The following is a 97,537-nucleotide window of genomic DNA, read 5'->3' as shown; positions in this document are numbered from 1 at the left end:
TTACCACAAACCAATCTGGCCTAAACCAAACCGGTCCGTCGTCTCCAGGATGCACAGACTTTTGCGCCATAACGCTGCCCGCGCATCCCTTCCTACTGATCAACAATGTCAAAGAACTCTAGAGCCGTAGCCCTCTACCTCCTGGTCCGCGTCGCCGTCTAACCAGCGCCGCACCCCGTCGGTGGAGGCGGGTTATAGGGCCCCTCGCCGGACCTGTAAACACCTTTTTTGAAGTTTTTCGGAGATTTTTGCAGATTGTTTTTTTCACCCCCGAAACGGTCCGCACAAACACTGGTCTTTCCGGGGTTTTGCATTGATATGCCTTAATCGAAGAACATCACACCCCCCCTGTGAAACGGTTGTGAAACATCGGAAAACCGATGAAAACAATCGGATCGCTGCGGGAATCCGATATGGAGTCCAATGACTTCGGTGCGAATATGAAAAGAGTTGCGTTCAAATCGACACAAGATTTTCGCTTTTTTACAGAAAGCATCAGGCGTATGAGAATCGCAACGCCGATTTGATGCGTCGGCCCGGGCAGAACGGTTTCGCGTGAAACACGAACTTCCGGGTCCCATGCGCATTTGCCACCCGATATATAAAGGTCCGAACCGTGATCGAGATTCCCCATATTGTCGCCCATCGCGGCGCATCCATCGAGGCCCCTGAAAACACCATTGCCGCCTTTCGGGTGGCTGGCGCACGCAAGGCCAAGTGGATTGAATGCGACGTGACGCTGAGTGCCGATAACCAGTGCGTACTTATTCATGACGACACGCTTGAACGTACGACCAACGGCACAGGCCCGATCCACATGCAGCCGTTAAGCGTGCTGCGGGACCTTGATGCCGGTTCATGGTTTTCAGACATATATAAAGGCGAGCGCATCCCGACACTGAGCGATACGCTTGAAACCCTGTTCTTTATGGATATGGGGGCCAATCTGGAAATCAAGCCATCGGGCTGTGATCCCGTGCGGCTGTGTCAGGAAGTTGCCAAGGAACTCGGCCGGGCAAAGAAGCTTCCGATCCTGCTTTCAAGTTTTGACGACATTGCCGTTGCCGAAATCAGGCGCCTTCTGCCCGATATGCCGTGCGGCTGGCTTCTGGAAACACTGCCCGACAATTGGCATGGCGGATATACCCGGCTTGGTGCGAGTGCGCTTCATATCGATCACAAGGCACTTGATCCGGAAAAGGCCGCAGAAATCGTTGCGGCCAATGTTCCGCTGGTCTGCTATACCGTCAATGATCCGGCCCGTGCCAAAGAGCTGTTTGGCTGGGGTGTGACATCGGTCATCACCGATGATCCCGCAAAGATGATTGCCGCAATCCCGCGTCATCCCAACCCGCAGGGCCGGAACAAATAAGCCGGCAGGCACGATAATAATCACGCGGCGTGCGCCACCCGCCATTGCATTGCCACCGCAATGACTGCCGCGCATAAATGATAACGAGGAAACAAAAACAATGACGATCACACCACCCGGCGCCCCACCGGGTATGCCCCCCAATCATCCGGAAGGGTTGCCGCCAAATGTTCCGCCGGTTCCCCTGTACCCGCATAATCGTGTTCGGCGTCATCTAAGCGAACTGTTCCGGTTGGCGCTACCGGTTGTGATTGCGCGGCTTGGCATGCTGATCATGTCGGTTGTCGATACGATCATTGTTGGCAATTACGACAGTGCCAGTCTGGCCTATCTGAACATTGCCCACGCACCCTTTACATCCTTGATGGTTACCGGCATCGGACTTCTGACCGGGGTAATGATCCTGACATCGCATTCGGTCGGGCGGAACAATCTGCGCGAGGCCGGGCAGATATGGCGGGCTTGCATGCCCTATGCCGTTCTGATCGGCATTGCTTTCATGATCCTTACCTGGAAATCCGACTGGTTGTTTATGGCCACCGGCCAACCAGACGAGATCACCGAGCATGCCAGTACGCTGGCAATGATCCTGTCTATCGGGATGCCCGGTGCGTTGATCTACATTACTTGCAGCTTTTTCCTTGAAGGATTGCAACGGCCATTGCCGGGCATGATCATGATGATTGGTGCCAATGTCGTCAATCTGGTGCTTGATTACGGGCTGGTTTATGGCGCGTTCGGCCTTCCCGAAATGGGGGCCGAGGGTGCGGCGTGGACATCGACCGTCATCCGCTGGATCATGGCAATCAGCCTGCTGGGATATATCCTTTTGATGCGCAGCCATTCCGACTATGGCATCCGCGATGGTTTTTCGGACTGGTGGCGTCATTCACGCGATGCCCGTCATATGGGATATGCCGCCGGAGCGAGCCAGGGCATGGAAACCAGCGCCTTTGCTGCCATGCAGCTTTTTGCCGGTCGGCTCGGCGTTGTTGCTGCGGCAAGTTACGGCATCACGATGACGATGCTGGCTTTGATGTTCATGGTGGCCCTTGGCCTGGCATCAGCAACTTCGGTTCGTGTCGGCATTGCCTATGGCAGACGTGACCGACCCGATATGGCATTGGCCGGATGGATCGGACTTTTGACGACCATGACCGTGATGCTGCTTCTGAGCACGCCGCTATACTTCTTTCCGGGGCTGGTGGCACATCTGTTCAGTCAGGATGCCACTGTTATTGCCACGACTGCGGGTGTTCTGATCCTGATGCCGATCATTTTCCCGACCGATGGCGGGCAGAATGCCGCCATCAGCGCCCTGCGTGGCGCCGGGGATAAATGGGTCCCGACGATCCTGCATCTGGTGTCATATATATGTGTGATGATCCCGGCTGGTTATTATCTGACCTTTGTTGCCGGACTTGGCGTTGCCGGGTTGTTCTGGGGCATTGTGATTGCAAGTCTTGTCGCGGTTAGCGGCCTTGCGATCCGGTTTGCGATTGTATCGGGCCGTCCGATACGGGCCTATCAGCAATAAACAGGCACATCATTACCAAAACAAAAGGTCCGCGCGGTTATCCGGCGGACCTTCTGTTTTGGTCTTCTGGATGAATACAGCGCTACGAACGCACGGCATCGAGTTTAAGCTGCGGCATCAGCAGATCGCAAAATGGCAGGACAAGTGTATCGAGTGCGGAAGCCGCGCGTGCTGCGTCGATACGGATGATATGCTGTTCGATATCGCGCTGGGTCGCAAGATAGCCCAAGGGCGAGAGTTCCGGCAGGGCTTCGACAAGGGTTGCGTAAAATGCGATCTGATCCTCGCGCGCGGTTCCCGCCGCAAGATTGCCGAGATGGTTATAAAGCGCCATCGCAAGGAACCAGCGGCAATAGGGCATCAAGCCTTGCAGGATTTCATCACGTTGCTGCGGCTGAACATATTGCTGCAAATCGGGATCAAGCCAGACCGCATTTTGCACCCCGGCAATGAACGCATTGCGAAGAGCCGGATTGGCATCATTGAAAAAAACCGCCGTCAGCCAACCAGAAAGATCATCAAGCGCAGCGCGCCGCGTGTCCGGAGTTGCCTTGCGATCAAAATCAAGGGCCGGCATCGGCGGCAGACCAGGCATTGCAAGAGTGGCCACCGCCGGATCGATCAGCGCATTGGCAAGCCAAGCCTGATGCCAGATTTGCATCGGTCTGAAATAGGGTTCCTTTTCCGATCCACCGGCTTCGATCCAGCTTTCGAGCAAATGAGCCCGTCCAAGCGATATGCCAATACGAAGCGCGTCTTCAAAGCCCATCCCGCCACGCAGAAATGGATCACCCAGCATATCTTCAAGCAAGGGTAAGGCAGCAAGCACATGATCGGAACGAAGTCCTGCGCCCACCGGCTGATAAAAACCTGATGCATCCCGATGACCGATCAGGCTACGCGCATGCCTACCAAATGCCCCCCAGAAAGTCAGCCGAACCGGTTCGGCACGCTTGCGCCAGAGCGGGCGGGTCATGTGCCAGCTTTCGGTTTCGATCAGGGACATCGTCACCGAAGCAGCCAGCCGGGCAAGAGGTTTTGCAATGGCACCATCAAGTTCATCCACAGAACCGACATGGGCAATAGATAGCCGCCAGCCGGGCCGTTCATGCGGATGACGATCAAGCCATAAATGGGCGAACCCGTTTGAACCACCCCGCTCAGCCGCAGGCACAATCAGATCAAAGAACAGGGAAAGCGATGCCGGTATTTCGGGCACATCGTGATTGCCACGCGGGTCACCAACCTGCCAGGTCCGGATCATCACGTCTTCCGCATCCGGGCGATCCCGGAAGAATGGCGGCAGGAAGCCTGCATACTGATCGTTTGCGGATGTATCGGTCATGGATCGCCTCGCAGTGTCACGGCGTGCCTGGCATCACCGCATTTTCATCAGGGTATATATGCCCGTGCTGATACCCAACGAATTGCGACCGGTCAATTGGCACGGCTTTTCAATCACGCCCATCAGGCCCGCGTCAGGCCCGCATGACCAAGACTTGCTTCGCGATAAACAGAAGGCGGCATTCCCACCAAACGACGGAAATCACGACTGAAATGGGCATTGTCGGTGAAGCCGCACCAAAAGCCGATCTCGCCCACGGTCAGGCTTGTACCATTCAGCAGTCGGCAAGCCTCCCGGACCCGGACGAGACGAAGCAGATCGGAAAACCGGCTGTTGGCCTGTTGCAATCGACGTTGCAAGGTCCGGCCTGATGTATCCAGCGCAGTGGCGACATCATCAATCGTCCAACTGCGCCCGATATCATGTTCCAGCACCGCGCACAGCTTTTGCACGACAGGTCGACTGTTCCCGACAGTTGGGGCCGTTCCGGGCATATTGGCCATGAACGGATAGCCTGATGAGATGGCAACATAGCTTTGCCAACTGATGCGAAAACGTAAAGCGCGTCCGGCAAAATCGAGTTTCTTGACCAGCTTTCCGTTCCGGATCACCGGAATGGCTGGGCCGTGGCTTGGCAGGATCGCACTACTGACATTTTCCACACCAACCGCTTCGAGCAAACCAACCATGAACCCGTGCAGCAGAAGGTTTTCAACCCGTGCCGGGGGCTGCCCGCGCACAGCGCCGCGATGCAATGTCAATGATTTGCCGGTCGCTTGATAATCTGTCCGGCTACGGGCGTGGGAATACCCTTCAAGACGATGCCAGCGATCGGCGATCAGTTCGGGTGTCGCCCCCTGACGCAGCATGGTCAGAACCGGCTGCTGTTCTTTAAGGGCAAGATGACGCCCGAGACGAACCAGCACGGCAGGACCGTTGGTTTCTTCGAGCGAAAGCAGGATGCTGCGCAGGCGCGAACTGGTGATGACGGTGCCATCGGATACCAGATCATAGCCCTTCGGCAACCAGGCCAGTTGCCGGATTAGCGCAACATGCAAACCGAACGATACGAATTCCTGCATTACCCGTCACATTTGGAAATTACTATTTGGCGCGATCATACAAACATATGACTTGGCTGTCAGCTTACCGCTGAAAATGTCACGAAGCTGTTACATTGATCACTTTTGCGCTCTGACATAATGATTTCGAATGGTTCCATCGCATTCCGTTGCACAGATCGGGATGAGTGTGCCAGTCTGTTGGTATTCTCTTTGCAACTGAAAGCCATATCGTGATCAAGGTTCTGTTTGTCTGTACCGGAAATATCTGTCGTTCACCCACCGCCGACGGCGTTTTTAGGACCATGGTCAGCAAGGCGGGGCTTGGTTCACATATCGAAGTCGATAGCTGTGGCCTGTCGGGATATCATGTTGGCGAACAGGCGGATTCAAGATCACGGGAGATGGCCGCAAGCCGTGGATATGATTTATCCCCAATAAGATCCCGCAAAATCAGTCCGGCTGATTACAGCGATTTTGACTATATTCTGGCGATGGATGACGGGCATCTGGCCGATATGCAACGGCAATCACCAGTCCAGCATCACCAGAAACTTTCACTGTTTCTTGATCATCATCCGGATTGCAAAGGCCAAAGCGTTCCCGATCCCTACTATGGCGGAACAAACGGCTTTGTTTCGGTTTTTGATATGATCGAGGAAACATCAAAAGCCCTTTTGGCCCATATTCGGGAAAAGCACGGAATCTGATTGATGGCATTACATCCGGTAACGCAGAAGATTGCCGAACTTACCGGTAGTGAGGTTGTCGCATCCCGCCCGCTTCATGGGGGTTGTGTCGCCGATGTCAGTCAGATGGAACTGCAAGACGGCCGCAAGGTGGTGGTCAAGCAGGGGGGCGAGGCCAACCTTGCGATTGAAGGGGCCATGCTGGCCAATTTCGGTTCGCATTCCCCCATCCCCTGCCCCGCAGTTTTACATGCCGATCCCACGTTGCTGATCATGGATTTCATCGAAAATGATGGCCACGTGAACGGCCAGGTCCAGCGTGATCTGGCTAATCTGCTGGCTGAACAGCATCAGGTTACACAAAAACAGTTCGGGTTGTCGTTCAACACCCTGATTGGCGGCCTTGATCAGCCCAATCATCCGAGAAATAACTGGGTCGAGTTTTTTCGCGATCACCGACTGCTTTATATGGCAGATCTGGCGACCAGGTACGGGAGGTTACCCACCCCTCTTTTTTCCCGGATCGAAACGCTTGCGGCAAAACTTGGTGATCTTCTGCCGTCAGGTGATGCCCCGTCCTTGTTGCATGGCGATTTATGGGGCGGGAATATTCTGTGTCACAAAGGCAAAATTGCAGGACTTGTTGATCCGGCTATTTATTATGGAGACCGTGAGATTGAACTTGCCTTCGGTACATTGTTTGGTGATCTGACACCTGCATTCTTTGACCGGTATGGGGAAATTTTCCCGATCCAGCCGGGATTCTTTGAAGAACGCCGCGATCTTTACAATCTTTATCCACTTTTGGTGCATGTTCGTCTTTTTGGTGGATCCTATGTCGGGTCTGTGGATCGCATTTTGACACGTTTTGGGATATGAGGCCTCAAACCCGTATTCAAACACAAAAAGAAACGAAGCTTATGAGAACCGGAATACTAGTTGTCGCAACAGTTTTTGCCACCGCGATCAGCATTGCTGCTGTTGCACATGAAGGTGCAAAAGGTGTCGTAAAGGAACGGATGGATGGCATGGAAGTCATCGGCAAGCAGGTCAAGATGATGGTGCCTATGTTAAACGGGGAAGTCCCCTATGACCCGGCGAAAGTCGAACTGGCTGCCATGAAAATCAGCAGCCACGCAGGGTCGGCCTTTACCGAACTGTTCCCGACCGGTAGCACCACCGCGCCATCCAAGGCGTCGCCTGAAATCTGGGAGAAATGGGACGCGTTTTCCCGACTGTCAGATGAGCTTGCCATAAATGCCGACATGCTGAAAACGATTGCCGCCAAAGATGTCGCATCGGGCAGTAACGACAGTGGCCAGTTTGACGATGCATTCCGTAACGTGCTGCAAACTTGCAAATCCTGCCATCAGCAGTTCCGTGCCGACTAGGCAGATGGGAAGCGTGAATATGACAAAGGCCGCCCCGGAAGGCGGCCTTTATTCACTAAAATCGAAAAAACCTAGCGACCAATCATCGCAAAAAACTCGCGCCGTGTGATCGGATCATCGCGAAATGCACCAAGCATGCGGCTGGTCACCATCGACACACCGGTCTTGTGAATGCCGCGTGTGCTCATGCATTGATGGTTCGCATCAATCACAACCGCAACACCAAGCGGATCAAGTTCTTCCTGAATGGTGTTGGCGACCTGCGCCGTCATTTTTTCCTGAATTTGCAAACGCTTGGCATAAACCTCGACCACGCGGGCAAGCTTGGAAATACCGACAACACGGCGGCGCGGCAGGTACGCAACATGGGCCACGCCGATAATTGGCACCATGTGATGTTCACAATAGGACTCGACCCGTATATCGCGCAACACGACCATTTCGTCGTAACCGTCGGTTTCCTCGAAAGTGCGGCGCAGAATGTCCGCCGGGTCCTGTTGATAGCCTGCGAAGAACTCGCCGTAGGATCGCACGACACGGTCTGGTGTTCCGCGCAAACCTTCGCGGTCGGGATCGTCGCCTGCCCAACGAAGCAGGGTACGAACGGCTTCTTCTGCTTCTTCACGCGACGGACGTTTAGCGACGCTGGTTTCGCTGCACATATGGTTTCCTCTTTATAACTCTGTCCTGTGGGTCATGTGCTCCCGACCCCGAATTCTGTCAGTTCATTTAATTAACGGTGCGTTGGCTATGCGGACTGTCGAGCGAAAATGCCGGAATTTCAATATCAAACCGGTTTCCATCCATATCAGTCATTTCATAGGTACCAACCATAAAACCGCTTGGCGTCGCCAGTGGCGCGCCGCTTGTGTAATTGAAACTTTCGCCACTGGCCAGAACCGGCTGTTCGCCGACCACCCCCGATCCACGTACTTCCTGTGTCGAACCACGGGAATCGGTAATGCGCCAGTAACGGTTTAAAAGCTGTACGGTTTTCGGGCCCTGATTTTCGATGACAACCCTATAGGCCCAGACATAGCGATGACTGTCCGGGTCCGATTGTTCGTCAAGGAACACCGGTTGCACGGATACTTTAATGTCGCGGGTCACGGATGAATACATGCAAAACTCCAGGCCAATCTTTATGCGGTCCTTCTGCCAAGGGCGTTGCGCTGTTACGGCGTTGCTCAGCTTTTATTTAGACAGTCCGGGTTCCAAGTGCCAGATGTCTGTCATCAAATTAAAATCCCCATCACATTCGATCCGCAAAAGAAAAGGCGACCCGCGCAGAGTACGGACCGCCTGATTTGGGCATTCTGCCGAGTCTGCTGTGTCTTATACGCGCAATGCCGCAGTCAGATCTTCCTTGAGATCGTCGATGTCCTCAAGCCCGACCGAAAGACGCAGCATGCCCTCGGTGATCCCCATCGTGATCTTGTCTTCAGCCGGAACACGCTGATGAGTCGTGGTCCACGGGTGGGTTGCAAGACTTTTGGCATCACCAAGATTGTTCGAAATATCAATAAGCTGCAGGTTATCAAGCAACGAAAAAGCAGCCGATTTGCCGCCAGCGAGCTCAATCGCGATCAATCCACCGCCACGTCCGGACATCTGTTTCATGGCCAACTCGTGCTGCGGATGGCTTTCGAGCCCCGGATAGATAACGCGCGATACCTGCGGCTGTTCCGAAAGGAACCCGGCAAGAGCTGTTGCGTTGCGGATATGCTGATCGACACGCAGACCAAGTGTCTCGAGCCCTTTCAGGAGAACCCATGCGTTGAACGGGCTCATGCTGGGGCCAGTGTGACGCAGGAAAGTCGTCAGGTGATTATCGTGCCATTCCTTGTCATTAAACAGGATCGCACCACCCAGACAGCGCCCCTGACCATCGATATGCTTGGTCGCGGAATAGACAACAATGTCCGCGCCCAGTTCCATCGGCTTTTGCAGGATCGGCGTCGCAAATACGTTGTCGACAACCACCTTCGCCCCGGCCTTATGCGCCAGATCAGCGACAAAGGCGATATCGATAACTTCAAGGGTCGGGTTCGACGGGGTTTCGATAAAGACCGCATCAGCCGGTTTGGACAGTGCCTTTTCCCATGCAGCATGATCGGTACCGTCAACCAATTCGGTTTCAACACCAAAACGCGGCAATAGGGTTGTCAGGATAAATTCGCAGGATCCGAAAAGTGCGCGTGATCCGACGACACGACCACCGGCCTTGGTACAGGCAATAAGCGCATTCCAGACGGCCGACATGCCCGATGCCGTCCCACGGCAATTAGACGCGCCTTCAAGCAGTGCCAGACGTTCTTCGAACATCGCCACGGTGGGGTTGGCAAAGCGGGAATAAACAAAACGTTCCGGGCCGGTGCCATCAAAGGATGCTTCGGCCTCGGCGGCTGTATCGTAGACATAGCCGGAATTCATAAAGATGGCTTCGGAGGTTTCATTAAAACCGCTGCGCGCCGTACCGCCTCGAACAGAACGGGTGGCGGCACGCCATTTGTCGGCAGCCTTTTTATCGGTCGTCATCGTATCGCTCCTATATGCCCGGTCATATTGGCATTCGCCGGACACAAAAAAACCCTGACCGGCACGATGGGTCAGGGCCGAAGCCACGGTTACCCTCTTTAGCGATTTTTTACGTGGCCGCAAGCCGGTCGACAAATCCCACGATGGACGTGACGATACGATCTGCTTTACCCGGCGTCAAGCACCGCGCTTTCGCCTGCTTTGACCAGATACCCTTTGGCTCCTCCGTGCATATGCTCTCTGGACCTTCACGCAATGTTGAAAGCAGTTCATGAGCCCTCCGCGTTTTTTCCCTCTAATGTTCGACCAAGACATGTAATCCTTTGGAGACGGCTTCTGATGCGAATGCCGTAAAGACAATAGAATCAATGGCCAAGACACAAACAATGACGGCAGACCAGCATTCCCACGATACCGCCGATAAAAGTCAGGCAAAAACGGCCCGAACTTCGTCGTGGCGTAAACTGTTGCCGGTTTTGATCCTGATTGCCGGGCTGGTACTGGCGTGGGCAAGTGGTGTTGTCGATTATCTATCGTTTGAAACCCTGCGCGAAAATCGCGAAACCCTTCAGGCTTTCGTCGCTGAGAATCCTGTTTTGAGTGTTGTCGCCTTTATGGCGACCTATGCCATTGCCGTCGCCCTGTCGCTTCCGGTCGGGTCGTTGTTCACCATTGTTGGCGGTTTCCTTTTTGGCGCGTGGTTCGGGACGACCTATGTCGTCATCGCCGCCACCATTGGCGCAACGGTGGTTTACCTAGCGGCACGTTACGCATTTTATGATTTGATGCATGCGAAGGCGGGCAACGCCATCCGCAAAATGGAAGCCGGTTTTGCCGAGAACGCCTTCAGCTACCTGATGGTTCTGCGTCTTGTGCCTCTGTTTCCCTTCTGGCTGGTCAATCTCGTTCCGGCTTTGCTAGGCGTGAAGTTTCGTTCCTTTGTTATGGGAACTGCGATTGGCATTATTCCGGGGACATTCGTTTATGTTTCCATCGGGGATGGCCTTGGGGCCCTGTTTGATCAGGGAAAGACACCCGATCTTGGTGTTATCTTTGAACCCAGGATTTTGACCCCGATCATCGGCCTTGCCATTCTGGCACTTGTTCCGGTGATCTATAAGAAATTCCGTAACCGCAATGGCGGGACCAACACCTGATGAATGAAGTGATCAAAACCGACATCTGTGTGATCGGCGCCGGTTCCGGCGGGCTTTCCGTTGCCGCAGGGGCAGTGCAAATGGGTGCAAGAGTTGTCCTGATTGAAAAGGGCAAAATGGGTGGTGACTGCCTGAATACCGGTTGTATCCCGTCAAAGGCCCTGCTGGCGGCAAGCCATGCCGCAAGTAGCGCACGGGCGGCATCGCAGTTTGGCATCACTACTGGTCCGGTTTTGGCCAACTTTGCGCATGTCATGGATCATGTGCATTCGGTCATCGTCGATATAGCCCCCCATGATTCGGTTGAACGGTTTGAAAAGCTTGGCTGTACTGTCATTCAGGCAGAAGCCCGGTTCACCGGCCCCGGGGAAGTGATCGCCGATGGCAAACGCGTGCAGGCAAAACGGTTTGTCATTGCCACCGGTTCGCGTGCTTCGGTACCACCGATTGACGGCATTGCCGATGTTCCGTTCTTTACCAACGAAACCATCTTTGAAAACCGTACCTGCCCGGATCACCTGATCATCATCGGCGGCGGCCCGATCGGCCTTGAAATGGCACAGGCACATCGCGAACTTGGTGCAAAGGTTACCGTGATCGAAATGTTCACGATCCTTCCGAAAGACGATCCCGATCTGGTTGCCGTGATCCGGGACAATATCGAGACTGCGGGCATAAGCCTTTATGAAAAAGTCAAAACCAAGCGGATCGAAACCCATGAAGACCAGATCCGCGTCATGATCGAACGCGATGGCACAGAAATCACGATTGAAGGCAGTCACCTTCTGATTGCTACCGGACGCAAGCCAACGGTCGACAATCTTGGTCTTGATGAAGCAGGTGTCAAATACAGCCTGCGCGGGATTGATGTCGATAATCGCCTGCGCACAAGCAACCGGAAGATATTTGCCATTGGCGATGTTACCGGCGGCCTGCAATTTACCCATATGGCCGGTTATGATGCCGGTATTGTTATCCGCAATGCATTGTTCCGGTTGCCTGCCAAAATTGATCACAGCGCGGTTCCCTGGGTGACATATACCAGCCCGGAACTGGCACAAGTCGGCCTGAACGAAACGGCTGCGCGCGAAAAGTTCGGCGATGCAATCCGGGTCGTGACCTGGGACTATGCCGAAAATGACCGCGCGAGGGCCGAAGCCCGAACCAAGGGCTTTATCAAGATCGTCACGACCCCAAAGGGAAAAATCCTTGGCGCGGGCATTGTCGGCCATCAGGCCGGGGAACTGGTCGGACTGTGGTCACTGGCGATATCAAAGAAATTAAAGATCGGTGCCATCGCCGGGATGATTGCCCCCTATCCAACACTTGGCGAACTATCCAAACGCGCTGCCGGGGCATGGTATACGCCCAGCCTGTTTAACGACAGAACCCGAAAGATTGTCCGTTTCCTTCTGAAGCTTGGCTAAGGCAGCGGCACCCGAGCAAGCTTCTGAAACGCTATACATTTTTCCCGGTCTCTGGCTAACATTCGTTATGGAACGCCCGCATCTCAAACTGCCCCCATGGGCCAAATCGCTGTCGGCACGTTTGCTGGTGCTGACTGTCGGCTTTGTTATGCTGGCAGAGATTTTCGTCTTTGCACCGTCGGTCGCGCGCTATCGGGTTGACTGGCTCAAGGCCCATCTTGATTCCGGCTATCTTGCCGCCCTGGCGCTGGAAGCGACTCCCGATCAGATGATCCCTGACGATCTGGAGAAGGAATTGCTTTCCAATGCGGGGATCGAGGCGGTTATTTTACGCCGTGATGATCGCAAGCTGTTGCTTCAACGCGACGATATGCCCGCCAAAGTGGATTACGACGTCGATTTGACGACCTTTTCCATCCCGATGGCTTTGTACGATGGTCTTTCAACCCTGACTCAACCACATGACCGGATGTTACGCGTCGTCGGCATGCCCTCCATGGCGCCGGACTTCGAAATAGAAATACTGGTGCATGAAGGGGGACTGGCCCATGACATGCGCAATTTCGGCTGGCGGGTGATGGGATTGTCACTCGTGATTTCGTTCTTCACCGCCGGTCTGGTTTACTTTGCACTGAACCGGCTTCTGGTCCGGCCAATGCGGACATTGACCAGTGACATGATCCGTTTTCGCGAAAATCCGCAAGATCAGGGATCGGTCATCGTGCCGGATGACCGCGACGATGAAATTGGCATTGCAAGACACGAACTTGCCAACATGCAACATGATCTGCAGGCGATGTTAAATCAGCGCCGCCGTCTCGCAGCCCTTGGAACTGCGGCAACAAAGATCAGTCATGATCTTCGAAATGCACTGGCAACATCGATGCTGATGACCGAAAAACTGGCCCAAAGCGAGGATCAGGAAGTCCGCGCTGTTGTTCCGCGCCTATTATCGTCGATGGAGCGTGCGGTTTATATCAGCGAACAAACCCTGTCCTTTGCCCGCGAGGCCCCGCCAACACTTGATATCGCCCGCTTTACCCTGATCGAATTGATCGAGGAAATTCGCGACCAGATATTGCTGCAAAATGGCGGTGAAAATCTTCTGACGCCAGAAAACCCTGATGCGATCAAGGAACCGTGCAAAGCCAAAATCCAGATTGACCTGCCGGCCGAATTGATGATTGAAGCCGATTACGATCAGCTTTTCCGCGCTTTCAGCAACCTTATCCGCAACCCGCTGGATGCCGGTGCAACCAAAGTTACTATCAAACAGGCATCAATCGCAGCTGCAGATAATACGGACGCATTCGTAGAAATCCAGATCATTGATAACGGCCCCGGTCTGCCTGAAAAGGCGATCAAAAATCTGTTTGTTCCCTTCGCCGCCACTGGCAGAAAAGGCGGCACCGGTCTTGGTCTGGCCATTGCGCGCGAACTTATCCTTGCCCACAAGGGGGACCTTCGCCTTAGCTCAACCGGACCGGACGGTGCGATATTTTGCGTGACCTTGCCGGTCATGGCCTGAAGGCAAATGCGGAATAAATAGATTTTATCTATCGAATTTAAATTAACATTCGATTTTACCGGATGACCGTGATTTGGCATTCTTGGCTTAAGGCGATGCTGGACCGATATCCCGATCCCCGATCCGCTCCTGACCCAAGGTCTGGCATCGCCACCTCCCCCAGAATCATGGTCTTTCAAATTCCCGGCGCGCCGCATCGATTACCGGTCGCATAAAGCACCCTTCTGCGTGATCGTTGATCAATCCCATCGCCTGCATGAAGGCATAAACGGTGGTTGGACCGACAAATTTCCAACCGCGCTTTTTCAAATCTTTGGAAATCGCCACCGACGTATCGGACATAGATGCCGTTTGTGGTCGTTCAACAGGCTGTCCCTGTGGCTCGAACCGCCAGAAATAGGCCGCAAGCGATCCTTCTGCTACCACCATTTCGCAGGCACGGTTGGCGTTATTGATGACAGCTTCGATTTTGCCGCGATGGCGAATGATACCGCTATCCTGCAATAACCGTTCAACATCAGATGTTGTGAATTTCGCGACGCGATTAAAATCGAAATCATAAAATGCCGCCCGGAAATTTTCCCGCTTGGCCAGAGTGGTGCGCCAGCTGAGCCCTGACTGAAAGCCTTCCAGACAGATTTTTTCAAACAACCGTCGATCATCACCAACCGGAAAGCCCCATTCCCTATCGTGGTAAGCATCAAATTCCGGTGCTGCATCACACCATTTGCAACGTGTTTTACCGTCTGCGCTGATCGTTGTGGTCCCCATCTTCGCCCCCTTTAGTCATTCGTGAAAATGTCACGCCATCAGGAATTCCAAGCGCGCATCCGTTCTGGCAGGAGTGATTTCAATGATTTCGGCCTTAACAACCTTTTCCGCAACAAACGGGTCTGCGTTTACACGCGCCGTCAGTTCCTCAAACGTTGTGTTATGGGCAAGAATTCCACCACCGAGATTTGGTTGAAGGCTTCCGACAACCAGAAACACACCATCGTCAAATCCCTGGCTGATCCATTGTTTATGGTCCTCCATGAATTGCGGTGCCTTTGCCCGGTTGTCCGAAAACGTCAGTAAAATAGTGAACATTGAGATTCTCCGAATGGCTTGCGTAATATTTGCCCGTTTCAGGTGCGGTTCGAACCAATCTGGGCATCCAGCCAATCGCACATTTGATTGACTTCCTGCCGCACGAATTTCTCATCCCCAAACGCATTGGCAAGAGCCGCAACACCCTGGCTTCGGGCGAGCAAATGCATCGCCAGATCATCAGATCTCTCCGCACAGCCAAGTCGCTCGAACTGGCGACACAACCAGATGCGGAAAAGGGTGAAAAGTCCCGCAGCATCGCTTTGTGCAGCATGGCCAAGTTTTGCCAGTTCGGCAGAAAGTGTGCCGACCGGGCAACCGTAACGCCGGATTTTTTCCCCGTTGACGATCAGAATATGGATGAAGCTTCGGATACGGGCGGCCGGGTCTTCTCCTTCTGCCTCCCAATGATCGAGCATCTGTTCGGTATTTCTCAGACGCCGATTGATCACGGCATCAAGGATCTCGTCCTTGGTTTTGAAGTGATAATAGAAATTACCGCGCGATATGCCGACCTTCCCCGCGATATCGGCGAAGGAGGTCGGCTCGAATCCCTGTTGATAAAACAGCTGATCGGCAGCCTCGACAATCCGGTCCCGTGTACCTTGTTCCACAGCCATTCCTGTTCGTCCCTATTGTGAGTACCTAAAACCCGATTAGGACAATTGACCTATTTTATTAGGTCAATTGTCCTAAATTGTCAATGAGACAAACCACTGCTTATTTGACAGTCCGCCGACAGAGGAAAACAAAAAGAAAACCCCGCATCAAAGCGGGGCATCATTAGAGACTGGAAAATGGAAAACTCAGTCGCGCCAGAAGGCCGGGAAAAGCAGCACCAGAACGGTGAAAACTTCCAGACGTCCGATCAGCATGCCGATCGACATCAGCCACTTCGCCCCGTCCGGCAACGTCGCGAAATTCCCCGACGGCCCCACAATCGGACCAAGTCCGGGGCCGACATTCGCGATAGCCGTGCCGGCACTTGAGACTGCCGTGATGAAATCAAGCCCCATTGCACCAAGGGCAGCAGCCAGAACCACAAAGCAGAACACGAACAGGAAAAAGAAGCTCAGCACCGATTCCGTAACGTCTTCGGAAAGCGGTTTGCGGTTATAGTAGGCAATGAAAACACCATGCGGGCGGAGCATGTGTGAGAGCTGGATTTTGGCGATTTCATAAAGAACCTGAAGACGGAAGATTTTAACCCCGCAGGTCGTCGATCCGGCACAGCCTCCCACGAACATCACAAAGAAAAACACTGTCACAGCAAACGGTCCCCAAAGCCCGTAATCCGTGGTGGCGTAACCGGTGCCGGTCATTACCGATACAATGTTAAAGGACGTGTATCGAAGCGCATCCAGAAACGCGACATTATTTGTTTCCGAATGCCAGATGCTAAGCCCCAGAATGATGGAGCCGGCAATTACCACGAACCAGCGGACCTGCCCATCCACAAACAACGCAGACGCCTTCCCCCGCAAGGTTTGCAGATAAAGAATGAAGGGCAACGCACCAGCAGCCATACCCAGCGTGATAATTACATCGATAGCGGGGTTATCAAAGTGCCCGACCGACGCATCCTTGGTAGAAAAGCCGCCTGTGGCAATTGTCGTCATTGCGTGTGCAATTGCATCAAATCCCGGCATACCCGCCCACCACAACAAAATGGCCCAAATGACGGTGAAACCCAGATAAAGGCTTGCGATCCCCACAGCGATCTGGGTGGCACGCGGAAATGCCTTATCCGACTTATCGGAGTTTTCCATACGGAAAAGCTGCATCCCACCGACACGCAGCATCGGCATGACCGCAATCGCCATAACAATAATCCCGATCCCGCCAAGCCACTGCAAAAGTGCCCGCCACAACAAAATCCCGGGCGGGGCCGTATCAAGCCCGACAATCACGGTTGAGCCCGTGGTCGAAATCCCCGACATGGCTTCAAAAAAAGCGTCGGTATAGCTCATATCGAGGTCGGAAAACGCAAATGGCAGTGCCGAAACTGCGGTCAGAACAAGCCAGCTTGCGGTTGTCAGAATAAAAGCCTGACGCGATGTGATTTTAAGATTGTCGGTCCGGTTCATCATCACCAATGCACCGCCAATGAAAAGCGATACAGCCGATGCCGCCGAAAATACCAGCCAATCCCGCTGCCCGTAATAAAGATCCACAAGAGCCGGGATAAACATCCCGACCGACAGGGTGCATAGCAGAATGCCGATAATAAAAAGGATTGGACGAAAATCGATCAATGAACAGCCCCGCACCATGTTTTACCCCCGGTCTTTGTGAACCGGGCATCACATGTGTTCGCAATTATCTCTGACATTCTGCCTTGCATAACCGAAAAACCGGCCGCGTTACATCTTCTTCCGTCAAACGAAGCGGAATTCTTGGCACATGCCCCGCCAATGTCCAGCTTTTAAACATATGGTTCCTGCGCCGATTATGATTTCATGCCCGCAATCATGCAGCTATGCGAATTGCGTCTATCAGCCTTGGCATAGCTTGTTTGCTGCCAATTCCGGGTTGGCATGACATGCCAAGGCCGCTATATCGCTTGCAGAACAAAATTCAAAACCGAAAGATTCAGCGGAAATGTCCGAACTCGCCAAAACCTTTATTCTGACGATTACCTGCCCGGATACATTCGGGATCGTCGCCAGTGTCACCAGCTTCCTTGCCGAGGAAGGCGCGTTCGTCAACAAGCTGGAGCAGTTCGGCGATCCGCAAAGCAACCGCTTTTTCATGCGCGTGAAATTCGATGCGGGCCGCGCCTTGCGCACGAAGGTCGAGTTTGCTGATAAATTCGCCAGCATTGCCGATAAATTCACAATGCAATGGGAACTTCATGATTTCCATCGGAAGCCAAAAGTGTTGCTGATGGTGTCAAAGTTTGGCCACTGCCTGAACGATCTGCTGCACCGGGTTGCTTCGAACAATGTGCATATCGAAATCCCGGCTATTGTTTCCAACCACGAAGACATGCGCGGCATCGTCGAATGGTACGGTATTCCGTATTACCATCTGCCGGTAAACAAGGAAACCAAGGCAAGTCAGGAGGCAAAACTTCTGGACATCATTGACGAGCACGACGCCGATCTGGTCGGTCTGGCGCGCTATATGCAGGTTCTGTCAACGGATCTGTGCCGTTCGCTCGAAGGACGCTGCATCAATATACACCATTCGTTCCTGCCCAGCTTCAAGGGTGCAAAACCCTATCATCAGGCACATTCACGCGGCGTGAAACTGATCGGGGCAACTGCCCATTATGTCACCGCAGACCTGGATGAGGGTCCGATCATTCATCAAGCCATCGAACATGTCGATCACACGATGACGGCCGAGGATATGGTTGAAATCGGGCGAGATATCGAATCTGTCGTTTTCTCGCGCGCGATCCAGATGCATTGCGAACATCGCGTTTTCCGTAACGGGAATAAAACGGTTGTCTTCCGCCGATAAGAGGCTGGCAAAAAATATCTGACACCAACAAACCACCCGTCGTAATGACTGGTGGTTTATTTTTTGATATGCATTACCGCCTAAGAAAGTAATGAACGCAATCGACAAAATAGCCGATAGAAAACATGCGAATTTTCGAATAAGTTATACTCAGGGACAGTAAAATTCTCTGAATAACAATAACTTGCAACGAATGACGTTGCCCTAGAGCTACCTTGGGGGCTTTCCGTGCCTGGAAAGAAAATCTATTTCGCTATCGTTTTGTGCATTTTGCTGGTTGTCGGCTTTCTGACCACGAGTTTCGTAAGTTTTTACGTCGCCCGGCAATCACTGGAACAGCAAATTGCTGAGAGCACACTACCGCTGACAAGCGACAATATCTATTCCGAGATCCAGCGTGATCTGCTGCAACCGATCTTTATTTCATCATTGATGGCACAGGATACTTTTGTCCGGGACTGGACGCTCGCCGGGGAAAATGATCCGGAACAAATCATCCGCTATCTCGGTGAAATCCAGATGCGATATGATACTGTCACGTCCTATTTCATCTCGGACAAGACCCGGAACTATTATCACCCGACCGGTGTGATCAAGCAGGTATCCGAAGATGATCCAGCCGATTTCTGGTATTTTCAGGCACGCGACGATCAAAAGCCCTATGAAATCAATGTCGATCATGACACCGCGGATCGATCACGTCTGGCGGTTTTCGTGAATTATCAGGTCCGCGACTATGACGGCAATGTCATCGGCATCACCGGTGTTGGCTTATCCGTGAACTCCGTTACCCGCCTGATCGAGACCTATCAGAAACGTTATGGCCGAACGATTTACTTCGTTGATCTGGAAGGGCAGATCACCCTGCACGGCAGCGGCTTCGGAACATCTGAAACACTGCACGACCGGGACGGAATTCGCGCCCATGCTACCCAGATTCTGACTTCTCCGGGATACTCCATTACTTACGAAGACCATGGTGAAACCTATTTCGTAAACAGTCGCCTTGTTCCGGAATTCGGCTGGTTGCTGCTGGTGGAACAGAAAGAACATATCGGTGACCAGAAGATCGAAACCACCTTCCTGATCAATATCGCTGTCTCGCTTCTGATTACCGCGATTGTCGGTATTGCGGCTTATCTGACGATCCGGAACTATCAAAACCGCCTGGAAGAACTGGCATCACGTGACAAGCTGACCGGCGCATGCAACCGGCAGGTCTTTGATCTTGTGTTTGAAGGTGTGGCCAAATCCTGCAAACGGCGTGCGGAACCTTTAGGCGTTGTCTGTATCGATCTTGACGAGTTCAAGGAAGTTAATGACACCTTTGGCCATCCTGGCGGCGACGCAACGCTTAAGGAAGTTGCCACCACCATTCGCCGTCATTCACGTGAATCCGATACTTTGTGCCGCTGGGGGGGTGACGAATTCATCCTGCTTCTGCCCGGCCTTAGTCGCCAGGAAGCAATGACGAAAGCACGGGAAATTTCCGACGCGATCCGCGAACATCCGGTACGCTTCGGGCGGGATAACATTCTGGTCACGGTTAGTGCAGGTATCACCGAATATCGAGACGGTGAAGAGTTTGAAACACTTATAACTCGTGTTGATAACGCACTTTATACTGCCAAAAATGCCGGCCGCGACCATATTTCAGTCGCATGACTGGCCTCGTCACACAAACGAAAACGGCCCCGAAATCGGGGCCGTTTTCATTTAAATCCGTTATATCGTTTAATCCGCGATATAGGCTTCTGCGATCTGGACCGCGTTCAACGCCGCACCTTTAAGCAACTGGTCACCGGCAACAAACAGTTCCAGACCATGATCACCAAAAATCAGGTTGGAACGGATACGGCCGACTTCGACGTCATACTGTTTCGTCGCATTGATCGGCATCGGATAAACATTGTTCGCCGGATCATCTACCAGCTTCACACCCTTGGCATTGGCCAGCGCTTCACGTGCAGCCGCCGGGGTAACAACCTTTTCGGTCTCCACGACAATCGCTTCGGAATGGGTCCGCTCAGTCGGGATACGCACGGCCGTGCAGGATACTGGCAGGTTCGGTTCGCCAAATATCTTGCGAGTTTCCCAGGTGACTTTCATCTCCTCGCGGGTGTAACCGTTCTCTTGGAAGCTATCGATATGCGGGATGACGTTGAACGCCAGCGGATGAGCAAAAACCTCGGCCGGAACAGGTTTGCCTTCAAGACCCGCCGCCAAGCCTTCGCGCAGCTCGTTCATACCCGGCTGACCGGCACCCGATGCTGCCTGATAGGTCGAAACGATGACCTTTTTCAGGCCGAATGCCTTATGCAACGGCCACAGCGCCACAGCTGCAATCGCAGTGGTGCAATTCGGGTTGGCAATCAGCTTGGCGGTCTTGGCAAGGTCACCATTGATTTCCGGCACGATCAACGGCACATCGTCATTCAGACGGAATGCCGAAGAGTTGTCGATCACCAGCGCGCCCTCGGCAATTTGCGGAGCAAATTCCTTGGCGAAATCACCGGAAACTGCAAGGAAGACAATGTCGCACTGTTTTGCTTCTTCAACCGAAAACAGTGCGATGGTCTTAGTGCCGTACTTAGTCTCCACGGTCTTGCCTGCCGAACGCTCGGACGCGAACAGGGTAAGTTCACCCACAGGGAAGTTGCGATCAAACATAACATTGATCAGCTCGACGCCAACCGCACCGGTTGCGCCGATCACACCGACATGGAGATTTTCGGCACTCATAATAATTGTCTAACCTCGTATAAAAATTGTTGTCGTTTTCGACTTACGCGATTGCTCGCGGGCCGCGCATTATAAGGATTTCTTTTGCGTTGGCAAATGTAGCTTGCTGCATCGCACGCATGCACGGCAATCTTGGAACTCAAACGCGCCCCGAAACGAGTTGTTCCATGCATTTCTCTCGGGATTTTGCGCAAATTTTTGCCCTTTGGCAGGTTTCCGGCAAGCCGCCGCCCAGTTTAGTTAGAAACTGGGCCTTGTCGCTGATAACCGCCATACCCCAGCCATTCTACTTTGCCACTCAATCGCGCCAGAACGCTGGCAACAGAAGCACCAGAAGCGTTTCAAACTCCAGCCGACCAAGCACCATCGCAACATCAAGAATCCATTTCGCGGCATCGGGCAGCGACTGGAAATTCCCCGCAGGACCAATAATCGGGCCAAGACCCGGGCCCACATTGGCAAGTGCCGTTGCCGCCGCACTCATTGACGTCACCAGATCAAGACCGGTCAAAGCCAGTGCGACACTGATCGCGATATAGCTGATTGTCAGCAGGAAGACATAGACCGTTACCGCGTTATAGATATCAGACGTGATCTCATGTTTGTCGATCCGGCTTACAATCACCGCCGACGGACTACGAAGCCGCATGAAATGTGCTTTAAGCCCTGTAAACACCACATAAAGCCGGAACATCTTGAACCCGCCCGCGGTCGAGCCGGAACATCCGCCGATAAAGGTCGCAAAGAAGAACAGCATGATCGCGGCCGGGCCCCATTGCAGATAGTCACCCGACGCGTAACCCGTCGTGGTAATCACCGAAACAAGGTTGAACGCTGCCATGGTCAGCGATCTGAAAAACCCATCATCGGAAATATGCATCAGACGCAGGGTCAAAAGGCCGGTAAAAACCGCAATGATCAGCAGGAAAATCCGAATTTGCTGATTATTTGCTATCGCGCGAATATCGCGTTTGCGAACCAGCACAGCATAAGCCGTAAACGGCAAAGCACCTGCGAACATGAAAATGATACCAACCCAGTGCAGCGCCAGACTGGAATCGAATTTGGCAAATGACAGATCGGACGTTGAATATCCACCAGTCGCCAAGGTCGACATGCCATGATTTATCGCATCAAACCAGGTCATGCCGAAAATCCGGTACAGAACCATGCAGATGACGCTAAGACCGACATAAATCACCACGATCTGCAGGCACATATCGCGAATGCGCGGGCTCAGTTTTTCCGATCGGTCTGAACTTTCCATCTGGAAAAGCTGCATCCCGCCGACCCTCATCATCGGCAACAGCGCAAGTGCTGTCACAATAATCCCGATCCCGCCCAGCCACTGCAGGATAGACCGCCACAGCAGAAGTCCCGGCGGCATGTCATCAAGCCCCGAAAGAACCGTCGAGCCGGTCGTGGTCAGCCCCGAAACAGTTTCAAAAACCGCATCGCAAAAGCTGATATCAAGGGACGAGAACCAAAGAGGAAGGGCACCGGTAAGACTGACGGCAACCCAGGAAAACACCGTCAGAACATAGCCCTGACGTGCATTAACACGTGGACCGATTTCCGACCGGCAGGCAAGGCAGGCCATACCCCCAAGACCGATACTGGTCATTGATGCCTGTGCGAAGATCTTCCAGTCGGGATTACCATAATAAAGGTCGACAGCAGCCGGAATCATCATCGAAACACCGATGATAATGACCATTATGCCTACGACGAAAAAGATGGGCTGCAGTCGAAACAAGAACGATGTCCATGCCTAACTCGGGAAATCCGCTTGTACAGCCAATTGACAACGATTGCATCCTGTTATCGCAGACGTGTCGGGGCGAACGGAGTCAAAGCCGCACATTTCCCGGGATTTCAGGACATTATTTTGCCGTTGTTTTCGACTGTTCTTGCGCAAGCCATTCATGTCATTCTGTATCTTGATTGCATCACCTGTGTCCAATCACCAAACCATCGAGGTTGCTTTGAGACGCTATTTTCGTTTTATCCTTCTGCTCGCCATTCCCGTCGCATTTGCACTTGCGATCTATATGCAGGACAAAGAGGTTCATGCTGCTGACGATACCCCGTCAAATGTCGAACAAAAGGCGTTAGAGGCACAGGGCCGGGATGTTCTGGTTATTGATGGCGATACGATCATGATTGATGGTGTCGTTGCAGACATCGCCGGCATTGATGCTCCCGAACTTGGCCAGCAATGCCTGCACAATGGCAATTTTTGGGACTGCGGTATGTCATCAGCCATGCAGCTTCGCAAGTATTTCGCCATGGCTCCCTTTGCCGTGCGCTGCTGGCCCGGCGATCAGGAACATTCCGGCAAAGAGGATGATTTCCCGATTGTCGAATGCGGTATTGGTGAACGCGATGTGGCTGCTGCCATGGTCAGTGACGGTGAAGCCCTTCCGATCGAAGGATATTCCCATCGTTATGACGGTCTCTCGGAAGAAGCCGAAAATGCCGGGATCGGTATTCATGGCGGCGATATGATCCCGCCATCCGAATGGCGGGCTGGCAAACGGCTTGATGGTGAAAGCGGACGCTGCCTTTTCGCGCCCGTTGGGAATGAGCACTATATCGGTACTCTGGACCCCCACTATGAGAACCTTATTGCGGATAAGGCAACACTTCTGTGCAGCGACGAGCAAGCCCGCAAACAGAACCTTTCTTACGCACCGATAGAAAAATAAACCAAACTGACCGAACGGTTTCAATGAGAAATCCGTCCTATACCTAAACAGCGATCTGGCATCAAATTATTCTGGGAAAGCTTGGAGCGGGTGAAGGGAATCGAACCCTCGTATGCAGCTTGGGAAGCTGCCGTTCTACCATTGAACTACACCCGCGAAGCGGCGGTTTTATAGCCCGGTTTCGAGGTCGGTGCAAGCCCGTCCCCGATACCGGGTTCATTTATTTTGGTGACCTAGCCGCCCGTCGGAACCAGTCGCCAGACCGCACTGGCATGGTCATCCGACACCAGTATCGATCCATCAATATAATGCTTTACGTCTACCGGACGACCAACAACCTCCCCGTTGCTAAGCAGGAAACCATCCAGGAAAGGATTGGTTGCCACAGGTTCACCATTGCGAAACTCTACCCGGACAACCTTGTAACCATCCGGGATCGTCCGGTTCCATGATCCGTGTAACGCCACAAGCGCATCACCATCATCAAAGGTCAGCCCCAACGCGGCATTGTGCGCGTTAAAGGTAAAGGCCGGAAAGCTGACTTCAGCCGGGGGTGTTTCATCGGCAAACTGCGGGGATCGCGTATCGTTCCCAGCATACCACGGATAACCGTAAAACAGCCCCTCGGTGGGTGCATGGTTTAATTCTTCGCGCGGAACATCATCGCCAAGGTTATCCCCGCCATTATCGGTAAACCACAAATCACCGGTGTCGGGATGAAAGGTCAGCCCGACCGAATTACGGATGCCGCTGGCATAGATTTTCGGTGCCCCGCCACCTATCGGCATGGAAATGATCGTACCTTCAAGCCCGCTGACCTTGCAGATATTGCACGGCGCGCCAACAGCAATGAACAGACGGCTTTGATCCGGCGAAAGTGCCAGGTAACGCCAACCATGATGGCGCTTGTCAGGCAGGTTGGTAAACAGGATGCGCGGGCGCCCCAAAGCACTTCCATCAAAATTTGAAAGGTCGTAGGACACAACCCGGTGCTGATCGGCTACAAACAAGGTACCGGGCTTATAGGCAATGCCATTGGCCATCTTGAAGTCATCAGCAATCAGATTGACTTCCTCACCCTTGCCATCCCCATCTGCATCACGCACGAAATAAAGATTGGGACCACGCGTCCCGACGAAAATACCCTTCAGTTCCGGGGCAACCGCGATAGAACGCGCATTATTTACCGGGGCAAATAATTCAAGCCGATAACCGCTTTCAGGCCGCAAAAGAGACATGGCTTTTTGCGTTTGCGCAGGTAGCTCTTGTGCGATGACAGGGGCCGATATACCCGCAATCGCAAGGGCGCAGAACCCAAGCCAAAAACAGAAATGCCCGGCCCATCGGACCGTTAATGACGGTTGACGATAGCGGGCCGGGCAATTTTGATTTTGCATCGTGTCCTCCTTTGCGGTCCAACGGGCCTTGAGAAAGATACGATCAGATCTTCAAGACCGATTAGCGAACGCGCTCGGATATCGGCGCGTTGACCGAAAGCTCCATATCCCACGGGAAATAAATCCAGGTATCCTGGGAAACCTCGGTCACAAAGCTGTCGACAATCTCGCGACCAAGCGGCTTGGCATAGACTGTCGCGAAATGTGCCTTTGGCAGCTTTTCACGTACGGCCTTCGCGGTTTTGCCGGTATCGACCAGATCATCAATGATCAGCATGTCCGTGCCATCACCTTCGATCCCTTTAAGCCATTCAAGATCGCCGCGCGTCTTGTCAGAGTAACTGCGAATGCAAACCGTATCAATCAGACGGATATCAAGTTCACGTGCAATAATAGCAGCCGGAACCAGCCCCCCACGGGTAATCGCGATAATGCCCTTATACGGACCTTTTTCCAGCAGACGCCACGCCAATGCACGTGCGTCGCGATGCATCTGTTCCCAGGAAACCGGGAAACCTTTGTTATAAGCAGCTTCGCTCACAAGCTTTCTCCTGCGCAAAAAACGGATCGCCTGCTGACTATCAGCCCCAATCATGGGAAAGATCGAACAGCGGTCGATATTCTTCGTAAATTTAAGGCGCTTTCCTACGCTGAGTCATCGCTAAAGACAAGGGCCGGGACTATTCCTGTTTAAAGAATTGATCAGACGTTCACTGGGTGTTGACCAAAATTTAGCCGCCAATTGTCTTAACTATACCGCCGCTCCCAGCCGCGCCTTAAGCAGATTGGCAAAATCAGCGCCCAGCTTTGCAATCGGGACAGCCCAATCCCCCGGCGCTTCCTGCCGATAAATACGCATTGTCGGATACCACGGACTGTCGGTCCGCCCGACCATCCACCGCCAATCTGTCGTATAAAGCTGCAACATCCAAACCGGCGCACCAAGTGCCCCGGCAAGATGGGCAGGCGCACTATCGATTGTAATGACCAGATCCATCGCCTTCATCAAGGCTGCACTGTCACCGAAATCATGAATATGTTCACCCATGTCGGTAATCAGGGCATTGGCGCCAAGTCTGGCTATGTCGCCCCGCCGCTCATCGACCTGAAAACTGTAAAAACTTGCCCCTTTCTGCGCCATAAGCGGCATCAGCAGTTCAAGCGGGCAGGATCGGTCACGCGGATTAAGCTTGCCTGCCCATATCAGCCCAACCTTAAGCACTGTACCCGATGGCGGGCTTAATCGTGCCTGCTTGCCTTTCGGCGCGCTCAGATAGGGTTCGGCAGACACCCGATGCAGTTCCGCTTCGCTGATTTTCATGACATGCGGCAGGCTAAGGAGCGGGACATGCAGATCAAAGGGGGGCAATTTCGCCCCCTTTTCAACAATCGTTCCGACACCGGCAATCGTGCGCATCACCGGGATCAATTCCGATCTGCATTCAAGAATGATATGCGCGGCCCTCTTCCCTACCAATGGGACAAAACGGGCAAACTGGATCATATCGCCAAAGCCCTGCTCGGCACGCAGCAGCAGTCTTTTGCCGCGTAAATCGGCCTTTCCATCCCATTCCGGAACAGATTCAAGCGGGCGGATCGGATTATCGGCAAGCTTGCGGCGCGTTTCATATCCGGCCCAACCCGCTTCGTACTGGCCTGTTGCCAAAAGTGCCAGTGCCTTGTCCCAGTTTGCATCGACATAATCGGGATCAATGGCCAAAGCCGCATCAAAATGTTTGATAGCCTGCTCGAACCGATTGGTATCGCGATAAACCAAGCCCGCATTGAACGGATGCGATTTGATCGATGCATCAAGTTCCAGCGCCTTGTCATGAGCCGCCGCGGCCTCATCGAACCGCATCATTTCACGCAGGCAGTTACCCATATTTGACCAAAGCCCCGCATTGCCGGGGCGCAGTTCCGCCGCCCTGCGATAGGCGACAAGTGCGGCATCAAGCCGTTTACTGCGCCTAAGCGCGACACCAAGGTTATTCCAGACATCGGGCTGATCAGCGTTTTGCCTGAGAACCGTACCATAAAGCGAAATTGCTTCTTCAATCCTGCCAGACTGATGGGCATCAAGTGCACGGATGAACATTTCCGATTTGCCCGAGCGTGCGGCGATTGCAGGTGCCCCGGGGGATTGATTAGCCACTTTTTTGACTGCGTCGTTTTTTGTCTGCGGCAATTCTGGAGTTTCAGGCTTGGGAACAGCAAAGCCCGGCACACTATCCGCCGAAGCTTGTTGCGCAAGACTTTTTGCAGAACCACTGGCTATCGCTTTTTTGGTTTTTTTGGCCACACGCGGCTTGTTCATGGTTCTGGACTTCGTCATTCGGGTTCCCCGTCCCGTAAAACTGCAATCGCCGGATCATACAATGTCAAAAAGGCAGACGACCATTCCCATATGTACTCGCCCGTTTGCCGGTTGTCATCGCCAGACGATTCGCGCCGCAAAAATCAGCGGACATGCGAATAGCATTATTTTCTAAAAACAAGAACAATACCGGATGATTTTATCGCATTTAGTGAGTTTCGGACAATTTCAAACAAGTCGATTTTAATTATTTCGGTTATGTCGCGCTTTGAAGTAGCTTTTTACGAGGGACTGAAGAAAGGCGTTAAAATACTACCCAGTCCCTGTGGTGTTACACAGGGAACCAAAACAATAAATGACCGTCGGTTTGGCAAATTTCCGGAGCCGTAATTCGGAACGCCAAAAAGACGGCACCAACCTGTTCGAGCAAGCTGCGACGCTTTGAAATGATCGCGGGTCATCGATCAGGTAACGAGGGAACAAACATCATCAGGCTTCAAAGGACGGGAGACCTTAAATGGCCGAAACCAAACGATCCGGCGGCTCTGTCGGACGCAAAGTCATTCTGGTTGTGGTTGCCTTGCTGATTGTCGGCTTTGGCGCAATGATGACGATCCAGACGGTTTCGCAACGCAACGCGATGATCGAAATCATGTATAATGAGTCGGTCGAAAAAACCGAAATGCTGTCGACCGCCGTGCAACCGGGCTTTATTGCCATGGACGGCAACTCGGTCGAAAAAGAATTCCGCAAGATCACTGACAAGGAAGGCTCGCAGCTGGCAACCCTGATTGCTGCCAATCCGGATGGAGAACCGATTGCGACCTATCAATCGGAAAACCTTCCCGAACACGATCTGGCTGCACTTGCCGAGCCCTATCTGGGACGGCTTGAAAACAAGGAAGTCGTCAGCTTCATCTCCGGCGACGCCGTCATTGTTGCCGCGCCAATCACCAAATATTCTAAGCGGCGAGACGAAGATCAGTATCGTGGCATGCTGCTGACCGCATGGAGCCTTGAACGCGTCAATGCCGAGGTAAAACAGGCCGTCATCATCCAACTGGCTCTTGCTGCTGCAATTCTTGTCGTCCTGCTGGGCAGCACCTGGTTTGTCCTGCGCAATCAGATTATTACCCCACTTGTTAAAATCAATGGCGCCATGGCTGCGCTTGCGGATGGCAATCGTGACATTCACATTCCGGGCGTTCATCGCACCGATGAAATCGGCCAGATGGCCGCTTCGGTCGAAGTCTTCAAGGAAAACGCAAACCGCGTTGCACAACTGGATCGCGAACGTGAACAGGAACGCGAACGTGCCGAGGCCAAACGCCGTGAAGCCATGAATGGCCTGGCCGGACGTTTTGAACAAACCGTGATGGGTGTTGTCGACGGTGTATCCGGGGCATCAAGCGAAATGCAACAGGTCGCACAGACCATGGTTGCCGCCGTCCATCAGAACGAAGCCGGTTCACAGGCTGTTGTGGCCGCTGTCGAACAGGCCAATCACAGCGTCGAAACGGTGGCCAGTGCCGCCGAACAGCTTTCCGTTTCGATCCGTGACATCAGCGCACGCGTGAATGACACATCGAACATCACCGCCAATGCCAGCACCGAGGCCAACCGGGTCAATGAAATGGTTCAGGGGCTTGATGTTTCGGCACAGAAAGTTGGTGAAGTGGTACAGATCATTCAGGCCATCGCAGAACAGACCAACCTTCTGGCACTGAACGCCACGATCGAGGCCGCACGCGCCGGTGATGCGGGCAAAGGCTTCGCCGTGGTCGCCAACGAGGTCAAAAACCTTGCCAATCAGACCGCACGTGCAACGGAGGACATTTCGGCCCAGATTTCAGGCATTCAGGGATCGACACAGGAAGCTGTCGGTGCGATTGACGGGATTACAAGCATCATCGCCAATCTGAACGAAATCGCATCCGAGGTTGCGGCAGCCGTTCAGGAACAGGGGCAGGCAACTTCTGAAATCTCGAACTCCGTCCAGCAGGCGGTACAGAGCACACAGGAAGTCACCAGCCACATTCATGAAATGCAGTCTGCAGCCCGCCAGACCGGTGATGCCGCGCGTCAAGTGCTTGATGCGTCCGAAAAACTTGGGGCCCAATCAGGAACACTGCGCAGCGAAGTCGGCAACTTTCTTGATGAAGTCCGCACCAGCTGATTGCGAACTTGCCAAAATCAAAAACGCCGCCCGGTCTGACCGAGGCGGCGTTTTTTTAGAATGTCGGGTTTAATCGCGCCTAGAGCAAAGGTTCCCGATCATCGGATTCGGCATCAAGCCGCATCATGATCGTTTCATTCAGGTCCTCATATCCATGCTGGCGATAAACCGGCTGCATATCATGCGTCGCCAGCATCCAACGTTTGACCCGCGCAATATCGGGATGACCATGCAGGGCATCAAGCATCATGGATGCAATTCCGCGACGACGGTAATCGGGATCAACAAACACATCAGCGACATAAGCAATTGCGATGAAGTCGGTCACGACACGGGCAAAGCCAACCTGCCGTCCATCACAATAGGCGCCAACCGGCACCGACATTTCAACAGACCGATCAAACTCGCCACGCGACCGGCCACGGGACCAATAGGAAGTGGCGATAAAATCATAGCAATAGGCAAGATCAAGCCGGGCGCGGTCACAACTGATTTCAATGTCACTCATGGCCGATCTCTATTTCACGAACAGGGCAACGGCCAGTGCCGCAATCGCCACCCAAAGCAATACTGATTGTTTCGAGATACCGCCGGAACTGCGTTGCCCGTTAGACCGACCGCGCATCGCGGCAACGGTATCGGGATGCAGACGCAATCCCTGATCGGTAAAGACCGCTGATGCCTGTTCGGCGGCCTCAAGAACACGGGGCAACCGGCGCAACATTGTTCCGGCCTGACGGGTGGCTTCGGCGATCTTGGCTTCCGGGCCGAGGTTTTCGCGCATCCATTCCTCGATCAACGGACGCGACAATTCCCACATATTCTCGTTCGGGCTTAAAATGCGCGAAAGCCCTTCGGCAACGATCATGGTTTTCTGAAGCATCAGAAGCTGCGGCTGGGTTTCCATCCCGAAGGTTTCGGTAATCTGGAAAAGCTGCCCCAGCAAACGCCCGACCGAAATATCCGCGAGTTCCTTGCCAAGGATCGGCTCCCCGATAGAACGGCAAGCCTGCTGAAAGTTTTCAAGCGACTGGTTGCGAGGCACATATCCAGCTTCAAAATGAACCTCGGCGACACGTCGATAATCTCGCGTCAAGAAACCCAGAAGCATTTCTGCAAGGTAAAGACGTGTCTGACGGTCAACACGTCCCATAATCCCGAAATCAACGATGCTGACCTTGCCAGTTTCGTCGACAAACAGGTTGCCCGGATGCATGTCGGCATGGAAGAAACCGTCACGGAAAACCTGTTGGAAAAATGCGCCGGCCGCCTTGGCCAAAAGGGCGGAGCGATCAACCCCCATCCGGTCCAGCGCCTCGACATTATCGATACGCACACCCTTGACCCGTTCCATGGTCATGACATGCTCGGCCGTGCGTTCCCAGTCGATCTGCGGCACGTAATAAGTCGGATCAGACTCGAAATTATCGCGGAATTCGGAGGCCGCCGACGCTTCAAACCGCAAATCCATTTCAAGATGCACGCTGTCTTCCAGCGTCTTGATGGTTTCAACCGGCTTCAAACGGCGCAAGCGCGGTTGGGTCAGTTCGACAATTTCCGATACCCAGTAAAACAGATCCAGATCGCGCGCAAATCGGGCCTTGATATCCGGACGCAGCACCTTGACCGCAACTTCGCGCCCATCAGACGTGGTTGCAAAATGCACCTGCGCAATGGATGCGGCGGCAACTGGCGTATCGTCAAATTCGGAAAAAAGGGTTTCAAACGGCCCGTCAAGCTGTTCGGTAATGATCCGCTTGGCAATCTTGGCCGAGAATGGTGGCAGGCGATCCTGCAGGCTTGATAAATCGGCCGCGACATCATCCCCGATCAGATCGGCACGCGTCGCCAGTGTCTGACCAAGCTTGATGAAAGCAGGTCCCAATTCTTCAAGCGCACGGGCCAGCCGCCGCCCCGGCCGCAAATCCGACCGTCTCGAAAACGGAGCGGTCAGGCGGGCAAAAAACGCCAGAACCTTGCCACCCGGAACAAGGGCAAGCGGGAATAGCGCATCGTAGCGCGCCAAAGTCCGCGCCATTCCAAGCAAGCGAAAGCTGTTGCGAACGAACCGTATCATTCAGTCGCCACCTTTACACCCGCCAACCGGAATGGATCGCGGCAATACCACCCGAAAGATTGCGATATTTCACCCGCTCGAACCCGGCATCACGGATCATGGATGCAAAAGTTTCCTGATCGGGAAACTGGCGAATACTTTCAGCAAGATACTGATAGGCTTCACGGTTTCCAGCGATAAAGCGGCCGATTTCCGGCAAAAGCTTGAACGAGTATGTGTCGTAAAGTTTATCAAACCCCGGCACCACCACCTTGGAAAATTCAAGACACTGGAACTTTCCACCCGGTCGCAGCACACGATAGGCTTCGGAAAGGGCCTCGGTAATACGCGTCACGTTCCGAATGCCAAAGGCAATGGTATAGGCATCAACCGAATGATCGGGCAGCGGCAATTTCTGCGCATCGCCAACGGTCCAGTTGATGTTTTTCAGCAACCCGTGATCAACCGCGCGATCCCGACCGACATGCAACATTTCATAATTGATGTCGCATACCGTGACAGAGCCACCGCCATTTTTCAGGAAACGAAACGCGATGTCCCCGGTACCACCGGCAACGTCAAGCAGCTTCATGCCCGGACGTGGCTTCAACTCGTTGATGAACGTATCTTTCCACAGGCGATGAATACCGCCGCTCATCAGATCGTTCATCAAATCATATTTGGACGCGACAGTATCGAAAACCTCGCGCACCATTGATGCCTTCTGGCTTTCGGGAACGTCCCGGAAACCAAAATGGGTTGTCTTTTCGCCGTTTTCGCCCCCGGCTGGGCCTGTGTGCTTGCTCATGGCCGGGAAAATAGCGCAGCAACCGCCATCTCGCCAGTGGAAAGCCACGCAAATTCGTAAATATCCTGTTGGTCCACATCACTTTCTGCTAGGACCAAATGACTTGGACGGAAGTTTGAATTGGCTACAAGACAGGACACCCCGATGAGCTGCATGGTCAAAATCTGTGGAATCAACAGCGAAGACGCCGCAATGGCCGCGATGAGTGCCGGTGCTGATGCGTTGGGTTATGTCTTTTTCCCGCCAAGTCCGCGGCACATATCACTTAACGGTGCCACCACGCTGACCGAGCGTGTACCTGACAGCATCCTTAAAGTCGGCCTGTTTGTTGAAGCCGGTGACGAGGCCCTTGAAAATGCGATCAAGGCCGGTCGCCTTGATATGATCCAGATGCATGGCAAGGAAAGCCCGGAACGGGTTGCGGAAGTAAAAGAAAAATTCGGTTTGCGCGTCATGAAAGCCGTTTCGGTAAGCACATCCGATGATATTGATGCTGCTGCGGCAAACTTCGATGGCGTCGCCGATTTCCTGCTTTTTGATGCCAAACCGCCCAAAGACAGCAACTTGCCCGGTGGCAATGCCGTTAGTTTTGACTGGAATCTTCTTACCGGGCGCAGCTTCAAAAGCAACTGGATGCTGGCCGGTGGACTTGATCCTGACAATGTCACCGACGCGGTCCGTATTTCCGGTGCCCCGTGGGTCGATGTATCGTCTGGTGTTGAAAAAACCAAAGGCGTGAAAGACGCACGCAAAATTGCCGATTTCATTCGTGCGGCAAAGGGTTACTAACGCCCTGCGGCTCCAGATCAGCATCTTCTTTAACCATTTCTGAAGCGATACCGGCAATCATCGAACGATTGCGGGCAGTCTTTCTGGCCCCGGTAGCATATGGGGTCAAATGGAAAGAACGCTTCGATCAAAGGTTCAGAATTTGCTGCATGGGGTTGATCGCCAATCGCGGCTGTCATTGACCATACATCTGATCCTTGCTTCCCTGATCGTGATCAATGTTGTCTGTGTCATTCTCGACACCGTTCATGAACTGGCTGAACAGTTTTTCGTCCTGTTTCTGGTCATCGAACTGATCTGTACCACCATTTTCACCATCGAATACGGCTTGCGTGTCTGGTCCGCACCCGACAACCCGGAATTTTCCGGAAAATGGGGCCGGTTACGCTATATGCTGCGACCGATGGCAATGGTTGATCTGATCGCAATCCTGCCGGTCTTCTTGCTGTTTTTCACGTCGATTGATCTCCGGTTCATCCGCATTGTCCGTCTGCTTCGGCTTTTGAAATTCACCCGTTACTCCACCGGGCTTGAGCTGATGCTAATGGTGTTTCGTCAGCAGATGGGTATCTTTGGTGCCGCAAGCGCAGCGTTGGCCTGCATGCTGGTTTTCAGTGCAGGCGCCATCTATCTTGCGGAACACGAAGCCCAACCTGACGCATTTGGCAACTTGCCCAGTGCCCTTTACTGGAGCGTCATCACGCTTGCCACCGTCGGTTACGGGGATGTCGTACCGATCACAGCATTGGGCAAAGTCATCGCAAGTCTGATTTCACTGACGGGTATCGGCATAGTCGCGGTGCCCGCCGGTATTCTGGCATCGGCCTTTTCCAGTGAACTGCGCCGCCGCGAAGATGCATATCGCCAACAAGCCGCTCATCAGCTTTCGGGAAAACGCCTGACCGAGGCGGTGCGAAGAAGGTTGCGATCCCATCAGGACGAACTGGGCATCAGTGATGAGCAAGCCCAGTCAATCATTTCCGATATCCGCGACATTCATCACGATCACGAAGACGATCTTTTGTCCTGCCCACATTGCCACAAACCGCTGCGTTTTGAGGTTTCCGAACCGGGCGAATGATCATCTGATCAAAATGCTTGACGCCCGCCTGATCGCTGATCATAGTTTGACGCATGAAAACACACGGCATGAACCCGATCCTTATTTCCAATCGTTGGTGGTGGTCCGCATAAGCGGGCGGCCAATTATCATGCCCTGAAACAACCGGCCGCCTGATCTTCGCAGGCGGCTTTGTGTTTTCAGACCTTCTCCCTACTTGCTGAAAAGTCACATTGCTCCTGCGGCAGCGCCCCGCAAATGGAGTATTTGACGTGACCAGCCCGACTTCTGAAATCAGTAGCGAATATCGATATACCACCGATGGCGGCATCGCCGTCATTCGCCGCCAGACAGAAATCACCTATGAAAATGCCACTGAAAGCCTGATTGATGCCCTTGATCGGACCAAAGGTGTTTTGCTGTCTTCAAGCTACGAGTTTCCGGGTCGCTATTCGCGCTGGGACATGGGCTTTGCCAAACCACCGCTGGAAATTACCGGACGCGAACGCGGCTTTGCGATCCGTGCACTCAATGATCGCGGCCGGGTGCTTTTGCCCATGATTGAACATGCCCTTACAGGTCATGCCCATATCGAAGGCCTGACCAAGGGCGATGACGGCCTTTACGGTTATGTCGGCAAAGCGGCGGTCTGGTTCCCCGAAGAAGAACGCAGTCAACAGCCCAGCCTGTTTTCTGTTGTCCGGGCCATTCGCGACCTGTTTGCCCACAAAGGCGAGGAGCGTTTGGGCCTATACGGTGCCTTTGGTTACGACATCGCTCTTCATTTTGAACAGATATCACTAATCCAGGATCGCAGCAGTGATCATAAGGATATCCATCTTTACCTGCCCGATCAGATGATCACGGTCGACCACGCATCCAAGGTCGCCACCCTTTTTGAATATGAATTCATTGCGCCAGATGGCCACAGCACCGTCGGGCTCGACCGCATTACACAGGATCACCCACCGTCACACGGTGCAAACGGGATCGTCGAAAACGACATGAAAGACGGCGAATACGCCGCCGTCGTCGATGAAACCAAGCCACGATTCGCCCGCGGAGAGCTGTTTGAAGTCGTGCCAAGCCGTGTGTTCCGGACCGAATGCAAAACGGCCCCGTCTGAAATCTTCCGCCGCCTTAAACGCCGCAATCCCGCACCCTATGGTTTCCTAATCAATCTGGGGGACGGTGAACACCTGATCGGCGCATCGCCGGAAATGTATGTCCGCGTTACCGGTCAACGTATTGAAACCTGCCCGATTTCGGGGACCATCGCGCGCGGTCGCGACGCGATTGAGGATGCGGAAAATATCCGTACCCTTCTGAATTCGGCCAAGGAAGAATCCGAACTGACAATGTGCACCGATGTTGATCGCAACGACAAGGCACGCGTCTGCAAACCCGGAAGCATCCGTATTCTTGGCCGTCGCCAGATCGAAATGTATTCCCGCCTGATCCACACGGTCGATCACGTCGAAGGCCGTCTTCGCGAAGGTTTTGATGCACTTGATGCTTTCCTGACGCATTGCTGGGCGGTTACCGTAACCGGTGCCCCCAAACGGGCCGCCATGAAACATATCGAAACCGTCGAACGCAGTCCGCGCGCGTGGTATGGCGGGGCCATCGGCGCGGTTCTGTGCAATGGCGACTTGAATACCGGCCTGACATTACGCACCGTGCGCCTCAAACAGGGTGTTGCCGAAGTTCGCGCGGGTGCGACATTGCTGTTTGATAGTGAATCTGCTGCCGAAGAAGCCGAGACAGTGTTGAAGGCATCGGCCATGATTGATGCCGTCACCCGCGATGCCAAGGACGAAGCCACCATTGATCCGACCATTTCGGGCGTTGGTAAACGCGTGCTTCTGATCGACCACGAAGACAGTTTTGTTCAAAACCTTGCCAGCTATATCCGTGCAACCGGTGCAGAAACCCTGACTCTGCGCCCCGGTTTCCCCGATGAGGCGTTTGACGATTTCAAACCCGATCTGGTGTTCCTGTCCCCGGGACCGGGACGGCCCAATGATTACGGTCTTCGCCAAAGCATCGAGCGTGCCCTTGCCGCTGGGCTTCCGGTCTTTGGTGTTTGCCTTGGTTTACAGGGAATTGTCGAATTTTTCGGGGGATCACTTGGTCAACTCGACACACCGATGCATGGCAAACCGTCTAAGGTGAAACTGGACCCGTCTGATCCACTGTTTGAAGGCCTGCCCGATGAAATCGTCGTCGGTCGCTATCATTCGCTATTTGCCGATCTGGCAAGCCTGCCGACTGATCTTAAAGTCACCGCGCGCAGCAATGACGGTGTGGTGATGGGTATACGCCATCAAAGCCTTCCGATCAGCGCGGTACAGTTCCATCCCGAAAGCCTACTGACCCTGCAGGGTGATGTCGGGATGCGAATGATTGCCAACCTGCTGCGCAATCCGCTCGGAATTTTCCCTGAAAAGGCCGAAATTTCCGACGCTGATGAAGGGGATGAGCGAGATGAAACGGCGATAATGGTTGCCTGAAACGACATAGTGAACCCGATTGCCTGACCCATGCCCCCTGCCATCGACCTCCCCCTGTCGATGAAACCGGGTCAGGAAACCGCAACGGCCGCGCTCCTCCCTCGCGGCCGTTGCTTCATTTTCATGCCTTAATCGTCGTCATCCAGCGTTCCGTCTATCACGCTGTAATCCGGCGGCGGGGCCTGACGGAACTTTTCAGGATCGGCTTTGCGTTTGTCACGCGTGCGCGAAATCCAGCCGCCATAAAAGGCTTCCGGTTTTGGCTCGGTCGGGGCACCGGCACGGACCGGGCGCGGGGCAAAACGGCCAAGGCTGATCAGCCGGTCATACATGACGATATTGGCGGCGATCGCGACATTCACGCAGAAGCTCATCGGAATTTTGATGATGAAATCGCACTGATCCTGCATTTCCTGTGACAGGTTGCCACGTTCTGGCCCAAGGATATAAGCCGCACGCGACGGATGCTTGAAACTTGGCAGTTCAATTGCATCCGGTGTCAGTTCAACACCAACCATCCGGCAACCATCAGGCAGGAACAGATGATCGTGATCGGGGAAGTGATAGTAGGGCATCTGCTCGGATGCACGTGATGTGTCGGCCACATTGGCCCGTTCATCACGGAAATCCGCATCCACCGTGAAAGCAAAGCTGGCACCAAACGCATGAGCGGAACGAAACAGCGTGCCCACGTTAAAAGGCTTGCTGGCCCCCTCGATCCCGATCCCGAAATATCCGCGCATATTGTCCTCCGTGCTGCACGCCGATGGTGCGCTCACACACACTCCAATGAAAAAACTGGCTCGGCTATACCCCTGACAGGCGAATATGGCAAGTCAGCGGGCCGCAACCCTGTCTTGGCAGAGGAAGCAATTCGGGTATCTTGGAACAAAAAACACTCCGAACCGTTTTATGACCAAACAGCCGGAAGAGAAGCATGTCATCGGCACGCAGATAAAATTTCCGGACCAAACGAGCAAACAACCCGAAAGAAACAGGAGAATACCTGATGAATTGGGACCAAATCGAAGGCCGCTGGAAACAGATGCGTGGTCACGTCAAACGCGAGTGGGGCCGTCTCACCGACGATGACCTTGATCAGATCGAAGGCCAGCAGGAAAAACTGGTCGGGCTGGTGCAGGAAGCCTACGGCGTTAAACGCGAAGAGGCCGACCGGCAGGTCCGCAACTGGTTTGACCGCCTCTAGAACGTTCACGTCCCGAAATTACCACACATTACAAAGCCCGCAGGATTATTACCCTCTTGATCCTCGCGGGCTTTGTGTTTTCTATGCACACAATCAATCTCGGTACCAGATTTGGAAAATCATGCCTGTCAAATCCCCCTGTATTGGCGTTTGCGTTCTTGACCCCGCCGCTGGCTACTGCACCGGATGCTTTCGTACGGGCGACGAAATTGGTGCATGGATGGGCATGAGCGACGGCAGTAAAAAACGCGTGCTGGAAACCATCCGCAAACGTCGTCTTTCCGTCACGACCGCACCGCTCATCACGACCGGAAATGGCAACCTGTAATCCAGCCAGACCAAACATTGCGGACGGCGACAACCAACCCCAAATAAAAGCCCTGTTCATCAAGGGGACACACCGCATGTCGGACATTGCACAGCACAACGGAAATGCCGCGGCAGAACTCCGGCGTATGACACGACGTGCCGCACATGCAGTCATGGCCACAACCGCCTGCGATCACAAACAGGTTGGCGATGGCTGGCCGGTGACATCAATGGTCGTTCCTGCCGCCCATATTGATGGCAGCCCCATCCTGCTGATTTCCGACCTGGCGGATCATACCCGTCATTTGCAAAGTGATCCGCGAATGTCCCTGCTGTTTACTGACGGTAATATTGATCCCGGACAAAGCGAGAGGATCAATTCGGATAACGCCAGACTGACGATCTTTGGTCGAACAGTTGCCGATCACACACTTAAAACCCGGCAGCGCTATCTGCAATACCATCCCGATGCCGCCCAATATGCCGATTTCGCCGATTTCGGCTTTTATCATGTCACGGTCGAAGCCGTTTACTGGGTCGGCGGTTTTGGCAAACAGCGACGACTGAAAGGCGACCAGTTCATTGTCGACGGTTGTCAGTCGCTGATCACGGGCCATGACGACGTGATCGAACATATGAATACCGACCATGCCGATGCCATAGCCGACATTGTCGAACATTTCGCCGGTCAGAACAGAAATGACTCGTGGAAAATGGTGGCGATTGACTGTGATGGAATGGATTTGGAATGCAATTCTGCCGATTCCCGTCCTTTGCGCGTCGATTTCACCAAAACAATTCGCAGTCCGGGCGATGCGCGCGATATTCTGGTCGAAATGTGTAAAAAAGCGCGCGGTCAAATGACCTGATTTGGGCAACGAAGATTTAATTGTCACTTTCGAAAGGTGACTTTTCGCAAACGCAAAAACGTCTACGTTTTCCTTGGTATTGAGCCAAAGGACAGGTTGCTTTTAAGACACCTTTGTAACAATATGTCGCGACGCAACCGGCTATCCCACATGCCGATTGTGTAGAATTGACTATTAACCCCCAGACTCAATTCCCACCAGGAGAGATCCGTGCTGCAATCAGGACCCGTTGTCAGCCGTGTAGGCCTTGAAACCCATGGCCTCAAAAATCTTGGCGCCGTTCACTGGAATTTGGACGCTGCCGGCCTCTACGAACATGCAATCCGTCGTCAGGAAGGCAAAATTGCCAAGGGTGGCGCATTTGTTGCGCTGACCGGTGAACATACCGGCCGTTCCCCGCAGGACCGTTTCATCGTCGAAGAGGAAGGCACCAAGAACGACATCGACTGGGGCGACGTTAACCGCCCGGTCAGCCCGGAAGTATTCGAGCGCCTGTACCAGAAAGTGCGCGCTTACTTCCAGGGTACCGAACTGTTTGTTCAGGACTGCTATGCCGGTTCAGATCCGCGTTTCCGCCTGCCGGTTCGCGTGATCAACGAAAATGCATGGCACAACCTGTTCGCTCGCAACATGTTCATCCAGCCCGCAAAGGAAGAACTGCGCGATTTTGCTCCGGAATTCACCGTTCTGCATGCCCCGGGCCTGCAGGCTGATCCGGAAGTCGATGGCACCCGTTCCGAAGTATTCGTCGTCGTTTCCTTCGAGCGCAAAATGGTCATTATCGGCGGCACCTGGTATGCTGGCGAAATGAAGAAATCGATCTTCTCCGTTCTTAACCATATTCTACCGGCCAAGGGCGTTATGCCGATGCATTGTTCGGCCAATATGGGCAAGGACGGCGACACGGCGATCTTCTTTGGCCTGTCGGGCACCGGTAAAACCACCCTGTCGGCCGACGCATCACGCACGCTTATCGGTGACGATGAACATGGCTGGGGTGAAGATGGCGTCTTCAACTTCGAAGGCGGCTGTTACGCCAAGGTAATCAAGCTTTCGAAAGAAGCCGAACCGGAAATCTATGCCACAACCGAAACCTTCGGAACGGTTCTGGAAAACGTTGTGATGAACAAGCAGTCGCGTGAGCTTGACCTCGACGATGCACGTCACACCGAAAACACGCGTTCCAGCTATCCGATCGAATTCATCCCGAATGCATCGGAAAACGGTCGTGGCGGCCATCCGAAAAACATCATCATGCTGACCTGTGATGCGTTTGGCGTTCTGCCGCCGATCGCCAAGCTGACCTCGGCACAAGCGATGTATCATTTCCTGTCGGGTTATACCGCAAAGGTTGCTGGCACCGAAAAAGGTGTCAAGGAACCGACTGCGGCATTCTCTGCATGCTTTGGTGCGCCGTTCATGCCACGTCATCCATCGGTTTATGCCAAGTTGCTTGGTGAACTGATGGAAAAACATCAGGCAAATTGCTGGCTGGTTAATACCGGCTGGTCTGGTGGTGGCTATGGCGTTGGTTCGCGCATGAAGATCGCATACACCCGCGGTCTTCTAAACGCGGCACTCAATGGCGAACTCGAAAATGCCGACTTCGCGACCGATCCGTATTTCGGTCTGGCATATCCAACCGCTTGTGGCGATATCCCGGCAGAAGTCCTGAACCCTCGCGACAGCTGGTCGGACAAGGCTGCCTATGACAAGGCCGCCGCGAACCTGACCGGCCTGTTCGAAAAGAATTTCACTAAGTTCGAAGAACATGTCGACAGCGATGTTCGCGATGCTGCAATCCGTAGCAATACCGAAGTCAAAGCCGCTGAATAAGGCGACCGAAAACTGATCAAAAAGGCCGGTGCATGCACCGGCCTTTTTGCTGGCCAAACGGCCCAAGCCTTATCGATCCGGGTATAGATCCCTGTCACCGCGTTCCATCTCGGGCGTCGGGATCACGAAGAAGATCGGGAAAAGAACACATCGCGATATCAACAACACCCCGTATTATTTTTGCATTTCATACAAGGCCGATAATACGGATTTCCTGCTGGACCGGTTAGATCAAGGAATTTCGGTGCTGCGTAAAAACGGGGTTTATGCCGACATTCTGGAAAAACACGGCATTCAGCCCGATGACCCCAAGCCCCCTAATCCGGAAAGCCGCGAATAGCCATTTACTGACTGGCACAATTCAGCGTAAATATTCAAACAGCGACATATCAACGATTTGACCGGCCACCGAATAGGATGCCTCAAGCTGTACCGACAGGGTTTCAAGATTCACCATGGCCTCGGCCAGGTCGACTTCGGAAAGGTCGGTCACAATACCCTCGGCGGTCAGTTGGAAGTCGGTATGCATGTCAACAATCGCCTCAAGCTCATCCTGGGTCAAAGAGACCTGGGTCTGAAGATCTGCAATTCCCTCGACCGCGTCCTCAATCAAGGCCATTGCCTCGGTCAGGGCGGCTTCATCAATCGGATCGGATGATGCATAAGCTGTCAGGTTCAACGCCCGCAATGCCTGCTCGAACGGTTCCTGATCGGCGGTAAGGCCATATTCGATGATGGTGCCATCCGCGACCTTGGCCGATGCAATATCACTATTGCCGGAATAATAGCTGGTATCGGCTGTACTGGGCGTTGTCATGGCCGGGTAATCAGCCACATCGACAGAAACCGGGGCCGTATTTGTGGCCGACCCGGCAAACAGGTAGCGATCTTCATATTGGGTATTAAGCAAAGATGCCATGGTGGAAAGTGCCGCCGACGCAGACTCGTTGATCCCTGCAACATCCGTGCTGCCAGTGCTAAGTGCGCCCGAGATATCGGCCAGCATGTCACTTAACAAATCGACCATATCGTTCAGTGTCGAATAATACATTTCGACACGGCTCTGAATCTGCTCGGCCAGATCGGCGTAAGCCGACGATTCCGATATTTCAGCACTCAGCGTGCTGATCACATAGGAATTATCCGAAACGCCGGAATAGGAATCCGATTTCATTCCCGAGCTGGATTGCCTGGTCGCGTCGGCAAGTTGTGACTGAACACTTCGCATCTGGTTCAGCAGGTTCTGCTGCATGGCGGCTGTCGAAACTCTCATGTTCTTTACCCTTTACCGGACAGCTTCAAGCAAGGTGTCCATCAGCGATTGCGTGATTTCGAGGATCGCGGCAGCCGCTTCATAGGCACTTTCAAGATTGGCCATTGTCAGGGCCTCTTCGTCGGTATTGACGCCATACTGATTGGAAAAACTTTCGACCAGATCACTATAGGCCGTGCTCGCGACACTGGCTTTGGTTTCGGCACTTGAAGCCTGTTGGGCAACATCAGACAGTATTTCCGACGCGTAATCCGAAAGCGTCGTTTTGGTACTGCCAAGGTTCCCGGCCGCATCGAAACTGACATTGGTATCAAAAACATTCGCCAGCGCCTCGGCCACATCCGAGCTTCCCGACGAAATCACACTGTCGCCAACGGCCAAAGCAGCGTCATCCGATCCCGATCCGGTTGGCACCAGACTGGAATCTGCAAGCCACGCGGCATTCACCGAGATATCGTCGGCCCCGGTTCCTGTGAACATGTCGTTCAGACCGAAATAGTCGGAAAAACCCTGCGCATCTGCCCCAACCTCGGCATCCATATTGACAATCGAAACACCGTAATCATCCTCGAAACTGGCAACCGTTAACGTGCCATCGGCATTTACCGTCGCCGTCATGTTGGCAGATGCATTGATCTGATCGACCAGATCCTGAACCGTCGTCACCGTCGTCAGATCAATATCAAGGATTTCAGTCGCGTTGCCATCCTCGTCCGTCGCCACCAACCGCACGGTACCCGTTCCCGAAAAGGCATCCGTCAATGCCGTTGTCTCGCTTGATGTCAGCTCGGTCGGGCCGGGATAGGATGTGCCGAGATTGGTGACGGCATTGATGCTGTCCATCAGGGTCACGGCCAACGCATCAAGCTCGTCCTGAATGCCCGGCAGGGTTTCGTCGCGCAGATCGATAAGCCCACGCAGCTCACCACCGCTGATATCATCCGAGATCGACTTGCCGTTCACCGTAATGTCACCAAATACTGTATCGACATTGACCGTACCGACGGCATTATATTCAAGCTCCTGCACCTGGCTTCCGACGACAAGCGTGCCACCGATATAGACCTGCGTCTGGTTTGACGAACTGGTGTAATAGGTCACGTCAACCAATTTGGACAGTTCCTGAATGGCAACCGCGCGTGCATCTTCAAGTTCGCTTGCCGCCAGTGTCGTTCCATCCGTTCCGGTCAACTGCTCGTTATAGGACTGAATTTCATTCAGAAGCGAATTGATCTGATCAATCGTATCCTCGATCGACTGATCGGCCGCCGCACGCTGATCCTGAACACCGTCCGAAAGGCTGTTAAGCTCGCTTGCGATCTGTTCCGCGTCGGTCAGAACCAGCGACTTTGCCGACTGGCTGTCCGCACTGGCAGCAAGGGATGCAATTGATGTTTCAAGATCGGTAATCAGGGTCGATATCGCGTCATCATCGCCAACTGATCCGAAATTGCTTGAAACGATTTCAAACGGGTCGGCAAACACGGATGCATATCCACTTTCCGATGCGGCTTCGTTGATCGCCTTGATCAGATAACTGTCAACGCTTGACCCTACCGAAGTGACCGAAACGCCCACAGCCGATCCACCGCTGACATTGCTGGCCAGACTGGTCGACTTGGTTGTATATCCTTCGACCGACGCATTGGCGATGTTGTTCGAAGATACGGCAATCCCGGTCTGACTTGATTGCAATGCGCTGAACGCAGCAGATTGGGCAGCACGGATCGACATTTTTCTGACCTGCCAGTTGTCAAAAGTGCAGTTACATCTTCAAATTCAGAATGGCGCGTGTCGATTTGCCGTGCAGATCACCATCGCGGTCATATGAAGTTGCCTGATCACCTGCCGTTGCAGCCCAACCGGCACGAATACGTTTCAGGCAGGCATCACGCTTGGCCATAAGGCGGATATTATTGCGATCAAGCTTATTGCGAAGACTGCGCACCAACTCAAAATTGATGATCTGGCCAGCAAGCGGATTTTCCGGATCGGCCTGTTTCTGAGCATGCAGTTCGGACTTCAGCGCATCTTCCAGCAGAGTCTTTTCCGCCGTGATATCGGGCAAAAGGTCATACTGACCCTGTTCAAGGATCCGCCATTCGACATCGAGAAGTTCTTCGAGACGCGCAATGATCTGCGCGACGGCGTCGCTATCGTTTGGAAGTGCCAAAGCCATTGCTGTCATAACCTGAAATCCCCCTGCTTCACGACTTAGTTCACTGCCGAAATGAGCGTGTCATACATATCGCTGGTCGTTGAAACGACCTGTGCCGCCGCCGAATAGGCCTGCTGTGCGATGATCATTTTGGAAAACTGGCTGGTAGTATCGACGGTGGAACTTTCCAGCGAATAATCCGCCAGCGTCCCGGTTCCGCCATCACCCGGGGTTTTCAGCACGTAGCTTCCCGATGTGTTGCTTTCCTTGTAAACGGTGTCGCTATAGGCAGTCAGACCATCCGCATTCGCAAAGTCCGCCAGTACGATCTGATAAACCGGTTCGCTTTCACCGTTCTCATAGGTGACCGAAACAACCCCGTCGTCCGAGATCGATATCTCGGCGATCTCGCTGTAGTTTGAACCGTTCTGACCGACAGAATACAGCGTCATGTCGCCATCTTCTTCGTCGGACGCAAATTGCTGCAAGCCGTCGTCATCACCGGCCGTTCCAAGATCGGAAACGATAGAGCTATCATTCGCCCCGGTGGTCCAGCCGGTGATGGTCAGAGTTGCGTTGTCGGTCACATCAGTGCCGCTGGTATCCGTAATCGCCGAAAGATTGCCATCCCCGTCAAAGGTAATCGTCAATGGACCACCCGAGGACGTACCCGTAACCGTCGTCCCGTCCGATGTCAGAACCGGATCAGAATAGGTCAGTTCCCATTCGTTCGCTGCGATCTTCTCATAGGTGTAAGTCACCGTATGACTGGTTCCGAGACTGTCAAAAACCTCGACATCGACGGAAAATACATCGCCAACGGCCGCATCTGCCGGAAGATTGGCGACCATCGAAACTTCAGTCGTGGCTTCGGCCGTACCGGTCAGGTCTTCAAGATTGATGGTGGTCAAAGCCGACGTACTTGTCGGGACAGTTCCACTTGCCGGATTGCCATCATCATCCAGGGCATAACCCATGAGGTAATAGCCCGAACTGTTGACCAGGTTTCCTTCGGAATCCGTATCGAAATCGCCGGCGCGCGTATAGTAGACGTCGCCATTGGCATCGGTCACGACAAAGAAACCATCACCCGAAATCGCCAGACTGGTCGCTGTATCATCTGCCTGAATCAGTCCTTGCGAGCTGATATTAGTCTGGGTCGATGTCGTCACACCGTTCGAATAGCCGGTCGTTGTCGAACCGGGGGTCGTTACCAGTGACGAGAAGGATGTCGAACTGTCCTTATAACCGACAGTCTCGCTGTTGCTGATATTGCCCGAAATCACACCAAGCGATGTTGATTGCGCATTCAGCCCCAGAACGGCGGAATTCAGTGCACTGCTTAAGCTCATGACCTTGATCCTTCACTTCAGGAAACTGTTTGCGTGCCCTGAACGCCCGAGATCGAAACATCGACCCCGTTGACATACAGCACGGCTTCATCGCCGGTCAGGTCGATTGCCGACACCACACCGGTCATCAGAGTTTCGGAATCAACGGAATTTCCATCCGCATCGGTCGCCTCAACCGAAAGGGTATAGGTGCCCGACGTCAGCGTGCTACCGCCACCAGTCGTCCCGTCCCAGGTGAAATTATTCGCCCCCTCGGCACCGGTCACTGTCCTCTCATAGACGACATTTCCATCTTCATCGGTGATTTCGATGCTGACATTCGATGCATCATCATCAAGAACGAAATACCATTCGGCCTCGCCATCTTCGAGCGGCGCGGTGTCCCCGACTGCGACAATATCGGTACCAAGATAGGACTGCGCCGCACTGTCATCGATCACGCCCTGCAAGGTCAGAAGCGATTCCGAAAGATCGGACAGCAAAGCATTATTCTGTTCAGCCAGTTCGAGCTGCTCGAAGGTTGCCAGCTGCGTGGTCATCTCCGACACATCTTCGGGATCGGTCGGATCCTGATTCTGAAGTGTCGTCAGCATCAGCGTCATATAGGTTTCGTAGGTCGAGCTTTCGCTCGTACTCGACGAGGTCGATGTGCTTGACGATGACGTCGTCGAAGCCGTCAGGTTATCGTATGTCAGGCCGCTGAGGTAACTCATCACCGCCTCCATAAAGCGAACATTGATCGGGTCTATGTTCGTTTCACGCTGGACGACGGAAAAACTGGCGCAGCAAATTCATTTTTTTGAATAATAAATCCAAAAACAAAAAGGGAGTGTCCAAGCACTCCCTTGTGATCACACGCCGTTCAGTTGACGTCGATGTTATCGCGGTGGCGGCGGCGGTCCCGGACGATGCAACGCCAATTCAGCCCGATCTTCGGGCGACAAGCGGACCGCGACATTGGCCATATGATTCAGGATACGACCGATATCATCACCGATACCGTTTTTCATTCTGCCAAAGACGTCGCGAATCTCGGCGTCCGTTGCATCGTCACGCAACAAAACCTCGCGCAATTCCCTGAATTTTTTCAGATCGTCGCGGCGCTTCACCAAATCCTTTATCACGGGCGCGAACTCGGCATCAAAAACTGCCTGCCCGTCAGGACTGAGCTTTTCGCGCACATCGGCAAGCATACGAACACCTGGTGGTCGGTCATTATCTTGCCCCGGCATCGGTGGCGGAGCCCCCAGAAAACTGTGAAGGATCGTGCTACCTGCGGCAATACTTCCGGCAATCGTCCCGATCAGGAACAGGTTCAGTGCAAGCGAGGCCCACAAAAACTTTCGGGTGGCATTCGGTTTGCGACGATCATCAAAAACCATCATTCCCGCCCCTTTTGTGTGTTATCGCCATTCAAACCAATTCCCATGCCTTGCGACGCCTCATCAAAAACGTGATTTTCCAACGCCTGCACCATCGGCATTTCGGTTGCCTGGACGTCAGTGTGAATTGCCTGTTCCGACGTAAACACAACGCCGACAACAAAACCGAACATCACACACAGCACCATCCCGCAGGCTGATGCAAAGGTCGCGGAATAGTGCAGCAATGCCCGCGATGACTTGACCCGGATACCTGATTTTGCTCGTACCGGGTCTGTCGGTCCGGCCATACCGCTCACCGGATTTGGCGCCTTTTCGGATGGATATGTCCGTCGTTGTGGAGCCGGATCGTCCCCGTGCTCTGCCATTTGCGGCTCGGCACTATGTCCGGGACGTTCGTCGCTAAAGGAAAAGACATCGCTTTTGGCGTCGTGGCGCCGTGGTTCGGTTGCGATTTCTTCGGCCTCAATTGCCGCGAATATATCATCAATCGCGCGATGCTTGCCCATCGGCAACGGATCATCAGCCAGAAAATCTTCAACAGATTTCAGGGACCGGAGCAATTCTGCTGCTTCGTCATTCCGGGCAACGAAAATGTTGGCCTCATGGCGAAGCGGCTCGGGCCAGGACGATATGTCCCATCCGTATTGATCCAGCAATTCTTCAAATTTCTCGATCTTCACAGCACACCGCTTTTTTCTAGGACGAACCTACCTGTTCGAACGCAACTGAAGTTAACGATCTATCCCATCGCTTTCAACTCTTCACGCAGTCGCTTTCGTGCCCTTTTTAATAGTGATTCCATCGCATTGACGGAAACACCCATAATCGCGGCCGCTTCTTGGTTCGACAGCTCGCGGTCATAAAACAGATTGATGGCAATTTGTTGTTGCTCTGACAGCAGCTTGATCGCACTTCGAAGCCGTTTGAATTCCTGATGTTGTGCCAATTGTTCAACCGGTGACATCGCATCATCCGGCATGCTTTCAAGATCACTGCCGTCCACGAATTGCGGTTTGCGTTTCAGGTCGATTACCCGGTTAACCGCAACCCGATACAGCCAGGTTTTGAAACTGGCACCCTCAGGACGCCATTTTTCCCGGTGCAGCCAGACCCGGACAAAAACATCCTGTGCCGCGTCCTCTGCATCGCCAGCGGTCAGCCCCATGCGCCGCGCGATCCCAATGATCCCACGATAGTATCGTTCAACAAGCACGCGATAGGCGCGCTTGTCGCTCCGAACCATCAGGGCCACAAGGTCCTGATCAGCAAGTTCCGACAGGGCAGCCGTCTGCTTTGCCGCCTCGGAGGCTTGCGATCCCGATGTCATTTCGCGACGGATGCCTACACTCAACTGCCCCTCACAACACCTGTTCCACGATATGACGGGTCCCGCGAACCTGTTGTGGCCCGACGGACTGCGGATTGACCGATTTGAAACTTTCCCACTGTTTTGCCAGTGCTTCGAGGTTCCGGTCCACTATTTCATAACGTTCCTCAAGCGGTGTTTTCCGCCCGTTTCGAGCCAGAAGTTTTATCATCCGTGCATAGAATGCATACAGATCACGGGATAATTCCGGTGCTGACTTCGGCGCGACAACTGCCTGCAATGCTCGCAATCGATTGACCGCAATTGCCTTTTCCTGACGTTCAAGATCGAAATGTTTTTCTTCACGGTATTGTTTGGCCGCCCGCAGATGCTGGCGCGTACGAGTGATGGCGATCACCATCATCCCAACCGGTGACGTTGTACGCAATGCATTGTTGTATTGTGCGCTTGCACCGGCAAAACGATAGGCCTGCTGTGCAGTCGTCTGCGAATGCTTATTCATCATCACCCCACAAGGCTTCAAGTTGTTCGCGCAGCAGCTGAAGCTGATACATCTTGGTTTCCAGCGCCGAGTAGCGCTCCGTCAGATCTTCGGCATAAGCCTCGGCAGCAGTTGTTACCTCGTCGATTTCATCCTCAAGATCGGATGTCTGTTCTTCGAGCCGATCGATCCGGGCGGAAATCAGGCCATCCGAACTGTTGGTATATTTGTCGAGTGCATTGACCATTTCATTGGCAAGTCCGCTGGAAATCGTGACATCGACACTTTCGGAACTGTCACCGCCGAAATACAGCTCGACACCTTCATAGACCGACCCTTCAGCCCCGATGATATTGTTGCCGCTGATGGTGAACAGACTGGAATCACCGCCGACACTGGCCGACGTGATATTGCCGTCGGCATCAACTGCAATATCGATGGTAAAGGTGCCGGTATAGGTACCATCGGCTTCTGACACCAGCAGGTTGTCCGAACCGGTATCGGTCGACAGTGAAAACAGATCGGCAACCTCGTCAAAATTCGAAACCAGCGCATCTTCAAGTGTCTCGGAATCAATAACCAGATAGTTGCTTTCATCAAAGGTGATGCCGATCGATGACAGGGACGCATATGTGTCGCTGTCATCGGTAAAGGACAGCGCGTCATAAACCGACGAAACAACAGAACTTAAAAGTGAATCGCCAAACAGGACCGCATCCTCGCTCGCTCCTTCACCGGCCTCATAGGCCTGGTTGGTGATGACGAAACTGCGCAGTTCGTTATATGCGGTAACAAAAGCCTCGATCGCATCATAGACCGAGCTCGCATCCTCATCGATTTCAAGCGTGATTTCCGTGCCTGCTTCCTCGGCATACAGATAAAGCGTGACACCATCAATCACGTCATCAACCGTGTTGCTGCTGCGCGTTACCTCGACCCCATCGACAGAAAAGATCGCCTGATCGGCTGCTACCAGTTCGTTGGCATAACTACCATCGGCATTGATCAGACCCAGCGATGCTGCAATCGTGGTATCGGCTCCGTCTGTATCAAAGGTGATCTCCTGCCCGGTATCAATGGCCGATAGCACCAACATATATTCATCGTCGGATACCTGAAGCACACTGGCGCGTACACCGGTTGCACTGCTCTGGTCATTGATGGCATCCGCAATATCGTCAAGCGACATGTCACCGGATATCTCGATATCCGTCGCAGTATAATCATCCCCGGCCACAAGACTGAAGGTACCTGAGAGGCCTGCCGACGCCGACGCATCGGCATAGGTATCGCCGCCCAATTTGTGGGCAGTCGCCATCTGTTTGATTTCAATCGTATAACTGCCAACAGCAGCCTCATCGTCTACCAGAACACCCAGCACATCCGACGCAGTGGTGTTGGCATCCGACGATGACAGATAGGCCGATTTCCCGACCCAGACATCGTCGCGCAGGCTTTCAAGCTCGGCCGATGCCGTCAGCGCGTCGGCCGCATCTTCCAGCGCTTCCAGCAAGTCCTGCAGATCTTCAAACGCCGCAATTTCAAGTTCAAGCTCATCAACCTCTGCCTCGATGGTGTCGGCGACTTCCATCTTTACATTATAGGCGTCTTCAACCAGTTGGGCCGTATCAAGGTCGGTCAGCCCCGAAACATAGGACGAGGATACGTAGCTCGACGAAGTAGACGAATTGACGGTCGACATCCTGCCCTCCCTTTCATGCGACACGAAACAAAACAGGGCCACCCGGCGGCTCTAAAACCGGATGACCCCACGCCGAGTTAGCTCAGCAAACGCGAGAGCTTCTCGAGATTTTCGTTGGAAACCGACAGAGCCTGGATGGCAGAATCCATCTTCACACCAAGTTCCGTCTGTTCAGCACTCAGTTCCGCGATATCGGCATCCATATAGACGCTCATTGCGGCTTCAAGGTTTGTCTGTGCGGTTTCGATGTTGCCGGACGCATAATCAAACCGCGACATCAGCGCACCGACCGTTGCGCGGCCAGAAGAAACGGTCGTAACAGCCGCCTCGATTGCCGTCAGCTCGGTCGCTGCATTGGTCGAGGACGTCAAATCACCGGCCAAGCCAAGGCTTGCTGCGTCATAGGCCTGTGCAGACAGGTCAACGGCAATTGCAGCAACACTTGAATCGGCCGAAACGGTGAAGTTCTCGTTATAGGTGCCGTCCAGCAGTGAAGTATCGAAATAGGTCGTCGAGTTGACGATAGAATCAACCTGTGCAACCAGTTCCTGATATTCCGCGTCAAGATAGGCACGTTCCGTATCGGTCACCGAACCCGAAGATGCTTCGGATGCAAGTTCATACATACGTTCAAGAATATCGCCGATTTCCGAAAGACCGCCGTCAGCGGTTTCAAGAATGGCCGTTGCGACTTCGGCGTTATCACCAGCCTGTTCCCAGGCGGCATAGTCAACAGACATCGCAGTATAAACGGCAAGACCCGCAGCATCATCCGATGCAGAGTTGATCGACTTGCCGCTCGACATTGCCGTCAGAACAGAAGTCATCTCGTCAGTGGTCTTGTTCAGGTTCGACACTGCCAGTGTCGCCGACATATTGGTGTTAATGCTCGCCATTTTCTGGATCTCCTATATGGAAGAATGGAACTGACATACCTGCCAACCGACCAAAACGGGCCGGTATCCATATCCACGCAGACAAGCGGCAAAACTGGCGATGCATTTGGCGTTTTTTTCCGCACTTGCAGAAACCTGCCCCAAAATGACTGTTTTCAGCGTTTCCCAAGCGAAATTATTTGCGTTTCCGACATTAAAAAAAGGCCGCCGTTGTAGCGACCTTTGCAGTGACTATCGGGTTGAGTCTAATGGCGCTTGGGATCGTGAATATTGCGCCAGTAAAGCGTGATATCGTTTTCAGGTTTGCCAAAAAGATACCCTTGCGCATAGTCGAAACCGACCTTTGTCACCATTTCACGCATGGCATCGGTTTCGATCATTTCCGCCACCACTTCGACCTTCAGTTCATGACACAGATCAACCAGCGACTTCATGAACGCACGACCTTTGGATGATTTCAGGGACTGGCGGATTGATTCTCCGTCGATCTTGACATAATCGACATCCAGCGCACTCAGATACCGGAAATTCGATGCCCCGGTACCGAAATCATCCAGACAAATCTCAACGCCGAAATCCCGAAAACGTGTGATCCAGGTCGAAGCCGTATCGATGTCGGTGATTTCAGCCGTTTCGGTGATCTCGATCATCAGCTGCCCCATCGTATCGCGATTGCGTTCAAAAAGAGCAATTACCGACCGGCAGAAATCCGGGTTTTCAATACTGTGGCCCGAGACGTTAACCGCAACGCGGGCATCAATACCCTCGTCCAGCTGATTGCGTATCCATTTAAGCGTCCGTCGCATCATAGCCAGATCCAGCCTGTGGATCATATTGACCTGTTCGGCAAAAGTGATCAGACGATCCGTTGGAATCAGCTTGCCTTCGTCATCATAAAAACGTGCAAGAACCTCGAAATGGTGAATTTCCGCAGATGGCAATCGCACGATCGGCTGATAAACCGCATCGAATTTCAGCCGATCGACCCGCATTCCGAAATCGCGCATGGCCGAGAATGTGTCATTTACCAGATTGGGGGCCTGTCCGATCAGGCGGGAAAATGTGAATCCGTGCTCCTGCCGGTCGCAGAACCGGCGGATGGAATAAAGCACCCCACGCGCCAGATCGCCCGGCGGGATCATCTCGGCGGTGAAATCGGTAACAGATGTCGAAATATCCACCCCCTTGCCCGACGGATCGGCATCCCGTGCACAGTCGGCAATCCGGTTTTCAAGTTCGCCAACCGGCACGTCCGGCCTGTGTAACATGCCAAACTGGTTGCCATTCAGGCGACCCGCGGTATCCCCGGCAACGGAGTGCGCACGCAGAAACGCACCTATACTGGCCAGCATTTCATCACGTTCGATTTGCTCCATGCGTTTGCACAATGGATCAAACGCATTCAGCGTCATCAGGGTAAATTTATGTTCTGCACCGGTTTCGCGTTGCGCCATAAGACGTTCGGTCACCACCCGGGAAAGGCTTTCCTCGTCCATCAGGCCGGTTGCATCATCGCGCTTGATCGATCGCGCCACATCATGAGGCAATGTGTTGATCGCAACGCGCAGGGCGACAAAAAAATGATCGCCAAGATCAGGAAGGAAATAACCGCTCATGGAGACCGGGGCGCTTAGCTGTTCGTCCGGGCGAATAAACCGCACCTGGATGTTGTCCATCCGGCCACGACGGCGCGCCACATATAACATTTCCTGAACCAGCGGTCTGAATTGCGGGGCCAGCACGGACTGCAGGGTATGGCCTTCAAGATCGGCTGCCGACCGGCCAATCATTCCATCTGCCGCACCGGATGCGAACACGATCCTCAGATCGTCATCCAGTTCCAGCAGAAGATCCCCCCACACAAACGCAAGTGCCGCGAAGCGGTTTCGTTCGTTTCGCAGTTCCGTCGTGCGACTTTTGAGAAGCTTTTCCAAAGGGTCCTCTTGAGCTGCCTCGAAATCCTTGCGCCTTCCTGCCCCCAATTCAGGAAGTCACATCATCCGCAAAGACGAATTCGCCTATCATCTGCATGGCACCCTTAATAACGCCTTTACAGCACCAGCAGATTTCGAACCTGGCGAACATATTTCCGGGTGCATCATGCTCCGTAAACCGGAACATCCCCCTTGGCACCGTCACGTTCCGAACGCAGATTGATTATATCTTTGTTCGGGCGGGGCTTTTTAAACCCCAAACCCGAATTATTCGAGCCTGAAATGATTGCAAAAACCGCATGCCTACAATGATGCACTGCAAAATACATCGCCCTGCCTTTGCAAACCGGCTGTAATCCCATAAGAAAGAACAGCCGAAAGCGTAATGACCACCGTCTGAATTCTCGTCGCCACTGCACACAACCGGATTGATCCAACATGTCGCCGATCGTTTCTGCTGCCACCGCCATGCCGCGCATTGCGCCCGACAATGTCCTGATCTTTGATCTCGACAACACGCTTTATCCGTCGGCATGTGACCTGTTTTCGCAGGTATCCAATCTGATCGGCCAGTATGTGCGCGACACATTGCACCTTCCGGCGGACGAGGCCTATGTCATCCAGAAAAGCTACTTTCATCGCTATGGCACAACGCTGCGTGGTCTGATGACCGAACATGATATTGATCCCGCGGACTACCTGAACAAGGTTCACAATATTGATCTGTCAGTGGTCGATCCTGCGCCGGAGCTGGCAGCAGCGTTGAATGCACTGCCCTGCCGCAAGGTGATTTTCACCAATGCATCACGTGGACATGCTGAAAGGGTGATGGACCGCCTTGGCATTGCCAGCCATTTTGAAACCATCTTTGACATCGTTGATGCCGACTATATCCCCAAGCCTGAACGCCAGCCCTATGATCGGCTTCTTGCGCGTGATGCGATTGATCCGGCACGCGCGATCTATTTCGAAGACATGGCCAAAAACCTGCTTCCGGCCAAGGATATGGGCATGACCACCGTCTGGGTCCACACGGACGAGGAATGGGCGCAGGCCGGAAGCGATGATCCCCGGATTGATCACCAAACCGACAATCTAGTGCATTTCTTGCGCAAACTGGCCATCAGTCCGGTATAAAACCGTTCGCGAGCGAATTTGTCATGGTTCCAAGATTGAGCTTGCCCTCATGATCGGGTAATTCTTTCGCGGGTCAGGATCAGGGAACCCCTAAGTAAACTGGCGGAGTTGACTTCACCACAGGCTTTGACCATTCTCCGCCCGACATGAAATTAAAGCTGACCGCAAGGACTTCTGAAAATGGACAGAACAGAACTTGAAGGCGTGATCAACGTCGCTTGGGAAAACCGCGACGAAATCAGCTCTGCCACCCAGGGTGAAATCCGCAAGGCGGTCGACCAGACGCTTGCCGCACTTGATAGCGGTAAACTGCGTGTTGCTGAAAAAACCGATGGCAAGTGGGTTGTCAATCAGTGGGCCAAGAAGGCGGTTCTTCTGTCCTTCCGTCTCAATGACATGACCACCATTTCCGGCGGCCCCGGCGAAAACACCAACTGGTGGGACAAGGTCCCGTCGAAATTTGAAGGGTGGGGCGAGGCCGAATTCAAAAATGCCGGTTTCCGCGCCGTACCGGGCAGCATCGTGCGCCGTTCGGCCTATGTCGCACCGGGTACCGTTCTGATGCCGAGCTTTGTGAACCTTGGTGCCTATGTTGATACCGGCGTCATGGTTGATACCTGGGCGACCGTCGGCTCCTGCGCACAGATCGGTAAAAACGTTCACCTGTCTGGTGGTGCAGGTATCGGTGGCGTCCTTGAACCACTGCAGGCCGGTCCGGTCATTATCGAAGACAACGCCTTTATCGGGGCGCGTTCGGAAATCGTTGAAGGTGTGATCGTCGAAGAAGGTGCCGTGATTTCGATGGGTGTGTTTATCGGTGCATCGACCAAGATCATTGACCGCACCACCGGCGAAACCTTTATCGGCCGTGTCCCGGCCTATTCGGTTGTGGTTCCGGGCAGCATTCCGGGCAAACCGTTGCCCGATGGCAAGCCGGGGCCAAGCCTGTATTGCGCGGTTATCATCAAACGTGTGGATGAAAAAACCCGTTCGAAAACCTCGATCAACGAATTGCTGCGTGACTGATTTCTGTCACACGATTTGCCAATGATTTATAAGGGGCGAGGCGGAAAACCGTTTCGCTCCTTTTTTGCTCGTCAAATGTTTCCAGTGAAACATTGATAATGGGATGCAAATCCTCGTCCATCATCACGAAGCCAAGAGAATATCAAATGCCCACCGCCCTTGACCTTGCCCAGTCCCTGATCCGCTGCCCGTCCGTCACGCCTGCGGATGCCGGTGCCCTTGATGTATTGCAGGCTGCCCTTGAAGCACGCGGCTTTGACTGCAAACGCAAAGTCTTTCACGAAGACGGCTGGGATAGCATCGACAACCTTTATGCCCGGCTGGGCACCAAAGGGCGCAATTTCTGTTTTGCCGGACATACTGATGTGGTTCCGGCAGGCGATGCCGCAGCATGGACAGTTGATCCATTTGGTGGCGAAATCAAGGATGGCCGTCTGTTTGGGCGCGGTGCGGTTGATATGAAAACCAACATTGCCTGTTTCGTTGAATCGGTTGATGCCTTTTTGGCAGCCCATCCCGATTTTGACGAGAGCATCAGCTTCCTGATTACCGGTGATGAAGAAGCCGATGCGGTGAACGGCACGGTCAAGCTTCTCGACTGGTGTGACAAACATGGCGAGAAACTTGATGTCTGTCTTCTGGGAGAACCGACCAATCCAACTTATCTGGGCGAGATGATGAAAGTCGGTCGCCGCGGTTCCATTACCGGCTGGCTGACGATCTATGGCGCACAGGGGCATGTTGCCTATCCGCATCTGGCCGATAATCCTGTACCACGCATGTTAAAGGTCCTTAATGCCCTTACCACGCACGAACTCGATAAGGGCACTCCGCATTTCCAGCCAAGCAATCTGGAAGTCACCACCGTCGATGCCGGAAATCCCGCGACCAACGTGGTGCCGTCGAAGGTCAGTGCCGCATTTAATATCCGTTTCAACGACCTGCATCAGGGTGTCGATCTGGAAAAATGGATCCGTGAAACCTGTGCCGCACATGCCGGTGCCCATGACCTTAAAGTCAAGATTTCCGGCGAGGCGTTTGTATCCGAGCCCGGCAAGCTTGCTGCCCTGATTTCCGATGCCTCGGAAAAGGTCACGGGCCATCGACCGGATATGAGCACCACGGGCGGCACATCGGATGCCCGCTTTATCCACAAATATTGCGAAGTCGCGGAATTCGGTCTGGTCGGACAAAGCATGCACAAGGTCGATGAGCATGCCATGGTCGAAGACATTGAAAAACTGGTCGTGATTTACGCCGATGTTCTGGATGGTTTCTTTGCGCAATAGGTCAGCGTCGTTTCTACATTTTCAGGCGAGATCTTGAGCCGTGGCACGGTTTTTCGCACGGAGTTCAGGATCAGCTCGGCCGTTTCGTCATCAACAGCCCTGCCAAGCACCATCGCACCTACCATCATTGAGAGCATCGCGGTTGCATTGATGCGGTGTTCCTTACCGATTTCATCAAGTGGCGGACTTTCAAACCAGGCATTGGCTTCTTCGCGGGTCATCGGTGCCATGCCCCGTTCCTCAAGGGCCAGTTTCGCGGCAAGCTTGCCGCATGCCCCGCGAATAACCTTGGAAAAAGCCTTCTGTGCACGTTCGCCCGAACGGGCAACTTCGGTTGAGAGCGTTGGTAATGCACACCCCTTTTCGGGGTGATGCAGATGCTGATTGGACAGATAAAGCTCCGCAAAGGTAGTGGTCCAATCAAGTCCGAATTTTTCGGCCTTGCGCAAACGCGACAGGACCGGTTCGCCAAGAAGATCAATGCCGCTTTCGACGGTAGCGACAAACAGGTCTTCCTTGTTTTTGAAATGGGCATAAAACCCGCCGCGCGTGAGCCCGGCATCAGCCATCACCTGATCAATGGTAACATTTTCATAGCCGACCGTTTTGAAAAGCTTGGCCGCCGAGCGGATGATTTTTTGCCGCGTCTTTGGCTTGTGGTCCGGACTGTAAGGCATGCTTTGGCTCCAATTGGTGTGGCTGGAAACAAGGCTCGCACATTTTTAAAATATGTTCTTGAACATATTATGTGGTCCGCAATCCTGTTGGCAAGTTTCGCGCGTCAAAGCCCTGTTTTGGTTTCATGCGCGTATCACAGATGCAAAGGATTTTGCGATGTCCGAGGTGATTATTTACGGCATGCCGCGCAGCAGCCTGTCGCGCACTGTCCGGATTGCCTGTATCGAGAAAGAGATTTCGTTCGCGTTTCGCACCAAGGGCATTCAAACCCCCGGCTCATCCCCTACGCCCGAATTGCTGCGTTTCAATCCGTTTGGCAAGGTACCGGTTTTGGTACATGACAGTCTGGTACTGTACGAAACAGCCGCGATCTGCCGGTATATTGACGATGCCTTTGACGGACCGCTGTTACGCCCCGTGCGTCATGACAAGGTCGCGCATATGGAACAATGGATCAGTGTCGCGCTTACGCGGCTTGATCCGCATATCCTGCGGCAATTTGTCATCCCGATGGTCTTTGCCGATGAAGAACAGCGCAACGATCCGGGCTTTGCCACACGCATGAGCCGCATTGGCGACCTGATTGCCGGCGACCTCAAGGTACTTGATCCGCATTATGCCGATGGCTGGTTGTTCGGTCCGCGCTTTACCATTCCCGATATGCTGATTATGCCGATGATCCAGTATCTGAAAGCAATGCCCGGCGGGCCGGAAATTCTGGCAGAGGTCCCGAATATCAATGCCGCTTTCAACAATTTTCAGGCCCGCCATTCAGCCGCCGCAACCGATCCGTTATTGCCCGACCGGATTTTAAGGTCGGCATAGGGACACCTAACCATCTTTTTCTTTTCGCCGATGCGCTACCTGGATCACGCATCGGTTCTTGCAGCCGCCCCGATCAGGATGCCCCCATCCGATGACGGGGCGGCTTTTTTTCATCGGCGGATGGAATCAGGGCTTCCACGTGATCGGAACATATCCCGGCAGGGCGGCAATACGGTCAAGCCATGCAAGGATGCCCGGATAGATCGACAGATCGATATCGCCCTCTTCGGCAACGTGGGTGTAGGCGTAAAGGGATATATCAGCGATGGTCAACGCATCACCCACCAGCCAGTTATGCCCCGACAGGCGTTTTTCCATAAGATCGAGCGCCTTCTTCGCACCTGCGCGCTTCATCGGCACGAGAATATCGGCATGTTCGGGCATGCCCTTGATCCCGACCCATGACCGCAAAACGGCAATTGTCGGTTCGTGATCATATTGTTCAAAGAACAGCCATTGCATGACCGCGGTACGTTCCCACGCATCGGTCGGCAAATAGGGCGTTCCTTCGGCAAGGTGGATCAGGATCGCATTGCTTTCGGCCAGAACCCGGCCATCGTCGAACTCCAGCGCAGGGATTTTGCCATTGGCATTGATCCGCGACAGAAATTCAGGTGTGCGGGTTTCACCCTTGGTGATGTCATGCTCGACCAGAGCAAACGATTTGCCGAGAAGGGTTAACAGCAAACGGATTTTGTAACCATTTCCCGAAGGTAAAAAATCATGAAGGATCATTTCGATATTCCTTTGGCACTTGCAAACAGCAATGGCCGGCCAGCGCAGATAATTGGCGCTGGTCGACTGGCAAACAATCGAATAGTTTTGACCAGACAGTTCAAATTTATTGATCATTATTTCTGATCAAAGGATGTTTCATGGATTCCGATCTGCTTCGAAGTTTTGTTGCGTTTGCCGAATGCGGCAGTTTCAATCGTGCGGCAGACCGGATAGGTCGCACCCCGTCGGCCTTTTCCATGCAGATGAAACGACTGGAAGATATTGTTGGCAATACACTGTTTGAACGGGAAGGCCGCAATGTTCTATTGACGGCCGATGGCATCACTTTTGTCGGATATGCAAGGCGTATGCTGTCGCTGCAGGACGAGGCCATGGGAAAGATGCGCGGGCAGGATAGCAGCCGCCCGATCCGGATCGGATGCCCGGACGATTACACCCAGAAAATCCTGCCGGTGGTACTGCGCGCCATACGCAAGACCTATCCCGATGCCAAATTCTTTATTTCCGTCAATCCGACGATATTGCTCCACCGGATGCTTGATCAGGGCGAACTTGATATATCCATCATCAGCCGATCAGAAAAAGGCGAAGAGGGATATTTCCTGCGCCATGAACCCGGTGTCTGGGTTTCGTCGCCGATCCACAAACAACATCTGGCGAACCCACTATCGCTTGTTCTGCCTGCCGAAGATTGCAAATTCCATGCTTGGGCGATTGATGCCATTTCAAAGGCGGATCGTCCTTTTACCCTGTTTGCAACGACCAGACAGGCGGCATCGTTACTGCATCTGGTGCGTGACGGACTTGGTGTAGCAGCACTTGCCGCGGCAAGTGTCACGGACGAGTTTCAGATTCTTGAAAGTCGCGACGGTTTCCCGCCATTACCCGCGGTCGGGGTAGCCCTGATGCTGTCGGATGCGTCGCATCCGCTTGTGGATCGGCAGCTTGCCGCAACGATCCAGAGTTTTGTAAGCGAATATATCAATGATGATAACTTGACCATCCGCGCAACCGGCTGATTGAATAGGGGATAGAGAAAAAAGGGTCGCCGGAGTTTCAATAAATGACGAGTTTGGCAGCAAAGGTCGATGCGCTTCTGGCGCAGGAGAAGTGGCACGAAGAACGCAAAGCGCTAAGATCAATCATTCTTGAATGTGGACTGACCGAAGATGTCAAATGGGGCAACCTTTGCTACACGTTCGAGGGTAGCAATATCCTGATGATTTACGGGATGAAGGATGATTGTGCGCTTGGATTTTTCAAGGGTGCACTGATGGATGATCCAGAGGGTATCCTTGCCAAACCGGGCGAAAATTCGCAGGCCATGCGCCGCATTCATTTCGCTTCGGTTCCAGAAATAACTGCCAAAGAAAACATTCTGAAGGCCTACATAAAGGCAGCAATCGCCGTAGAGAAATCGGGACTCAAGATCGAGTTCAGCGAAAAGAACAAGCTTGAACTTCCGGCAGAGCTTCTGAAAAAATTTGTCGAAAATCCAGATCTAGAACGTGCTTTCAATGCACTGACACCGGGTCGGCAACGGGGATACAACCTTCATTTTTCCGGTGCCAAACAATCGGCCACGCGCACATCCCGAATCGAGAAATGTGTGCCGCGCATTATGGAAGGGAGAGGCCTTCAGGATCGTTAGGCATAACAAGATGACTTGACCGGACAACGGGCAAACTGTTTGGATGCGCGTCCTGCGACCACCTTAACCTTACTGGATGCCATGACCACCAAAGCGCGCCTGAATATCTGCACGACCTGCACTGCTTCCTCGGCCGAGGGAGCTACAGATCCCCGTCATGGCCGGGAACTGTTTGATAAAATGGTCGAAAGCTGTGGCAAGCAAGATATGCCATTTGATATCAGAGCCGTCGAATGCCTGACCAATTGCAAATCGGGCTGCTCAGTTGCGCTTAGCGGGCCGGGTAAATGGGGATATGTTTATGGCAATCTTGATACCGGCATGATCGATGATCTTTGCGAACTCGGCCGTCGCTATGCCGGGACAAATGACGGTATCGTACCATGGCGTGAACGACCTGAGAGTCTGCGTCGTAACGTTATCGCGCGTATTCCGCCGCTAGACTGAATATCATGAAATTCACCGCGGAAAGGTTAGGGTTTGGAAAGGTTCTGATGCAATTCGCGCCAGTTCTTCGCAATATTTCCACTGGTGTGCAGAACGCGAATCAGGTCATTGAACTCGTTGACCGGGATCACCGATTTTTCTGACATCACAGAAACCAGATCATAGCTTGAATCGGGTTTTGGCCCGATGAATACCTGTTCGGACAGTTCAGGCTGCGCCTGAAAGGTTCGGGCAAGAAATCCTGCGGAAACGATACCAACATCGCCAGAACCAGACAGCAATTCTTCCAGTACCTGCTGTTCGTTGTAAAGCAGCGAAACATTGAAATTGTCGCGAAGATAATCCGGGTTGGAATTGAAGCCGGAAAATCCATAATGGAAACCCAGCACGCACAGAATATTGCGCGAGGTTACCTCGTCGAACCAGCTTGGCCCGGGAATGTCCCTTCGCCTTGCGACATACAGGTCATGTTCCGTCACGATTGGATCGGAAAACACAACATTCTGATCGTCCCATTCCCAATCGGAACTTTCGAGCAGAACCATATCGAACATACCCGCAGCCAGATCTCTGTATCGACGGCGCGAGGACGTTTCGACAAGTTGAAAAAAATAGGTTGATTGGATCGCGTTCAGAGCCGCGATCAGTTCGGGCGCAAATCCCGCTGGTTTATCGCCGTCAAAAAAATAGACAACGCCATATTCATAGCTGCCTACCCTGACATTTATCGGATCCTTTGCTTTGGCATCTGCTGAAAAGGCGATCGCCAAGCATGCCGATCCCATCAGATTGCCAAACCACCGAAACACTTGCTTCATCCGAAGACTTATCCTTTCTCCCACCCGTTTATTGACCGAGATGCAACGGCATTCCAAACCATCACAGTACGGTGAATACTTCTCTATATGCGTCCTTCGCACCAGTTTTCCAGAAGGTAGCGCGCAATAGAAATGGGACGGGGAAGATTGACGCCTTTTTCCGGCAGGGCGGCAACCTCGTCGCGATGCACCCACATCGCGAATTCAATTTCCTTTTCATCAATGACGATGTCGGTCGTTTCTGCCTCGGCGATAAAGCCAAGCATCAAGGACCCGGGGAAAGGCCATGGTTGAGATGCAATATAGCGTGCACGTTTGATGCGTATCCCGACTTCTTCGAAGACTTCGCGCGCAACGGCCTGTTCAAGCGTTTCACCCGGTTCGACAAACCCGGCAAGCACGGAAACCGTACCGGGGAGGAATTGCGGGGAACGCGCCAGCAAGACATGGTCATTGTGATGGATCAGCATGATTACCGCCGGATCAGTCCGCGGGAAATGCGGTGTGCCACATGCCGGATTACTGCATTGCAGACGGTAACCGGCTTCCATCACCTGATTGGGATGCCCGCATACACCGCAAAACTGATGTTTCTGATGCCAGTTGAAAATGGCGCGTGCCTGGGCCGCAAGGGCGGCCTCGTCTTCGGAAAGAGCTGCCATACGGCTACGCATATCGCCAAATCCGCCACCCAATCGACGAATGGCATCATCGCGATCAGAAATGATTGGCGCGATATCAATCGCGATGACGGCCTCTCCGCCATGTCGACCGATATAAATCCAATTTGCCCGTTCGATTTCAAGATCAAGATACGGCAAGGCGGGACCTCCGACGACAACAAGCTCGTGCTCGTTCATGTCTTCGGGCCACGCAAACAAAGGGTCGCCAGCATGGCAGATCAGAATTTTAACGCTTTCCTCGGCCAGCAGCAGTTCACGCCAGTTTTCCCGGGTGCGCAACCGGGCATCGCGATCCAGATCGGTTGCTTCGTAAAACAGCCTGTCCATTTCGGGGCAATTCCTTGTTTGGTGCCGCCAGAAACGGGACCGAGTCCCGGTACTCGACATGGCGGATCAGCATATTCAAGTGACGGGCACCGACATTAACCCGACCAAACCCGCCATCAAAGCCACGATCACGCGATTTATGAAAAAATCAAAGCCGGGCCTTGCGTTTTATGGTTCCTTGCGCGATATAGGGGGCGAGAGGCTGGCCGTGGACGGACCGCTCGCCAACCCGGTCAGGACCGGAAGGTAGCAGCCGTAACGAGTTTTTCCGGGTCGCGGTTCAGTCTCTCACCCTTTATATCCCCCCAAAAATCACACGTTTCCGCCATGCTTTGCAGCATCCTGCCTGCCATGGAATTTTGTGTGGGAAATTTCCCACTTGGTCTTTCCCATGCGGGGACGAAGCTGCTAAAACCAAAGCACATTGAAACATGCCGGACCGGATGAATGACGGATCAGATCGACAGCACCGAAACGTCAGCACCAGAAACGCCCGAGGCTGAGGCGCCAGAGCTTGATATGGAACAGGAACCCGCCGCGGCGGCACCCGTCTCTGCGCCTGCCGCAAAGGCCGAAGAAGCGCCCAAAAGCGAATATCAGGTTCTTGCCCGCAAATATCGCCCGAAAACCTTTGACGAGCTGATCGGTCACGGGCCGATGGTCAAGACGCTGTCGAACGCGCTTGAAAGCGGTCGTCTGGCGCATGCCTTTGTTCTGACCGGGGTGCGCGGGATCGGTAAAACCACGACCGCCCGTATCATTGCGCGCGCGCTGAACTGCATCGGGCCGGATGGCAAAGGCAATGCCACCATCGAGCCATGCGGTGTTTGCGAACATTGCCGCGCGATTGCCGAAGACCGTCATGTCGACGTTCTGGAAATGGATGCCGCGTCACGTACCGGTGTTGACGATATTCGCGAACTGATCGAAGGCGTTCGTTATCGCCCGACATCGGCCCGCTACAAGATTTACATCATCGACGAAGTGCACATGCTGTCGAAAAGTGCGTTTAACGCGCTTTTGAAAACGCTGGAAGAACCGCCGGAGCATGTGAAATTCATCTTTGCGACCACCGAAATCCGCAAAATTCCGATTACGGTCCTATCGCGTTGCCAGCGTTTTGATTTGCGCCGGGTTCAAACCGACGAACTGGCCGCCCATTACAAACGCATCGCCGACCTTGAACATGCCGATATCGAGGACGAGGCGCTTGCCCTGATTGCGCGTGCCGCCGACGGATCCGTCCGTGACGGCATGAGCCTTCTGGATCAGGCGATTTCGCATGGCGCAGGCAAAGTCACGACCCAACAGGTCCGTGACATGCTGGGCCTGTCAGACCGGTCGCGGATTTTTGATCTGTTTGATCAGACCATGAAGGGCGAGATCAACGAAGCGCTGGAATTGCTGGGTGCGCAATATGCGCTGGGTGGCGATCCGGCGGTGATGTTGCAGGATATGCTGGATCTGACCCACTGGCTGACGCGTGTGAAGCTGTCGCCCGAGGCGGCAAATGATCCCGGCGTCTCGCAGATCGAACGTGACCGCGGCAAGGAAATCGCCGCCAAGCTTGCCATGCCACAATTAACCCGTGCGTGGCAGATGCTGCTTAAAGGGCTGGAAGAAACCCGCATTGCACCAAGTCCGATACAGGCCGCCGAAATGATCCTGATCCGGCTGGCTTATGCCGCGGAAATGCCGCCCCCGGGCGATCTGATCAAGAAACTGCGCAGTGATCTGAATAAATCCGGTAATGCCCCGCAAGGCGGCGGTGGCGGCAATGGTGGCGGCGGACCGGGTCCGCGCATGCAGGTGGTTAATGGCGGTGCTGCGGCAGTTGCCCATGCCCGCCCCGATCCACTGGGTGAACCCGAGCATGCCCCGCAGCAGGCTTATGCGAAATTGCCGGAAACCTTCGCCGAGGTTGCAGAGCTGCTGTCGAAGGAGCGCGAAACAACCGCGCTTGCGATCCAACTTAAGAACTATATGCATCTGGTGAAATATGAACCGGGCCGCATTGAATATCGTCCTGCGCGCGGCGCGCGTGCGGATTTGGCAAGCCAGTTGATCAAAACCCTGAACAATCTGACCGGTCATCGCTGGATGGTCAGCGTTTCGGAACGCGAAGAAGGTGCGCCGACGCTTAAGGAACAGGAACTTGAGGACCTTGAACAGCGCAAGGCGGATGCATCGCTTGATCCGCTGGTCAAGGCGATCCTTGATGGGTTACCCAAGGCAAAAATCGTTGCCGTCCATCTGCCACCGGGACAGGAAGAAACCGAGGGCGAGCAGGACGAAAGCGGTTCCGTTTACGATGATGCGTTTTATCTCGAAGGAGACGACGAGCTATGAAGAACCTTGCAGGGATGCTGAAACAGGCCCAGCAAATGCAGTCCAAAATGCAGGAAATGCAGGAAGGACTTGTGGCACTTGAAATCGAAGGCCAGTCCGGGGCGGGCATGGTCAAGGTCATGCTGAACGGCAAGGGCGAGATGCGCGGCCTGAAACTCGACAAAAGCATTGTCGATCCCGAGGATACCGAAGTTCTCGAAGACCTGATCGTTGCCGCCTATAACGACGCCAAGGTCAAGGTCGAAGCCGCTGTTCAGGACAAGATGAAAGATGTCACCGGCGGGCTTAACCTGCCGGAAGGTTTCAAACTGCCGTTCTGATCGGCTGGTCTGATATCGAATTGCGGTATTGCCGCATAAATCAAAGGGTGGCATTGCGCCGCCCTTTGTTTTTGATACAAGCTATCAGAGACACCAATCAAAAGATCAACCGCAAGACGGGACCATCATGAACGGACGGGAAATCGAAAATCTGATCAAGCTTCTGTCTCGCCTGCCAGGGCTTGGGCCGCGGTCGGCACGACGCGCGGTTTTACAGATGCTGAAAAAGCCCGAAACCCTGATGATCCCGTTATCCCACGCGCTTGAAGAAACCGCCAATGCCATGACCAATTGCGGCATTTGCGGCAATATTGATGTGGTCGATCCGTGCCATATCTGCGCTGATCGCAATCGCACCCGCGATGCAATTTGCGTGGTCGAGGAAGTTCAGGACCTTTGGGCGCTGGAACGTGCCGGGGCGTTCAAGGGGCAATATCACGTTCTGGGCGGGACATTGTCGCCGCTTGATGGGGTTGGGCCGGATGATTTGCGCATCGATCAACTGATCGAACGGGCACGCGACGAAGCCGTAACCGAAGTAATCCTTGCGACCAATGCCACGGTCGATGGCCAGACCACCGCACATTACATCACCGAACGCCTGATCGAAACCGGGGTCAAGGTTACACGCCTGGCGCACGGGGTCCCGGTTGGCGGTGAACTTGATTACCTTGATGACGGCACGCTGGCCGCAGCCCTTCGATCACGCAGCGCAGTTTGATCACAAACCGTTCATGAAAACAGAAAGGCAGCATTCAATGCTGCCTCAGGATATTGATAAATATACCTTTTCGGTCACGCAAAGCATCGACCGGGACTTTTTTCCGGCTTTTTTGAAAAAAAGTTCTTGATTTGTTCTTTTGGTTGTGGCATAAAGATAAAGTCAACAGGACAAATGGGTCCGGAGACAAAACCCGCAAAGCGTGATTCGCTTTTGCGGGTTTTTGCGTTTCGGGCGGCAAAACAGGAATGGGATGATGATGGGGCAGCGATCTGACGGGATGACATGGCGGGGGTGGTATCGCCGAAGGGACGTTAACGGCGCATGGAAAAGTCATTACGGCGGTGGTGTGTTCGTGCCGTAAGGCTACGCGAAATTTGCGAAAAACGGGTGTTTATCATGACGGGAGAAATGTGTCCTTGGGGCAAGGGCGTTTGTTCGGGGCTGGGATAGCCGGGGCGAGGTGAAGCTGGTTAGGTCCAGCTCAGTCCAGTCCGGGTCCAGTTCGGGGCCAGTCCGGTCAGTGAAGCGTGACAATGCCGAGAATCAGCGGGCCCGAATTGCGCCCGGATTGGATCGGCACGGGGTCGGCTGGCCGGGTTGCCTGGGTGGCTGGGTGGCTGGGTGGCTGGCGGGGAGCGGCTGGCAGGATCGGTTGTCAGCGGGCCGATGGTGCGTCGGACATGCCGAAAGGCCGGTCATCGATGGCGGGATTTGTGTGCCTGCCATTCGGCAACGCTGTGGCCCTTGGGGTGAGGTGCGTTTTGGGGCAACCGAGAGCGAGCGTCGTTCGGGGCAGCGGGGGCCGTCCGGGGCGTGGTCCGTCCGGTCGGTGGCGTTTGGCGATGCCGGGAGCAGAGGGGTTGGTTGGCTGGCGGGATTGGTTTGGCGATTGACCAAAACCGTCATTCCGGGCGAAGCGCAGCGCAGACCCGGAATCCATGCCCCGTTGAAAGAGACTGGATTCCCGCCGTCGCGGGAATGACGATCTGGTTGGGAGGGCTTTGTCAGCGGCCCGTGGTTGGCTGGCGGGGTTGGCTTTGGCGATTGATCAAAATCGTCATTCCGGGCGGAGCAGAGCGCAGACCCGGAATCCATGCCCTGTTGCAGGAGACGGGATTGCCGCCCCGCTTTCACGGGGACAGGCTTTGCGGGAGTGACGATCAGATCGGGTATGCTTTGTCAGCAGTCTGAGGCAGCATTCAATGCTGCCTTTGTTGTTTCGGACCCGGGCACCATCACCCTATTTGGTCTGCGCAATTTTTTCCGCGGCAAGACGCGTTGCCAGTTCATAGCCATAGGCACCGGCACCTGCCATCACGGCATTGGCAACCGGACTGATCCAGCTGTGATGGCGGAATTCTTCACGGGCATGCGGGTTGGAAATATGCAGTTCGATGATATAGCCATCGAATGTTTTCAGCGCGTCATGAATGGCCGCCGAGGTATGGGTATAGGCCCCGGCATTGATGATGATCGCATCTGATCGTTGCCGTGCATCATGGATGAAATCGACAATGCTGCCTTCGTGGTTAGACTGTTCAAACCGGACAGAAACCCCCAGCGTTTCGGCAAGGGATGCGCATTTATCCGCGATACTTGCCAAAGTGTCATAGCCGTAGATTTCCGGCTGACGCTGCCCCAGAAGGTTAAGGTTCGGGCCGTTAATGACAAGAATTTCCGAAACGCTCATGGTTTCCTTATCCCCTGAAATGTTTGCTTATTTCGACGTCTGACTGCGCCGGTTCATACGGGTTTGCGATGCCAGCCTGATCGGCGCATTGGCCGCACCAAACCCGCGATAATCACGACGTTCAACCAGTTCAAAGAAGAACCGGTTGGCGAAGGTCTTGGTATAGACCTGAAAATACTCGCCGTCATCATCACGATCGTAAAGGATGTTGGCAGCTTTCAGTCGATCCAGAAGATCGGGATCAAGCCCGAAGCGCGCCTCGATGTCATCATAGTAATTTTCCGGTATTGGCAAAACTTCAACACCATTTTTCCGGCAAAAATCAACGCTAGCAAAAATATCACCACTTGAAAGTGCGATATGCTGCACGCCGCTTCCAAAGAATTCGCTTAGGAATTGTGAATGCTGGGTATGGGGGCTTTGCGATCCGTTCAGGATCAGCCGCACACCACCATCATCACCCTGAACCACCTGACTTTGTACCAGACCACCGGGATCGGGCACATCGACCGTTGGCATTTTGCCAAGGTCAAAGATCGACGTGAAATACAGCACCCAGGTCAGCATTTCCTCGTACTGCATCGAATAGGAAACGTGATCGACCGATTTCAGGTTGGCGTCATTTGCCGGTTTGCCTGCCGGTTCCGATGCTTCGAACTCGACATCCCAGATGCGCGCCAGTTCGCTTTGATCATCAAGGAAATAAACCAGACTGCCACCAACACCGCGAATGGCGGGCATTTCGATCTCGCCCGCCCCCACCGGCTGGGTAAAGGGCGACGCCAGCAACGATTGCGCGCGTTTAAGCGATGCATTTGCGTCATCAACCTTAAGCCCCACCGCACAGACCGACGGGCCATGCACGATGTTATAAGAATGCGCAAAGCCATCCTTGTCGCAGTTGATGACAAGATTGATATTGCCCTGCTTCCACCATGTGACGGCCTTGGATTTGTGGCTGCCGCGTTTTTCAAAACCAAGCCCGGCAAACAGGGCGGCAAGCTTTTCGGCGTTTTCTTCTTCGACCGCGAATTCAACAAACTCGACATTGCGGGCATGCGCCTTTGGCGGCAGGGCAACCGCCTTTTCCCCAACTTTTACACCATCAATGCCATCACCCAGATAAATCAGCGAACGCAAACCATCCTTGGCAACGTTTTTGGTCGAGCTTGACCGGAATTGATCATTGAAGATTTCAAGTGATAGCGGCCCGTCATACCCGGTTTGCGCCAGATTGCGCATGAATTCATCGAGCGGAAAATCGCCCTGTCCGGGGAAACACCTGAAATGGCGGCTCCAGGATAACGGGTCCATTTCGAGGATCGGTGCATCTGCGACCTGCACAAGAAAAATCCTGTCGCCGGGGATCGATGCAATCGCATCAAGCGGCACCTTACGTGCCATGATATGGAAGGTATCAAGCACCAGACCGACATTGGGGTGATTGGCGCGCCGCACCACTTCCCAACTATCGCGATAGTCGCTGATATGTTTGCCCCAGGACAGGGCTTCGAATGCGACGCGAAGGCCGCGCTTGGCCGCGCGATCGCCAAGTTCGGCCAGATCCTTTGCCGCACGGTCAAGCCCGCCAAGTGAATGCGGTGAAACATTCGAACAGACCATCAAAAGATCGGTACCCAGTTCTTCCATCAGATCGAACTTGCGTTCCGCACGCTCAAACGCACGGGTACGCTGGGGTTCGGGCATGCCTTCAAAATCGCGGAATGGCTGGAATGTCACCAGTTTCAGACCAAGGTCACGAATGGTCTTGCCAACATCCTCGGGGGAGCCATCAAAGGTCAGCAGATCATTTTCAAAAATCTCGACCCCGTCGAAGCCAGCGGCGGCAATGGCATCAAGTTTTTCCTGAAGATCGCCCGATAGCGATACGGTCGCGATGGAAGTCAGCATTTTATCCCTCCGGGATGGTCGTGTGGTATCACGGCGCACAGGTTCGGAAGGACGGCCAGGCGGAAACCACCCGGCAAGATCATGCGATCAGTCCTGCGAACGGCGCCGATAGGTTTCAATGTGGTCGGTCAGTTTTGCCAGCGCGGCATTCTTGTCGCGCGCCAGCGCCAGATCGCAAATGCTGCGATGTTCATCGATGATGTCTTCGGCACGGAAACCATGCGTTTTCAGTTCGATCACCACATAGCGGCGGAACTGGTCAAAGATTTCGCGATGCATCCGCATATGCAGATCTGATCCGCAGGCCGAGATCAGGGCCTGATGAAATTCGCGATCATACTGGCTCCAGCGGACGGTCAGTTCACGGCTGTCCTCGGTCAGCATCCGTTTTTCGATCGCGGAAAGTTTGTGATGGGCGGCCGCAACGCGGCCCTCCCACTCGACATCCCCGGCATCGATAGATTTCCCAAGCCCATCTGTTTCAAGCAGCAACCGCATCGCGGTCAGTTCCTTGAAATTCGAGGGCGATGTTTCGACAACCCGAAAACCTTTCTGGCCTTCGACAAAAACAAATCCCGACGCGACAAGACGATTCAGCACTTCGCGGAGCGTATTGACGCCGGCATTATAACGGTCACGCAGCGCATCAAGCTTCAGCTTCACGCCCGGCTGGAGTTCGCCATACAGGATGTCATCGCGAATTTCGTTATAAACTGTCTCGGCAACTGTGCTGCTCATGGACTTTCCCCTTACCCCGTCAATGCCTCGGGATAGGCATTGAAATATTCGATCCGGGCAGCATCACCGTCGATCTGCGCACCGCTGAAAACCTCGAATGCTTCAATACCCTGAAAAAAGAACAGTTCAAAGCCGGTCATGACAGAAAGCCCCGCCTTTTGCGCGGAATGAAGGAACGCGGTTTCAACCGGCGTGTAAACCGCATCAAACGCCCATTTCTGTCCGCCCAGCAAGGCAGCATCAATCGGACTGCCCGGATACTGGTTCATGCCGACCGGGGTGCAATTGATCAAGCCGTCCGCATTGCGGATCGCATCGGAAAGATCGGCCTCCGCGATAAAGGCAACGTTGGCCCCGCCTGCCTTCAGGGTCGCAACCAGCTCATGACCGCGGTCGGCATCCTTGTCATGGATAAGGATGCGGTCCGCGCCAAGCCCGTGCAATCCGAAGGCAACCGCAAGGCCAACGCCACCAGCCCCCATCTGTAATACCGTCCCCGGTGCCTGATCGCCAAACTGCCCGCGATAGCCCCGCATGAAACCGACATAATCGGTATTGTCCCCACGCCAGCCATCTTCGCGGAACACCACCGTATTCACCGCACCAAGGGCTTCGGGCAGACGTTTACGGCGCTGGATCAGTTTGCGAGCTTCGGTTTTGTAGGGATGGGTGACATTCACCCCGGCATAACCAGCCTTGGCACAGACTGTTAGCTGCCCGATCAGATCAAAATCGGCGATCTTTTCACTGTCGAGATAATCATAGGTCACGTCAATTCCGCACATCCGGCCAAGCAGGACATGCAGTCTCGCTGACTGGCTACGCGATATGCCTTTACCGATAAGACCGAGTTTCAACATGGGGCGAAATCCTAAAATCCGAACAGGTTGGGCATGAAGGTGACGAGCTGCGGCACGAAGGTGATCAGGATCAGAACCGCCAGTTCCACGAGGAACAGCGGCATGATTGATTTGATCATCCGGGCCATACCGACATTGGCGATGGCATCCGCAACAAACAGGCAAAGCCCCATCGGCGGTGTGATCAGACCGATCATCAGGTTAAAGATCACGACGATGCCGAAATGGGTCGGATCAATACCAAGGCTGATCGCTATCGGATGGAGGATCGGCACCAGAACCAGCATTGCAGCAATGCCTTCAAGCACCAGCCCGACTGCAAGCAACATGATGTTAATCAGGATCAGGAACATCGCCGGGCTGTCGACATAGCCAAGAACAAAGGAACTGACAGCCTGCGGAATGCCCGCAAAGGTCATGAACCAGTTTGCCGCGGCAACCGATCCCATAATGATCAGGATGCTTGAAGAATCGCGCATCGAATTGGCGAAAATGCCCGGCAGTTCCGATGCTTTGAGTTCACGGAAAACGAACAGCCCGACAACCAGCGCATAAAACACGGCAAAGCTTGCAGCTTCGGTCGGGGTGACAATACCTGCCAGGATTGAGCCAATCACAAAGACCGGCATGAAAATCGGGATCAGGCCATCCCAAAGCGCACGCAGTTTTTCGCGCACATTCATCCGGTCACGCGGCGTGGCATAGTTGCCCGCAAATATGCGGACATAAACCGACAGCGCAATCGCAATAAGAATGCCCGGAACGATCCCGGCCAGAAACAGCGCAGGAACGGAAACATTGCTGGTAATCAACGCATAGATGATCACGGGGATACTGGGCGGAATGATCGGACCGATTACCGAGGATGCCGCTGTCAGCGATGCCGCAAAATCACGCGGATAACCTTCCTTTTCCATTGAGGGAATAAAAATACGCCCCAACGCGGATGTATCGGCCACCGCCGACCCCGAGAGGCCTGCAAAAATCACGGACGACCATATATTGACCTGTGCCAGACCGGCTTTCGCATGCCCCACCAACGCGTTGGCAAGATTGATAACCCGGTTGGTGATCCCGCTGGCGTTCATCAGTTCACCGGCAAGAACAAACAGCGGAATTGCCAAAATAGTAAAGCTGTCAAGCCCGGCAAAAATACGCTGGGGCAGCAAATCAATGCCAAATGTTGCACCACTGATGTAAATCGCAATCGCCAGCGCGATGGCAAAGGCCACCGGTGCACCAATCGCAAGCAGTGCCAAAAGGCCAAAACCTGTGATCATGCTTCATACTCCGGGCGATTCTTATTCATAAGGCGGGCCAGTCGAAACAGGGCTGCCAGAACCAGGCAAGCGCCCCCAACTGTCATGGCGATTTGAGCCCAATACATCGGGATGCCAAGACCGGACGCCATAATGCCACCGCGCTTTCCCGCAAAAATCAGCCCGGCATAGGCAAGTATTCCCCCAAGAACAAGAGTGGACACGTCAACGATAACGGTCAGCCGCGCACGCATTTTCTTGGATAAAAGATCGGTCACAAGCGTAAAGTTGATTTGCCTGTCCTGCAGATAGGCATAGGCGATGCCAAACATGCAGCCATAAATCATGGCATATTTGGCAACTTCCTCGCTCCATTGCAGCGGAGCAGAGAAGGCATACCGGCTGACACTACCGGCAAAAACAACGCCGAAAACGACGAGGATACTGATCCCCGAAAATCCGGCAAGCAGATGGCGAAATGCTGTCTCTGCTCGATGCATGGTTACCCCCAGGGTGATCGCGGGAAAATCGGCTGCCCGGTGGGCAAGACGTTATTCAGAGAAAAAGGACAGGCCGGGGGCAAAGGAGGGAAAACCACGAGACGGTGTCCCACCCGGCCTGCCAAAGCCAGTTACATCGAGGTTTCAGCGTCGCTGACGGCTGTTTTTAGCTTGTCGATCCACTGCGCATCGATTTCGCCCGAAAGCCATTCAATTACAGCGGGTTGAGCAGCATCACGGAAAGCTGCAAGCTGTTCGGCGGTCGGTGTGGTCACTTCCATTCCCGCCTCAGCCAGTTTGGCAACACCTTCGGCAGAATTGAACTGCTGAATGGCACGACCAACGTTGGCGGCAATTCCGGCAGCTCGACGCAGCAACGCCTGATCACCATCAGACAGACCGCTATAGATATCTTCGTTGATCAGAATGAAATCCGTGCCATAGACGTGACGGTCCAGTGTCAGATATTTCTGCATCTCGTAGAATTTGTTGGCATAGATCACGCTGATCGGATTTTCCTGCCCGTCAACCGTGCCAGTGGTCAGGGCCGTCGGGACTTCAGGCCAGGGAATCGGGGTCGGATCACCGCCCAGTGCCTTGACCATTTCCACATAAAGCGGAACGGTCATCACACGGATTTTAAGCCCATCCATATCTTTCGGCTCGGCAACGGCACGTTTGGAGTTGGTAAAGTTGCGGAAGCCTGTCTCGCCATAAGCCAGCGTGCGGAGCCCGGTTTTTTCAAGGCAGTGTGCGGCCAGTTCCTTGCCAAAGTCTCCATCCAGAACTTTCCACGCCACATTGGCATTCGGGAACATGTAGGGCACATCAAGGACGGCAGCCTCAGGGCAAACCTGGGAAAAGGGACCAGATACCATCGACATTGCCAATGTACCGTCCTGGGTATTCTGGATCAGATCGGTTTCACCGCCGAGCGAACCGGCAGGAAACAGCTCGACCGCGATGCGGCCTGCGGATTCAGCTTCAACAATGTTTTTGAAGACCTGCGTGGCTGCCCCTTTTTTCGAGGTCGTCCATTCCGCCGGATCAACATGGGCAAAATTCAAAGTGATGTCCGCAGCCTGTGCCGGTGCGGCGAAAGAAGCAGCTGCGAGCGAAACAGCACCCAGCAGTGCACTTTTGGAGACGAATTTCATTTTTTCCTCCCGAATGAAAACAATCCCGGCGGCCCGATATTATTCATGATCTTCTGCATCGGACCCTTACGGAATAGGGAGACTTTAAAAAATATAGGAGATTTTGTCAAACATTCTAGAATCAGTATAAAGTAGAGTATGTTGACGCCAGAACTCCCGAAACCGGAACCACACCAAGACCTGGACCCCTGAACGCTTTTGTACATTTCGATATCGGGACCAACAATCCGATCTTCCATGGCAAAAGCATGATCAAATCACCCTAATTCACAGCCATCCCCCTGCCTTCGCAATGGAATTTGCTGTAAAACACTTGCGATGCAGCCGGTATTTCATGCTACTTTGGCCTAGCAACGCATCGATTCGATGATCGAAACGACGCCCTTTTCAAAAGTGAATTCAGTGAACAGCGTTACCGGTACCGCAACACCCCAACTGGCCAAAATTGCCTCACGCATTCTTGCAGGCAGTTTCCTGTTCGAGGACCTTGATCCCGAACTGCTCGCCCAACTTTCAAACCAGGCAAGCGTTCGGCGGATGGATGATGGGGAGTTGCTGTTTGAAAAGGGTTCTCCGGCAGACGGACTGTATGCTGTCGAAGCCGGCAAAATCCGCATTTCAACCGTTTCAGATACCGGCAAGGAAATTGTTCTGAACGTACTGGCACCCGGCGCTGTATTTGGCGAAATCGCCCTTCTGGATGGCGAGCCCCGCACCGCAACCGCGCGTGCCGTTGGTCCGACACGGCTTCTGTTCATTTCACGCGACGATTTTTTTGAAATCTTTGATCGCGAAGCACCGTTGCGCCGCCATATCACGGCACTTCTGTGTCGGCGGTTGCGCTGGGTCAGCGACCTTCTGGAAGATGCCAATTTCCTTGATCTGACCGGGCGACTGGTCAAACGTCTTTTATGGCTGGCCGAACGTCACGGCGGTCCCGACCCGGAGGGAATCCGCATCGCGCTTCCGCTTTCGCAACAGGAACTTGGCCTTATGCTGGGTGTCACGCGCGAAGCGGTAAACAAAAAGCTGCGTGACCTTGAAAAACGCGATCTGATCACGCGCCGGGATGGCCGTCTGGTTATCCGTGACAGGGACGGCCTGAAAAACCTTCTCGCCGATGCAATCAAAAGCTGATCCTTCCCCCAGTTCCCTGTTTGACCGGCTGGTCGCCCGCGAAGAGCAGCGTGGCCTGATACTTGTTGCGTTTCTGCGCATCTGCATGCTCGCCTTTATCCTGCTGCTGTTTTCCAAACCGGATTCCCCGACTGGCGAGCTCTATTCTCTTCTGGAAGTTCTGGGCTGGTTCATCCCCGGGGTTCTGATCCAGCTTTTTGTAGCTTTTAGGGGCAGAAACTGGCGCTGGCTTCTTTATGTTCTGGCCATCGTTGATGCCGTCCTGATCGTTTATGTATCGGTGGTTCCCGATCCTCTGAGCCCGCTAACCGATCATCCGGCATGGATGTACAGCTTTGTCGTTCGTGATCGCGGCGTGGTGTTTTCCATGATCATGATGGCCTTGGTGATCATGACCTTTTCGCCGCGCCTGATCATCTGGTTCGGCTTCTGGCTGTTCATTGCCTGGAGCACCAGCATCGTTTGGTTGATGACACGCCCGGGCGTCATCATTTCGCAGCATTTCGGGGATGACTGGGCGCCAACCCAGGATGAAATCATTACCACCTATAACTTGCCCGAATTCATCGATATTTCTGCTTTGGCAGAGCAGGTTGTGATTGTTGTTGTCTTTACGCTGGCCTGTGCGGTGATGGTTTCGCGGTTAAGGGTTCTGATCAATCAGTTTGCGGCCGCCGAACGTGCGCATGGCAATCTGGCCCGCTATTTCCCTGCTGCCCTTGCTGATCAACTGGCAGATCGTGACGAGCCGATCCGGATCGGCGCAAGGCGCGAATGCGTTATCCTGTTTGCCGACATTATCGGTTTTTCCGGTTATGCGGAAAAACGCGATCCGCAGGATGTCATGCGATTGCTAAACCAGTTTCACCAGATCATGACGACGCAAATCGGGGCTTATGGCGGTATTGTTGAAAAATATATCGGCGATGCGGTCATGGCGAGTTTTGGCGCGTTTGACGATATGGATTGCCCGGCTGCAAATGCATTATCCGCGGCCCAATCAATGGTTTGCCATGTCCGCGACTGGCAAAACAGTGATCTGACGGACAGCACCACACCACTTCAGATCGGTATCGGCCTTAACTTCGGCCCGGCCGTTGTGGGCGATATAGGCGAAGGCGAAGCCGTCACACCGGCAGTCATCGGTGCCAGTGTCAATCTGGCCGCCCGTCTTGAACGCGCGACCAGAACGCTTGATACCGACATCATCATCAGCGACAGTTTTGCGCGAAAACTCCGGTCAGAAACATCTTCGGCAGGATCCGCCCTGCTGCGAAGCTTCGCAAAACAGGATGCCATCCGGGTAAAAGGTTTCAGTCAACCGGTCACGGTTCATTTTCAATCCCGATCAGCCACTTGAAGAATTCGACCGTCGGGATATGCCAACCCCTTGAATTCTGGTGAAACCGGTCCAAAATGCCATTTACTCGTAAAAGCATCAGAATAAGGGAGGACGGTATGGCGGATTCCGCAACACCGCAGTCACCAGAAGCGGGCAGCGTACCGACTTCTGTTACAATCCGCACATTGTTCGGAGACAAGGAATTCTTGTGGGATAAGGCCATTTATTTCCCGACAGGAATCAAGGGTTTTCCTGATCACAACGTCTTTGCCCTCGCCAATTTTCCGGGCGAAAGCAACAATACCTTTATCCTGATGCAAAGCCTGACAGAGCCGGAACTGGCCTTTATCGTTGCCCCCTACAATATGGAAAGCAACAGCATCAAGCCCGAACACCTAGCTCAGGCCTTTACCATCCATGGCATCAAAAAAGACGAAGGTGCGGTTTTGCTGATTGTGACCCTGCACAAACCCGATGACGGTGGCGAGACCAGCATGTCCGTTAACTTGCGGGCACCAATCATCATCGATACATCCCGTCAGGCCGCCTACCAGCATCTGCTACCCGATACGAGTTATTCCTACCACCAGACACTGGGCGGATAACTTTTCGCCAGCCGATCAGGGAAGGACCTTTTGCGGTAATGGTCCTTCCGAAACCTTCATACGTCCTTGATCCTGCCACTTTTTCGCGTAAAGCTCGCTCAAGAACAATACGCAACAAGCGACACAAGGGATTCGAGATGTCATCAGAATTGCGCAACCGTTTTGCCATGGCCACGCTTCTTAGCGCGGCCCTTTTTGTTGGCCCGGTCATAGAACCGGCATCTGCACAGTCCGGTGACGAAAAAACCGAAGAAACCATCACGCTTTCTGGTGAAAACCGCAGCAAGATGCAGTTGACCGTTTACCCCGGCAACCTTGGCATGATTGCCGAGCAACGAAACGGGACGATTCCCAAGGGGGTAAAAACGCTCCGGATCGAAGACCTGCCGCAAACCATCATGGACGACACGTTCCTGATGGGCGCGCAGAAAGATGCCAACCTTGTCTGGCATTCGCTGCGCAATACCGCGAACGGTCCGGCAACCATGTATCGTCTGCTGCAGGATCAGGTCGGCAAAACCATTACCATCCGGCGCAAGGATGACGAACTGGTCGAAGGTACGTTGCTATCGATTGACGGCGGCGCACTGGTTCGCACCCTTGATGGTATTGAACAGGTCCCTGTTGAGCAGATCATTATTTCCGACCTGCCCGGTAACTTCGCCACCAGTCCGGCAATCGAAGCCACCATCGGCTCGGATGCGGCACTTGATCACATCTCGCTTGCCTATCTTCTGGGTGGCGTTTCCTGGCAGACCGCTTATGTCGGACAATATGACAGTGCCCAGAATGTCCTTAACCTGTCGGCAATGGCACGTGTCACCAACCAGACCGGCGCCGCGATCAACGATGCCCAACTGCGTCTGGTTGCCGGGGATCCCAACCGGGTAACGCACACACCAATGGCGAAGGCGGCACGCGGTGAAATGATGATGTCAGCCATGGCCGATAGCGCGCCGGGCGGGAGTGCACCGGATCGTGAAACCATGGAAAACCTGCATGTTTACGGCCCGTTTGATGGGCTTTCAATGCGCAATGGCGATGTTGTCATGATGCCGCTGATCGCATCCCAGGCCCTGCCCGCGACCCGCAAGGTGATTTTTAACGGCAGCGCCAATCTTTACTATGCTGGTCAAAGCGACGTGTCTGAATTTAGCCGCCCGGACCTTGAAATCGAGATCGAGAATGATGGCGGGCCGGACGAAAAAAGCCCGTGGCCCGCTGGCACGGTACGTGTATTTGGCCAATCTGAAAGTGGCGTGACCGGCTTCCTTGGCGAAGACAATCTGTCTTTGACCCCGGTCGGGCGCAAGGCAACCATTCGCCTTGGTCAGGCCAGCAACATTTCAGGGACCCGTAAAGTCACGGCATTTGACCGCAAGGCACGACCGAACATGCCCGATGAAATCACGGCAAATATGGAATGGTCGATCACCAATGGTGGCAAACGTACCGAAACCGTCACGATCCGTGAAAATGTCCCGGCCGACTGGGTTGTGACCGGCGAAGATCACAAACATACCAAACCGCAGCCAGACCTGATCGTCTGGACGATAGAGGTTCCTGCCGGTAAGGAAGTCAATCTGAGCTGGTCAGTGAAAAGCACCCGCTAAGTGTCACGTCGGAAGCATTATCCGGTCTGATTGCTGTCGTAAAAGGCTTTCGCCAGCGGCAGCAACAGAACCGGATCGGGATTTTCGTCGGTTCTGCTGCAAAGCTCGGTATAAAGACAGATCAGTTTCGCCAGCAGGATAAATGCCTGCTGGTTTTTCTTTCCGGCGAATATCGCAAGATTGCCAAGCGCCTCGGCGCAGGTTTCCCGTGCGATCCCGAACCGCCCGGCACCCCGCAATGCCAGAACAAGTGCGCCCTGCGAATAACCAAGATCAAGGCGGGCGGCTTCGCTTTGGCCCGATGGCATATTCGCCAACCGGTCACGACGCAGTTCCACAGCCTGTCGGGCGGCATCAACCGCATCCGCCCATTGCTGTCCATCAATTTCAAGCGCCGCCCGATTGTTCAGGCTATGGGCCAGCCCGGCACGCGCGGCATCCGGTGCCGTTTGCAGATGAGCGGCAAACAGATGATCTGCCTCGTCAAATAGGGAAAGGGCCATCATCCGTTCGGATTTGTCGAGTGCGGTTGCCATTTCAAGATAAAGGCGCGCCAACGTTAACGAGCCGGGCTCCGTCGTCTGCAGGAATGACAAACGCGGCAAATATCCGGCAAGTTTGTCCGACATGTCTGTTTCCTGCTTTTGCCTGAATTCCGGGATCAAAGTGCGCCGGTTAACAGACGGACACGCACCCGTCTTGTGAAGCAGGGTCAAACGGGGATAAGCTGCAAACCGGCCAAGTGGCCATGCCCCGGCTCCGAACTTTCGCCCCCTTATCTGGTCCATTTTGTTTGAAACGACTGCCACCCATGACCATGTCGACTGAAACCCTGCGCGCTCTTTACGGAACCTGGCGCATTGCACGTGGCGATGCCAAAGGCCTTGCCTTCTTTGACTATTCCATCGAGGCGTTCTGGCGCTCTTTCCTTGCCGCCTTTATCGTTTTTCCGGCCTTTGCACTTTTGCGCTGGCATGATCTCGACACGGTTCCTGATGAATTCCCGGTCGGGCGTTACATGCTGGTGGAAACCATTGCCTATGTCATGAAATGGTTCGCCTTTCCGCTGCTGATGCTGCATGTCGCACCGATGATCGACCGGTCGAACCGTTACATCGCATTCATCACCGTTTATAACTGGTCAAGCGTGTTGCAAATGGGGGTCTATTTGCTGGCGCTGTTTCTGGGCGCAATCTTCCCGATGCTCGGTGCAGGCGGCTTTGTGCTTGTCGCGGTTATCGCAATGCTGATTTACGGGGTTTATATCGCAAAGCTGACCCTTGTGGTTCCAACGATGACGGCAAGCGCGATTGTGGCGGCAGACTTCCTGCTGTCATTGACCATCACGACAATCGGCATTCGGCTCGCCCTTGGCCAGCTATTCTGACACAATCGGCAAATAAGCCAGAAAATTCAGGGAGAAAGATCAGAATGAAACCGGTACTTGCCATCACCAGACGTCTGCCGGACGCCGTCGAAAAACGTGCACGCGAAAGTTATGATCTGCGCATGCAGGACGGTGATGACCCGTTGTCGCGCGACCAGATACTTGATCTGTGCAAGGACGCGAACGCCGCGCTGGTTTCGGTCGGCGATCCGATTGATGCCGCCTTCTTTGCAGCCCTGCCCCAAAAGGTCGGCATCGTTGCCACCTTTTCCGTTGGCACCGACCATATCGATCTGGCTGCGGCCAAGGCCAACGGCTTCGTGATCGGTAATACGCCCGGGGTTCTGACCGATGCAACAGCCGATATTGCGTGGCTTCTTATTCTGGGTGCTGCGCGCCGTGCAAGCGAGGGCGAGGCCGAGGTCCGCAATGCCACGTGGTCAAGCTGGCGCCCGACGCATATGATGGGCACGCAGGTTACCGGCAAGAAACTGGGCATTATCGGCATGGGCCGGATCGGACAGGCGGTTGCCAAGCGTGCACGCGGTTTTGATATGGAAGTCCATTATTTCAACCGCCGACAGCTCCCCGAAGATCAGGAGTTTGGCGCAACCTATCACCCATCCATTGATGAGCTGCTCCCCCATTGCGATTTCCTGTCGCTGCATTGCCCGTCGACACCGGAAACACGCGGTATGGTCAATCGCGATTTTATCGCCAGGCTGCCAGACGGGGCGATCATTGTGAATACGGCACGCGGCGATGTCGTCAATGACAAGGACCTCATCGCGGCACTCAAATCGGGCAAACTGACCGCCGCCGGGCTTGATGTTTTTGCCGGGGAACCGAATATCGAACCGGCCTATCGCGGTCTGCCCAATACGTTCCTGTTGCCCCATCTGGGGTCGGCAACTGTGGAAACACGCAACGCCATGGGGTTCAGAGCCCTTGATAACATTGATGCCTTCATTGCCGGCAAGGAAGTGCCGTTCAGGGTTTGATGACTGTTGGTATATCCAGAATGCAAAAGGCGCCCGGTGGGGCGCCTTTTTTCATTCCAGATCGCTTTCCTCACCCGCGGGCAGGATACAGGAAATTTCATGACCATCCCGGCTGACCTTGACCCGGCCACCATGGATTTCGACCACCGCACGAACCATCGCCATGCCGAGCGCCCGGCGTGCAGATGGCGATTCGCCCTCGCGCAATCCTTCAAACAGCATCGGTTGCGGTGCTTCGTCCGACAGTGAAATGCTGATATCGATATCCTCGCCCCGACGACGGGCAACCACGGAAACCTCGCTGCCCTCGGGCGCGGTACGAAGCACGTTGGTCACCAGAATGAACAATGCCTGTTTAAGGCGGCGTTCATCGGCAATCATCCAGCCGATATTGCGCGAACAGTAAAGGCGTAGTGAAACGTTAAGTTCCGCCAGACGCGCCCGCGTCAGCGCCTCGAGCGAGCGCAACAATCGCCTAGGGTCGACCGTATCAAGTTCAAGCGCGACCTGCCCTGATCCCAGCGTTGCCAGATCGCGCATGTCATCCACCAGTGCCAGCATGCTTTGGGCCTCGGCGCGGATGGTTTCAACCGACTGCGCGACATTGCCCTGCAGATGGGGGATAAGGCGGTCTGCCTCGCCATTGATATGGTCAAGCGGCCGGGTTAGTTCGCGCGATACGGTCGAAATGAAGTCGGACTTCATCTGATCGGCGGTCCGCAGGGCTTCGTTGCGTTCACGCAGCGCCCGTTCGACCCGAATCGTGTCGGTCACATCGATATAGGACATCATCACCGCCCCGTCAGGTAGCGGCACGATGGCAAAATCGATGATGCTGTTATCGGCACGTTCGATACGACCGCTCATGGGTTCATGATTGGTGATACGCGCAACCATCCGGCTTTTGAATTTGTCCCAGTCTTCGCGATCATGCCAGTATTCGCGCGCTTCTTCGACCACTTCGCTGATATGGGGCGCACCCGAAAGGAAGCTGTCTTCAAGCCCCCAGACATCAGCAAAGCCATGATTATAAAGCCGCAGCCTTCCATCGCCGCTGATCACGCCTACCGCTTCATGCAGGTTTTCAAGCGTTTCGCGCTGAACTGCGATCAACGTGTTGTAACTGCTTTCGAGGACCAGCTTGTCGGTCACATCCTCGTAGGCGAACATCAGCCCGCCAAACGGGTGAGGCGAAATAAAGCGCCGCAACGTCATGCCGTTTGGCAGATGCATCAGGTCTTCTTCGGGTTTGAGAAGATCGGTAAAGCGCTGGTTTTCGATATTGCGGAACTGCGTAAAGTCGGTGACTTCCGGCAATTTTCGTTCATCGCGCATCCGACGTAGAACATCGTCAAGCGACGGCTCTGCCCAAAGCCAGTCCTCGTCCATATCCCAAAGCTTGGTGAAAGCGGTGTTAAAGAAAATAAGCCGCTTGTCGCCGCCGTAAATCGCAATCGCAGTCCCAAGGTTTTCCAGAACTTCGGCATGGGCACGAATATGGCGAGAGAGGTCTGATTGCAGTTCCTCGATTGCGGTGCAATCAATCGCGAAGCCAATCAGACCATCAAGGTCTTCGGGCGTTTGCGACGGACATTCGGTAATCCGCAGAAGCTTGCGGTCGCCCTTAATCACAATGTGATAATCGCGTGTCATGGTTTCGCTGTTGCGCAATGCCGATGCTGCAAGCGATTTGCCGTGATCGGGGATCACGCCCGTGCCAAGCTCCGCCTGTTTGGCAAGCGCATCACTGACTGTCGGAAGCTCCACCGCCGCCGCATAGGCCGCATTGCAATCAATCAGACGTAAATCGCCATCGCGCCGCCACACCGGGAAAGGCAGACTGTCGATCAAAAGCCGTAGCCCGCTAACCTCGTGCTTAAGGGCTGTAAAATCGCCAAACTGACTTTCACGTTCGCGGGTATGGCGGGTTTCATCGCGGAACCACAACGCATGGGCCAGAACCGGCGAATTGCGGTCCTTGCGGGCCATTGCCCCGGTAACGTGGAACTTGCGTTCATCAACCGCAGTCACCCAAAGTTCAAACCGTTCGTGGGTGGATTTCAGGTTTCGGACACGCTCCTTGAGCGTCTTGGCGTCATCATCACGCAACTGGTCAAGCACATCGGGAAAACGCCCGTCCTTGCCAAGCTGGAACGCACGTTTAAGTGACGGGCTGGCACCCTCGGCAAAACCGGCCTGGCTCCAGTAATAAACCGGGTCAGGCCCGGCAAAGAACAGATGGGTAAATTGTTCGGTTGAATCCGCAAGTTCGGATTCGTGGTCTTCCGCCTCTTCAAGATGGCGGCGCATGCGCAACGATAATCGCCATCCGATTCCCCCCGCGATTGCCGCCCCGCCAATCGCCGCCAGGCCGACGACAAGCCAGTCCCGGTCACTCAGATCCGCGAGACCGCCAAATATCGATGTGCCAGCAGGTTGCGCCGCCGCATCGGGTACGGCATCAGCAGCATTGCCAACACGAAACTTTTCCTGTGCATGCAGGTCGGCTGCGATGAAAAGCGACGTCAGGCCATAGCATCCCCACTGCCACAGTCTGGACAAACCAAACCTTTTTGATTCCCCTTTGCGGGAACCAATTGGTTCTTTCCCCCGTCGATGATCGGATGCAGGCCGTGTCACGTGTTGTTAACCGTTTGTGTTTATGAGCTATTATTATGGTGAAAACGTCTGGCTTTTACCACTGTTTCACGACGTTTTCCCAATACCCGGTCGAACGCCCGTGATCGCAGGAAAAACCGCGATGACATATACCCCAAATCGGGCTATGTCTGCGCTATTGTCGAAACAACAGCTATAACGATCTCGTCATTTCAAAAATGAGTCCCAAACCGCAGCTAGACCTTTTTGCGCCGCGCGTGGCAGCCAGACCGGCCGCGCCCCAAAAGGAGTCTGTCGCAGCCAAACCGACGGGACCGGAAATCCGCGATCTGTTCGACACCAACTTCAGTGCCGATGACATCGCCGAATGGGAACTGCTGTTTCGCGACGCCCCGCAATATAACTATCATTTCAAACGTTCACAGATCGCATCGGCCTTTGATCGTCCGCTGCATAAAAAGCTGATCGCGTCACACGCGTTTGAACGGCTGCGCGAAATTTCGTTCCTTGGTGCCATTGATTACCTGTTTCATCCCAACGGACGCCCGGCCAATATCCGCCATTCCCGATACGACCACACCATTGGTGTCGCCCTGCTGTCGCAGCAATATTGCCGCCTGATGGGCCTTTCGGAAGCCGACCGCGACCTTCTGGGGGCTGCGGCCCTTTTGCACGATATCGGCCATGGCCCGTTTTCCCATACGCTGGAACCGGAATTTGCCCGGCGGTTCAACCTGAACCATCACCAGTTGACCGAAAAGATCATCACCGGCGAAGTTCAGCTTGATCTTTCGGTCAATCATTTACTGGTGAAACACGGTGTTGATCCGGACGAGGTCATTGCCCTTCTGTCGAAAAAATCGACCCACCCCCATGCCAGCCTGCTGTCGGGTCCGGTCAATATCGACACACTCGAAGGCATCAGCCGCACCAAAACCTATGTCCATCCCAATTATGTGCATTGCCATCCGCGCCTGTTGCTTGAGGCGGCGGTAAAGCTTGATGAAGACGCCCTGAAACGACTTGATAAGTTCTGGCAGCTTAAAGAAGACATCTATCGCAATTTCATTTTCGGCCCGATGTGCTTTGCCACCGATCATCTGTGCCGCGAATTTGTTGTGAAAAATGCGCCGGATTTTGCCGCCAACGATTTTCTTCTGACCGAAAAGGCCTTCCTGCAACGCCATCCGGCTTTCAAGAAGTTCCTGTTCAGCCTGAAAAACCGGATCGAACTTGACGGTGTTGCCGAGGTCGTCGACCCTGAAATCAGTGCTGCTGCCGCAATTCTGGACCACAATGCGACCCAGGTCCCCAAACGCGAGTTTCACATCAACACAGATGCCGAAGTCAAAAGCTTTGCCGATCTCGGCAAACGCTATTACGAGGAAAAGAACTCATTCCTGCGACGTGTCGGCAATCTGACAGACCCGGCACAACAGGCTGCTGCAGCAAGCCTGTTTGACTGATTTGCATGCCATCCGGTCCGGAAATTGACCGGGCGAAAATTGCTGCATCGGGCAATCCATTTACAAGGGAGCCAGCGATATGGCCCGTAAGCATCACAGGACGTTCGTCATCATCGGACTTGGAACCGTCGGCAGCACGGTGGCCACCGATCTTGCGCGCAATGGCAATCACGTCATGGGTATCGATATCGACGAAAAATCCGTATCCGCCCTGTCCGGTATTCTTTCTGAGGCCGTCATTGCCGATGGCCGTGATGAAGAAGCGCTCCGCGAAGCCGGGGTCGACAAGTATGACGTTGCCCTGATCGCTATTGGCGAAGACCTTGAGGCCAATATCCTTTGCACCATGAATGTCAAAATGCTTGGCGTGAAAACGGTCTGGGTCAAAGCCATCAACAAAACCCATCATCGGATTCTGACCAAACTGGAACCTGACCGGGTCATTCTGCCGGAACAGGAAATCGGCCAGCATATCGCCCAAAAACTGCATAACCCCGCCGTGCGTGATTATCTAAGCCTTGGCAACGGCATGCATGTCATCAATCTGCAGGTACCCGAATCCCTTATCGGTCAAACCGTTGAATCCCTTGATCTGGAGGCATCGCATGAATTGCGCTGCCTTGGCATTTTGCGCGGATCGGAATTTATCGGTTGCGAAACCGGATCGGTCACGATTGAAGAAAACGACAAGGTCCTGATCCTTGGCCGTCGCCAGAACCTGCGCGATTTCAGCGACGGCATCTGAGGCATGCAGTTCTATTTTCCGAACCGCCCCGGAAAACCGATCAGGATCGCGCCACCGCTTTTGCTGGCGATCCTGTATCTTGTGCTGATCCTGATCGGGGCCGTGGTTCTTTGCCTGCCCGTGTCGCTAACCAAAGCCATCACTTTTTCCGATGCGCTATTTACCGCAACATCAGCGGTAACCGTCACGGGGCTTGCCGTGGTCGACACCGGATCAAACTTCACGCTGTTTGGGCAGGCGGTCATCCTGATCCTGATCCAGCTTGGCGGGCTTGGCCTGATGACCTTTGCCGCCCTTGTTCTGTCCGTTCTCGGTTTGCCGATCGGGTTGCGCCATCACAGTTTCCTGCGCGAAGATTTGAACCAGACCTCGCTGCATCATTTGGGTGGGCTGATCAAAACCATCCTGATGGTCGTTCTGATCTGTGAACTGATCGGCGCGATCCTGTTGCTTTTAGTCTTCGTCCCCGATTTTGGCTGGGCGAAGGGACTCTGGTTTTCAATATTCCATTCGGTTTCGGCATTCAACAATGCGGGCTTTGCCCTGATGCCGGACAGTCTCAGTCAATGGGCAACCAATCCGGTCCTGAACCTGACAATCCCCGCCCTTCTTGTTATCGGCGGGATCGGATTTAGCGTGATATCTGATATTTTCATCCATCGCGGCTGGCGCCATCTGTCACTCCACAGCAAGCTGATGCTGAGCGGTACGCTTGTTCTGGTGATCTGGTCGGTATTGATGTTTGCCGTACTGGAATGGAATAACCCGGCAACCCTTGGCGCATTCTCAAACCCGCTGGACAAACTGCAAATCAGCTGGTTTCAGGGACTGACCACCCGGACCGCAGGGTTCAATACTGTCGATATCGGATCCATGCACGATACCACCGCGCTCATGTTCATTCTTCTGATGGTGATCGGGGCTGGTAGCACATCGACCGCAGGCGGCATCAAGGTTACCACCTTTATCGTGCTGGTTCTGGCAACCATCGCCTTCTTCAAACGCCACAGCCAGCTGCATGCCTTCGGACGCAGCATCGGGCTTGAAGAAGTCATGAAGGTGCTTGCCCTGACCATGATTTCGATCTTCGTCGTCATGACAGGCATCTTTCTGATCACCCTTTCACATGACGGCGATTTTCTTAATCTGGTGTTTGAAGTCACGTCCGCCTTTGGCACGGTCGGACTGTCGCGCGGCACAACCGGGGAACTTGATACAATGGGTCGGATCGTGATCGAACTTACGATGTTTATCGGTCGTGTCGGCCCTCTGACACTGGGATTCTTCCTTGCCCGTCGTGTTCCGCCACGGATTTCCTATCCGTCAAGTCAGGTGTATCTGGGGTAATTCCCGAAACCTTCAGTCTTTCGGTTTTTCGGCTTTTTCACGGATCAGGCATCGATCAACCATGACGAAAAGTTCTTTCGTGGTTGGCGGTTGCCGATCAAACAGAATGCGATAGGTCATGGGTGCGATAATACCGTCAACCAGCTGATCGACGCTGGGGGTCCATTGTCCGCGTTTTTGCGCGCGTTCGACAATCACCGCCAGTCGGCACCGCGCGATTTCCGCGCAACGCATCGTCGTGCCGTTATCCCCGGATGCAACAACATCACGAAGCATCGTCTTGCCAAGCTCAGAACCGGTTTCATCAAGATAGGCTTCTGCGAACTGTTTAAGATCGGTCGCAAGCGCCCCGGTATCCACCGGATCGTCATCCGGGCGCAATCGATCCAGTGCCGCATCCGCCAATAAGGACGGCAAATCACCCCAGCGACGGTAAATCGTTGACGGTGTTACACCCGACATCTGTGCAATCATCGGCACCGTAAGAGCCTCGCGATCATGACTCGATAACAGTTCATGAACCGCTTCATGAACTGCCTTCTGGACGCGAGCACTGCGGCCACCAGTGCGTATGCCTTTATGGACTTTCATGAAACCGACCTTAACACAAATAATTTGCGTTAAGGGAGAATTTCACGCAAACTGCATTAAACGCAAATATTTCGCTTTAAGGACGTTCCCATGCACGCCCCGTCGTCACCACCGACAAATGCACCAGCCAGATGGTTTCTGGCTTTTGTCATTATCATCTTTACCGCTGCGTCATCGGTCCCCACGCCGATGTATCAGCTTTATCAACAGAACTGGCATTTCTCGCCAACCATGCTGACACTTGTCTTTGCGATCTATGTTCTGACGTTACTGATTTCACTTCTGGTCTTCGGATCATCTTCCGACTTTGTCGGACGCAAGCCGGTTATTTTCGCCGCCCTGATAATTGAAATCGCGGCGATGACCCTTTTTATCACGGCGGAAAATCTTACGATGCTGCTAATCGCACGTGCGGTACAGGGCTTTGCCACCGGTCTTGCCACTGCCGCCCTTGGCGCGGCACTTTTTGACAATGACCACCACAAAGGGCCAATCACCAACAGCATCGCCCCCCTGCTTGGCCTTGCCAGCGGTGCTGTCATTGCCGGTGTTCTGGTTGAATATGCCCCTATGCCCCTGCATCTAAGCTATATCGGTTTGATGCTGCTGATGATTGTGCTGGCCCTGTTTCTTTGGGGCTTACCCGAAACCGCGGCACGCCGACCTGGCGTCCTAAGGTCCCTGACACCGCGGGTTTTTGTCCCCCCTGCGGCACGATCAACCATGCTGGAAATTGCCCCGGCAAATGGCAGTGCATGGGCACTGGGTGGATTTTATCTGTCGCTTGCGCCATCCGTTATCGCCAGCGCAACCAATGCTCCACCATCTCTAAGCGGCGGAATTGCGGTCGCCTGCCTGATGTTGTCAGGTGCTGTGTCCGTTCTGTTTGCGCAAAAAAGACAACCGGCTGATGCCCTTCTTGCCGGAACATTCATTCAGACACTGGGCATTGCAGTATCGGTTTCGGGTATCGGATTGGGAATGCTTTGGCTTTTTCTAGCCGGGTCACTTCTGGCCGGTTTTGGCTTTGGTGCCAGCTTCCTTGGATCGGTCAGAACCCTATTGCCCCGCGCGCAGCCGCACGAACGCGGTGGCCTGATGGCAGCGTTTTACGTGATGTCCTATCTGTCATTCTGTATTCCGGCACTGCTGGCCGGCAGGATGGTATCCGTCTTCGGCCTTGTCAGAACAGCCGAAGGATATGGCATCGTCCTTGTATTCGTAACGTTGCTGGCACTGATACTGCAAATACGCAGGCGCCAGCGCCACCTGGCAACTGCGGGCAATATTTGACCTGAAAATATCTGGCGGCCCTGACAAACCTGGGCCGCCGGATTATCAATATCAGTCAACGACAAACAATGTTGCACCCGGCTCTGTTGATGAGCGATGGGCCTCGGCGTTATCAGCCACCTGATAACTCATGCCCGGCTTAAGGGTGAAAACCCGCCCGTCTTCCAGTTCGGTGACCAATTCACCTTCAAGACACAGCAGGATATGCCCCTTCTTGCACCAATGATCGGCAAGATAGCCCGGCGTATATGTCACCATGCGCACCCGGATCGGGCCGAATTGCTGTGTCCTCCAGTATGCCATTCCGGTATCGCCGGAATGTTCGGTTGGCGTGATCGACGACCAGTCGGTCGTGCCGAACGGGAGATCGGAAATTTCCATTGGGGCGTCTTTCAGCGGAATTCATAAGGCAAATATCACCCGGGACCGGATAATATGGCACCGAGGCTATCGCGTTACCTGCCTGAACGTCAACAAATGCCACCAATGAAAAGCCCGGCATTCGAGCCGGGCTTTCTTCAGGTACGGACAGGCGAATTTACCGGTTTTCCAACCCGTTTTCTTCACGCTGTTTGCGGATTTCATCTGCCTTTTCGGTAATCATCTCGCGCAGTTCGCCAAGCCCGGCGCGCTCGGCGGTGAGGATCTGCTCGCACTCGGCCTTGCTGACATAACCATTGGGATGTTCCGCATCCCATTCCAGCACGTCCTCAATCGTGGTGCCAAGTTCATCGACATCCCCAAACGCATAACCGTTAAGCGGCCTGCCGACTGTTTCGTTCAGCGACGCAAACAGGGCCGGGTCCTGATCGGGAGCCAGATCGGGTTTGCAGCCCAGAAGCGTGCGATAGCGCAACTGCCCGGTATAGAACCAGAATACCGCGTCATCGCGTTCGCCCTCGTTAAACAGTTTGGCCGCCAGGATGTAGTAGGCCGATGGATGGCGGTTTTCGATCCCCTCGCGCAACGCATCCGGGGCCATATCCTTCATCACCTCGGGTGATGTTGTATCGGGCGATTGGGCATAGGCAGGCATTGCCATCAGGCCAAGAAGCGGAACGGCAAACAGAGTGCGATAAAGATTTTTGATCGGACTTCTCCGTAATCTGAGGTGATTTCCAATCGGGGAGATATGCGAACAGTATTTTGGCCAACGGCCCCGACGAATGATGTATGGCATCATGGTCATTCACGTTTGAGGCCGTTTTATCGGCAAGTGATGGCAATTATGTGCCTGTCCTCACATTTGGCGGAGGTTCCTTACCTTTCGCCATAAACCCGGTTTTAATCTTTCGGCTTTAGGTCGATACTGGATTTATCAGTGACTTCAATCGGAACCGCTTCAATCTTGTTACCAGATACGATCGCAAGCAATCAGGCCTACACCGCCACCCGGCTGGACGAGATGCGCAGCGCGCTGGCCAATCAGCTGCATGGCAGCGCCTTTTGCGTGGTCGTGACCGGCTCGTTCGGGCGGCACGAGGCATCGGAACAATCCGACCTTGATTACTTCATCATCGGCCGCGAAGTTGATCGTGATCTGGCTCCGCACCGCGATGTTTCCGAAATCCTCGGTTCCATGGTCACCAAAAAGGCAGCCGTTAACGGCCCGTTTTCATCCTATGTCCCGGCCGAGGAACTGGTGAACCGTATCGGACTTGATGGCGACACCAATTCGATCACCACACGCCGCCTTTTGTTCCTGCTGGAATGTGAATGGCTTTATAACGAAGTCGGCAAACGGGCCTTCTTTGATGAATTGATTGCCAACTACGTCACCGAAACGGTTACACGGGAATCCATCGCACGCTTTCTGGTCAATGACGTCATTCGATATTACCGAACCATCAGCGTCGATTTCGAAATCAAAACCCGCGAAGGCGACGCCAGTAAGGCATGGGCCCCCAGACGGCTGAAACTCGTCTTCTCGCGCAAGATGCTTTATTTCGGTGGTATTATCGCGGCCGCAGAAACCGCCGACCGGGATTATGTCGGCAAACGCACCAAACTGTCGGAACTTTTACAGCTTCCGCCGATCACGCGCGTGCAGACTGTCTTTGGTGACAAAAGCCTTCCCGCACTTGAACTCTATGATCGCTTTCTGCGCGAACTGAGCGACCCGGACGTTCGCAAACGACTGGAAAAAGTCGGCCCGAATGATCGCAGTGATGCGGAACTGCGATCATTGCTGGATACGGGAAAACAGTTTTCGCGCGAGCTGATCAAACTGATGAATGATCGTTACGGCCCCGATCATCCGATCCACGAAGCGCTTCTGATGTAATCAGCCAACCTGATAATCAGGCCGATGTCACATGCTTGTGGTAGTTGGCCCGATCCAGATCGTGCACTTCCACGGTGAATTGCACATCGAAATCACCAACCAGATTTTCCAGGTGCGCGCGCAGGGTTTCAAGGGCAATAGCCCCGACATCGTATTTGACGTTGTCCGAACGCCCCGACAGAAGACGCACATCAAGGTGCACCATGCCATGCTTTGGTCCGCCATCGGCAATGACAACATTTTCAAGCGGTGACAACCTGGTCTTGAAACTGGCCGGATCGGCATCGGCGGCCTTGGCAATCTCACGATGCAGGCTGATTGCCAAACTGCGAAGCTGCTCGGTAATCGGCAAGTTGGCGGAATATTCGATTTCAAGCTGGGGCATGGCTTGTTTCCCTGTTGTGATATCCTCTTTCTTACCCGAACGCCCCGCCGCAAAACACAAAAAAGCCGGCCCGAATGAACGGACCGGCTTTGATGACAAACGCGTTTGCGCTTAGTAGCGGTAATGATCCGGTTTGAACGGACCAGCCTGCGGAACGCCGATATATTCGGCCTGTTCGTTCGAAAGCTTGGTCAGTTTCACGCCAAGACGGTCGAGATGCAGGGCTGCAACTTTCTCGTCCAGGTGTTTCGGCAGGACATAGACCTTGTTTTCGTAGTTGGCGTGGTTTTTCCACAGTTCGATCTGGGCCAGCACCTGGTTGGTGAAGGATGCCGACATCACGAAGCTCGGATGACCGGTTGCACAACCAAGGTTCACAAGGCGGCCTTCGGCCAGAACGATCAGACGTTTGCCATCCGGGAATTCGACTTCGTCGACCTGCGGCTTGACGTTGTCCCACTTGTAGTTACGCAGCGAACCGATCTGGATTTCGGAATCGAAGTGACCGATGTTGCAAACAATTGCACGGTCTTTCATCGCACGCATATGATCAAGCGTGATGATGTCGATATTACCCGTGGTGGTGACAAAGATGTCGCCAACCGGTGCGGCATCTTCCATGGTGGTGACTTCGTAACCTTCCATTGCGGCCTGAAGCGCACAGATCGGATCGATTTCGGTCACAAGAACACGTGCACCCTGGCTGCGCAGCGATGCAGCCGAACCTTTGCCAACATCACCAAAACCGGCAACCACTCCGATCTTACCGGCGACCATGACGTCGGTTGCGCGTTTGATGCCATCAACAAGTGACTCACGGCAGCCATACAGGTTGTCGAATTTCGACTTGGTGACCGAGTCATTGACGTTGATCGCCGGAACCTTCAGCGTACCTTTTTTCGCCATTTCATACAGGCGATGCACACCGGTGGTGGTTTCTTCGGAAAGACCTTTGATGTCTTCAAGAAGTTCCGGATACTTGTCGTGGATCAGCTGGGTGACGTCGCCGCCATCATCAAGGATCAGGTTTGGTTTCCAGCCGTTCGGGCCAGTGATGGTCTGCTCGATGCACCACCAGAATTCTTCCTCGGTCTCGCCCTTCCAGGCAAAGACGGGAACGCCGGTTGCCGCAATCGCCGCAGCAGCCTGATCCTGAGTCGAGAAAATGTTGCATGACGACCAGCGAACTTCAGCACCAAGTGCCGTCAGGGTTTCGATCAGAACCGCGGTCTGAATGGTCATGTGCAGGCAACCGACGATGCGTGCGCCAGCAAGCGGCTTGGCCGCACCGTATTCTTCGCGCAACGCCATCAGGCCCGGCATCTCGGTTTCGGCAATCGCGATTTCCTTGCGGCCCCAGGCGGCCAGCGAGATGTCTGCGACCTTGCAATCGGTAAAGTTCGACATGTCGTCTCCAATCAAACAAAAACAGCGCAACCGCCGACCACATGGATCTTGCAGATACGCCCGAAAATTCCTGTGCGACGGTTTGCCCGTTCGCGATGGAAGACATATAAAGATTTCTTTATATCGATTTCAAGTCTTTTCTTCGATGAATTTTCAATGCCGGAAAAATAAACGCAAATACACAGCGCCCATGCTGCATGGACCCATTTCATAACCGATTGATTTATTAAGTATTATGATTGCCGGTCAGGCAAGATCGTTGAAATCATCCAGCATCATGGCGATGCGTGCAGAATCCCATTGTTCCATCACACGCGCGGCCTGATGTTCGGTATTACGCGTATCAAGACGGCGCAGGCGCTGCTTGACCGGCAAAAGGCTGACCGGGGACATCGAAAGATTGCGCAGCCCGAAGCCAAGGAAAAGCGGTGTATATCGCGGGTCACCGGCCATTTCACCGCAAACACTGATCGGGATGTCGCGATCCCGCGATGATTTGATCACATCACGGATCAGACGCAAAACCGATGGATGTAACGGATCATAAAGCCCCGCCACCTGATCGTCGGTACGATCAATCGCCAGTGTATATTGCGTCAGATCGTTGGTGCCGATGGCAAAGAAATCGCTTTCGCGCGCCAAGGCATCAATCGCAAGTGCGGCCGCCGGTATTTCGATCATCGCGCCCAGTGGCGGTAAAACATCCGGTATGGCATGGCCTTCCTTGCGCAGGCGCCTTGCAACGGCTTCGTAAATCTGACGCGCCCGGCTCATTTCATGAACGCTGACCACCATCGGGATCAGAACCCGGATTGGTCCGTGCAGGGATGCCCGCAGGATGGCTGCCATCTGGGCTTCCAGCAATTCGGGCTTACGCAATGACAAGCGAATGCCACGCAATCCCAGTGCCGGGTTTGGCCCGGACCCGATTTCTGCCTGCAATGACACCGCAAGCTTTTCACCCCCGATATCAAGGGTACGGATCGTCACCGGCTTGCCATTCATCCGGGTCACGATATCGGCCAATTCGGCATATTGTTCGTCTTCGTCCGGCAGATAGTCCTTGTTCATGAACATGAACTCGCTGCGCAGAAGTCCGATGCCGGTCGCCCCGTTTTCCAGTGCCGCCGACAGTTCGATGGGCAATTCGATATTGGCATGCAGGTCAATTTCGACCCCGTCGCGGGTCGCCGATGGCACATCACGCAGGCTGGCCAGTTTAGCACGCGCCGCCCGCCAGTCTTCCCGGCGCTGGGTATAATGGGAAAGGTCATCCTCGGTCGGACGCAGGATCACTTCACCCCGACCACCATCGACAATGATCAGATCACCGCCCGAAACCCCGCGAATGATGTCGGCCGCTCCCAGAATGGCGGGGATGCCAAGTGACCGGGCCATGATTGCCGTATGACCCTCCGCCCCGCCAAGAGCGGTGACAAAGGCTGCAAGCTGCCCGGGCTGAAGACGGGCCATATCGGCCGGACTGACTTCTTCGGCAATCAGAATCGCACCCTTTGGCGCGGTTTCAAATGCCCTGTCGGTTTCACCGATCAGGCAGCGCATCAGCCGCAGGCCGACCTCGCGGATGTCGGATGCGCGCGCGGCGATATATCGGTCATCAATGCCCGAAAACTGGCTGGCGATGGCGTCAATAACGTCGCTGACCGCGTGCACCGCATTCATGTTTCGGGTCCGGATCAGTTCCTCGGCCCCGCGGACAAGGCGCGACTGGGTCAGCATATGAACATAGGCATCCAGCAGAAAACCAAGTTCCTCGGACGCGGCCCCGCCAACATTGGCTGATTGCGATTTCAGACGTTTAAGCTGTTCAATGCTTTCCGAAACGCCTTTATGCAAACGTTCGGTTTCCGTCGGGATGGCCGCCGCATCGATACGCGCGCGACTGACATCGACATATTGCCGGTCCATGACAAAAGCCCGGCCGATCACAATCCCGCCCGATGCCCCAAGCCCGCTAATTACCCGGCGGCCGGTCGTCGATTGGTCATCAATTGTGGTCTGGTCTTTTGGTGGAACTTGCAAGCCTGGTTTGCTGCCAACTCGTTCTTGTTGTTTCCAGAAATCCCGCTTTCCGTCCGTGCGGAAATCCTACTTATTCTTTGTATTATTCTTCGTGGAACTTGGCATCGACAAGTTCGTTAAGGGCATCTATCGCCTTTTTCGCATCGGGGCCGGCTGCCTCTATCTCGATTTCCGTGCCGGTCGATGCCGCAAGCATCATCAGCCCCATGATCGATACGCCCGAAACCTCGGTGCCACGATTGCGCACCATGATCCGGGATTCGAATTCACCGGCAAGTTTAACAAATTTTGCGGCCGCCCGCGCGTGCAATCCACGTTGATTGCTTATTGTTACGATCCGCTTTTCCGTCTGCGCCATATTTGTCCCGCCTTAGTCCCGACCTTAAGTCCCCGTCGGCAAACTTTCAAAAGATCCGGGCCATCCCCGATCGCCCGACCTTCTGTTCTTGTTGTTTATTCCTCGCCGCTTAGCAGGCGCGACGCCACATTTATATATTTCCGGCCCGCTTCCTGCGCGGCATTGACCGTCTGGGCCAGCGTGCCATCGATGCGCACCGAAGCCAGTTTGATCAACAAAGGTAAATTAACCCCTGCGATTACTTCGACATTGGCCTGTTCCATAATGGAAATCGCCAGGTTCGACGGGGTCCCGCCAAACATGTCGGTCAACAGCACAACGCCCTTGCCATCATCGACAGCCTCGACACTTGCAAGGATGTCGGCACGGCGTTGTTCCATATCGTCGTCCGGCCCGATGCACACGGCGGCGATATTTTCCTGTTCACCGACAACATGCTGCAAGGCCGACACGAATTCCTTCGCGAGATCGCCATGGGTGACGAGCACCATCCCGATCATGCCGTTTTCTCCATCAATTCACTCCCCCGGTTTTGGTTCATCTGGCTTGTCGCGATGGCTGAGATGAACATCATATCCCAGACCGGCAATCCAGTCGTTTAGCATGCGTGCGATATAAACGGAACGATGCTGGCCGCCCGTACAGCCGATCGCGATAGTCAGATAGCTTTTCCCTTCCTGCGCATAACGCGGCAGAACCGGGCCGATCAGGCCTTTTAACCGATCCATGAAACCGGTGAAATCCTGATCCTTCTCGATATAGGCGCCAACCCGGTCATCAAGCCCGGTCAGCAAACGAAGTTCGGGATCATAATGCGGGTTGCGCAGAAAACGAACGTCAAAAACAAGGTCCGCTTCACCGGGCACGCCCTGACGGAACGAAAAGCTTTT

92 protein-coding genes, 1 tRNA gene, 1 other RNA gene and 1 riboswitch (1 of these 95 only partly in view) are annotated in these 97,537 nt (G+C 53.9%); of the genes, 41 read left to right on the top strand and 53 right to left on the bottom strand.

Translation table 11 applies throughout. The features are described from left to right. The first annotated feature begins 616 nt into the window (after positions 1–616). Complete coding sequence (locus J7395_RS06975; RefSeq protein WP_209220982.1) at positions 617–1,372, top strand: glycerophosphodiester phosphodiesterase family protein; 756 nt, start codon at positions 617–619, stop codon at positions 1,370–1,372. Positions 1,373–1,472: 100 nt separating this feature from the next. Continuing rightward, complete coding sequence (locus tag J7395_RS06970; RefSeq protein WP_209220981.1) at positions 1,473–2,909, top strand: MATE family efflux transporter; 1,437 nt, start codon at positions 1,473–1,475, stop codon at positions 2,907–2,909. Between the two features lie 82 nt (positions 2,910–2,991). Here J7395_RS06970 and J7395_RS06965 read toward each other — a convergent pair whose 3' ends face one another. Both J7395_RS06965 and J7395_RS06960 read right to left on the bottom strand, forming a co-directional pair. Continuing rightward, a complete protein-coding gene (locus J7395_RS06965; RefSeq protein WP_209220980.1) occupies positions 2,992–4,254 on the bottom strand; it encodes a hypothetical protein in 1,263 nt (420 codons plus the stop codon). Positions 4,255–4,376: 122 nt separating this feature from the next. Continuing rightward, on the bottom strand, positions 4,377–5,336 hold the full coding sequence (locus J7395_RS06960; RefSeq protein ID WP_114109080.1) for an AraC family transcriptional regulator: 960 nt from the start codon (positions 5,334–5,336) through the stop codon (positions 4,377–4,379). A gap of 167 nt (positions 5,337–5,503) precedes the next feature. Between J7395_RS06960 and J7395_RS06955 the strand changes: the two genes are divergently transcribed. From J7395_RS06955 to J7395_RS06945, 3 genes are read left to right on the top strand one after another with little or no spacing between them, the layout of a single operon-like run. Further along, positions 5,504–6,025, top strand: a complete 522-nt coding sequence (locus J7395_RS06955; RefSeq protein WP_348541210.1) for a low molecular weight protein-tyrosine-phosphatase — start codon at positions 5,504–5,506, stop codon at positions 6,023–6,025. Between the two features lie 3 nt (positions 6,026–6,028). Continuing rightward, on the top strand, positions 6,029–6,883 hold the full coding sequence (locus tag J7395_RS06950; RefSeq protein ID WP_209220979.1) for a fructosamine kinase family protein: 855 nt from the start codon (positions 6,029–6,031) through the stop codon (positions 6,881–6,883). Between the two features lie 41 nt (positions 6,884–6,924). Continuing rightward, the gene (locus J7395_RS06945; protein WP_209220978.1) at positions 6,925–7,395 is read left to right on the top strand and encodes a cytochrome c; all 471 of its coding nucleotides are present in this window, start codon (positions 6,925–6,927) and stop codon (positions 7,393–7,395) included. A gap of 71 nt (positions 7,396–7,466) precedes the next feature. Here J7395_RS06945 and folE read toward each other — a convergent pair whose 3' ends face one another. The 3 genes from folE to metZ form a co-directional block, all read right to left on the bottom strand. Then, positions 7,467–8,057, bottom strand: a complete 591-nt coding sequence (folE, locus tag J7395_RS06940) for a GTP cyclohydrolase I FolE (protein ID WP_062952206.1) — start codon at positions 8,055–8,057, stop codon at positions 7,467–7,469. 67 nt (positions 8,058–8,124) lie between these two features. Further along, entirely contained in the window at positions 8,125–8,517 is a 393-nt protein-coding gene (gene apaG, locus J7395_RS06935; RefSeq protein ID WP_062952207.1) for a Co2+/Mg2+ efflux protein ApaG, read from the bottom strand. A 213-nt stretch (positions 8,518–8,730) separates the two neighbouring features. After that, positions 8,731–9,933 (bottom strand): O-succinylhomoserine sulfhydrylase, encoded by a 1,203-nt coding sequence (metZ, locus tag J7395_RS06930; protein ID WP_209220977.1) that lies wholly within the window; start codon positions 9,931–9,933, stop codon positions 8,731–8,733. Between the two features lie 77 nt (positions 9,934–10,010). Continuing rightward, positions 10,011–10,085: riboswitch (SAM riboswitch) on the bottom strand. Between the two features lie 216 nt (positions 10,086–10,301). Between metZ and J7395_RS06925 the strand changes: the two genes are divergently transcribed. From J7395_RS06925 to J7395_RS06915, 3 genes are all read left to right on the top strand, one after another. After that, the gene (locus tag J7395_RS06925; protein WP_209220976.1) at positions 10,302–11,090 is read left to right on the top strand and encodes a TVP38/TMEM64 family protein; all 789 of its coding nucleotides are present in this window, start codon (positions 10,302–10,304) and stop codon (positions 11,088–11,090) included. Beyond that, positions 11,090–12,517 (top strand): FAD-dependent oxidoreductase, encoded by a 1,428-nt coding sequence (locus tag J7395_RS06920; protein WP_209220975.1) that lies wholly within the window; start codon positions 11,090–11,092, stop codon positions 12,515–12,517. The genes J7395_RS06925 and J7395_RS06920 overlap by 1 nt, the downstream gene beginning before the upstream one ends. 67 nt (positions 12,518–12,584) lie before the next feature. Then, positions 12,585–14,045 carry a HAMP domain-containing sensor histidine kinase gene (locus tag J7395_RS06915; protein ID WP_209220974.1) on the top strand — a complete coding sequence of 487 codons (1,461 nt, stop codon included), beginning with the start codon at positions 12,585–12,587 and terminating at the stop codon, positions 14,043–14,045. A gap of 165 nt (positions 14,046–14,210) precedes the next feature. On the opposite strand, the gene J7395_RS06910 is transcribed toward J7395_RS06915, so the two are convergent. From J7395_RS06910 to J7395_RS06895, 4 genes are all read right to left on the bottom strand, one after another. Then, positions 14,211–14,816 carry a DNA-3-methyladenine glycosylase I gene (locus tag J7395_RS06910; protein WP_209220973.1) on the bottom strand — a complete coding sequence of 202 codons (606 nt, stop codon included), beginning with the start codon at positions 14,814–14,816 and terminating at the stop codon, positions 14,211–14,213. Positions 14,817–14,846: 30 nt separating this feature from the next. After that, positions 14,847–15,134 (bottom strand): hypothetical protein, encoded by a 288-nt coding sequence (locus J7395_RS06905; RefSeq protein WP_097053221.1) that lies wholly within the window; start codon positions 15,132–15,134, stop codon positions 14,847–14,849. A gap of 38 nt (positions 15,135–15,172) precedes the next feature. Continuing rightward, positions 15,173–15,754 (bottom strand): TetR/AcrR family transcriptional regulator, encoded by a 582-nt coding sequence (locus J7395_RS06900; protein WP_062952213.1) that lies wholly within the window; start codon positions 15,752–15,754, stop codon positions 15,173–15,175. Between the two features lie 186 nt (positions 15,755–15,940). After that, complete coding sequence (locus tag J7395_RS06895; protein ID WP_082832781.1) at positions 15,941–17,389, bottom strand: TrkH family potassium uptake protein; 1,449 nt, start codon at positions 17,387–17,389, stop codon at positions 15,941–15,943. 346 nt (positions 17,390–17,735) lie between these two features. On the opposite strand from J7395_RS06895, the gene purU reads away from it, so the two are divergent. Further along, positions 17,736–18,602: a formyltetrahydrofolate deformylase gene (gene purU, locus J7395_RS06890; protein ID WP_209220972.1), complete on the top strand. Its 867-nt coding sequence runs from the start codon at positions 17,736–17,738 to the stop codon at positions 18,600–18,602. Positions 18,603–18,830: 228 nt separating this feature from the next. Further along, positions 18,831–20,267 carry a sensor domain-containing diguanylate cyclase gene (locus tag J7395_RS06885; protein WP_209220971.1) on the top strand — a complete coding sequence of 479 codons (1,437 nt, stop codon included), beginning with the start codon at positions 18,831–18,833 and terminating at the stop codon, positions 20,265–20,267. A gap of 69 nt (positions 20,268–20,336) precedes the next feature. On the opposite strand, the gene J7395_RS06880 is transcribed toward J7395_RS06885, so the two are convergent. Both J7395_RS06880 and J7395_RS06875 read right to left on the bottom strand, forming a co-directional pair. Beyond that, positions 20,337–21,344, bottom strand: coding sequence for an aspartate-semialdehyde dehydrogenase (locus J7395_RS06880; protein ID WP_062960140.1), 1,008 nt, complete (start codon positions 21,342–21,344; stop codon positions 20,337–20,339). A gap of 298 nt (positions 21,345–21,642) precedes the next feature. Beyond that, positions 21,643–23,061 (bottom strand): TrkH family potassium uptake protein, encoded by a 1,419-nt coding sequence (locus J7395_RS06875; protein WP_062952217.1) that lies wholly within the window; start codon positions 23,059–23,061, stop codon positions 21,643–21,645. Positions 23,062–23,329: 268 nt separating this feature from the next. On the opposite strand from J7395_RS06875, the gene J7395_RS06870 reads away from it, so the two are divergent. Beyond that, positions 23,330–24,052, top strand: a complete 723-nt coding sequence (locus J7395_RS06870) for a thermonuclease family protein (protein ID WP_247741980.1) — start codon at positions 23,330–23,332, stop codon at positions 24,050–24,052. Positions 24,053–24,134: 82 nt separating this feature from the next. On the opposite strand, the gene J7395_RS06865 is transcribed toward J7395_RS06870, so the two are convergent. The 4 genes from J7395_RS06865 to J7395_RS06850 all read right to left on the bottom strand — a co-directional run bounded on the left by J7395_RS06865 (position 24,135) and on the right by J7395_RS06850 (position 27,604). Continuing rightward, positions 24,135–24,208: transfer RNA gene (locus J7395_RS06865), tRNA-Gly, on the bottom strand. 77 nt (positions 24,209–24,285) lie between these two features. Next, on the bottom strand, positions 24,286–25,290 hold the full coding sequence (locus tag J7395_RS06860) for a PQQ-dependent sugar dehydrogenase (RefSeq protein WP_247741979.1): 1,005 nt from the start codon (positions 25,288–25,290) through the stop codon (positions 24,286–24,288). A 220-nt stretch (positions 25,291–25,510) separates the two neighbouring features. Beyond that, positions 25,511–25,990 carry a xanthine phosphoribosyltransferase gene (gpt, locus tag J7395_RS06855; RefSeq protein ID WP_062952220.1) on the bottom strand — a complete coding sequence of 160 codons (480 nt, stop codon included), beginning with the start codon at positions 25,988–25,990 and terminating at the stop codon, positions 25,511–25,513. Between the two features lie 210 nt (positions 25,991–26,200). After that, on the bottom strand, positions 26,201–27,604 hold the full coding sequence (locus J7395_RS06850) for a tetratricopeptide repeat-containing glycosyltransferase family protein (protein WP_348541209.1): 1,404 nt from the start codon (positions 27,602–27,604) through the stop codon (positions 26,201–26,203). Between the two features lie 679 nt (positions 27,605–28,283). On the opposite strand from J7395_RS06850, the gene J7395_RS06845 reads away from it, so the two are divergent. After that, positions 28,284–29,942: a HAMP domain-containing methyl-accepting chemotaxis protein gene (locus tag J7395_RS06845; protein WP_209220967.1), complete on the top strand. Its 1,659-nt coding sequence runs from the start codon at positions 28,284–28,286 to the stop codon at positions 29,940–29,942. A gap of 79 nt (positions 29,943–30,021) precedes the next feature. Here J7395_RS06845 and J7395_RS06840 read toward each other — a convergent pair whose 3' ends face one another. Genes J7395_RS06840 through ubiE form a run of 3 tightly spaced genes read right to left on the bottom strand, consistent with a single transcriptional unit; the run spans position 30,022 to position 32,806 of the window. After that, positions 30,022–30,450, bottom strand: coding sequence for a GNAT family N-acetyltransferase (locus J7395_RS06840; protein ID WP_209220966.1), 429 nt, complete (start codon positions 30,448–30,450; stop codon positions 30,022–30,024). Positions 30,451–30,459: 9 nt separating this feature from the next. After that, a complete protein-coding gene (ubiB, locus tag J7395_RS06835) occupies positions 30,460–32,019 on the bottom strand; it encodes a 2-polyprenylphenol 6-hydroxylase (RefSeq protein ID WP_062952227.1) in 1,560 nt (519 codons plus the stop codon). 13 nt (positions 32,020–32,032) lie between these two features. Next, the gene (gene ubiE / locus J7395_RS06830; RefSeq protein ID WP_062952228.1) at positions 32,033–32,806 is read right to left on the bottom strand and encodes a bifunctional demethylmenaquinone methyltransferase/2-methoxy-6-polyprenyl-1,4-benzoquinol methylase UbiE; all 774 of its coding nucleotides are present in this window, start codon (positions 32,804–32,806) and stop codon (positions 32,033–32,035) included. Positions 32,807–32,926: 120 nt separating this feature from the next. On the opposite strand from ubiE, the gene J7395_RS06825 reads away from it, so the two are divergent. The 3 genes from J7395_RS06825 to J7395_RS06815 all read left to right on the top strand — a co-directional run bounded on the left by J7395_RS06825 (position 32,927) and on the right by J7395_RS06815 (position 37,168). Further along, positions 32,927–33,595, top strand: coding sequence for a phosphoribosylanthranilate isomerase (locus tag J7395_RS06825; RefSeq protein WP_331710664.1), 669 nt, complete (start codon positions 32,927–32,929; stop codon positions 33,593–33,595). Positions 33,596–33,704: 109 nt separating this feature from the next. Then, positions 33,705–34,676, top strand: coding sequence for an ion transporter (locus tag J7395_RS06820; protein ID WP_114109094.1), 972 nt, complete (start codon positions 33,705–33,707; stop codon positions 34,674–34,676). A 251-nt stretch (positions 34,677–34,927) separates the two neighbouring features. Then, entirely contained in the window at positions 34,928–37,168 is a 2,241-nt protein-coding gene (locus tag J7395_RS06815; RefSeq protein ID WP_209220965.1) for an anthranilate synthase component I, read from the top strand. A 128-nt stretch (positions 37,169–37,296) separates the two neighbouring features. Here the strand turns inward: J7395_RS06815 and J7395_RS06810 are convergent, their stop codons facing one another. Beyond that, positions 37,297–37,911 (bottom strand): RNA methyltransferase, encoded by a 615-nt coding sequence (locus J7395_RS06810; protein ID WP_062952232.1) that lies wholly within the window; start codon positions 37,909–37,911, stop codon positions 37,297–37,299. 266 nt (positions 37,912–38,177) lie between these two features. Between J7395_RS06810 and J7395_RS06805 the strand changes: the two genes are divergently transcribed. The 4 genes from J7395_RS06805 to J7395_RS06790 all read left to right on the top strand — a co-directional run bounded on the left by J7395_RS06805 (position 38,178) and on the right by J7395_RS06790 (position 41,389). Further along, positions 38,178–38,375, top strand: coding sequence for a CsbD family protein (locus tag J7395_RS06805; protein WP_062952233.1), 198 nt, complete (start codon positions 38,178–38,180; stop codon positions 38,373–38,375). A 121-nt stretch (positions 38,376–38,496) separates the two neighbouring features. Continuing rightward, positions 38,497–38,703, top strand: a complete 207-nt coding sequence (locus tag J7395_RS06800) for a DUF1289 domain-containing protein (protein WP_209220964.1) — start codon at positions 38,497–38,499, stop codon at positions 38,701–38,703. A 76-nt stretch (positions 38,704–38,779) separates the two neighbouring features. Then, positions 38,780–39,553 carry a DUF2470 domain-containing protein gene (locus J7395_RS06795; RefSeq protein WP_209220963.1) on the top strand — a complete coding sequence of 258 codons (774 nt, stop codon included), beginning with the start codon at positions 38,780–38,782 and terminating at the stop codon, positions 39,551–39,553. 210 nt (positions 39,554–39,763) lie between these two features. After that, positions 39,764–41,389 carry a phosphoenolpyruvate carboxykinase gene (locus J7395_RS06790; protein WP_209220962.1) on the top strand — a complete coding sequence of 542 codons (1,626 nt, stop codon included), beginning with the start codon at positions 39,764–39,766 and terminating at the stop codon, positions 41,387–41,389. Between the two features lie 361 nt (positions 41,390–41,750). Here the strand turns inward: J7395_RS06790 and J7395_RS06785 are convergent, their stop codons facing one another. The 12 genes from J7395_RS06785 to J7395_RS06730 form a co-directional block, all read right to left on the bottom strand. Continuing rightward, a complete protein-coding gene (locus tag J7395_RS06785; protein WP_082824780.1) occupies positions 41,751–42,662 on the bottom strand; it encodes a flagellin in 912 nt (303 codons plus the stop codon). A gap of 12 nt (positions 42,663–42,674) precedes the next feature. Then, positions 42,675–44,396 carry a flagellar hook-associated protein FlgK gene (gene flgK, locus J7395_RS06780; RefSeq protein ID WP_209220961.1) on the bottom strand — a complete coding sequence of 574 codons (1,722 nt, stop codon included), beginning with the start codon at positions 44,394–44,396 and terminating at the stop codon, positions 42,675–42,677. A gap of 31 nt (positions 44,397–44,427) precedes the next feature. Beyond that, the gene (locus tag J7395_RS06775) at positions 44,428–44,841 is read right to left on the bottom strand and encodes a hypothetical protein (protein WP_209220960.1); all 414 of its coding nucleotides are present in this window, start codon (positions 44,839–44,841) and stop codon (positions 44,428–44,430) included. A 35-nt stretch (positions 44,842–44,876) separates the two neighbouring features. Continuing rightward, on the bottom strand, positions 44,877–46,172 hold the full coding sequence (gene flgE / locus J7395_RS06770; protein WP_209220959.1) for a flagellar hook protein FlgE: 1,296 nt from the start codon (positions 46,170–46,172) through the stop codon (positions 44,877–44,879). A gap of 17 nt (positions 46,173–46,189) precedes the next feature. Further along, positions 46,190–46,885: a FlgD immunoglobulin-like domain containing protein gene (locus J7395_RS06765; RefSeq protein WP_209220958.1), complete on the bottom strand. Its 696-nt coding sequence runs from the start codon at positions 46,883–46,885 to the stop codon at positions 46,190–46,192. A gap of 165 nt (positions 46,886–47,050) precedes the next feature. Further along, positions 47,051–47,557: a periplasmic heavy metal sensor gene (locus J7395_RS06760; RefSeq protein WP_097053239.1), complete on the bottom strand. Its 507-nt coding sequence runs from the start codon at positions 47,555–47,557 to the stop codon at positions 47,051–47,053. After that, a complete protein-coding gene (locus tag J7395_RS06755; protein WP_209220957.1) occupies positions 47,554–48,237 on the bottom strand; it encodes a hypothetical protein in 684 nt (227 codons plus the stop codon). Before J7395_RS06755 ends, J7395_RS06760 begins: the two co-directional genes overlap by 4 nt. A gap of 59 nt (positions 48,238–48,296) precedes the next feature. Further along, positions 48,297–48,908 (bottom strand): sigma-70 family RNA polymerase sigma factor, encoded by a 612-nt coding sequence (locus J7395_RS06750; protein ID WP_156484625.1) that lies wholly within the window; start codon positions 48,906–48,908, stop codon positions 48,297–48,299. A 7-nt stretch (positions 48,909–48,915) separates the two neighbouring features. Continuing rightward, positions 48,916–49,389, bottom strand: coding sequence for a flagellar protein FliS (locus J7395_RS06745; RefSeq protein WP_209220956.1), 474 nt, complete (start codon positions 49,387–49,389; stop codon positions 48,916–48,918). Further along, positions 49,379–51,067, bottom strand: coding sequence for a flagellar filament capping protein FliD (fliD, locus tag J7395_RS06740; protein ID WP_209220955.1), 1,689 nt, complete (start codon positions 51,065–51,067; stop codon positions 49,379–49,381). Before fliD ends, J7395_RS06745 begins: the two co-directional genes overlap by 11 nt. Before the next feature lie 77 nt (positions 51,068–51,144). Continuing rightward, positions 51,145–51,963, bottom strand: a complete 819-nt coding sequence (locus J7395_RS06735) for a flagellin (protein WP_062952248.1) — start codon at positions 51,961–51,963, stop codon at positions 51,145–51,147. A gap of 245 nt (positions 51,964–52,208) precedes the next feature. Further along, entirely contained in the window at positions 52,209–53,897 is a 1,689-nt protein-coding gene (locus tag J7395_RS06730; protein WP_209220954.1) for an EAL domain-containing protein, read from the bottom strand. Between the two features lie 438 nt (positions 53,898–54,335). On the opposite strand from J7395_RS06730, the gene J7395_RS06725 reads away from it, so the two are divergent. The 3 genes from J7395_RS06725 to dapE all read left to right on the top strand — a co-directional run bounded on the left by J7395_RS06725 (position 54,336) and on the right by dapE (position 57,349). Further along, positions 54,336–55,034: a pyrimidine 5'-nucleotidase gene (locus tag J7395_RS06725; protein WP_114109100.1), complete on the top strand. Its 699-nt coding sequence runs from the start codon at positions 54,336–54,338 to the stop codon at positions 55,032–55,034. Between the two features lie 180 nt (positions 55,035–55,214). Continuing rightward, positions 55,215–56,060: a 2,3,4,5-tetrahydropyridine-2,6-dicarboxylate N-succinyltransferase gene (gene dapD / locus J7395_RS06720; RefSeq protein WP_209220953.1), complete on the top strand. Its 846-nt coding sequence runs from the start codon at positions 55,215–55,217 to the stop codon at positions 56,058–56,060. Between the two features lie 146 nt (positions 56,061–56,206). Next, on the top strand, positions 56,207–57,349 hold the full coding sequence (dapE, locus tag J7395_RS06715) for a succinyl-diaminopimelate desuccinylase (protein WP_209220952.1): 1,143 nt from the start codon (positions 56,207–56,209) through the stop codon (positions 57,347–57,349). Here dapE and J7395_RS06710 read toward each other — a convergent pair. Next, on the bottom strand, positions 57,313–58,026 hold the full coding sequence (locus J7395_RS06710) for a TetR/AcrR family transcriptional regulator (protein WP_209220951.1): 714 nt from the start codon (positions 58,024–58,026) through the stop codon (positions 57,313–57,315). The two genes, dapE and J7395_RS06710, sit on opposite strands and share 37 nt — an antisense overlap. A 157-nt stretch (positions 58,027–58,183) precedes the next feature. Here J7395_RS06710 and J7395_RS06705 point away from each other — a divergent pair, with 157 nt between their 5' ends. Then, entirely contained in the window at positions 58,184–58,852 is a 669-nt protein-coding gene (locus J7395_RS06705) for a glutathione S-transferase family protein (RefSeq protein ID WP_062952263.1), read from the top strand. A gap of 126 nt (positions 58,853–58,978) precedes the next feature. Here J7395_RS06705 and J7395_RS06700 read toward each other — a convergent pair whose 3' ends face one another. After that, entirely contained in the window at positions 58,979–59,587 is a 609-nt protein-coding gene (locus tag J7395_RS06700) for a glutathione S-transferase family protein (protein WP_209220949.1), read from the bottom strand. A 140-nt stretch (positions 59,588–59,727) separates the two neighbouring features. Here J7395_RS06700 and J7395_RS06695 point away from each other — a divergent pair, with 140 nt between their 5' ends. The 3 genes from J7395_RS06695 (at position 59,728) to J7395_RS06685 (ending at position 61,688) form a co-directional block, all read left to right on the top strand. Further along, the gene (locus tag J7395_RS06695; RefSeq protein ID WP_062960159.1) at positions 59,728–60,609 is read left to right on the top strand and encodes a LysR family transcriptional regulator; all 882 of its coding nucleotides are present in this window, start codon (positions 59,728–59,730) and stop codon (positions 60,607–60,609) included. Between the two features lie 44 nt (positions 60,610–60,653). Further along, the gene (locus tag J7395_RS06690; protein ID WP_209220948.1) at positions 60,654–61,241 is read left to right on the top strand and encodes a DUF1801 domain-containing protein; all 588 of its coding nucleotides are present in this window, start codon (positions 60,654–60,656) and stop codon (positions 61,239–61,241) included. A gap of 81 nt (positions 61,242–61,322) precedes the next feature. Beyond that, positions 61,323–61,688 carry a DUF1636 domain-containing protein gene (locus J7395_RS06685; protein WP_209220947.1) on the top strand — a complete coding sequence of 122 codons (366 nt, stop codon included), beginning with the start codon at positions 61,323–61,325 and terminating at the stop codon, positions 61,686–61,688. A gap of 26 nt (positions 61,689–61,714) precedes the next feature. Here the strand turns inward: J7395_RS06685 and J7395_RS06680 are convergent, their stop codons facing one another. Together J7395_RS06680 and nudC are read right to left on the bottom strand one after the other, a co-directional pair. After that, complete coding sequence (locus J7395_RS06680; RefSeq protein WP_209220941.1) at positions 61,715–62,506, bottom strand: transporter substrate-binding domain-containing protein; 792 nt, start codon at positions 62,504–62,506, stop codon at positions 61,715–61,717. 83 nt (positions 62,507–62,589) lie between these two features. Further along, positions 62,590–63,516, bottom strand: coding sequence for an NAD(+) diphosphatase (gene nudC / locus J7395_RS06675; protein ID WP_209220940.1), 927 nt, complete (start codon positions 63,514–63,516; stop codon positions 62,590–62,592). A 197-nt stretch (positions 63,517–63,713) separates the two neighbouring features. Here nudC and ffs point away from each other — a divergent pair. The 4 genes from ffs to recR all read left to right on the top strand — a co-directional run bounded on the left by ffs (position 63,714) and on the right by recR (position 66,906). Continuing rightward, an RNA gene (gene ffs, locus J7395_RS06670) (signal recognition particle sRNA small type) lies at positions 63,714–63,808 on the top strand. Between the two features lie 155 nt (positions 63,809–63,963). Next, entirely contained in the window at positions 63,964–65,865 is a 1,902-nt protein-coding gene (locus J7395_RS06665) for a DNA polymerase III subunit gamma/tau (protein ID WP_209220939.1), read from the top strand. Beyond that, entirely contained in the window at positions 65,862–66,185 is a 324-nt protein-coding gene (locus J7395_RS06660; protein WP_007091823.1) for a YbaB/EbfC family nucleoid-associated protein, read from the top strand. The genes J7395_RS06665 and J7395_RS06660 overlap by 4 nt, the downstream gene beginning before the upstream one ends. Before the next feature lie 127 nt (positions 66,186–66,312). Continuing rightward, positions 66,313–66,906: a recombination mediator RecR gene (gene recR, locus J7395_RS06655; protein WP_040060315.1), complete on the top strand. Its 594-nt coding sequence runs from the start codon at positions 66,313–66,315 to the stop codon at positions 66,904–66,906. Positions 66,907–68,149: 1,243 nt separating this feature from the next. Here recR and aroQ read toward each other — a convergent pair. The 7 genes from aroQ to J7395_RS06620 all read right to left on the bottom strand — a co-directional run bounded on the left by aroQ (position 68,150) and on the right by J7395_RS06620 (position 75,024). After that, on the bottom strand, positions 68,150–68,599 hold the full coding sequence (gene aroQ / locus J7395_RS06650) for a type II 3-dehydroquinate dehydratase (protein ID WP_114094074.1): 450 nt from the start codon (positions 68,597–68,599) through the stop codon (positions 68,150–68,152). A gap of 27 nt (positions 68,600–68,626) precedes the next feature. Continuing rightward, entirely contained in the window at positions 68,627–70,510 is a 1,884-nt protein-coding gene (locus tag J7395_RS06645) for a sugar phosphate isomerase/epimerase and 4-hydroxyphenylpyruvate domain-containing protein (protein WP_209220937.1), read from the bottom strand. Between the two features lie 87 nt (positions 70,511–70,597). Continuing rightward, positions 70,598–71,248, bottom strand: coding sequence for a GntR family transcriptional regulator (locus tag J7395_RS06640; protein ID WP_062949622.1), 651 nt, complete (start codon positions 71,246–71,248; stop codon positions 70,598–70,600). Positions 71,249–71,259: 11 nt separating this feature from the next. Further along, positions 71,260–72,108, bottom strand: coding sequence for a shikimate dehydrogenase (locus tag J7395_RS06635; protein ID WP_209220936.1), 849 nt, complete (start codon positions 72,106–72,108; stop codon positions 71,260–71,262). A gap of 11 nt (positions 72,109–72,119) precedes the next feature. Continuing rightward, positions 72,120–73,388, bottom strand: coding sequence for a TRAP transporter large permease (locus tag J7395_RS06630; RefSeq protein WP_062960166.1), 1,269 nt, complete (start codon positions 73,386–73,388; stop codon positions 72,120–72,122). Then, positions 73,385–73,867, bottom strand: a complete 483-nt coding sequence (locus J7395_RS06625; RefSeq protein WP_209220935.1) for a TRAP transporter small permease — start codon at positions 73,865–73,867, stop codon at positions 73,385–73,387. The genes J7395_RS06630 and J7395_RS06625 overlap by 4 nt, the downstream gene beginning before the upstream one ends. A 131-nt stretch (positions 73,868–73,998) precedes the next feature. After that, positions 73,999–75,024, bottom strand: coding sequence for a DctP family TRAP transporter solute-binding subunit (locus J7395_RS06620; protein ID WP_062949630.1), 1,026 nt, complete (start codon positions 75,022–75,024; stop codon positions 73,999–74,001). 402 nt (positions 75,025–75,426) lie between these two features. Between J7395_RS06620 and J7395_RS06615 the strand changes: the two genes are divergently transcribed. The 4 genes from J7395_RS06615 to J7395_RS06600 all read left to right on the top strand — a co-directional run bounded on the left by J7395_RS06615 (position 75,427) and on the right by J7395_RS06600 (position 79,721). After that, positions 75,427–76,161 carry a Crp/Fnr family transcriptional regulator gene (locus J7395_RS06615; RefSeq protein WP_062950486.1) on the top strand — a complete coding sequence of 245 codons (735 nt, stop codon included), beginning with the start codon at positions 75,427–75,429 and terminating at the stop codon, positions 76,159–76,161. Next, the gene (locus tag J7395_RS06610; RefSeq protein ID WP_209220934.1) at positions 76,145–77,521 is read left to right on the top strand and encodes an adenylate/guanylate cyclase domain-containing protein; all 1,377 of its coding nucleotides are present in this window, start codon (positions 76,145–76,147) and stop codon (positions 77,519–77,521) included. The genes J7395_RS06615 and J7395_RS06610 overlap by 17 nt, the downstream gene beginning before the upstream one ends. A 98-nt stretch (positions 77,522–77,619) precedes the next feature. Further along, positions 77,620–78,108 carry a flagellar assembly protein FliW gene (locus J7395_RS06605; protein ID WP_062949636.1) on the top strand — a complete coding sequence of 163 codons (489 nt, stop codon included), beginning with the start codon at positions 77,620–77,622 and terminating at the stop codon, positions 78,106–78,108. A 137-nt stretch (positions 78,109–78,245) separates the two neighbouring features. Further along, on the top strand, positions 78,246–79,721 hold the full coding sequence (locus J7395_RS06600) for a DUF4139 domain-containing protein (RefSeq protein WP_209220933.1): 1,476 nt from the start codon (positions 78,246–78,248) through the stop codon (positions 79,719–79,721). A 17-nt stretch (positions 79,722–79,738) separates the two neighbouring features. Here J7395_RS06600 and J7395_RS06595 read toward each other — a convergent pair whose 3' ends face one another. Beyond that, positions 79,739–80,350 carry a hypothetical protein gene (locus J7395_RS06595; protein ID WP_062949640.1) on the bottom strand — a complete coding sequence of 204 codons (612 nt, stop codon included), beginning with the start codon at positions 80,348–80,350 and terminating at the stop codon, positions 79,739–79,741. A gap of 182 nt (positions 80,351–80,532) precedes the next feature. On the opposite strand from J7395_RS06595, the gene J7395_RS06590 reads away from it, so the two are divergent. Both J7395_RS06590 and J7395_RS06585 read left to right on the top strand, forming a co-directional pair. Beyond that, positions 80,533–81,108 (top strand): hypothetical protein, encoded by a 576-nt coding sequence (locus tag J7395_RS06590; RefSeq protein ID WP_062949642.1) that lies wholly within the window; start codon positions 80,533–80,535, stop codon positions 81,106–81,108. A 44-nt stretch (positions 81,109–81,152) separates the two neighbouring features. Next, positions 81,153–82,109 (top strand): D-glycerate dehydrogenase, encoded by a 957-nt coding sequence (locus tag J7395_RS06585; protein WP_209220932.1) that lies wholly within the window; start codon positions 81,153–81,155, stop codon positions 82,107–82,109. A 51-nt stretch (positions 82,110–82,160) separates the two neighbouring features. Here J7395_RS06585 and J7395_RS06580 read toward each other — a convergent pair whose 3' ends face one another. Next, the gene (locus tag J7395_RS06580; RefSeq protein ID WP_209220931.1) at positions 82,161–84,671 is read right to left on the bottom strand and encodes a PAS domain-containing sensor histidine kinase; all 2,511 of its coding nucleotides are present in this window, start codon (positions 84,669–84,671) and stop codon (positions 82,161–82,163) included. Positions 84,672–84,946: 275 nt separating this feature from the next. Here J7395_RS06580 and J7395_RS06575 point away from each other — a divergent pair, with 275 nt between their 5' ends. From J7395_RS06575 to J7395_RS06565, 3 genes are all read left to right on the top strand, one after another. Next, positions 84,947–86,194 (top strand): HD domain-containing protein, encoded by a 1,248-nt coding sequence (locus J7395_RS06575; protein ID WP_062949644.1) that lies wholly within the window; start codon positions 84,947–84,949, stop codon positions 86,192–86,194. Between the two features lie 79 nt (positions 86,195–86,273). Next, on the top strand, positions 86,274–86,939 hold the full coding sequence (locus tag J7395_RS06570; protein ID WP_062949646.1) for a TrkA family potassium uptake protein: 666 nt from the start codon (positions 86,274–86,276) through the stop codon (positions 86,937–86,939). Between the two features lie 3 nt (positions 86,940–86,942). Next, on the top strand, positions 86,943–88,286 hold the full coding sequence (locus J7395_RS06565) for a TrkH family potassium uptake protein (RefSeq protein ID WP_197468243.1): 1,344 nt from the start codon (positions 86,943–86,945) through the stop codon (positions 88,284–88,286). A 12-nt stretch (positions 88,287–88,298) separates the two neighbouring features. Here the strand turns inward: J7395_RS06565 and J7395_RS06560 are convergent, their stop codons facing one another. Beyond that, positions 88,299–88,877 (bottom strand): TetR/AcrR family transcriptional regulator, encoded by a 579-nt coding sequence (locus J7395_RS06560; protein ID WP_062949648.1) that lies wholly within the window; start codon positions 88,875–88,877, stop codon positions 88,299–88,301. Between the two features lie 90 nt (positions 88,878–88,967). Between J7395_RS06560 and J7395_RS06555 the strand changes: the two genes are divergently transcribed. Continuing rightward, positions 88,968–90,170 carry an MFS transporter gene (locus J7395_RS06555; protein ID WP_062949650.1) on the top strand — a complete coding sequence of 401 codons (1,203 nt, stop codon included), beginning with the start codon at positions 88,968–88,970 and terminating at the stop codon, positions 90,168–90,170. A gap of 51 nt (positions 90,171–90,221) precedes the next feature. Here J7395_RS06555 and J7395_RS06550 read toward each other — a convergent pair whose 3' ends face one another. After that, positions 90,222–90,551 carry a DHCW motif cupin fold protein gene (locus J7395_RS06550; RefSeq protein ID WP_209220930.1) on the bottom strand — a complete coding sequence of 110 codons (330 nt, stop codon included), beginning with the start codon at positions 90,549–90,551 and terminating at the stop codon, positions 90,222–90,224. Positions 90,552–90,708: 157 nt separating this feature from the next. Then, positions 90,709–91,359: a hypothetical protein gene (locus J7395_RS06545; protein WP_147253492.1), complete on the bottom strand. Its 651-nt coding sequence runs from the start codon at positions 91,357–91,359 to the stop codon at positions 90,709–90,711. 159 nt (positions 91,360–91,518) lie between these two features. Between J7395_RS06545 and J7395_RS06540 the strand changes: the two genes are divergently transcribed. Continuing rightward, positions 91,519–92,454 (top strand): DUF294 nucleotidyltransferase-like domain-containing protein, encoded by a 936-nt coding sequence (locus J7395_RS06540; RefSeq protein ID WP_209220929.1) that lies wholly within the window; start codon positions 91,519–91,521, stop codon positions 92,452–92,454. Positions 92,455–92,470: 16 nt separating this feature from the next. Here the strand turns inward: J7395_RS06540 and J7395_RS06535 are convergent, their stop codons facing one another. From J7395_RS06535 to rapZ, 6 genes are all read right to left on the bottom strand, one after another. Continuing rightward, positions 92,471–92,839 carry a 5-carboxymethyl-2-hydroxymuconate isomerase gene (locus tag J7395_RS06535; protein WP_097053270.1) on the bottom strand — a complete coding sequence of 123 codons (369 nt, stop codon included), beginning with the start codon at positions 92,837–92,839 and terminating at the stop codon, positions 92,471–92,473. 111 nt (positions 92,840–92,950) lie between these two features. Then, positions 92,951–94,246: an adenosylhomocysteinase gene (gene ahcY / locus J7395_RS06530; RefSeq protein WP_007088263.1), complete on the bottom strand. Its 1,296-nt coding sequence runs from the start codon at positions 94,244–94,246 to the stop codon at positions 92,951–92,953. Between the two features lie 246 nt (positions 94,247–94,492). Beyond that, positions 94,493–96,289, bottom strand: a complete 1,797-nt coding sequence (gene ptsP, locus J7395_RS06525) for a phosphoenolpyruvate--protein phosphotransferase (protein ID WP_062949664.1) — start codon at positions 96,287–96,289, stop codon at positions 94,493–94,495. 82 nt (positions 96,290–96,371) lie between these two features. Continuing rightward, entirely contained in the window at positions 96,372–96,647 is a 276-nt protein-coding gene (locus J7395_RS06520) for an HPr family phosphocarrier protein (RefSeq protein ID WP_062949666.1), read from the bottom strand. A gap of 95 nt (positions 96,648–96,742) precedes the next feature. Then, entirely contained in the window at positions 96,743–97,147 is a 405-nt protein-coding gene (locus tag J7395_RS06515; protein ID WP_007088266.1) for a PTS sugar transporter subunit IIA, read from the bottom strand. Positions 97,148–97,165: 18 nt separating this feature from the next. Then, on the bottom strand, positions 97,166–97,537 hold the end of the coding sequence (gene rapZ, locus J7395_RS06510; RefSeq protein ID WP_097053273.1) for an RNase adapter RapZ. 561 nt of this gene lie beyond the right edge of the window; only the last 372 of its 933 coding nucleotides appear in the window; its start codon lies beyond the right edge, outside the window; its stop codon occupies positions 97,166–97,168.

The sequence above is a fragment of the Thalassospira sp. A3_1 genome, from assembly GCF_017744215.1.
GTDB lineage: Bacteria > Pseudomonadota > Alphaproteobacteria > Rhodospirillales > Thalassospiraceae > Thalassospira > Thalassospira lucentensis_A.
Note: the sequence above shows the minus strand (reverse complement) of the source record. Positions and strands in the feature narration are given on the sequence as shown.

What these genes read in the sequence shown, in the direction of transcription:
- ahcY (WP_007088263.1), bottom strand. Translation starts at nt 94,246, where the DNA reads ATGTCGAACTTTACCGATTGCAAGGTCGCAGACATCTCGCTGGCCGCC.
- ubiB (WP_062952227.1), bottom strand. Translation starts at nt 32,019, where the DNA reads ATGATACGGTTCGTTCGCAACAGCTTTCGCTTGCTTGGAATGGCGCGG.
- J7395_RS06610 (WP_209220934.1), top strand. Translation starts at nt 76,145, where the DNA reads ATGCAATCAAAAGCTGATCCTTCCCCCAGTTCCCTGTTTGACCGGCTG.
- J7395_RS06785 (WP_082824780.1), bottom strand. Translation starts at nt 42,662, where the DNA reads ATGAGAGTTTCGACAGCCGCCATGCAGCAGAACCTGCTGAACCAGATG.
- J7395_RS06520 (WP_062949666.1), bottom strand. Translation starts at nt 96,647, where the DNA reads ATGGCGCAGACGGAAAAGCGGATCGTAACAATAAGCAATCAACGTGGA.
- flgK (WP_209220961.1), bottom strand. Translation starts at nt 44,396, where the DNA reads ATGTCGATCCGTGCTGCCCAATCTGCTGCGTTCAGCGCATTGCAATCA.
- dapD (WP_209220953.1), top strand. Translation starts at nt 55,215, where the DNA reads ATGGACAGAACAGAACTTGAAGGCGTGATCAACGTCGCTTGGGAAAAC.
- J7395_RS06515 (WP_007088266.1), bottom strand. Translation starts at nt 97,147, where the DNA reads ATGATCGGGATGGTGCTCGTCACCCATGGCGATCTCGCGAAGGAATTC.
- purU (WP_209220972.1), top strand. Translation starts at nt 17,736, where the DNA reads ATGTCCGAACTCGCCAAAACCTTTATTCTGACGATTACCTGCCCGGAT.
- J7395_RS06810 (WP_062952232.1), bottom strand. Translation starts at nt 37,911, where the DNA reads ATGCGCGGATATTTCGGGATCGGGATCGAGGGGGCCAGCAAGCCTTTT.
- J7395_RS06685 (WP_209220947.1), top strand. Translation starts at nt 61,323, where the DNA reads ATGACCACCAAAGCGCGCCTGAATATCTGCACGACCTGCACTGCTTCC.
- J7395_RS06565 (WP_197468243.1), top strand. Translation starts at nt 86,943, where the DNA reads ATGCAGTTCTATTTTCCGAACCGCCCCGGAAAACCGATCAGGATCGCG.
- J7395_RS06625 (WP_209220935.1), bottom strand. Translation starts at nt 73,867, where the DNA reads ATGCATCGAGCAGAGACAGCATTTCGCCATCTGCTTGCCGGATTTTCG.
- recR (WP_040060315.1), top strand. Translation starts at nt 66,313, where the DNA reads ATGAACGGACGGGAAATCGAAAATCTGATCAAGCTTCTGTCTCGCCTG.
- J7395_RS06640 (WP_062949622.1), bottom strand. Translation starts at nt 71,248, where the DNA reads ATGAGCAGCACAGTTGCCGAGACAGTTTATAACGAAATTCGCGATGAC.
- J7395_RS06600 (WP_209220933.1), top strand. Translation starts at nt 78,246, where the DNA reads ATGTCATCAGAATTGCGCAACCGTTTTGCCATGGCCACGCTTCTTAGC.
- J7395_RS06875 (WP_062952217.1), bottom strand. Translation starts at nt 23,061, where the DNA reads ATGGTCATTATCATCGGTGTTTCGATGATGATTCCGGCTGCTGTCGAC.
- J7395_RS06725 (WP_114109100.1), top strand. Translation starts at nt 54,336, where the DNA reads ATGTCGCCGATCGTTTCTGCTGCCACCGCCATGCCGCGCATTGCGCCC.
- J7395_RS06765 (WP_209220958.1), bottom strand. Translation starts at nt 46,885, where the DNA reads ATGAGTTACCTCAGCGGCCTGACATACGATAACCTGACGGCTTCGACG.
- J7395_RS06735 (WP_062952248.1), bottom strand. Translation starts at nt 51,963, where the DNA reads ATGGCGAGCATTAACACCAATATGTCGGCGACACTGGCAGTGTCGAAC.
- nudC (WP_209220940.1), bottom strand. Translation starts at nt 63,516, where the DNA reads ATGGACAGGCTGTTTTACGAAGCAACCGATCTGGATCGCGATGCCCGG.
- J7395_RS06970 (WP_209220981.1), top strand. Translation starts at nt 1,473, where the DNA reads ATGACGATCACACCACCCGGCGCCCCACCGGGTATGCCCCCCAATCAT.
- J7395_RS06840 (WP_209220966.1), bottom strand. Translation starts at nt 30,450, where the DNA reads ATGAGTGACATTGAAATCAGTTGTGACCGCGCCCGGCTTGATCTTGCC.
- J7395_RS06905 (WP_097053221.1), bottom strand. Translation starts at nt 15,134, where the DNA reads ATGTTCACTATTTTACTGACGTTTTCGGACAACCGGGCAAAGGCACCG.
- J7395_RS06965 (WP_209220980.1), bottom strand. Translation starts at nt 4,254, where the DNA reads ATGACCGATACATCCGCAAACGATCAGTATGCAGGCTTCCTGCCGCCA.
- J7395_RS06860 (WP_247741979.1), bottom strand. Translation starts at nt 25,290, where the DNA reads ATGTCTCTTTTGCGGCCTGAAAGCGGTTATCGGCTTGAATTATTTGCC.
- J7395_RS06910 (WP_209220973.1), bottom strand. Translation starts at nt 14,816, where the DNA reads ATGGGGACCACAACGATCAGCGCAGACGGTAAAACACGTTGCAAATGG.
- J7395_RS06660 (WP_007091823.1), top strand. Translation starts at nt 65,862, where the DNA reads ATGAAGAACCTTGCAGGGATGCTGAAACAGGCCCAGCAAATGCAGTCC.
- J7395_RS06915 (WP_209220974.1), top strand. Translation starts at nt 12,585, where the DNA reads ATGGAACGCCCGCATCTCAAACTGCCCCCATGGGCCAAATCGCTGTCG.
- J7395_RS06800 (WP_209220964.1), top strand. Translation starts at nt 38,497, where the DNA reads ATGCCTGTCAAATCCCCCTGTATTGGCGTTTGCGTTCTTGACCCCGCC.
- fliD (WP_209220955.1), bottom strand. Translation starts at nt 51,067, where the DNA reads ATGTCGACCGTCAATTCGTCTACTTCGTCGAGCTACGTATCCTCGTCC.
- J7395_RS06950 (WP_209220979.1), top strand. Translation starts at nt 6,029, where the DNA reads ATGGCATTACATCCGGTAACGCAGAAGATTGCCGAACTTACCGGTAGT.
- J7395_RS06880 (WP_062960140.1), bottom strand. Translation starts at nt 21,344, where the DNA reads ATGAGTGCCGAAAATCTCCATGTCGGTGTGATCGGCGCAACCGGTGCG.
- J7395_RS06620 (WP_062949630.1), bottom strand. Translation starts at nt 75,024, where the DNA reads ATGAAATTCGTCTCCAAAAGTGCACTGCTGGGTGCTGTTTCGCTCGCA.
- J7395_RS06605 (WP_062949636.1), top strand. Translation starts at nt 77,620, where the DNA reads ATGGCGGATTCCGCAACACCGCAGTCACCAGAAGCGGGCAGCGTACCG.
- J7395_RS06645 (WP_209220937.1), bottom strand. Translation starts at nt 70,510, where the DNA reads ATGCTGACTTCCATCGCGACCGTATCGCTATCGGGCGATCTTCAGGAA.
- flgE (WP_209220959.1), bottom strand. Translation starts at nt 46,172, where the DNA reads ATGAGCTTAAGCAGTGCACTGAATTCCGCCGTTCTGGGGCTGAATGCG.
- J7395_RS06590 (WP_062949642.1), top strand. Translation starts at nt 80,533, where the DNA reads ATGACCATGTCGACTGAAACCCTGCGCGCTCTTTACGGAACCTGGCGC.
- J7395_RS06585 (WP_209220932.1), top strand. Translation starts at nt 81,153, where the DNA reads ATGAAACCGGTACTTGCCATCACCAGACGTCTGCCGGACGCCGTCGAA.
- J7395_RS06595 (WP_062949640.1), bottom strand. Translation starts at nt 80,350, where the DNA reads ATGTCGGACAAACTTGCCGGATATTTGCCGCGTTTGTCATTCCTGCAG.
- J7395_RS06680 (WP_209220941.1), bottom strand. Translation starts at nt 62,506, where the DNA reads ATGAAGCAAGTGTTTCGGTGGTTTGGCAATCTGATGGGATCGGCATGC.
- J7395_RS06945 (WP_209220978.1), top strand. Translation starts at nt 6,925, where the DNA reads ATGAGAACCGGAATACTAGTTGTCGCAACAGTTTTTGCCACCGCGATC.
- J7395_RS06820 (WP_114109094.1), top strand. Translation starts at nt 33,705, where the DNA reads ATGGAAAGAACGCTTCGATCAAAGGTTCAGAATTTGCTGCATGGGGTT.
- J7395_RS06710 (WP_209220951.1), bottom strand. Translation starts at nt 58,026, where the DNA reads ATGCCTTACAGTCCGGACCACAAGCCAAAGACGCGGCAAAAAATCATC.
- J7395_RS06845 (WP_209220967.1), top strand. Translation starts at nt 28,284, where the DNA reads ATGGCCGAAACCAAACGATCCGGCGGCTCTGTCGGACGCAAAGTCATT.
- apaG (WP_062952207.1), bottom strand. Translation starts at nt 8,517, where the DNA reads ATGTATTCATCCGTGACCCGCGACATTAAAGTATCCGTGCAACCGGTG.
- J7395_RS06795 (WP_209220963.1), top strand. Translation starts at nt 38,780, where the DNA reads ATGTCGGACATTGCACAGCACAACGGAAATGCCGCGGCAGAACTCCGG.
- J7395_RS06960 (WP_114109080.1), bottom strand. Translation starts at nt 5,336, where the DNA reads ATGCAGGAATTCGTATCGTTCGGTTTGCATGTTGCGCTAATCCGGCAA.
- J7395_RS06705 (WP_062952263.1), top strand. Translation starts at nt 58,184, where the DNA reads ATGTCCGAGGTGATTATTTACGGCATGCCGCGCAGCAGCCTGTCGCGC.
- aroQ (WP_114094074.1), bottom strand. Translation starts at nt 68,599, where the DNA reads ATGAGCGTTTCGGAAATTCTTGTCATTAACGGCCCGAACCTTAACCTT.
- J7395_RS06545 (WP_147253492.1), bottom strand. Translation starts at nt 91,359, where the DNA reads ATGACCATGATGCCATACATCATTCGTCGGGGCCGTTGGCCAAAATAC.
- folE (WP_062952206.1), bottom strand. Translation starts at nt 8,057, where the DNA reads ATGTGCAGCGAAACCAGCGTCGCTAAACGTCCGTCGCGTGAAGAAGCA.
- J7395_RS06690 (WP_209220948.1), top strand. Translation starts at nt 60,654, where the DNA reads ATGACGAGTTTGGCAGCAAAGGTCGATGCGCTTCTGGCGCAGGAGAAG.
- J7395_RS06575 (WP_062949644.1), top strand. Translation starts at nt 84,947, where the DNA reads ATGAGTCCCAAACCGCAGCTAGACCTTTTTGCGCCGCGCGTGGCAGCC.
- J7395_RS06805 (WP_062952233.1), top strand. Translation starts at nt 38,178, where the DNA reads ATGAATTGGGACCAAATCGAAGGCCGCTGGAAACAGATGCGTGGTCAC.
- J7395_RS06760 (WP_097053239.1), bottom strand. Translation starts at nt 47,557, where the DNA reads ATGATGGTTTTTGATGATCGTCGCAAACCGAATGCCACCCGAAAGTTT.
- J7395_RS06775 (WP_209220960.1), bottom strand. Translation starts at nt 44,841, where the DNA reads ATGGCTTTGGCACTTCCAAACGATAGCGACGCCGTCGCGCAGATCATT.
- ubiE (WP_062952228.1), bottom strand. Translation starts at nt 32,806, where the DNA reads ATGAGCAAGCACACAGGCCCAGCCGGGGGCGAAAACGGCGAAAAGACA.
- J7395_RS06535 (WP_097053270.1), bottom strand. Translation starts at nt 92,839, where the DNA reads ATGCCCCAGCTTGAAATCGAATATTCCGCCAACTTGCCGATTACCGAG.
- J7395_RS06920 (WP_209220975.1), top strand. Translation starts at nt 11,090, where the DNA reads ATGAATGAAGTGATCAAAACCGACATCTGTGTGATCGGCGCCGGTTCC.
- J7395_RS06630 (WP_062960166.1), bottom strand. Translation starts at nt 73,388, where the DNA reads ATGATCACAGGTTTTGGCCTTTTGGCACTGCTTGCGATTGGTGCACCG.
- metZ (WP_209220977.1), bottom strand. Translation starts at nt 9,933, where the DNA reads ATGACGACCGATAAAAAGGCTGCCGACAAATGGCGTGCCGCCACCCGT.
- J7395_RS06555 (WP_062949650.1), top strand. Translation starts at nt 88,968, where the DNA reads ATGCACGCCCCGTCGTCACCACCGACAAATGCACCAGCCAGATGGTTT.
- J7395_RS06550 (WP_209220930.1), bottom strand. Translation starts at nt 90,551, where the DNA reads ATGGAAATTTCCGATCTCCCGTTCGGCACGACCGACTGGTCGTCGATC.
- J7395_RS06695 (WP_062960159.1), top strand. Translation starts at nt 59,728, where the DNA reads ATGGATTCCGATCTGCTTCGAAGTTTTGTTGCGTTTGCCGAATGCGGC.
- J7395_RS06560 (WP_062949648.1), bottom strand. Translation starts at nt 88,877, where the DNA reads ATGAAAGTCCATAAAGGCATACGCACTGGTGGCCGCAGTGCTCGCGTC.
- J7395_RS06925 (WP_209220976.1), top strand. Translation starts at nt 10,302, where the DNA reads ATGGCCAAGACACAAACAATGACGGCAGACCAGCATTCCCACGATACC.
- J7395_RS06665 (WP_209220939.1), top strand. Translation starts at nt 63,964, where the DNA reads ATGACGGATCAGATCGACAGCACCGAAACGTCAGCACCAGAAACGCCC.
- J7395_RS06570 (WP_062949646.1), top strand. Translation starts at nt 86,274, where the DNA reads ATGGCCCGTAAGCATCACAGGACGTTCGTCATCATCGGACTTGGAACC.
- J7395_RS06900 (WP_062952213.1), bottom strand. Translation starts at nt 15,754, where the DNA reads ATGGCTGTGGAACAAGGTACACGGGACCGGATTGTCGAGGCTGCCGAT.
- dapE (WP_209220952.1), top strand. Translation starts at nt 56,207, where the DNA reads ATGCCCACCGCCCTTGACCTTGCCCAGTCCCTGATCCGCTGCCCGTCC.
- J7395_RS06700 (WP_209220949.1), bottom strand. Translation starts at nt 59,587, where the DNA reads ATGATCCTTCATGATTTTTTACCTTCGGGAAATGGTTACAAAATCCGT.
- J7395_RS06635 (WP_209220936.1), bottom strand. Translation starts at nt 72,108, where the DNA reads ATGTTGAAACTCGGTCTTATCGGTAAAGGCATATCGCGTAGCCAGTCA.
- J7395_RS06745 (WP_209220956.1), bottom strand. Translation starts at nt 49,389, where the DNA reads ATGATGAATAAGCATTCGCAGACGACTGCACAGCAGGCCTATCGTTTT.